At 70.7% G+C, this 115,343-nt stretch carries 95 protein-coding genes and 6 pseudogenes (1 of these 101 running past the window's edge); 56 read left to right on the top strand and 45 right to left on the bottom strand.

Annotation, left to right across the window (positions count from 1 at the left end):
• Positions 1-396 carry the end of a type III PLP-dependent enzyme gene (locus RB628_RS06575; protein ID WP_318319330.1) on the top strand. The gene continues 816 nt to the left of window position 1, outside the view, so only the last 396 of its 1,212 coding nucleotides appear in the window; its start codon lies beyond the left edge, outside the window; its stop codon occupies positions 394-396.
• A gap of 74 nt (positions 397-470) precedes the next feature.
• Here RB628_RS06575 and RB628_RS06570 read toward each other — a convergent pair whose 3' ends face one another.
• The gene (locus tag RB628_RS06570; RefSeq protein WP_318319329.1) at positions 471-767 is read right to left on the bottom strand and encodes a hypothetical protein; all 297 of its coding nucleotides are present in this window, start codon (positions 765-767) and stop codon (positions 471-473) included.
• A gap of 172 nt (positions 768-939) precedes the next feature.
• Here RB628_RS06570 and RB628_RS06565 point away from each other — a divergent pair, with 172 nt between their 5' ends.
• Both RB628_RS06565 and RB628_RS06560 read left to right on the top strand, forming a co-directional pair.
• Positions 940-1,314: a nuclear transport factor 2 family protein gene (locus RB628_RS06565; protein ID WP_318319328.1), complete on the top strand. Its 375-nt coding sequence runs from the start codon at positions 940-942 to the stop codon at positions 1,312-1,314.
• A gap of 148 nt (positions 1,315-1,462) precedes the next feature.
• Entirely contained in the window at positions 1,463-2,311 is an 849-nt protein-coding gene (locus tag RB628_RS06560; protein WP_318319327.1) for a bifunctional 5,10-methylenetetrahydrofolate dehydrogenase/5,10-methenyltetrahydrofolate cyclohydrolase, read from the top strand.
• Positions 2,312-2,398: 87 nt separating this feature from the next.
• Here RB628_RS06560 and RB628_RS06555 read toward each other — a convergent pair whose 3' ends face one another.
• Complete coding sequence (locus RB628_RS06555) at positions 2,399-3,097, bottom strand: TetR/AcrR family transcriptional regulator (RefSeq protein ID WP_318319326.1); 699 nt, start codon at positions 3,095-3,097, stop codon at positions 2,399-2,401.
• 203 nt (positions 3,098-3,300) lie between these two features.
• Between RB628_RS06555 and RB628_RS06550 the strand changes: the two genes are divergently transcribed.
• Positions 3,301-4,566, top strand: coding sequence for a YncE family protein (locus RB628_RS06550; protein ID WP_318319325.1), 1,266 nt, complete (start codon positions 3,301-3,303; stop codon positions 4,564-4,566).
• A gap of 125 nt (positions 4,567-4,691) precedes the next feature.
• On the opposite strand, the gene RB628_RS06545 is transcribed toward RB628_RS06550, so the two are convergent.
• Positions 4,692-6,554, bottom strand: coding sequence for a cellulase family glycosylhydrolase (locus RB628_RS06545; protein ID WP_318319324.1), 1,863 nt, complete (start codon positions 6,552-6,554; stop codon positions 4,692-4,694).
• A gap of 113 nt (positions 6,555-6,667) precedes the next feature.
• On the opposite strand from RB628_RS06545, the gene RB628_RS06540 reads away from it, so the two are divergent.
• Positions 6,668-7,774, top strand: a complete 1,107-nt coding sequence (locus RB628_RS06540) for an XdhC/CoxI family protein (RefSeq protein WP_318319323.1) — start codon at positions 6,668-6,670, stop codon at positions 7,772-7,774.
• Here the strand turns inward: RB628_RS06540 and RB628_RS06535 are convergent.
• Positions 7,771-8,280, bottom strand: coding sequence for a metallophosphoesterase (locus RB628_RS06535; RefSeq protein ID WP_318319322.1), 510 nt, complete (start codon positions 8,278-8,280; stop codon positions 7,771-7,773). The genes RB628_RS06540 and RB628_RS06535 overlap by 4 nt on opposite strands.
• 253 nt (positions 8,281-8,533) lie before the next feature.
• Here RB628_RS06535 and RB628_RS06530 point away from each other — a divergent pair, with 253 nt between their 5' ends.
• Positions 8,534-10,510: a glycosyltransferase family 2 protein gene (locus RB628_RS06530; protein WP_318319321.1), complete on the top strand. Its 1,977-nt coding sequence runs from the start codon at positions 8,534-8,536 to the stop codon at positions 10,508-10,510.
• 4 nt (positions 10,511-10,514) lie between these two features.
• Positions 10,515-11,114 carry a dTDP-4-dehydrorhamnose 3,5-epimerase gene (gene rfbC / locus RB628_RS06525; RefSeq protein ID WP_318319320.1) on the top strand — a complete coding sequence of 200 codons (600 nt, stop codon included), beginning with the start codon at positions 10,515-10,517 and terminating at the stop codon, positions 11,112-11,114.
• Between the two features lie 103 nt (positions 11,115-11,217).
• On the opposite strand, the gene RB628_RS06520 is transcribed toward rfbC, so the two are convergent.
• From RB628_RS06520 to RB628_RS06500, 5 genes are read right to left on the bottom strand one after another with little or no spacing between them, the layout of a single operon-like run.
• Positions 11,218-12,021 carry a class I SAM-dependent methyltransferase gene (locus RB628_RS06520; RefSeq protein WP_318319319.1) on the bottom strand — a complete coding sequence of 268 codons (804 nt, stop codon included), beginning with the start codon at positions 12,019-12,021 and terminating at the stop codon, positions 11,218-11,220.
• On the bottom strand, positions 12,018-12,893 hold the full coding sequence (rfbD, locus tag RB628_RS06515; protein WP_318319318.1) for a dTDP-4-dehydrorhamnose reductase: 876 nt from the start codon (positions 12,891-12,893) through the stop codon (positions 12,018-12,020). The genes RB628_RS06520 and rfbD overlap by 4 nt, the downstream gene beginning before the upstream one ends.
• Entirely contained in the window at positions 12,890-13,900 is a 1,011-nt protein-coding gene (rfbB, locus tag RB628_RS06510; protein ID WP_318319317.1) for a dTDP-glucose 4,6-dehydratase, read from the bottom strand. Before rfbB ends, rfbD begins: the two co-directional genes overlap by 4 nt.
• On the bottom strand, positions 13,897-14,964 hold the full coding sequence (locus RB628_RS06505) for a glucose-1-phosphate thymidylyltransferase (protein WP_318319316.1): 1,068 nt from the start codon (positions 14,962-14,964) through the stop codon (positions 13,897-13,899). The genes rfbB and RB628_RS06505 overlap by 4 nt, the downstream gene beginning before the upstream one ends.
• A gap of 45 nt (positions 14,965-15,009) precedes the next feature.
• The gene (locus RB628_RS06500; RefSeq protein ID WP_318319315.1) at positions 15,010-17,508 is read right to left on the bottom strand and encodes a SpoIIE family protein phosphatase; all 2,499 of its coding nucleotides are present in this window, start codon (positions 17,506-17,508) and stop codon (positions 15,010-15,012) included.
• Between the two features lie 174 nt (positions 17,509-17,682).
• Here RB628_RS06500 and lanKC point away from each other — a divergent pair, with 174 nt between their 5' ends.
• The 4 genes and pseudogenes from lanKC to RB628_RS06480 form a co-directional block, all read left to right on the top strand.
• Entirely contained in the window at positions 17,683-20,325 is a 2,643-nt protein-coding gene (gene lanKC / locus RB628_RS06495) for a class III lanthionine synthetase LanKC (protein ID WP_318319343.1), read from the top strand.
• A 60-nt stretch (positions 20,326-20,385) separates the two neighbouring features.
• Positions 20,386-20,502 (top strand): SapB/AmfS family lanthipeptide, encoded by a 117-nt coding sequence (locus RB628_RS06490; protein ID WP_318319314.1) that lies wholly within the window; start codon positions 20,386-20,388, stop codon positions 20,500-20,502.
• A gap of 88 nt (positions 20,503-20,590) precedes the next feature.
• Entirely contained in the window at positions 20,591-22,318 is a 1,728-nt protein-coding gene (locus RB628_RS06485; RefSeq protein WP_318319313.1) for an ABC transporter ATP-binding protein, read from the top strand.
• Positions 22,260-23,753 (top strand): annotated as a pseudogene (locus RB628_RS06480) (ATP-binding cassette domain-containing protein); the annotation flags it as partial. The gene RB628_RS06485 and the pseudogene RB628_RS06480, both read left to right, overlap by 59 nt.
• Positions 23,754-24,041: 288 nt before the next feature.
• On the opposite strand, the gene RB628_RS06475 reads toward RB628_RS06480, so the two are convergent.
• Positions 24,042-24,656 carry a LuxR C-terminal-related transcriptional regulator gene (locus RB628_RS06475; protein ID WP_412180602.1) on the bottom strand — a complete coding sequence of 205 codons (615 nt, stop codon included), beginning with the start codon at positions 24,654-24,656 and terminating at the stop codon, positions 24,042-24,044.
• Positions 24,657-24,970: 314 nt separating this feature from the next.
• Between RB628_RS06475 and RB628_RS06470 the strand changes: the two genes are divergently transcribed.
• The gene (locus RB628_RS06470; RefSeq protein WP_412180601.1) at positions 24,971-27,139 is read left to right on the top strand and encodes a SpoIIE family protein phosphatase; all 2,169 of its coding nucleotides are present in this window, start codon (positions 24,971-24,973) and stop codon (positions 27,137-27,139) included.
• Positions 27,140-27,282: 143 nt separating this feature from the next.
• On the opposite strand, the gene RB628_RS06465 is transcribed toward RB628_RS06470, so the two are convergent.
• Positions 27,283-28,578, bottom strand: coding sequence for a S1 family peptidase (locus RB628_RS06465; protein WP_318319311.1), 1,296 nt, complete (start codon positions 28,576-28,578; stop codon positions 27,283-27,285).
• A gap of 190 nt (positions 28,579-28,768) precedes the next feature.
• Between RB628_RS06465 and RB628_RS06460 the strand changes: the two are divergent.
• The 7 genes and pseudogenes from RB628_RS06460 to RB628_RS06430 all read left to right on the top strand — a co-directional run bounded on the left by RB628_RS06460 (position 28,769) and on the right by RB628_RS06430 (position 38,211).
• Positions 28,769-29,229, top strand: a pseudogene (locus tag RB628_RS06460) (PaaI family thioesterase).
• Between the two features lie 456 nt (positions 29,230-29,685).
• A complete protein-coding gene (locus RB628_RS06455; protein ID WP_318319310.1) occupies positions 29,686-29,904 on the top strand; it encodes a type A2 lantipeptide in 219 nt (72 codons plus the stop codon).
• A 114-nt stretch (positions 29,905-30,018) separates the two neighbouring features.
• Entirely contained in the window at positions 30,019-30,825 is an 807-nt protein-coding gene (locus tag RB628_RS06450) for an HlyD family efflux transporter periplasmic adaptor subunit (RefSeq protein WP_318319309.1), read from the top strand.
• Positions 30,822-33,044: an NHLP family bacteriocin export ABC transporter peptidase/permease/ATPase subunit gene (locus tag RB628_RS06445; protein WP_318319308.1), complete on the top strand. Its 2,223-nt coding sequence runs from the start codon at positions 30,822-30,824 to the stop codon at positions 33,042-33,044. Before RB628_RS06450 ends, RB628_RS06445 begins: the two co-directional genes overlap by 4 nt.
• Before the next feature lies 1 nt (position 33,045).
• The gene (locus tag RB628_RS06440; protein ID WP_318319307.1) at positions 33,046-35,862 is read left to right on the top strand and encodes an NHLP bacteriocin export ABC transporter permease/ATPase subunit; all 2,817 of its coding nucleotides are present in this window, start codon (positions 33,046-33,048) and stop codon (positions 35,860-35,862) included.
• A 169-nt stretch (positions 35,863-36,031) separates the two neighbouring features.
• Positions 36,032-37,543 (top strand): MFS transporter, encoded by a 1,512-nt coding sequence (locus tag RB628_RS06435; protein ID WP_318319306.1) that lies wholly within the window; start codon positions 36,032-36,034, stop codon positions 37,541-37,543.
• Between the two features lie 254 nt (positions 37,544-37,797).
• Complete coding sequence (locus RB628_RS06430) at positions 37,798-38,211, top strand: STAS domain-containing protein (protein ID WP_318319305.1); 414 nt, start codon at positions 37,798-37,800, stop codon at positions 38,209-38,211.
• A 206-nt stretch (positions 38,212-38,417) separates the two neighbouring features.
• Here RB628_RS06430 and RB628_RS06425 read toward each other — a convergent pair whose 3' ends face one another.
• The 6 genes from RB628_RS06425 to RB628_RS06400 all read right to left on the bottom strand — a co-directional run bounded on the left by RB628_RS06425 (position 38,418) and on the right by RB628_RS06400 (position 47,867).
• Positions 38,418-38,852, bottom strand: a complete 435-nt coding sequence (locus RB628_RS06425) for a protease inhibitor (RefSeq protein WP_318319304.1) — start codon at positions 38,850-38,852, stop codon at positions 38,418-38,420.
• Between the two features lie 448 nt (positions 38,853-39,300).
• Positions 39,301-40,968 (bottom strand): RICIN domain-containing protein, encoded by a 1,668-nt coding sequence (locus RB628_RS06420; RefSeq protein WP_318319303.1) that lies wholly within the window; start codon positions 40,966-40,968, stop codon positions 39,301-39,303.
• Between the two features lie 517 nt (positions 40,969-41,485).
• Entirely contained in the window at positions 41,486-41,863 is a 378-nt protein-coding gene (locus RB628_RS06415) for a toxin Doc (RefSeq protein WP_053745133.1), read from the bottom strand.
• Between the two features lie 3 nt (positions 41,864-41,866).
• Positions 41,867-42,115, bottom strand: coding sequence for a hypothetical protein (locus RB628_RS06410; protein ID WP_318319302.1), 249 nt, complete (start codon positions 42,113-42,115; stop codon positions 41,867-41,869).
• Positions 42,116-42,206: 91 nt separating this feature from the next.
• Positions 42,207-44,450 (bottom strand): glycoside hydrolase family 9 protein, encoded by a 2,244-nt coding sequence (locus RB628_RS06405; protein ID WP_318319301.1) that lies wholly within the window; start codon positions 44,448-44,450, stop codon positions 42,207-42,209.
• 324 nt (positions 44,451-44,774) lie between these two features.
• A complete protein-coding gene (locus RB628_RS06400) occupies positions 44,775-47,867 on the bottom strand; it encodes a glycoside hydrolase family 2 TIM barrel-domain containing protein (protein WP_318319300.1) in 3,093 nt (1,030 codons plus the stop codon).
• Between the two features lie 265 nt (positions 47,868-48,132).
• Between RB628_RS06400 and RB628_RS06395 the strand changes: the two genes are divergently transcribed.
• The 3 genes and pseudogenes from RB628_RS06395 to RB628_RS06385 all read left to right on the top strand — a co-directional run.
• Complete coding sequence (locus RB628_RS06395; RefSeq protein WP_318319299.1) at positions 48,133-50,508, top strand: SpoIIE family protein phosphatase; 2,376 nt, start codon at positions 48,133-48,135, stop codon at positions 50,506-50,508.
• 127 nt (positions 50,509-50,635) lie between these two features.
• Positions 50,636-51,223, top strand: coding sequence for a DUF4232 domain-containing protein (locus RB628_RS06390; RefSeq protein WP_318319298.1), 588 nt, complete (start codon positions 50,636-50,638; stop codon positions 51,221-51,223).
• A gap of 42 nt (positions 51,224-51,265) precedes the next feature.
• Positions 51,266-51,718 (top strand): annotated as a pseudogene (locus RB628_RS06385) (ArsB/NhaD family transporter); the annotation flags it as partial.
• Between the two features lie 22 nt (positions 51,719-51,740).
• Here the strand turns inward: RB628_RS06385 and RB628_RS06380 are convergent.
• Together RB628_RS06380 and RB628_RS06375 are read right to left on the bottom strand one after the other, a co-directional pair.
• Positions 51,741-53,675: a ricin-type beta-trefoil lectin domain protein gene (locus RB628_RS06380; RefSeq protein WP_318319297.1), complete on the bottom strand. Its 1,935-nt coding sequence runs from the start codon at positions 53,673-53,675 to the stop codon at positions 51,741-51,743.
• Positions 53,676-54,197: 522 nt separating this feature from the next.
• Positions 54,198-55,160 carry a helix-turn-helix domain-containing protein gene (locus tag RB628_RS06375; protein WP_318319296.1) on the bottom strand — a complete coding sequence of 321 codons (963 nt, stop codon included), beginning with the start codon at positions 55,158-55,160 and terminating at the stop codon, positions 54,198-54,200.
• A 62-nt stretch (positions 55,161-55,222) separates the two neighbouring features.
• On the opposite strand from RB628_RS06375, the gene RB628_RS06370 reads away from it, so the two are divergent.
• The 4 genes from RB628_RS06370 to RB628_RS06355 all read left to right on the top strand — a co-directional run bounded on the left by RB628_RS06370 (position 55,223) and on the right by RB628_RS06355 (position 58,748).
• The gene (locus tag RB628_RS06370) at positions 55,223-56,062 is read left to right on the top strand and encodes a phytanoyl-CoA dioxygenase family protein (RefSeq protein ID WP_318319295.1); all 840 of its coding nucleotides are present in this window, start codon (positions 55,223-55,225) and stop codon (positions 56,060-56,062) included.
• A gap of 337 nt (positions 56,063-56,399) precedes the next feature.
• Positions 56,400-57,272, top strand: a complete 873-nt coding sequence (locus RB628_RS06365) for an endo alpha-1,4 polygalactosaminidase (RefSeq protein WP_318319294.1) — start codon at positions 56,400-56,402, stop codon at positions 57,270-57,272.
• 263 nt (positions 57,273-57,535) lie between these two features.
• Complete coding sequence (locus RB628_RS06360; RefSeq protein WP_318319293.1) at positions 57,536-58,168, top strand: LysE family transporter; 633 nt, start codon at positions 57,536-57,538, stop codon at positions 58,166-58,168.
• 130 nt (positions 58,169-58,298) lie between these two features.
• Entirely contained in the window at positions 58,299-58,748 is a 450-nt protein-coding gene (locus RB628_RS06355) for a nitroreductase family deazaflavin-dependent oxidoreductase (RefSeq protein WP_318319292.1), read from the top strand.
• 193 nt (positions 58,749-58,941) lie between these two features.
• Here RB628_RS06355 and RB628_RS06350 read toward each other — a convergent pair.
• Together RB628_RS06350 and RB628_RS06345 are read right to left on the bottom strand one after the other, a co-directional pair.
• A pseudogene (locus tag RB628_RS06350) lies at positions 58,942-59,472 on the bottom strand (cation diffusion facilitator family transporter); the annotation flags it as partial.
• Positions 59,473-59,502: 30 nt separating this feature from the next.
• A complete protein-coding gene (locus RB628_RS06345) occupies positions 59,503-59,895 on the bottom strand; it encodes a VOC family protein (RefSeq protein ID WP_318319291.1) in 393 nt (130 codons plus the stop codon).
• A gap of 205 nt (positions 59,896-60,100) precedes the next feature.
• Between RB628_RS06345 and RB628_RS06340 the strand changes: the two genes are divergently transcribed.
• The 3 genes from RB628_RS06340 (at position 60,101) to RB628_RS06330 (ending at position 61,322) form a co-directional block, all read left to right on the top strand.
• On the top strand, positions 60,101-60,289 hold the full coding sequence (locus RB628_RS06340; protein WP_318319290.1) for a hypothetical protein: 189 nt from the start codon (positions 60,101-60,103) through the stop codon (positions 60,287-60,289).
• A 110-nt stretch (positions 60,290-60,399) separates the two neighbouring features.
• Positions 60,400-60,762 carry a DUF1304 domain-containing protein gene (locus RB628_RS06335; protein ID WP_318319289.1) on the top strand — a complete coding sequence of 121 codons (363 nt, stop codon included), beginning with the start codon at positions 60,400-60,402 and terminating at the stop codon, positions 60,760-60,762.
• Complete coding sequence (locus RB628_RS06330; protein WP_318319288.1) at positions 60,759-61,322, top strand: TetR/AcrR family transcriptional regulator; 564 nt, start codon at positions 60,759-60,761, stop codon at positions 61,320-61,322. Before RB628_RS06335 ends, RB628_RS06330 begins: the two co-directional genes overlap by 4 nt.
• A 382-nt stretch (positions 61,323-61,704) precedes the next feature.
• Here the strand turns inward: RB628_RS06330 and RB628_RS06325 are convergent, their stop codons facing one another.
• Together RB628_RS06325 and RB628_RS06320 are read right to left on the bottom strand one after the other, a co-directional pair.
• Positions 61,705-62,814 carry an NAD(P)-dependent alcohol dehydrogenase gene (locus tag RB628_RS06325; RefSeq protein WP_318319287.1) on the bottom strand — a complete coding sequence of 370 codons (1,110 nt, stop codon included), beginning with the start codon at positions 62,812-62,814 and terminating at the stop codon, positions 61,705-61,707.
• Between the two features lie 56 nt (positions 62,815-62,870).
• A complete protein-coding gene (locus RB628_RS06320; RefSeq protein WP_318319286.1) occupies positions 62,871-64,325 on the bottom strand; it encodes an aldehyde dehydrogenase family protein in 1,455 nt (484 codons plus the stop codon).
• 103 nt (positions 64,326-64,428) lie between these two features.
• On the opposite strand from RB628_RS06320, the gene RB628_RS06315 reads away from it, so the two are divergent.
• Positions 64,429-64,857 (top strand): MarR family winged helix-turn-helix transcriptional regulator, encoded by a 429-nt coding sequence (locus RB628_RS06315; protein ID WP_318319285.1) that lies wholly within the window; start codon positions 64,429-64,431, stop codon positions 64,855-64,857.
• Positions 64,858-64,972: 115 nt separating this feature from the next.
• Here RB628_RS06315 and RB628_RS06310 read toward each other — a convergent pair whose 3' ends face one another.
• On the bottom strand, positions 64,973-65,110 hold the full coding sequence (locus RB628_RS06310) for a hypothetical protein (protein ID WP_318319347.1): 138 nt from the start codon (positions 65,108-65,110) through the stop codon (positions 64,973-64,975).
• On the opposite strand from RB628_RS06310, the gene RB628_RS06305 reads away from it, so the two are divergent.
• Positions 65,066-65,413: an anti-sigma factor antagonist gene (locus tag RB628_RS06305; RefSeq protein ID WP_318319341.1), complete on the top strand. Its 348-nt coding sequence runs from the start codon at positions 65,066-65,068 to the stop codon at positions 65,411-65,413. The two genes, RB628_RS06310 and RB628_RS06305, sit on opposite strands and share 45 nt — an antisense overlap.
• Before the next feature lie 21 nt (positions 65,414-65,434).
• On the opposite strand, the gene RB628_RS06300 is transcribed toward RB628_RS06305, so the two are convergent.
• The gene (locus tag RB628_RS06300) at positions 65,435-66,388 is read right to left on the bottom strand and encodes a ribose-phosphate pyrophosphokinase (RefSeq protein ID WP_318319284.1); all 954 of its coding nucleotides are present in this window, start codon (positions 66,386-66,388) and stop codon (positions 65,435-65,437) included.
• A gap of 352 nt (positions 66,389-66,740) precedes the next feature.
• On the opposite strand from RB628_RS06300, the gene RB628_RS06290 reads away from it, so the two are divergent.
• Both RB628_RS06290 and RB628_RS06285 read left to right on the top strand, forming a co-directional pair.
• Positions 66,741-67,400: a DUF4230 domain-containing protein gene (locus RB628_RS06290; RefSeq protein ID WP_318319283.1), complete on the top strand. Its 660-nt coding sequence runs from the start codon at positions 66,741-66,743 to the stop codon at positions 67,398-67,400.
• 118 nt (positions 67,401-67,518) lie between these two features.
• Positions 67,519-68,181, top strand: coding sequence for a VanZ family protein (locus RB628_RS06285; protein WP_318319282.1), 663 nt, complete (start codon positions 67,519-67,521; stop codon positions 68,179-68,181).
• Here RB628_RS06285 and RB628_RS06280 read toward each other — a convergent pair.
• Positions 68,178-68,435: a hypothetical protein gene (locus tag RB628_RS06280; RefSeq protein WP_318319281.1), complete on the bottom strand. Its 258-nt coding sequence runs from the start codon at positions 68,433-68,435 to the stop codon at positions 68,178-68,180. The genes RB628_RS06285 and RB628_RS06280 overlap by 4 nt on opposite strands.
• 135 nt (positions 68,436-68,570) lie before the next feature.
• Between RB628_RS06280 and RB628_RS06275 the strand changes: the two genes are divergently transcribed.
• Positions 68,571-69,671, top strand: coding sequence for a PHP domain-containing protein (locus RB628_RS06275; RefSeq protein ID WP_318319340.1), 1,101 nt, complete (start codon positions 68,571-68,573; stop codon positions 69,669-69,671).
• Between the two features lie 49 nt (positions 69,672-69,720).
• Here RB628_RS06275 and RB628_RS06270 read toward each other — a convergent pair.
• Both RB628_RS06270 and RB628_RS06265 read right to left on the bottom strand, forming a co-directional pair.
• Positions 69,721-70,706 (bottom strand): annotated as a pseudogene (locus RB628_RS06270) (phosphotransferase family protein).
• Positions 70,707-70,817: 111 nt separating this feature from the next.
• Entirely contained in the window at positions 70,818-71,672 is an 855-nt protein-coding gene (locus RB628_RS06265) for a DUF3626 domain-containing protein (protein ID WP_318319280.1), read from the bottom strand.
• 167 nt (positions 71,673-71,839) lie between these two features.
• Between RB628_RS06265 and RB628_RS06260 the strand changes: the two genes are divergently transcribed.
• From RB628_RS06260 to RB628_RS06250, 3 genes are all read left to right on the top strand, one after another.
• Complete coding sequence (locus RB628_RS06260; RefSeq protein ID WP_318319279.1) at positions 71,840-73,087, top strand: FUSC family protein; 1,248 nt, start codon at positions 71,840-71,842, stop codon at positions 73,085-73,087.
• Positions 73,088-73,130: 43 nt separating this feature from the next.
• Positions 73,131-74,174: a hypothetical protein gene (locus RB628_RS06255; RefSeq protein WP_318319278.1), complete on the top strand. Its 1,044-nt coding sequence runs from the start codon at positions 73,131-73,133 to the stop codon at positions 74,172-74,174.
• A 118-nt stretch (positions 74,175-74,292) separates the two neighbouring features.
• Positions 74,293-75,528 (top strand): lactonase family protein, encoded by a 1,236-nt coding sequence (locus RB628_RS06250; protein ID WP_318319277.1) that lies wholly within the window; start codon positions 74,293-74,295, stop codon positions 75,526-75,528.
• Here RB628_RS06250 and RB628_RS06245 read toward each other — a convergent pair.
• Both RB628_RS06245 and RB628_RS06240 read right to left on the bottom strand, forming a co-directional pair.
• Complete coding sequence (locus tag RB628_RS06245; protein WP_318319276.1) at positions 75,496-76,221, bottom strand: DUF2470 domain-containing protein; 726 nt, start codon at positions 76,219-76,221, stop codon at positions 75,496-75,498. The genes RB628_RS06250 and RB628_RS06245 overlap by 33 nt on opposite strands.
• A gap of 112 nt (positions 76,222-76,333) precedes the next feature.
• On the bottom strand, positions 76,334-76,942 hold the full coding sequence (locus RB628_RS06240) for a TetR/AcrR family transcriptional regulator (protein ID WP_318319275.1): 609 nt from the start codon (positions 76,940-76,942) through the stop codon (positions 76,334-76,336).
• Positions 76,943-77,049: 107 nt separating this feature from the next.
• On the opposite strand from RB628_RS06240, the gene RB628_RS06235 reads away from it, so the two are divergent.
• Both RB628_RS06235 and RB628_RS06230 read left to right on the top strand, forming a co-directional pair.
• On the top strand, positions 77,050-78,525 hold the full coding sequence (locus RB628_RS06235) for a cytochrome P450 (protein ID WP_318319274.1): 1,476 nt from the start codon (positions 77,050-77,052) through the stop codon (positions 78,523-78,525).
• Between the two features lie 105 nt (positions 78,526-78,630).
• Positions 78,631-78,831 carry a DUF5999 family protein gene (locus tag RB628_RS06230; RefSeq protein ID WP_318319273.1) on the top strand — a complete coding sequence of 67 codons (201 nt, stop codon included), beginning with the start codon at positions 78,631-78,633 and terminating at the stop codon, positions 78,829-78,831.
• Positions 78,832-78,845: 14 nt separating this feature from the next.
• Here the strand turns inward: RB628_RS06230 and RB628_RS06225 are convergent, their stop codons facing one another.
• From RB628_RS06225 to RB628_RS06190, 8 genes are all read right to left on the bottom strand, one after another.
• The gene (locus tag RB628_RS06225) at positions 78,846-80,150 is read right to left on the bottom strand and encodes an alpha/beta fold hydrolase (protein WP_318319272.1); all 1,305 of its coding nucleotides are present in this window, start codon (positions 80,148-80,150) and stop codon (positions 78,846-78,848) included.
• Between the two features lie 111 nt (positions 80,151-80,261).
• Entirely contained in the window at positions 80,262-81,293 is a 1,032-nt protein-coding gene (locus RB628_RS06220) for a LacI family DNA-binding transcriptional regulator (RefSeq protein ID WP_318319271.1), read from the bottom strand.
• A gap of 91 nt (positions 81,294-81,384) precedes the next feature.
• Positions 81,385-82,815: a BNR repeat-containing protein gene (locus tag RB628_RS06215; RefSeq protein WP_318319270.1), complete on the bottom strand. Its 1,431-nt coding sequence runs from the start codon at positions 82,813-82,815 to the stop codon at positions 81,385-81,387.
• 60 nt (positions 82,816-82,875) lie between these two features.
• Positions 82,876-83,196 carry an L-rhamnose mutarotase gene (locus RB628_RS06210; protein WP_318319269.1) on the bottom strand — a complete coding sequence of 107 codons (321 nt, stop codon included), beginning with the start codon at positions 83,194-83,196 and terminating at the stop codon, positions 82,876-82,878.
• Positions 83,197-83,212: 16 nt separating this feature from the next.
• Positions 83,213-84,295 (bottom strand): rhamnose ABC transporter substrate-binding protein, encoded by a 1,083-nt coding sequence (gene rhaS, locus RB628_RS06205; protein WP_318319268.1) that lies wholly within the window; start codon positions 84,293-84,295, stop codon positions 83,213-83,215.
• A gap of 36 nt (positions 84,296-84,331) precedes the next feature.
• Positions 84,332-85,348: an ABC transporter permease gene (locus tag RB628_RS06200; protein ID WP_318319267.1), complete on the bottom strand. Its 1,017-nt coding sequence runs from the start codon at positions 85,346-85,348 to the stop codon at positions 84,332-84,334.
• Positions 85,341-86,381: an ABC transporter permease gene (locus tag RB628_RS06195; RefSeq protein WP_318319266.1), complete on the bottom strand. Its 1,041-nt coding sequence runs from the start codon at positions 86,379-86,381 to the stop codon at positions 85,341-85,343. Before RB628_RS06195 ends, RB628_RS06200 begins: the two co-directional genes overlap by 8 nt.
• Positions 86,378-87,895, bottom strand: coding sequence for a sugar ABC transporter ATP-binding protein (locus RB628_RS06190; protein ID WP_318319265.1), 1,518 nt, complete (start codon positions 87,893-87,895; stop codon positions 86,378-86,380). Before RB628_RS06190 ends, RB628_RS06195 begins: the two co-directional genes overlap by 4 nt.
• Positions 87,896-88,183: 288 nt before the next feature.
• On the opposite strand from RB628_RS06190, the gene rhaI reads away from it, so the two are divergent.
• The 6 genes from rhaI (at position 88,184) to RB628_RS06160 (ending at position 95,996) form a co-directional block, all read left to right on the top strand.
• Complete coding sequence (rhaI, locus tag RB628_RS06185) at positions 88,184-89,353, top strand: L-rhamnose isomerase (RefSeq protein WP_318319264.1); 1,170 nt, start codon at positions 88,184-88,186, stop codon at positions 89,351-89,353.
• Positions 89,354-89,514: 161 nt separating this feature from the next.
• Positions 89,515-91,554 (top strand): bifunctional aldolase/short-chain dehydrogenase, encoded by a 2,040-nt coding sequence (locus RB628_RS06180; protein ID WP_318319263.1) that lies wholly within the window; start codon positions 89,515-89,517, stop codon positions 91,552-91,554.
• Positions 91,551-93,017, top strand: a complete 1,467-nt coding sequence (locus tag RB628_RS06175) for a rhamnulokinase family protein (protein WP_318319262.1) — start codon at positions 91,551-91,553, stop codon at positions 93,015-93,017. The genes RB628_RS06180 and RB628_RS06175 overlap by 4 nt, the downstream gene beginning before the upstream one ends.
• Positions 93,018-93,088: 71 nt before the next feature.
• Positions 93,089-93,844 (top strand): (Fe-S)-binding protein, encoded by a 756-nt coding sequence (locus RB628_RS06170; protein WP_318319261.1) that lies wholly within the window; start codon positions 93,089-93,091, stop codon positions 93,842-93,844.
• Positions 93,841-95,319 (top strand): LutB/LldF family L-lactate oxidation iron-sulfur protein, encoded by a 1,479-nt coding sequence (locus tag RB628_RS06165; protein WP_318319260.1) that lies wholly within the window; start codon positions 93,841-93,843, stop codon positions 95,317-95,319. The genes RB628_RS06170 and RB628_RS06165 overlap by 4 nt, the downstream gene beginning before the upstream one ends.
• Positions 95,316-95,996: a LutC/YkgG family protein gene (locus RB628_RS06160; RefSeq protein WP_318319259.1), complete on the top strand. Its 681-nt coding sequence runs from the start codon at positions 95,316-95,318 to the stop codon at positions 95,994-95,996. Before RB628_RS06165 ends, RB628_RS06160 begins: the two co-directional genes overlap by 4 nt.
• A gap of 196 nt (positions 95,997-96,192) precedes the next feature.
• Here the strand turns inward: RB628_RS06160 and RB628_RS06155 are convergent.
• Positions 96,193-96,726: pseudogene (locus RB628_RS06155) on the bottom strand (TetR/AcrR family transcriptional regulator).
• Positions 96,727-96,914: 188 nt separating this feature from the next.
• Between RB628_RS06155 and RB628_RS06150 the strand changes: the two are divergent.
• The 3 genes from RB628_RS06150 (at position 96,915) to RB628_RS06140 (ending at position 100,262) form a co-directional block, all read left to right on the top strand.
• Complete coding sequence (locus RB628_RS06150) at positions 96,915-97,772, top strand: MoxR family ATPase (RefSeq protein ID WP_318319258.1); 858 nt, start codon at positions 96,915-96,917, stop codon at positions 97,770-97,772.
• A complete protein-coding gene (locus RB628_RS06145; RefSeq protein WP_318319257.1) occupies positions 97,769-99,154 on the top strand; it encodes a vWA domain-containing protein in 1,386 nt (461 codons plus the stop codon). Before RB628_RS06150 ends, RB628_RS06145 begins: the two co-directional genes overlap by 4 nt.
• A gap of 133 nt (positions 99,155-99,287) precedes the next feature.
• On the top strand, positions 99,288-100,262 hold the full coding sequence (locus RB628_RS06140) for an NAD(P)-dependent alcohol dehydrogenase (RefSeq protein WP_318319256.1): 975 nt from the start codon (positions 99,288-99,290) through the stop codon (positions 100,260-100,262).
• Positions 100,263-100,319: 57 nt separating this feature from the next.
• Here the strand turns inward: RB628_RS06140 and RB628_RS06135 are convergent, their stop codons facing one another.
• From RB628_RS06135 to RB628_RS06120, 4 genes are all read right to left on the bottom strand, one after another.
• Entirely contained in the window at positions 100,320-100,685 is a 366-nt protein-coding gene (locus tag RB628_RS06135; RefSeq protein ID WP_318319255.1) for a cupin domain-containing protein, read from the bottom strand.
• 97 nt (positions 100,686-100,782) lie between these two features.
• Positions 100,783-101,826: a hypothetical protein gene (locus RB628_RS06130; RefSeq protein ID WP_318319254.1), complete on the bottom strand. Its 1,044-nt coding sequence runs from the start codon at positions 101,824-101,826 to the stop codon at positions 100,783-100,785.
• Between the two features lie 28 nt (positions 101,827-101,854).
• Positions 101,855-103,138, bottom strand: a complete 1,284-nt coding sequence (locus RB628_RS06125) for a hypothetical protein (protein ID WP_318319253.1) — start codon at positions 103,136-103,138, stop codon at positions 101,855-101,857.
• On the bottom strand, positions 103,135-104,319 hold the full coding sequence (locus RB628_RS06120; protein WP_318319252.1) for a caspase family protein: 1,185 nt from the start codon (positions 104,317-104,319) through the stop codon (positions 103,135-103,137). Before RB628_RS06120 ends, RB628_RS06125 begins: the two co-directional genes overlap by 4 nt.
• Positions 104,320-104,414: 95 nt before the next feature.
• On the opposite strand from RB628_RS06120, the gene RB628_RS06115 reads away from it, so the two are divergent.
• Positions 104,415-105,494 (top strand): DUF2235 domain-containing protein, encoded by a 1,080-nt coding sequence (locus tag RB628_RS06115; RefSeq protein WP_318319251.1) that lies wholly within the window; start codon positions 104,415-104,417, stop codon positions 105,492-105,494.
• Positions 105,495-105,548: 54 nt separating this feature from the next.
• Here the strand turns inward: RB628_RS06115 and RB628_RS06110 are convergent, their stop codons facing one another.
• On the bottom strand, positions 105,549-105,917 hold the full coding sequence (locus RB628_RS06110; protein WP_318319250.1) for a LuxR C-terminal-related transcriptional regulator: 369 nt from the start codon (positions 105,915-105,917) through the stop codon (positions 105,549-105,551).
• 84 nt (positions 105,918-106,001) lie between these two features.
• Positions 106,002-106,595, bottom strand: coding sequence for a TetR/AcrR family transcriptional regulator (locus tag RB628_RS06105; protein WP_318319339.1), 594 nt, complete (start codon positions 106,593-106,595; stop codon positions 106,002-106,004).
• Positions 106,596-106,827: 232 nt separating this feature from the next.
• Here RB628_RS06105 and RB628_RS06100 point away from each other — a divergent pair, with 232 nt between their 5' ends.
• The 7 genes from RB628_RS06100 (at position 106,828) to RB628_RS06070 (ending at position 115,311) form a co-directional block, all read left to right on the top strand.
• The gene (locus RB628_RS06100) at positions 106,828-107,799 is read left to right on the top strand and encodes an SMP-30/gluconolactonase/LRE family protein (protein ID WP_318319249.1); all 972 of its coding nucleotides are present in this window, start codon (positions 106,828-106,830) and stop codon (positions 107,797-107,799) included.
• A 107-nt stretch (positions 107,800-107,906) separates the two neighbouring features.
• Complete coding sequence (locus tag RB628_RS06095; protein ID WP_318319248.1) at positions 107,907-108,737, top strand: SDR family oxidoreductase; 831 nt, start codon at positions 107,907-107,909, stop codon at positions 108,735-108,737.
• Complete coding sequence (locus RB628_RS06090; protein WP_318319247.1) at positions 108,734-109,966, top strand: amino acid deaminase/aldolase; 1,233 nt, start codon at positions 108,734-108,736, stop codon at positions 109,964-109,966. The genes RB628_RS06095 and RB628_RS06090 overlap by 4 nt, the downstream gene beginning before the upstream one ends.
• Positions 109,963-110,739: an SDR family NAD(P)-dependent oxidoreductase gene (locus RB628_RS06085; protein ID WP_318319246.1), complete on the top strand. Its 777-nt coding sequence runs from the start codon at positions 109,963-109,965 to the stop codon at positions 110,737-110,739. Before RB628_RS06090 ends, RB628_RS06085 begins: the two co-directional genes overlap by 4 nt.
• Before the next feature lie 221 nt (positions 110,740-110,960).
• On the top strand, positions 110,961-111,926 hold the full coding sequence (locus RB628_RS06080; protein WP_318319245.1) for a pirin family protein: 966 nt from the start codon (positions 110,961-110,963) through the stop codon (positions 111,924-111,926).
• Positions 111,927-113,086: 1,160 nt separating this feature from the next.
• Positions 113,087-114,391 (top strand): hypothetical protein, encoded by a 1,305-nt coding sequence (locus RB628_RS06075; RefSeq protein ID WP_318319244.1) that lies wholly within the window; start codon positions 113,087-113,089, stop codon positions 114,389-114,391.
• 206 nt (positions 114,392-114,597) lie between these two features.
• Entirely contained in the window at positions 114,598-115,311 is a 714-nt protein-coding gene (locus RB628_RS06070) for a hypothetical protein (protein ID WP_318319243.1), read from the top strand.
• Positions 115,312-115,343: the final 32 nt, after the last annotated feature.

Here is a 115,343-nt window from a genome sequence, read left to right as displayed (position 1 = left end):
TACTGCGGCTGGTACGCCACCGAGGTGCTGGATGTGAAGCGGAGCCACGGCGAGGAGTTCGCGGTGGTCCGGGGCGGCACCCACCATCTGCGCACCCCGGCGACGAAGGGCCACGACCAGCCCTGCACGGTGTTGCCGGTGGACTCCTGGCCGCACCCGTGGCCACGCCCGGCTGCCGAGGACGCGCGGCTCACGCTGGCCGGCCAGCTGTGCACGCCCAAGGACGTCCTGGCCCGGCGGGTCCCGGCGCCGGGGCTGCGGGCGGGCGACCGGGTGCTGTTCTCACTGGCGGGCGCCTACGCGTGGAACATCTCCCACCACGACTTCCTGATGCACCCGAGGCCCGGCTTCCACTTCCTGGGCACGGAGCCGGTGGCAGCGAACCCGCCGGGATAGCACACACGCGCGGGAGCCGCCCGGTCCGGCCGGGCGGCCCTCGTCCCTGTTCGCTGCTCGTCCAGTGCGTCCCGTCAGACTTCGATGCCCGGCAGCAGCCCGGTCACCGGGGCGGCCAGGTCGGTGACCTGGTGCAGTTGGTTGAGATCGTGCAGGCGGTTGAGTGAGCTCAGCTGGCTGGAGACGCGGGGAAGATCTCCGTGGTACTGGGCGGGAATCTCGCCCATGGCGAGCGAGTCGAGCTGGGCGATCGGGTTCAGCCTGCCCGCGTTCTGGTCGGCGGCGGGGGCCGCGCTCGCCAGCGGGGCGGCGAGGCCGGTGACGCCGACGGCGAGACCAACGGCGGCGGCGATTCGTCGTGTTGAGATCATGTATTCAGCAACGGCCCACGCCCCGCACCGGACACGGGCACCCCGTACCGCTCACCCGTCAGGCTCATCCTCCGTCTGCGTTTGCCGAGGTTCCCGGGACGGAGGACGCTCAGGAGGAGAGGACCCTCGCGGCCCGCGCCCGACCGGGCCGCAGCCCTCGGAGGAGGTCACCATGGGCACCACGGCAAGCTCCGCCTTCGACACCGAAGCACTGCGCCGGGGCATCGAAGGACAGGACGCGACGGCACTGCTGTCGCTCTACGCCGACGACGCCGAACTGCGCGTCGTCGACCACAACACCCAGCCCAGCCACCCGATGGTCATGCACGGACGTGGCGAGATCAGCGCCATGCTGAACGAGGTGTACAGCAGGGACATGACCCACAAACTGGAACAGGTCGTCGTCCAGGGCGACCAGGTCGCCTACACCGAGTCCTGCCTGTACCCGGACGGGGTCCGCGTCCTCGCCGGCTCGATGCTGTCCCTGCGCGACGGCAAGATCGTCGACCAGACGGTACTGCAGGCATGGGACGAGGACAATTCCTGACCTCGGTTAGGCTGGGCGCCGGGTCGTGACTGGCGCTGAGGTGGAGAACCACCGGGGAGCGGCCTTCGCGGAGCGCTGCACTGTTCCGTGAACGCGGAGTGCGTGCCGTGCGCCTGGGCGACGACGACTGTCAGCTCAGGAGTGGATCATGTCCCAGGCCCGGCTCATGGATGGCACCTCGCTCGCCCGGCGCATCGTCGGTGACACCGCGAAGAAGGCCGCCGACCTCACCGGCCGCACCGGCACGACGCCCTGTGTGGCGACGGTGCTGGTGGGTGCGGACCCCGCCTCGGTCACCTACGTCCGGATGAAGCAGAACCGCTGCCGCAAGGCCGGCGTCGAGTCCCGCCATGTGGAGCTGCCCGCCGCGACGACCACCGGGGAACTGGTCGGCACGCTGCGCTCCCTCTCCGACGACCCCGGTGTACACGGCATCCTGCTCCAGCACCCGATGGGCGCGCACATCGACGAGCGGGCCGCGTTCGAGGCGATCACACCCGGGAAGGACGTCGACGGTGTCACCTTCGCCTCCTTCGCGACGATGAGCTTCGGCCTGCCGGGCTTCGTGTCCTGCACGCCCGGCGGCATCATGCGGCTGCTCGACGAGTACGAGGTCGACCCGTCGGGCAAGCGGGCCGTGGTGGTGGGCCGCAGTGCGATCCTCGGCAAGCCGGCCGGCATGCTGCTCCTGGGACGCGACGCGACGGTGACGTACTGCCACTCACGGACGCGGGACCTGTCGTCCGTCGTCCGCGAGGCGGACATCGTGGTCGCCGCCGTGGGCCGGCCCCGGCTGATCCGGGGCGAGGACATCAAACCGGGCGCCGTCGTGATCGACGCCGGGTACAACCCCGGAAACATCGGCGACGTCGACTTCGGCTCCGCGGTGGAGCGGGCCGGGCTGATCACCCCGGTGCCGGGCGGGGTCGGTCCGATGACGATCGCGACGCTGCTGGAACAGACCGTCGACGCCGCCGCCCGGCAGCTCGGGACATGATCAGCGCATCCAGGCGCTGCACTCCATGACTTCGCCGGCGCAGGCCCCGCTCGGGCTCGGCGACGGTGGCGGTGTGCTCCACGAACGTCAGGAGCCCGCAGCGCTCCCGGCGACCCGGGCGCCCTCGGGACCTGGGGGCAACCAGCCGGCGGGGCGCAGGATGCCCAGCAGCATCCGCACCAGCTCGTCCACCACCTCGTCCAGCGTGGCGTCCACCCACCCGGCGCTCCAGTCGTGCAGCAGGCCGTTGACGCTGCCGATGAACGCCGTCGCGGCGAGCCGGTAGTCGCGTGGCGCCGCCTCTCCGCCGGCGACGGCGGCCTCCGCCTCCGTGCAGATGAGGTTCACCCAGCGGGAGCGGCGGGCGAGGCGCTGCTCCTCCAGGCGGGGACTGACGCCGATGATCTCGACGAAGGTCATGCGGATGCGGCGCGGGTCGGCGGTGACGTTGGCGGCGTAGGCACGGAAGATCGCGGCGGCTCGTTCGGCGAGGGGCAGGCCCTCGGCGGCGGCCAGCGCGGTGAGCGCCGCCTCCTCGGCCCAGTCGTTCACCTGGAGGTGAAGGGCGGCAAGTACGTCCTCCAGGGTGCGGAACTCCTCGTAGAACTGGCGGGTCGACAGGCCGGCCGCCTCACTGAGCGCGGCGACGGTCGTCGAGCGGTAGCCCGGGGTGTCGCCGAACATCTGGAGCGCGGCGTCCAGGAATCTCCGGCGCCGTGCTGCCTGCCGTTCCTCGGCCGTCTTGCCCGCATAACGGCCGGTCGGCGCCCTGAGCCTGCCCGCCAATGGGCCCTCCTTCGTCGGTCCGGGGGCCAAGTTTGTCGTGCACGCACTCTTGTGGAGAAGGGCACCCCCTCCTTACTTTCCAGTAAGTCCAATCTGAACGTGACCGTGTTCAGTTTCACGCCCACAGCCACGTTCTCCCTTTTGCCCCACATGTCATGCACCCGCCACAGCCCATCTGTTCACTCCCGGAGGGGAGAGCACGCATGCCTGCTTCCAGAACCAGGCACCTCTGTGCCATGGCCGCCGCCCTCGTCCTGACCGTCACGGCCCCCGCGTCGGCCGCCGTCGCGGCGTCCGCCGCCGAGGACGCCACCGCCGCGAGCCTGCGCGAGGTGATGTTCGTCGGCAACAACTGGGAAGGCACCGCGGACGTCATCGAGTCCACCGGCGACTTCGCCAGGATCGGCCGGATCAACGTCGTACCGGACAAGGCACAGCGACTGGCCGCGATCAACGCGGACCCGATCAAGTGGATCTACTTCATGGCCATCCGCAACGGAGTCGGGGAGGGGCACGACCAGCTGGTCGACGACATGTACTCCACCCCCGACGGCAAGTCGATGGTGGTCTCCCGGCCGAGCTTCGCCGACGTCGTGTCCATCGACCTCGCCACCGGGGCGATCAACTGGCGCTTCCCCGTGTCGGGTTACCGCTCCGACCACATGGCCGTCTCCCCCGACGGGACCCGGGTCGCGGTCTCCGCGTCCATCTCCGGCACCGTGCACGTGCTGAACATCGACACCGGCGCGCAGGTGGGTTCGTTCGCCACCGGTGACAAGCCGCACGAGAACATCTTCACCAAGGACGGCAAGTACATCTGGAACATGTCCATCGGTGACGTCAACACCTCGCAGGACGCTCCGTGGCAGGACTTCACGAAGGGCGACCGGAAGATCACGGTCGTCGACGCGGCCACCTTCCAGCGGGTGAAGGTGATCGACATGCGGGACCGGCTGAACGCCATCGGCCTCACGGACTACTCGGACGCGGTCCGCCCGGCCGCCTTCTCGCCCGACGAGTCGAAGCTGTACTTCCAGGTCTCGTTCTTCAACGGCTTCTTCGAGTACGACATCGCCACCGACAAGATCACCCGGACGAAGACCCTGCCGAAGAACCCGGCGACCAGCGACGACCGCACCACGTTCGTCAACGACTCGCGCCACCACGGCATTTCGATGAAGCCGGACGGCACGAAGCTGTGCGTCGCGGGCACGATGGACGACTACGCGACGGTCGTCGACCGTACGACGCTCCAGGAGGGCCCGCTCGTCACCGCCTCGAAGCCCTACTGGGCCACGGTGAGCGGTGACGGCAAGTCCTGCGTGATCTCCGAGAGCGGCGCCGACCAGGTCACGGCCATCGACTTCGCCACCGGCCAGAAGACGGTGTCCGTACCGGTCGGCGACCACCCTCAGCGGGTCCGTCTCGCCCACATCGAGGCGGACTGGACGGGACCGGCAACCAACTGACGCTCGTTTACGGGCAGTTCTGATGGAAGTCGGCTGCGCACCCGCGCCCCTTCAGGGGCGCGGGGAACTGCGCGACAAGCCTCCACCGGCCCGGCGGCCAACGAACCGCCGGGCCCGCAGAGTGCCTAGCCGAACTCCGACGCGGCCCAGGAAGCCAGCTCAGCCCGCGCGGCGCTGAGCAGGGTCGCCGAAGGAGCCGTCGCCCCGTTGGTCACCAGCGCGTAGTGCAGGGCCCCCGAGTCCGGCGCGGTGAGCAGGAGGCGGCGGCTTCCGGTGTTACCGGGATCGGTGCCCGCCGCGATCGGGGTCGAACTGGTGTAGGCCGACGGGCCGTAGACCGTGCCGAGGTCGGAGACGACCGTGGTCGTCGCGGTCGGGAAGGACGCCGGCAGATGGAGTTCGGTCGGCGCCGAGATCCCCTTCGAGCGCCACACCAGCACCCCGTACTGCCCCGAGCCCACCAGCTGGGACACGTTGGGCAGTGAACTCGGCACCGGGTTCCAGGTCAGGGTCGTGGACCCGTCCCGGGAGCGGTCCTCGTAGGTGAAGGCGAGCGTCGTCCCGGCCGTGGCGCCCGGATAGACGCGGTCCAGCATCCTGGCGTCCTGCCGCAGCACCGCCGTACCGGAGTCGTCGAGGCGTACGGCGGACAGGTCCTCGTCGTTCCAGGCGTCACCGGTGGTGAGCACCTTGTCGGGGTTGTCGTTCATCAGCTCCCTGTGGCGGCCGTTGTAGATGTCCCACTGCCACTGGCTGCCGGACAGCACCGGACCCGACCCGCTCGCGTTCGCCCACCAATTCGCCCCCTTCACCCGGGAGTCGAGGGCCTGGTACATCGCCTTGTAGACCGTCGGCGCCTTGTCGGAGACCGATCCGACCAGCGGGTGGCCGAACTCGCTGATGATCCCCGCGGTACCGGTGGCGGCGGCCCGGTCACGGACGGTGCCGAAGTCGGTGACGTACTGGCCGTCCTCGGCCTTGCCCCACATGAAGATGCCGGAGATCGCCTTCTGGTCGTAGAAGTGGGTGTTGAAGACATAACGCGGGCCGATGGTCCCCGCGTCGAGCAGTCCGCCCTCCGCCTTCTGGAAGTCGATGTTGGCGTTCCAGAACATGTTCGGTTCCACGAAGGCGGGCTTGTCCTGCCAGCCGGCCGCATCCATCCGCGCCCGGAACTTCACGAAGAACGGCCACAGGACGTCCTTCTCCCAGGCCCGGCTGGTCTGGCCCGAGTCGAGGTTCCCCGGATGCGGTTCGTTGTACGGGTCGAAGCCGACGATGCCCGTGAACTGGGCGCTCGTCAGGTTCTGTTTGAGGTACGCCATCGTCTTCTGGGCGGTGTCGAGGAACGAGTCCTGGATCCCGTACGTGTTGTGCCAGAAGTCGTACGTCGCGTCCTTCACGGCCGCGTTCTGGGTGATGTTCTGCCCCCAGAGGAGGCAGATCCCGCAGTTCTCGTCCGGGTAGTTGCCGAGGTCGACGGCCCACTTGGGGGCACCGTCGCCGGTGTACCAACTGTCCGAGTCGAAGAGCCAACGGGAGTAGAGGTCCTGGTGGAAGTCGGGGTAGACGCGGATGCCCGCGTCCAGGAAGGCACCCATCTGGGCGGTGGCCGCGGCCAGGTAGCCGCTGTTCACTGAACCCCGGACGGGCTCCGCGTACGCCCAGGAGAGCAGGAAGCGGACGCTGTTGCCGCCGCCGAGCGCTCGCAGCGCGGTCGCGGACTTCCTGGCGTCGGCGACCGAGGCGAAGGGCAGTCCGTTGTTCTCCTTGAGCTTCGTCTCGCCGGAGACGTTGTAGCCGCGGAGCACGACCTCGCGGCCCAGAGCGTCGGTGAAACGACCGTTCTGGACGGTGAGGGTGGTGGAGGTAGGTGAGTCGAACCAAAGAGTGTCGGCCCGGGCGGGCTGGGAGCCGACGGTGGTCAGGAAACCCGTGACCAGTACCAGTACGCCGAGCAGATGCACGCGCAACTTCGACATGTCCATTACAGTCCCGCGCGCATCAGGAGTCGTCAATACCAACTGACTGTTGAGTAATCTTCAGCTTTTGACGCTCATGGGAGATGATCAAGTCACATGGGTGACAAAAGGAGCGAATCGTGCGCGACATTCTCCCGGCGCTCGGGCGCTGGTACGCGGCGGGCGAGCCGTTCGGACTCGCCACCGTCGTCTCGGTGAGCCGTAGCGCGCCCCGTGATCCCGGGGCCGCGATGGCTGTGGGACCCGGTGACGAGGTGGTGGGCAGTGTGTCCGGGGGGTGTGTCGAGGGCGCGGTGTTCGAGCTGGCCCAGGAGGTCGTGGCGAGCGGTGAGGCACGCCTTGAGACCTTCGGCTACAGCGACGAGGACGCCTTCGCGGTAGGGCTGACCTGCGGCGGTGAGATCACGGTGCTGGTGCGGCCCCTCACTCCCGCCATCGACCCCTCCTTCGCGGCGGTCGCGGAGACGGTGGCAGCGGGCCGGCCGGTGACCGTGGCCACCGTGACCGACGGTCCGGCGGCGCGCGGCGCCACGCTCGGCGTCTGGCCCGACCGGGTGTCCGGCACCCTGGGCGCGACCGGCCTGGACGTGGCCGTCACCGCCGACGCACGCGGCGAACTCGCCCTGGGAGCAACGGGGTTGCGGCACTACGGGCCCCACGGTGAGCGCCGCGAGGACGCGGTCACCGTGTTCCTGCACTCCTTCGCGCCCCCGCCCCGCATGCTCGTCTTCGGTGCCATCGACTACGCCGCCGCCGTGGCCCGGATCGGCGCCTTCCTCGGCTACCGGGTCACCGTCTGCGACGCCCGCCCGGTCTTCGCCACCCCGAAGCGCTTCCCCGAGGGCGTCGAGGTGGTCGTCGACTGGCCGCACCGCTGCCTGAGCGGCACGGAGACCGACGAGCGCACGGTGATCTGCGTACTGACCCACGACCCGAAGTTCGACGTACCGCTGCTGGAGGAGGCGTTGCGCCGACCCGCCGCCTACATCGGGGCGATGGGCAGCCGCCGCACCCACGACGAACGCCTGCGCCGGCTGACGGAGGCCGGCCTCACCGCGCCCGAGCTGTCCCGGCTGCGCTCCCCCATCGGGCTGGACCTCGGCGCCCGTACGCCCGAGGAGGTGGCGGTGTCCGTGGCCGCCGAGATCGTCGCCCTGCGCTGGGGCGGCAGCGGAGTGGCGCTGACGGCGACGGCCGGCGCCATCCATCCGCCGAAGGCGGGTTAGGTCAGCCGGGGCGGCAGCCTGTGCAGTTCCACGTCGGCGAGTTGACCGCCGTCCGTCACCGTCGCCGTCATGTACGTGCAGTGCGGCTGGCTGCGCCGGTCGGTCGGCGAGCCGGGGTTCAGCAGCCGCAGGCCGGTGTCCGCCGTGGTGTCCCACGGGATGTGACTGTGGCCGAACACGAGGACGTCGAGGTCGGGGAAGCGGGCGGCGCAGCGGGCCTCGCGGCCCTGGGCGGGGCCCGTCTCGTGGACGACCCCGAAGCGCAGGCCGCCCAGATCGGCGTACGCCACCTCGGGGAGTCTGGCCCGCAGACCGGGGCCGTCGTTGTTGCCGTACACGCCGATCAGACGGCGGCAGCGGCTCTCCAACAGGTCGAGCGTGTCCGTGTCGACCCAGTCGCCCGCGTGGAACACGACGTCGGCGTGCGGGAGTTCCGCGAGGAGTGCCGCCGGCAGTTGCCTGGCGCGTTTGGGGAGGTGGGTGTCGGAGAGGAGCAGAAGGTGCACGAAGGCGAGCGTAGACGCGCTGCTGGGGGTGCCGCGATGTGTCGTCGCGCGGCTGCGGCGCCGTCGTGGCTGGTCGCGCCCGCGCGGCGGAGCCGCATATGGACACAACCCCGCGCCCCCGTGAGGCGCGGGCGCGCCCCTCGGGTGCCACGCCCCGGCAGGTCGCGGAGACCCGCGCGCGGTTAGTATCAGGCAGCCCGGACCGTGCCGTTGCGGAAACGGGGAGTAGAGCCAAAAGGGGGCTTCCAGCCGCATGCCGGTCAAGGTCAGCGTCATCGTTCCGGTGTACAACCCGGGACCGTACATCGAGGACTGCGTCGCGTCGCTGCTGCGGCAGTCGCTGCCCGCCGACGAGTACGAAGTGATCCTCGTCGACGACGGTTCCACCGACGACACCCCGGCCCTGCTGGACGAGCTCGCCGCCACGGACCCGCGTTTCCAGGTCATCCACCAGGAGAACTCGGGCTGGTCGGGCAAGCCGCGCAACGTCGGCATCGAGGCCTCGCAGGGCGAGTTCGTCATGTTCGTCGACAACGACGACTACCTCGGCGACGAGGCCCTTGAGCGGATGTACGAGTACGGCGTGGCCAACGGCGCCGATGTGATCGTCGGCAAGATGGCCGGCAAGGGCCGGCCGGTGCCGGTCGAGCTGTTCCGGCACAACCACCCGAAGGCCAGTGTCGAGAACGCCCCGCTGATCGACAGCCTCACCCCCCACAAGATGCTCCGCCGCGCGTTCCTCGACCGCATCGGTCTGCGCTTCCCCGAGGGCCGGCGGCGCCTTGAGGACCATGTCTTCGTGACCGAGGCGTATCTGCGCGCGGACAACGTCTCCGTACTCAGCGACTACGTCTGCTACTACCACGTCAAGCGCGACGACGCCTCGAACGCGGGATTCCAGCGCTTCGACCCGGTCGGCTACTTCCGCAACCTGCGCGAGGCCCTCGACGTCGTCGAGCGGTACACCGAGCCGGGCCCGGTGCGCGACCGCCTCTTCCGGCGGTGGCTGCGCAACGAGATGGTCGAGCGCATGCGCGGCAACCGTCTCCTCAAGCTGCCGGAGGACTACCGCAAGGAGATGTTCGACGAGATCCGCGGGGTCGTCGTCGAGCGCTTCGGCCCGGGTGTCGCGAACGGTATGCAGGAGGCGCAGCGGATCGTGGCGGCACTGATCGCCGCCGACCGGCTGGACGACGTGGTGGCGTTCGCCGAGTGGGAGGCGTCGCTCGCCCCCACGGCCACCCCGCAGAGCGTGGAGTGGCAGGGCGGTGTCCTGCACGTCGGTTTCACCGCCGAGTTCACCTCGCACGGCAGGCCGATGACGTTCCCCGCCGAGGACGACAGCGACGGCGCCGACCTGGACGGCACACCCACCGACGCCGACAACGCGATCGCCCGCGTGGGCGCGTCCACGGTCGCCAGGTTCGGGAGCGCGACGGCGGACTTCCTGGTGCGGGAGCGGGCCACGGCCGCCCAGTTCTTCCAGCCGGTGGAGCTGACCCGCGAGACCCTTCCGGCCGACGAGGACGGTCAGGTGCGGCTGGTGCTGCGCGGCACGGCCACCGTCGACCCCGGCACGGCGGCGGGCGGCGTGGCGCTGGGCGGCGGTCTGTTCGACGTGTTCGTCCGGATCAAGCAGGGCGGCTGGACCCGTGAGTGCCGTCTCGGCCCGGTGAAGCTGGACCCCCGTCCGGTGCCTCCGGCCGGTGTGGTCGCCGGCCGGGTGGTCCTGCCGTACTGGACCGCGAAGCAGGCCACGCTGTCCCTGGACGTCGACCGCGCGGTCAAGGGCGTCGGCCTCGGCCGCCTCAAGCCGGACGATGTCACCGTCACGGGTGACCGCCTGCGCGTGGCGCTGCCCCTGTACGTGCCCGGCGACACCAAGACGCTGCTGCGGCTCACCTCCCCGGCGGTCACCGGGCCCGTGGAGGTGTCCGGCACGCTGTCCGGCGTCCCCGACGGTTCCGGGGCGTTCGTCGAGGCGACGCTGCCCGGCGGCGCACTGGCCGACGGGACCTGGAAGCCCGCGCTCTGTCCGGCCCCGGAGGCCGGTGAGCCGCGCTTCCTGGCGATGTCCGTCAGCCTCAGCGCCAGGGCCGGCCGCGTCCAGGTCGCGCGGCCCGCCAAGCCGGCCGGGCCGAGCACCGGGCAGCGGCTGGTCCGCAAGGCGCGGCGCACCCTTGGGAAGATCGCGCGCAAGGCCGGGCTGCGACGCGGAAACGGAGCCTGACAGCATGCGAGCACTGGACATCGAAGGCGCCTGGGTACTGGAGCCGAAGATCTTCCCGGACGACCGGGGGACCTTCCACGAGTGGTACCGGGGCGAGGAGTTCCGCGAGGCCACCGGCTACGACCTCTCCCTCGCACAGGCCAACTGCTCGGTCTCGCGCCGGGGCGTTTTGCGCGGGGTGCACTTCTCGGACGTGCCGCCGAGCCAGGCCAAGTACGTGACATGCGTGCGCGGTGCGGTCCTGGACGTCGTGGTCGACATCCGGGTCGGCTCACCCACCTACGGTCAGTGGGAGGCGGTGCGGCTGGACGACGAGACCCGGCACGCCGTGTTCCTCGCGGAGGGGCTCGGGCACGCGTTCATGGCGCTCACCGACGACGCCACCGTGGTGTACATGTGTTCGACGGGGTATGCGCCGGGGCGTGAGCACGGGGTGCATCCGCTCGACCCTGCGCTGGGCATCGCCTGGCCCGAGGGCATCGAGCCGGTGCTGTCGGAGAAGGACGCCGAGGCGCCGACCCTGGCGGAGGCGGAGCGGGCCGGGCTGCTGCCGTCGTACGCGGAGTGCGCGGCGTACTGCGCGGGACTGCGCGACACCAGGTAACTCCCGTGTGTCGGAGGCCTGTTCACCGGTCGCCGACACAGGAGCGACCCGCGGCCCGGCAGCTGAAGAGCTGCCGGGCCGCGGTCTCTCGTTCGGTTCCGCGTCAGCGGCTGGTGCTCAGCGGCTGCAGGCTGCGCCGCAGTTGCTCCCAGCCTCGCGAGCGCTTGGTGCCGCGGTTGCGTGACTTGACGAGCGGGGCCCAGAAGCCGGCCTCGACCAGGGTCTCCGGCTTGATCGCGGGCGTCCGCTCCAGAACGCTCTCGGGCACCTTCTGCGGGTCCGGGACTTCGAACTCCGCGATGATCTCGTCGTACTTGTCCTGCAGGACGGTGTTCTCGGGGTCGGCGCCGAAGACGATGAGCTGTCCGGTGGGCGCGGTGTCGACGAGGACCGTGACCAGGTCGGGGCGGTACCGGGCGAGGATCTCGGTCAGCTTGTAGACGTCGCCGGTCCAGGCGTCGGTGTGCCGGTCGCGGGCGGCCTCGTCGATGCTGCGCGGCAGCATGTCGTCGAGGACGATGACGCTGGCCCAGTCCGAGTGCTTCTCGACGTTGATGAAGTCGCGCAGCGCGTACTCGAACAGGTGCATCCCGTCGATGAACGACAGGTCGAGCGTGGTGCGCTGCCAGTAGCCGAACGGGCTGCGGTTGCGGGCCAGGTTGCGCAGCGGGTGCCGGCCGCCCGTGAGATGGGCGAGGGGGTTCTGCCGCGCGAAGAAGTCGTCGCTGGTCGCCTTCGCGAGATGGACGTCGCAGCGGATCTCCGAGACCACCTTGAACGCGGGGTCGATCGCGATGCTCGGTACCCGGGACAGGGTCAGGCTTCGGCCGTCGTTGACGCCGATCTCCAGGTAGTTCCTGTTCGCGCTGACCTTGTGGAGCTCCCGGAGGAACTCATGGCGTTTCACGAGGAAATCTCCTTGCGGATGTGTGGCAGTGCTTCGTGCAGGGCGGTACGCCAGTCTCGGAGGGGTCCGAGACCGGTCTGCTGCCAGCGGCCGTGGCCGAGGGCGCTGTATGCGGGCCGGGGTGCGGGCCGGGTGAAGGCCGCGCTGGTGGTGGGGTGCACCCGGTCCGGGTCGGCGTCGATGAGACGGAACACCTCGCGCGCCAGCTCGAACCAGGTGGTTTCGCCGGAGTTGGTGGCGTGCAGGACGCCGTTGACCTCGGGGCCGATCCGGGGTCCGAGGTCGGCGATGCGTGCGGCGACGTCGGCGCTCCAGGTGGGCTGGCCGCGTTGGTCGTCGACGACGTCGAGGGTGTCCCGACGCGCCTCCAGGTCGATCATCGTACGCACGAAGTTGCCACCGTGGGCGCCGTACAGCCAAGCCGTGCGCAGGACGGCACTCGCGGCCGGGAGCGTGGCCAGGACGGCCTGTTCACCAGCGAGTTTGGTGCGGCCGTACGCCGTGCGCGGGGCCGGGGTGTGGTCCTCGGGGTACGGAGTGCCGCGGGCCTCGCCGTCGAAGACGTAGTCGGTGGACACCTGGATCAGACGGGCGCCGTGCTCGGCACAGGCCTGGGCCAGCAGACGCGGTCCGACGCCGTTGATGCGCAGCGCCGTCTCCTCGTCCGTCTCGGCGTCGTCGACGGCGGTGTAGGCGGCGCAGTTGACGACCAGACCGGGCTCATGGGCGGCGAGGACGCGCCGCACTTCGTCGGGGTCGGTGATGTCCAGTGCGGCGCGGGCGAGGCCCACGACGCTCTCACCGCGCCTGAGGAGTTCCTCGACGGTGTCGCGGCCGAGCATGCCTGCGGCGCCGGTCACCAGCCACTTCATCCGCGCACCTGCTTCTCGGCCTGCTCGTCCTTCTCGCCCGCGCCGACGCGCCGCTTGAGGGGCTCCCACCAGGCGCGGTTGTCGCGGTACCAGGCGACGGTGGCGGCCAGTCCGGCCGCGAAGTCGTGGCGCGGGGTGTAGCCCAGCTCGTCGTGGAGTTTGGTCCAGTCGACGGAGTAGCGCAGGTCGTGGCCCTTTCGGTCCTCGACGTACTCCACGCTGTCCCAGCCCGCCCCGCACGCCTCCAGGAGCAGCGCGGTGAGCTCCTTGTTGCTCAGCTCCGTGCCGCCGCCGATGTTGTAGACCTCGCCGGGCCGGCCGCCGGTGCGCACCAGGTCGACGCCCTGGCAGTGGTCGTCGACGTGCAGCCAGTCGCGGACGTTCAGGCCCTCGCCGTACAGCGGGACCTTCTCGGCGTCCAGCAGGTTGGTGACGAAGAGCGGGATGACCTTCTCGGGGAACTGGTGCGGCCCGTAGTTGTTGGAGCAGCGGGTGACGCGCACGTCCAGGCCGTGGGTGCGGTGGTAGGCGAGGGCGAGCAGGTCCGAGGACGCCTTCGACGCCGAGTAGGGCGAGTTGGGGGCCAGCGGGTGGTCCTCCGGCCAGGAGCCGGACTCGATCGAGCCGTACACCTCGTCGGTGGAGACGTGCACGAAGGGGCCGACGCCGTGGCGCAGGGCCGCGTCCAGCAGGGTCTGGGTGCCCAGGACGTTGGTGCGGACGAAGTCGGCGGCGCCGTCGATGGAGCGGTCCACGTGGGACTCGGCGGCGAAGTGGACCACCTGGTCGGCCTCGGCCATCAGTTCGTCGACCAGTTCGGCGTCACAGATGTCGCCCTGGACGAACTTCAGCCGGGGGTGCCCGACCGGCAGGTTCTCCAGGGTGCCCGCGTACGTGAGCTTGTCCAGCACGGTGATCCGGGGCGCGTCGGGGGCGTCGGACGCGAGGAGTGTGCGGACGTACGTGGAGCCGATGAATCCGGCGGCGCCGGTGACGAGGAGGTTCATGAGTGGATCTGCACCTTGCTGTGGTCTCCGAGGACGAGTCGGTGGGCACTGGGAACACTGGGGGCCGGGGTCACCTCGACATGCCTGCCGATGAGCGAGGACTCGATGCGGCCCACTCCGGCGATGGACGAGTCGCGCAGCACGATGGAGAACTCCAGCTCACTGTCGGTGATCCGGCAGTTCTCCGCGACGGAGGTGAACGGCCCCACGTAGGAGTCGCTGACGACGGTTCCGGCGCCGATGACGACGGGTCCGACGATGCGTGAGCGGCTGATGCTCGCGCCCTCCTCGATCACCACCCGCCCTATGGTCTCGGACGCGGTGTCCACGTCCCCGTCGATCCGCCGCTCCAGGCCCTCCAGGACCATGCGGTTGACCTCCAGCATGTCGGTGACGTTCCCCGTGTCCTTCCAGTAGCCCTTGATGAGCGTGGATCGTACGTCGGCCCGGGCGTCGATGAGGTGCTGGATGGCGTGGGTGATCTCCAACTCGCCTCGCCAGGAAGGGCTGATGGCGCGTACGGCGTCGTGGATCGCCGGGGTGAAGAGGTACACGCCGACGAGCGCGAGGTCGCTCTTCGGGTTCTCGGGCTTCTCCTCCAGGCCGATCACCTGGCCGTCCGCGTCGAGTTCGGCGACACCGAAGGAGCGCGGGTCGGGCACCTGCGTGAGCAGGATCTGGGCGTCGGGGCGCAGTCTGCGGAACTCGTCGACGAGGTCGCTGATGCCGCCGACGATGAAGTTGTCGCCGAGGTACATGACGAAGTCGTCATCACCGAGGAAGTCCCGTGCGATCAGCACGGCGTGGGCGAGGCCCAGGGGTCGCTCCTGCGGGATGTAGGTGACCTTCAGGCCGAACTTCGTTCCGTCGCCGACCGCTTCCTCGATCTCGGCCGCGGTGTCACCGACGATCATGCCTACCTCGGTGATGCCCGCTTCGGCGAGGGATTCCAGGCCGTAGAACAACACGGCCTTGTTGGCCACGGGCACGAGCTGCTTCGCGGAGGTATGTGTGATCGGCCGAAGCCGTGTGCCGGCGCCGCCGGAGAGCACGAGAGCCTTCATCCGTTCACCCTAGCTTCGATTTCCCACGACGTGATATCCGGTGCCTCAGAGTGACCGGTGCGGGCGGCTCTCGGGCTCCAGCGCGATCTCGCTCCACACCTGTTTGCCGCCGCTGACCGGGACGGTTCCCCAGGCCGCCGACATGGCCTCGACCAGGAGCATGCCCCGGCCGCCGGTGGCCTCCCAGCCGATGTTCGTCGGCCGGATGGGAGTGCGGGGCGAGTTGTCGGCGACGGCGACACGCAGCCGGCCGTTGAAGAGGGTGAGGTCGAGACGGACCTGGCCGTCGGTGTGCACGAGAGCGTTGGTCACCAGTTCGGAGACGACGAGGAGCACGGTGTCCATGTTCTCCTGGACTCCCGCCTCGCCCGCCATGCCCCAGGCACGCAGGGTGCGCCGGCTGAAGCGGCGGGCGTGCCGGACCGCCTCGGGCACCCGCCACACGGTCCAGCTCTCGCGCAGCGGGCGCTGCTCCATTCCGTCGTAGCGCAGCAGGAGCAGGGCCACGTCGTCGTTGCGGTTGGCGCCGGCGAGCAGGGCGTCGGCGACGAGGCCGAGGTGGGCGGGGTCGGCGGCGGCGAGGCCGGCGGCCAGGCCGTCGAGGCCGTCCTCGATGTCGATCTCCGCGGACTCGACGAGACCGTCGGTCGTGAGGGCGAGCAGGGTGCCGGGCTGGAGGCGGAGCAGGCTCATCGGGTATTCGGCCCGGGGCAGCACGCCGAGCGGGGGGCCGACGTCGGACTCGGTGACCTCGGTGGTGCCGTCGGGGTGGCGGACGACCGGCGGGAGGTGACCCGCGCGGACGTACCAGGCGGTGCCCTCCTCCATGTCGACCTCGACATAGCAGCAGGTCGCGAAGAGGTCGGTCTCCATGTCGACAAGGAGACGGTTGGCGTGGGAGACGACGACGTCCGGCGGGTGGCCCTCGACGGCGTACGCGCGCAGGGCGGTGCGCATCTGGCCCATGAGGGTGGCGGCGCCCGCGTTGTGGCCCTGGACGTCGCCGATGACGAGGGCGACGTGGTTGTCGGGGAGGGGGATCACGTCGTACCAGTCGCCGCCGACCTCCAGTCCCTCGGTGGTCGGGAGGTAGCGGGCCTCGGCGACCCCGCCGGGCAGCTTGGGCAGGCGGCGGGGCAGCAGGGAGCGCTGGAGCATCCCGACGAGTTCGTGTTCGGCGTCGAAGGCGTGGGCGCGCGTCAGGGCCTGGCCCGCGAGGCCGGCGGCGGCGGTGAGCAGGGCGCGTTCGTCTGTGCCGAACTCGTGCGGGCTGTCCCACCCGATCAGGCAGACGCCGGCCATCCGGCCGCCGGCTGGCAGCGGCAGTACGGCGAGTCCGCCGGGGCCGACGCCTTCGAGCGCGGGCTCCACCTCGGTGCCCGCGGGCCAGATGGCGGCGCGGCCCTCGCGCAGGGCGGCGGCCAGCGTGGGCATGGCTCGCACGGGCGACTCGGGCCACTCGGAGCGCCATTCGAGCCGCCACAGCTCGGGCCAGGCCTCGGGTTCCGGCGGGTCGAGGACAGTGACGACGAGCCGTTCGTTCTCCAGTTCCGCGAGGGCGATCCGGTCGGCCCGCAGCGGCTCGCGCAGCGCGGTGACGACGGCCCGGCTGACGTCACGGACGGTCCCGGCGGTGGCCAGGGCGGCGGCGAGGCGCTGGACGCGGGCCACGTCGATGACACCGGAACGCAGGGTGGAGGCGTCGCCGACCGTGCCCACGAGCCGGGCGGGCCGGCCCTCCCCGGCGGTCACGAGCCGCCCGCGCAGCCTGAGCCACCTCGGCGGGCCGGCGGGCTGGAACACCCGGAACTCCAGTTCCCGGTCGCCGATGGACATGTGGTCGGCCTCGACGACGGACATCAGGGAGGGCAGGTCCTCGGGCACGGTCAGGCCGAGCAGGCTCTCGACCTTGCCGTCGAAGTCGGAGCGGTCGAGCGCGAACAGTTCGAGGAGTTCGTCACCGACCTCGACGCGCCCGCTGTTCATGGCGAGGCTGAAGGCGTTGGCCGGCAGTTCGCCGGGGTCCGCGGCCAGGCCCGGGGCGGACCATGCGACAGCGTCGGCGAGCAGACCGAGGCATTGCCGGGCCTCGTCGTCGAAGCCGCCGCGACTCTCCGTGACGACGAGCAGACAGCCGCCGTCACCGACCGCCGCACCCGCGCGGACGGGCAGGGCGGCCAGATGGACGTCACCGGCCGGTATGCGCCGGGACTCGGCGCAGTTGGCGAGTTCGTCGGGGCCGAGCCATACCGGCTGTCCGGTGCGGTGGGCGTCGGCGGCGGGCGAGTGGGCGGCCACGGGGTAGCTGTCGCGCAGGCCGTACAGCGTGCGGGGCACACCAGCCGATTCGACGAGACACAGGAGGTCACCGGTGTCGCCCGGGGCGTAGACGGCGGCGACGGTCGCGCCCGCGAAGACGAGCGTCTGTTCGAGGACGCGTCGGAGGCGCTCGCGGGGGTCGAGATCGGTGAGCGATTTGAGGGCAAGTTCGGCACGCACCGATCTCGTGCCGCGTCCCGCGCCCTCACTGACCACGTTCGTCATTACAGCGCGTATGGGGCTCAGGCGCAGCCCCTGCGGCGTTCCGCGGCACCGGTCGGACCAGTCCGCGCCCCCGACCGCACTCGTGCGTTCCGCACAGCGGTCTCGTGACAGCCGTGACTGTCGGGACCCGTCCACGGGCTGGAAGGCTCGGTGGCAGCCAACGAGGAGGTGGGCATGGACCAGCGTTACGAGGTGTACGCGCTCGCCGACCAGCACTTCTACGAGACACCGGACCGGCTGTCCGCACCGGGCGAGGCCGCTCCCCTGTTCGAGACGGCCCGCCGGGCGGTACCGGAGGGCTGGCGTGCGGGACGGATCGGCGACTGGCTGGCACTGACGCCGCTCGGCCCGGACGGTGACCCGCTCCCCGGACCCACCCAGGGCTGGAAGGTGCATGCCTCGGCCACCCGGGCGAACGCGGAGCGGACCGCCGCGGCGGTCTGGGACTACTGCGTGCCGCGCGGCATCCCGTTCAAGTTCCTGCCGGGCCCCCATCTGCTGCATCTGCGGAACACCAAGTACGCGGGCCGGGACGGCAGCGGGAAGTTCGTGACGGTCTATCCGGCCGACGCGGACCGCCTGCACGAGGTGCTGACCGAACTGGGCGGGCAGCTGGAGGGCTGCGAGGGGCCGTACATCCTCACCGACCTGCGCTGGCAGGAGGGCCCGCTGTACGTCCGCTACGGGGCGTTCGCGCGCTCCTTCGTCGTCGACGAGCGCGGCTCGCTCGTGCCGGCGGTGCTGGACGGCGAGGGACGGCTGGTGCCGGACCGGCGCGCGCCCTCCTTCCAGGTCCCGGAGTGGGTGCGGCTGCCCGCCTTCCTGGAGACGCAGCTCGCGGCCCGCAACGCGACGACGGTCACCGACCTGCCGTACCGCATCGAGAAGGCCCTGCACTTCTCCAACGGCGGCGGCGTGTACGTCGGCACCGACACCCGCGACGGACGCCGGGTCGTCCTGAAGGAGGGGCGTCCGCACGCGGGGCTGGCGGCCGACGGCGCGGACGCGATCACCCGGCTGGAGCGCGAACGCGCCGCGCTGGAGCAGGTCTCCGGGCTCGGCACGGTGCCTCAGGTGCGCGACTGGTTCACGCTCGGGGACCACCGCTTCCTCGTCATGGACTTCATCGAGGGCCGCCCCCTCAACGCCTTCTTCGCCGAGCGCCACCCGCTGCTCACCCACGACCCCGATCCGCGGGCGGTGGCCGCCTACACCCGGTGGGCGCTGCGTATCCACCGCGCGGTCGAGGAGACCGTCGAGGCGGTGCACGCACGCGGGATCGTCTTCAACGACCTGCACATCTTCAACATCATGGTCGCGCCCGACGAGGAGTCGGTGTCCCTGGTCGACTTCGAGGCGGCGGCACCGGCCGAGGAGCGGGGCCGCCAGGTCGTCGCCCACCCCGGGTTCTTCGCCCCGCCCGACCGCAGGGGCGTGGACGTCGACCGGTACGCGCTGGCGTGTCTGCGGCTCGCGCTCTTCATGCCCCTGACCACTCTGTTCGTGGTGGACCGCGGCAAGGCGCCCCACCTGGCCGAGGTGATCGCCGGCCAGTTCCCGGACGTACCGGCGGAGTTTCTGGACGAGGCGGTCGCCGAGATCACCCGTGAGGTGTCCCCGCGGGGGGCCGCCCACCCCGTACCGTCACCGCGCGCCGCTCCCGTCGAGCCCGGTGACTGGCCGTTCAGCCGCGACTCGATGGTGAAGGCGATCCTCGCCTCCGCCACCCCCGAACGCGACGACCGGCTCTTCCCCGGCGACATCACCCAGTTCTCCGACGGCGGCGGACTAGGGATCGCACACGGCGCGGCCGGGGTGCTGTACGCGCTGTCCCAGGCGGGCGCCGAGCGGTACGAGGAGGGCGAACGCTGGCTGCTGGCCCACACCGACCCCGTACCGGTGGGCACGCCGCTCGGGCTGTACGACGGTCTCGCGGGCGTCGCCCATGTGCTCGACCTTCTCGGGCACAGCGGGCGGGCGCTGGACCTGATCGACGTCGTCCTCGGGGAGAAGTGGCACAAGCTCTCCTCGGATCTGCGGGGCGGCCTCGCCGGACTTGGCCTGGTCCTGGGCCGGCTGGCGCACACGACAGGGAGGACGGAGCTCGCCGAACGGGCCCAGGACGTCACGGACATCCTGGTGAGCCGCCTGGCCGAGCCGCTCCCGGACCCGAAGAAACGGCGCGCCGGGCTGCTGCGGGGCGCGAGCGGGCCCGCGCTGCTGTTCCTGAGGCAGTACGAGGTGTCAGGTGATCCCTCGCTGCTCGACGCGGCCGGTACGGCGCTGCGCCGGGACCTGGACTGCTGCGTCGTGCAGCGGGGCGGCGGCCTGGAGGTCGACGAGGGGTGGCGGACCATGCCGTACCTCGGGGACGGCAGCGTGGGGATCGGTCTGGTCCTCGACGACTGGCTGGCGCTCGGCGCGTCCGAGAAGCCGTCCCGTGCCCACGCCGACGGGCGCGAGGAGTTCGGGCAGGCCCGCGACCGGATCCTGACCTCCGCCGCGTCACGCTTCTACGCACAGCCCGGTCTGTTCCAGGGCAGGGCCGGCATGATCCTGCACCTTGCCCGCACCGGCGCCCCCGAGGCGCGGCGGCGGGAACAGATCGACGGGCTCGGCTGGTACGCGATGTCGTACCAGGGCCAACTGGCCTTCCCCGGGCACCAGATGATGAGGCTCTCCATGGACCTGGGCACCGGAACCGCGGGCTGTCTGCTCGCGCTCGGCGCGGCCCTCGACGAGACGGCCCCCGCAGCTCTGCCCTTCCTCCCGCCGCGACGGCGGCCCCATGACGCGGCTCCGCACCAGGAGTCGTGACGCGACACCCGTCCCCACAGGGGGAACCCGGACTCACCGGGACCGACGAAAGGAATCGACATGGCACTGCTCGACCTTCAGACGATGGAGTCCGACGAGACCGCCGCCACGGGCGGGAACAGCACGCTGAGTCTGCTGTCCTGCGTGAGCGCGGCCAGCGTCACCCTCTGTCTCTGAGCACCTCAGGCAAGGATGCCGGGCGGTCACTCCCATCCGCGGAGGGCCGCCCGGCGGTCGGTCACCCCCCGTCGGAGGGTCCACCCGAATGACGACAGCCACCCACGACCGGCGTCCCCCGGCCGACGACACCGCCTCGCCGTTGCGTACCACCGTGCGCCGCACCGGGGGGCGTTGTGCGGCCCTGTTCCTGGTGGCCACGGCCTCGACCGGGCTGAGCCTGGCCCTGCCCTTCACCCTGGGGCGGGCCCTCGACCTGCTGCTGGCACACCCGGGCGGGTCGGGGGCCATGCGCTGGGTTCTGTGGTGCGCCGGTCTCGTGCTGCTGCTCGCCGTGCTCGACGCCGTCGAGACCGTGCTGGGGGGCACCACGACCGCCCGCGCCACGGCGTTGCTGCGGTACCGCCTGGCCGGGCATCTGCTCGCCGTGGGGCCACGGGCCGGGGCGCGGTTCGGGTCCGGCGAGCTGGTGGCCCGGCTGATCGGCAACGCCGCGCAGGCCGGGACCGCGCCCGCCGCCGTCTCCGCGCTGCTGGCCGCGGTCGCCGGGCCGGTCGGAGCGGTGGTGGCACTCGGCCTGCTCGACCCGTGGCTGGCGGCGGTGTTCCTGGCCGGGGCGCCGGTGCTCGCCCTGCTGCTGCGGGCCTTCACCCTGGACTCGTCACGGTGTGTGGCCGGCTACCAGGATGCCCAGGGACGGATCGCGAGCGGGCTCGCGGAGGCGATCGGCGGAGCCCGCACCATCGCCGCGTGCGGGACAGCGGGCCGGGAGACGGCCAGGGTCCTGCGGCCGCTGCCCGAGCTCGCCCGCGCGGGCCGCCGGATGTGGCACGTCCAGGGGCGCGCGGCGGCCAGAGCGGTCGCGCTGGCTCCGGCGCTGCAGCTGGGGGTCGTGGCCGTGGCGGGCGTCCTGCTGGTCCGGGACCGGCTGACGGTGGGCGAGATGCTCGCCGCCTCGCGGTACGCCGTCCTGGCGGCGGGGGTCGGTGTCCTGGTCGGGCAGTTGTCGGGGCTGGTCCGGGCGCGGGCGTCGGCCCGACGCCTCGGCCAGGTGCTGGCCGAGCCGGTGACGCCGTACGGGAGCCGCCGGCTGCCTGCGGGGCGGGGCCGGCTGGAGCTGCGCGGGGTCACCGCCCGCCGTGGCGGACGTACGCTCCTGGACGGCGTCGACCTGGTCGTGCCCGGGGGCAGCACGCTCGCCGTGGTCGGCCGCTCGGGCGCGGGCAAGTCCCTTCTGGCGGCCCTCGCCGGACGCCTGGCAGACCCCGACGAGGGAACCGTGCTCCTGGACGGCGTGCCGCTGCCCGAACTGGACCACGCCGAGCTGCGCCGTGCGGTCGGCTGCGCCTTCGAACGTCCCGCCCTGCTGGGGGAGACAGTCGCGGACACGATCGGCTTCGGCGTCGATCAGGCGTCGCCCCGCCGGATCAGGGCCGGTGCCGCCGCCGCCCACGCCGACACGTTCGTACGCCGGCTGCCCGACGGCTACGCCACCCCCTGCCGGGCCGCGCCCCTCTCCGGGGGCGAGCGGCAGCGCCTCGGCCTCGCCCGGGTGCTGGCCCGCGACAGCCGGCTGCTCATCCTCGACGACGCGCTGTCCAGCCTCGACACGGTCACCGAACACCATGTCGTCGACGCCCTGCTGCACCGCTCCCCGGTCGGTACCCGGGTGGTCGTCGCCCACCGGATCTCCACCGCGGCCCGCGCGGACGCGGTGGCGTGGCTGGACGGGGGGCGGGTGCGGGCGGTGGGGACGCATGCGCAACTGTGGCGCGAAAGGGGCTACCGGGAGGTGTTCGCTGATGCCGGGGGGTGAGCACGCCGGGCAGGGGCGGACCGGAACCGACGGTCTACGCACACGCGGGCTGCGGTTTCTGCGGGGGCGGCGGCGCGTGGTCGTGCGGCTCGTGCTGTGGTCCGTGCTGGAGACCGCCCAGACGTTCCTCATGGGATACGCCCTCGCCCGCGCCCTCGACGAGGGGTTCCTGCGCGGCCGCTCGGACGTCGGACTCGGGTGGCTCGGGATCGCCGCGCTCGCGGTCGCCGTGGGGGCGTACGGCACCGGACGGGTCTACAGGGCGGTCGCCGAGCTCGTCGAGCCGTTACGGGACCGGCTTGTGGAGCGGGTGGTGGCGCGCGGGGTGCGGGAGGCGGACGGCGGGGCGCTCTCCGCGCTGACCCAGCAGGTGGAGATCGCCCGGGACACCTTCGCCGGTGTCGTGATGGTCTCCCGTTCCTTCGTCTTCACGGCCGGGGGCGCACTGATCGGGCTGGCCTCGCTGGCGCCGCCCCTGCTGCTCGTGGTCGCTCCCCCGCTGGTCGTCGGCGTGGGACTGTTCGCGGCGAGCATGCGCCCGCTGGCCCACCGCCAGGAGGCGTTCCTCGTCGCCGACGAACGCCTCGCCGACCGGCTCGGGGACGTCTGTGCGGGGCTGCGGGACGTGACCGCGGGAGGTGCCGAGGAGCAGGTGGCGGCCGATGTCGGCGAACGGGTCGACGCCGAGCTGAGGGCGGCCCGCTCGCTGGCCCGCTGGGGAGTGCCGCGCGTGGCGTCGATCGCCGTCGGCGGTCAGCTCCCCGTCGTTCTGCTGCTGCTGGCGGCGCCCTGGCTGCTGCGCCAGGGCGTCACGCCCGGCGCCCTGGTCGGTGCGCTCGCCTATGTCACCCAGTCACTGCTGCCGGCCCTGCAGAACCTGGTCCACGGCATGGGCACCAGTGGCTCGCGGCTCGCGGTGGTACTGCGCCGCCTGGTGCCGCCCGGTCCGGCGGCGGACCACGGCAGCGGGCCGGACGCCCGCCCCGCCCACCCCTCCGCCAAGGCGCCCGCCCTCACGGTCTCCGGCCTCACCTTCGCCTACGGCCCCACCTGCGCCCCCGTCGTCGACGGCCTCACCTTCAGCCTGCCCCGGGGCGCGCGGCTCGCCGTCGTCGGCCCCAGCGGCATCGGCAAGTCCACCCTCGTCTCCCTGGCCGCCGGTCTCCTCGGACCCCAGCACGGCTCGGTCCGGCTGTGCGGGCATCCGGTGTCCGGCGACACCGCCCACGCGCACCGGGTCGTCATTCCCCAGGAGGCGTACGTTTTCAGCGGCACGTTCGCCGAGAACCTCGGCTGTCTGCGGCCGGATCCGGTGCCCGAGGCCGAACTGCTGGCCGCCGCCGAGGCGGTCGGGCTCGCCCCGCTCCTCGCCCGGCACGGCGGGCCCGGGGCCCGGGTCGACCCGGCCGCGCTGTCGGCCGGCGAACGGCAGCTGATCGCGCTGACCCGGGCCTGGCTCTCGTACGCCTGTGTGGCGCTCCTCGACGAGGCGACCTGCCATCTGGACCCGGAGGCGGAGGAACGCGCCGAGCGGGCCTTCGCCTCCCGGGCCGGCACCACCCTGGTCGTGGTCGCGCACCGGATCGCCTCGGCACGCCGTGCGGACCGTGTCCTCGTCATGGACGGCCTGCAGTGCGCGTACGGGACGCACGACGAGCTGCTGGAACGCTCCTCCCTCTACCGCGACCTGGTGGGCAGCTGGTCGGCGGCGCCGCCGGCATCGTCACAGCCAGCCCTCACCCTGCGAGATACGGATGGCGTCGACGCGGTTGCGGGCTCCGGTCTTGCGGGTGATGGCCGCCATGTAGTTGCGCACGGTTCCGTGGGACAGGTGCAGGCTGCCGGCGATCTCCGCGACGGACGCCCCCTCCGCGGCGAGTGACAGGACGCTCAGCTCACGCCGGGTGAGCGGGATCTGCGTGGCTCTGAGAAAGCCGAAGCCGAGTGAGTCGTCGACGAAACGTCTACCCGCCGCGACCCTCCGAATGGCGGACACCAGCCGCTCCGGCGCCCCTTCCCTGTCCTTGTCGACGTAGCCCAGCGCGCCCGCCTCCGCAGCCCGCTTCAGCAGGCCCGGTCTGGCGGCGCTGGCCAGTACCAGCAGGCGCGGTGCGGGCCCGGCCGTCCCGCGGTCGCGCAGTTCGCCCAGCGGCGGTAAGCCGTAGGAGTCCGGGCTCTCCAGGTCGGCCGCGCAGACATCGGGCCGCAGCGACCTCGCCCTCCCCCCGGCACTGCGCCAGGAGGCGTCGGACACCCCCAGGTCGGGTTCTCTGCGCAGCCACTCCGCCAGGACCGATCGCACCAGACTCGCGTCGTGCACCAGAAGCACTCGGATCACTGCCACTCCTTCACCCTCATCGGCCCGGTTCACCGGTGCGCGTGCCCCCTTTTCGGCTCTCGGCTCTCGCGGCTGCTGCCGGGCGTGCAGAACTGGCCAACGGGGTGCGAGGGGGCGCACACAGGGGGCTTTCGCGCCGGATTTGAGCTTCAACCGCTGGAGCATGGGCCGGAGTGGAGTGGGCATTCAGCGGAACTCCTTCCTGCCGAAAAATTCTCGGCAGGAAGCGGGGAACAACCGCTCGCCGTGCGCGACGGGCCGAGTGGACAGAGCCTTGAGTCTGAAGGGCCCGGCCCGGTGAGGAGGTGGTCCCGGTGGCTGATGAACCGGCGTCCGCACGCGGACGGCCCGGAAAAGACGCCGGCTCGGCCTCGTTCGGCAAGCCACTGCTGTCGCTGGCGCTGGCGGAGATGATGGAGGACGTCCGCGCCCTGGCGGGCGGGGTGTATCTGCTGGCGCCCGGTGGTTCCGTGCTGGAGATGGCCGTCATGGCGGGGCTGCCCCGGGCGTTCGCGGCGCCCTGGGAGCGGGTCGGGCTGAGCTCACCGGTTCCCGTCGCCGAGGCGGCGCGCGAGCGGCGGTTCGTATGGGTGGGCGGCGAAGGGGACATGGCCCGGCGGTTTCCGCGGGTGGCTGTCGTGCTGCCCTATCCCTTCGCGCTCGCCGCCGTGCCGCTGGCGACCTCCTCGACGGTGTACGGGTCCGTCTTCGTGACCTGGCCCGGTTCGCATCCGTCTGAGCTGTCGGACCGGGAGCGGGCGCAGCTCAGCGCGGCCTGCGACCGGCTGGCGCTGCGTCTGGAGCGGGCCGCCGCCGAGCACCGTCCGCTGCGGCCCGAGGCGGACCTGCTGGCCATCCCGCCCGAGGAGACGGCCGACACCCTCGGCACGGTCGAGGCGGCGCGGATGGTGGCGCGGCTGCCGTACGGTCTGTGCTCGCTCGATCTGCACGGGCGTGTCTGTTTCGTCAACGCGGCTGCCACGGAGTTGCTGGGTATCCCCGCGCGCGGGCTGCTCGGCACCCGGCTGTGGGTGTCGGTGCCCTGGCTCAACGATCCGGTGTACGAGGACCGCTACCGCGCCGCGCTGTTCAGTCTGCACGTCACCTCGTTCGTGGCACTGCGCCCGCCGGGCGACTGGCTGTCGTTCCGTCTGTATCCGAGCGCGACCGGGCTGAGCGTCCATATCACCAGGGCGCGGGCGGTGGGCGACCTGGACCGAGCGGAGCGCCCGCCGGGCGGCCCCTCCAGTCTGGTCACGATCTCGCAGGTGCTGTCCCTGGCGGGCGCGCTCACCGAGGCGGCGGGCGTCGAGGACGTCGTCCAGCTGGTCGCGGACGAGATCATGCCGGCGGTGGGCTGCCAGACGCTGGTGATGCTTGGCTCGCGGGGCGGACGCATGCACGTATTGGGGCATCGCGGGTACACCGACCCTCAGCTCGTGGAGAGGTTCGACGGGGCGCCGCTGACCGAGCAGAACCCGGGAACCCAGGTCCTCACCACTGGTGTGCCCGCCTTCTTCGAGTCCCGGGGGCAGTTGGACCGGCTGTTTCCGGCGCTACGGGATGTCCCCGGCCAGATGGCGGCCTGGGCGTTTCTCCCGCTGATCGCGTCCGGACGTCCGGTCGGCACCTGTGTGCTGGGCTACGCCGAACGGCACGCGTTCCCCGCCGACGAGCGCGCCGTCCTGACCAGTCTCGGCGGCCTGATCGCCCAAGCGCTGGAGCGGGCGCTGCTGTACGACGCCAAGCACCGGGTCGCGCACGGCCTCCAGGCCGCACTGCTGCCCAGTTCGCTGCCGTCGCTGCCGGGCTTCGAGGCAGCCGCGCGCTATCTGCCCGCCACCCAGGGCATGGACATCGGCGGCGACTTCTACGACCTGGTGACCGCGCACGGGCGGGCCTCGGCGGTGATCGGGGACGTCCAGGGGCACAACGTGACGGCGGCCGGACTGATGGGCCAGATCCGTACGGCCGTACGGGCGTACACGACTGTCGGTCAGGCGCCGGAGGAGGTCATGAGCAGCACCAACCGGCTGCTGATCGACCTCGGCACCGAACTGTTCGCCAGCTGTCTGTATCTGCGGCTCGATCCGGACTCCGGCCGGGCCGTGATGGCCCGTGCGGGGCATCCGCAGCCCCTGCTGAGACATCCGGACGGACAGGTGCGGGTGCTCGACCTGGCCGGGGGTCCGCTGCTGGGGATCGACGCCTCCGCCACGTATCCGCCGACCGAGGTCGAGCTGCCGCCCGGCTGCGTCCTCGCCCTGTACACGGACGGGCTGATCGAGTCCCCCGGCGTCGACCTCGACGAGGCGCTGGGCGCGCTCGGACGGCGGCTCGCGGCGACCGGGGACCGGCCGCTGGACGAACTCGCCGACGATCTGGTCGAGTTCGGTGCGGGAGTGACGGACCGGGTGGACGACATCGCGCTGCTTCTGCTGCGGGCGCGTGCGGAGAACCGAGCGCGGGCGCCCCTCCCATGAGGCGGCCGGGACAGCCCACGCCCACCTGCGCAGATGGGCCGCCGCTGCTGTGCTCCGGCCTGCTCACGCACGCACAACGGTCCGGCCCTCCCGCCGGAGGGCCGGACCGTTTCACTGGCGGCCGGGACTACTGGTGTGGCCGGTCAGTGGTCCTGGTTCTCCAGACCGGTGCCGTCGTCCACGGCGTTGCCGGTTTGGTCGTCGACCCCGCCGAGCTCGTCGCCGCCGACCTCTTCACCGAGTCCGGCCTCTTCGCCCGCACCGGCTTCCTCACCGGCACCGGCCTCTTCACCAGCGCCGGCCTCCTCACCGGCGCCCGCGCCGCCCGCGCCGAGGGTCGCGCCGACGGCCTCCAGGGCCGTGGTGACCGGCTGGAAGAAGGTCTCGCCGCCGACCGTGCAGTCGCCGCTGCCGCCGGAGGTCAGGCCGATCGCACCGCCGTCCTGGGTGAACATCGAGCCGCCGCTGTCGCCGGGCTCCGCGCAGACGTTGGTCTGGATGAGGCCGGTGACCGTGCCCTCGGGGTAGTTCACGGTGGCGTCGAGGCCGGTCACCTCGCCGTCGCTGAGGCCGGTCGTGGAGCCCATACGGAAGACCTGCTGGCCGACCTCGGCCTCGGCGGCCTGCAGGATGTCGACGGTCTGGCCGCCCCCGACGTCGACGGTGCTGTCGGCCACGGTCGCCGGGTCGTTGTACTTCACGAGTGCGAAGTCACCGTCGCCCGGGAAGGTGGCAGCCTCGACCGTGCCGATCGCCGCGCCGTCCTCCGCGTCCGACCACTCGGCCGCGGCGACACCGCAGTGACCGGCGGTCAGGAAGCCGGGGGTGCCGTCCCCGGTCACCACGTTGAAGCCGAGGGAGCAGCGGGCGCCGCCGCCGAAGATGGCGTCGCCGCCCTCCACGAAGGTCTTGAAGGTGCCCGCGGTCTTCTTGATGGTCGCCATGCCCGAGCCGAGGCTCTCGACGGTCGACTCGATCGTGTCCCAGTTGGCGCCCGTGACCGTACTGTCGGCGGTGACCTGAATCTTGTTGGTCCGGGGGTCGAGGGCCCAGGCGGTGCCCGGGATGGTCGCCTCGGCCTTCAGCGTCTGAGCACCCGCCTTGAGTTCCGCGATGCTGTTCTCGACCTCGCGGACGGCGGCGCCGGCCTCCTGGGCCTGGATGATGACGTTGTTGTTGTCACCTTCGATGACGTTGATGATCAGCTGCTGCCTGTCGGCGTCGTAGTAGGAGCCCGCGAAGGCATCCCCGAGCAACTCCTCCAGCTGCGAGGCCAGATCCGAGGCATCCGTCGCCTGAAGGGTCTTCGGAGTGGCGCCACCCGCCGCGTCGGTCTGGGACGCCATGGCGTTGGGCAGCAGGAGGGCCGCCGCTCCGATCGCCGCGACGCTGCCCACCGCTATCGCGGCCTTACGCTTCGGAATTCGCTTGTGACTCAACTTCTTGACCTCCTGCGGGGCGGGGTCTTAGCCGCCGATCGTTCATCGGCGACCGACTGGGGCGCCTGGATGGCTGTAGGTACGGACGGGTCGCGCGGGGCGTTCAAACGTGTTTGCCAACTCCCTTTGCGAAACGGCGAATCGGCCATTGCCGGGCCCTGATCCGGAGCCGCCGGGAACAACCACCCATATGGCGATGACGCCCACCGAAGCAGACAGGATCCTTTCCGCCGCCTTCGCACCCCGGGTGCGCGCACTCGGCCTGTCGGCCGGGGAACCGGGCGAGCACCGGGCGCTGCTGCGAATGTCCTGGTCGGCACGGTTGGCCCGGGAGGGCGGCGCGCTGTCGGGGCAGGCCCTGATGGCCGCCGCGTACACCGCGACCGTGATCGCGGTGTACGCGGCACGCGGGGCATTCGTCCCCATGACGACGGTCCAGCAGTCCACGACATTTCAGCGCGCGGTGACCGGATCGGATGTCCTGATCGAGGCGGTCGTCGCAAAGCCCGGCCGCGGACGGTCTTCGCCGACATCACGCCGACCGATGCCGAATCCGGTGAACTCGCGGCCCGCGCAAGCACGGTGTACGCCCTCCCGGGCCGACCCGCCACACAGAAAGGCCACAGAAAGACACTTTCCGTAATCATCTGATGGCTTTGTGTCGGTCATACCGATGCGAATCCCGGCTTCAGTGAATCTGCACACCGAATGTGCAGCCAGGTCACCGCATACGACGGTTCCGCACATCCGCTCGTCACGCGCCACGCCTTTGGTGGCGGACTGTCCGATTCCGCCACGCACCCGTGAACGACGCGCCCACCCGGCCGCAAGAGCCGGGGTGCACCGAAGCCGTGCGGCATGTGAAGAAGTCACCGCCAAGACGTGCGCACACCCTCACGGTGTGGGGCCAGTGGGTCTCAAATGCCCTGGTGGGGCGGTTGGTTGATTGGAAGCGCGCTGTCCGGGCGTGCTTTGATCCATCGCATCGCAGGGGCCGCTGAGGTTCCGGCAACGGGCCTGAGTGGCTCTGCGGTCGCGGCCGTCGTCTGTCCCCCAGAGGGGGCCGCTCTCCCCCCTTGAAATACCCATACGAAGGGAAGTTCCATCATGAACTCCACCCCCCAGGTTGAGACCGCCGAGCTGTCGGACTCCGCTCTCGACGCCGTCTCCGGCGGTCTGTCCCTGAACGCCGTCGGCACCGTCACGAACCTGGTGGACAGCGCTGCCCCCGGCGTGCTTCCGCTGGTCGGCACGGTCACCGGCACGGTCGAGGGCCTCACCGGCCTGAACACCGGTGCGGTCACCAACCTGGTCGCCGGTCTCTGATCGACGCCTCGCACCGCTGAGTCCCGGAACCGTTCCCCGGTTCCGGGACTCTCGGGTGCCACAAACCCACCGGCCCTTCTCAGGCAAGTCTTCCCACCCAGGTGAGGTAAGCCCGTGCAGTTCCGCCAACAGGCCCTCGCCAAGCTCCAGTCGCCCGAAGAGCTGGACCTTCCGGTGCGCTTCGCGCGCCCCCAGGGATGGCTGGTCCTGTCCGTCACGGTCGTCGTCATGGCCGCCGCGTCCGTGTGGGCGGTCACGGGGTCCGTCTCCTCCACGGTCAGCGCGCCCGCCATCCTCACGCACGGGGAGGGCAGTTACGTCCTGCAGAGCCCCGTGTCCGGCCAGATCACCGCGGTTCTCGCCGAGGAGGGCGCCCAGCTGCCCGCCAACTCGCCTGTGCTGAGGGTCCGTACGGCTTCCGGCGACTCCGTGGTCCGCTCGGTCGCCGCGGGCCGGCTCACCGCGCTCGCCGCCACGATCGGCCAGATCATCGGCACGGGCACGAACATCGCGGCCATCGAGAAGGTCGCCCGCGCGAGCGACCCGCTGTACGCGACGGTGTACGTGCCGGCCGAGAGCGCCGCCACGATTCCCGCGAACGCGGCCGTCGACCTGACCGTCCAGACCGCGCCCACCCAGCAGTACGGCGTGCTGCGCGGCCATGTGAAGTCGGTGGACCGGGCCCCCCAGACGCAGACGCAGATCGGCGCGTTCCTCGGTGACAGCCAGCTGGGCGAGCAGTTCACCAAGAACGGCCGGCCCGTCGCCGTCCTGGTGAAACTGGACAAGTCGTCGTCCACGAAAAGCGGTTACCGGTGGTCGTCCACCGAGGGGCCACCGTTCGGGCTCACCTCCATGACCCTGGCCTCGGGCTCGATCCGGCTGGCCGACCAGCGTCCCGTCGATTGGCTGCTGCCGTGAGTGCCGCACAGAACTCCCGGGCCAAGCGCCGCTCGGCCCCGCCCGGACGCACGGTCCCGAAGGGCAGCGGCACGTCCGTGCGCACGCCGACCGTTCTCCAGATGGAGGCCGTGGAGTGCGGCGCGGCCTCACTCGCCATGGTCCTCGGCCACTACGGGCGGCACATCCCTCTCGAAGAGCTGCGCATCGCCTGCGGTGTCTCACGGGACGGCTCGCGCGCCAGCAACCTCCTGAAGGCAGCGCGGAGTTACGGCCTGACGGCCAAGGGCATGCAGATGGACACGGTCGCGCTCGCCGAGGTGAACGCGCCCGCGATCCTGTTCTGGGAGTTCAACCACTACGTCGTTCTCGACGGCATGGGGCGCCGTTTCGGGCGGCGCGGAGTACACATCAACGACCCCGGCAAGGGCCGCCGATTCGTACCGATGGAGGACTTCGACGCCAGTTTCACCGGCGTCGTCCTCGTCATGGAACCGGGCCCCGGCTTCGAACGGGGCGGGCGCAAACCGGGCGTCCTGGGTGCCATGCCGGCCAGGTTGCGCGGTACCTCGGGCACGATGCCCGCCGCGATCCTGGCGAGTCTGCTGCTGGTCGCGGTGGGCGCCGCGATGCCCGCGCTCAGCCGCACCTACATCGACACGTTCCTGATCGGCGGCCAGACCTCGATGCTGGAGGTGCTGTTCACGTCGATGGGCGCGTGCGTGGCGCTGACCCTCGTGCTGACCTGGCTGCAACAGGCGAACCTGCTGCACGGCCGCATCATCTCCTCGACTCTGAGCAGCGCCCGCTTCCTGCGTCATCTGCTCCGCCTCCCGGTCACCTTCTTCTCCCAGCGCAGCCCGGCCGACCTGGTCCAGCGCCTCCAGTCGAACGACGCGGTGTCCGAGACACTGGCGCGCGATCTCGCGGCGGCGGGCGTCGACGCGATCGTCGTCGTGCTGTACGCCGTGCTCCTCTACACGTACGACCCGCAGCTGACGGCCGTCGGCATCGGCGTCGCGCTGCTCAACATCGTGGCCATGCGGGTGGTGATCCGGCTGCGCGCGACCCGTACCGCGAAACTGCGCGCGGACAACGCCCGGTTGACCAACACCGCATATTCAGGGCTCCAGTTGATCGAGACCATGAAGGCGACCGGCGGCGAGGAGGGTTACTTCCGCAAGTGGGCCGGGCAGCACGCGACGACGCTGGAGGAGCAGCAGCGGCTCGGGGTGCCGAGCGCCTGGCTGGGCGTGGTCGCGCCGACGCTGGCGACGCTGAACAGCGCGCTGATCCTTTGGATCGGCGGGATGCGGGCCGTCGAGGGCCATATATCCGTGGGTCTGCTGGTGGCCTTCCAGGCCCTGGTCGTGCGGTTCACCGCACCCCTCACCCGGCTCAACGGTGTGGCGGGCCGCATCCAGGACTTCGCGGCGGACGTGGCCCGGCTCAAGGACGTCGAGAACTTCCGGGCGGACCCGCTGTACGCCCGTCCGGGCGGCGGCGATTCGACGCGCCGGCTGCACGGGCACGTCGAGCTGCAGAACATCACCTTCGGCTACAGCCCGCTCGACAAGCCCCTGCTGTCGGGCTTCGACCTGGCCGTCGGCCCGGGTCGGCAGGTGGCGCTGGTCGGCGGCTCCGGCAGCGGCAAGTCGACTGTTTCCAGGCTGATTTCGGGCCTGTACGCGCCCTGGGAGGGCGTCATCCGTATCGACGGGCAGCGCCTGGAGGACATTCCACGCGGCGCGCTCGCGGCCTCGGTCTCCTTCGTCGACCAGGACGTGTTCCTGTTCGAGGGCAGCGTCCGTGACAACGTGGCGCTGTGGGACCCGTCGATTCCGGACGAGTCGGTGGTGGCAGCCCTTGAGGACGCGGCGCTGTACGACGTCATCACGCGCCGGCCGGGCGGCATCCACAGCCGGGTCGAGCAGGACGGGCGGAACTTCTCCGGCGGACAGCGCCAACGCCTGGAGATCGCGAGGGCGTTGGTGCGCAACCCCAGCATTCTCGTCCTCGACGAGGTGACCAGCGCGCTGGACGCGGAGACCGAGCAGACGGTGATCGACAACCTGCGCAAGCGCGGCTGCGCCTGTGTGGTGATCGCGCACCGGCTCAGCACCGTGCGTGACAGTGACGAGATCGTGGTGCTCCAGCACGGCACGATCGTGGAACGCGGGCGGCACGACGCCCTGGTGGCGGCCGGCGGGGCGTACGCCGAGCTGGTCAGGGAGCGATGAGATGACAACCGTATCCGAGGGCGATGTCGTCCTGACCGCGCTCGGGCAGATGGGGACGCGTTTCGACCTGTCCGGGCAGGGCCGCCTCGACCTCGAAGGCCCGCAGGTGTTGTGGCTGGTCGCGTCCGGCGCGCTCGATCTGTACGCGGTGGACGCCGTGGAGCAGGGCCAGTGGCACCACCTCGGCCGTCTGGAGGCGGGCGCGCTGCTGCTCGGCCCGGTCACCGGCCCGGAACACACGCTGGTCGCCCGCCCGGTGCGCGACTGCGTGGTGCACCGCATCGGCCTGCGCGAGCTGTACCAGTCGCCGGGCACGGAGACCTGGTCGTACGACGAGTACGGCAACGCCCAGTACGTGCCCCCCGCGACAAGCCCGCTGGAGTACGCCCTGGCCCTGGGCGCCGGACGCGGTCTGTCGATCCTCTTCCAGGCGCCGATGGCCTCGGAACGGGCCGCCGCGCCGACCGACGACGACGTGTTCTGGATGCAGGTCCCGCCGGGCAGTGTGCAGTACGGGTCGTTGTACGGGGCGGCGGCCGCCGCCGATCTGCTGATGGACCCCGGGGTCTGGCAGGGCATGGTCGACCAGCAGCGCCGGCTGCTCGCCACCCTCGACCGGTGGATCGAGCAGCTGGAACGCAGCCACGAGACCCGTACGGCGGCCGGTATCAAGGCGGGCGAGGCCGTCCGCGCCCAGGCCGACCGGACACTGCTGGCGTCGATCGGCAAGCCGTCGGGGAAGCGCACGACCGCCGCCGACGCCGACGCGACGTACGCGGCCTGCAAGCTGGTGGCCGAGGCGGCCGGGATCACGCTCGCCGAGCCCGCGCAGAGCGGCACCGAGAGCGACCGGCTCGACCCGGTCGAACGGATCGCGCTCGCCTCCCGCGTCCGTACCCGGGCCATCCGGCTCGACGGGCGCTGGTGGCGCGACGACGTCGGCCCGCTGGTCGGCCACCGGAGTCTGTCGGGCTCACCGGTCGCACTGCTGTGGCGACGCGGCGGCTACGTGGCGGTGCAACCCTCGTCGGGACGCGAGACACCGGTGGAGAAGGCGAACGCGGCGGAGTTCGAGGAGCGGGCGGTGATGTTCTACCGTCCGCTGCCCGAACGCGGGATGAGCCCGCTGCGACTGCTCCGGTTCAGCATGGGCGGCAGCCGCGGCGATGTGGTGAACCTGCTGCTGAGCAGCCTGGTGACGATCGCCATCGGTGCTCTGGTGCCCGTTGCCACCGGCAAGGTGCTCGGCGAGTTCGTGCCGAAGGCTCAGACCACGCTGATCGTGCAGTTCTGTCTGGCCGTCATGATCAGCAGTGTGGTGGCGGCGGCCTTCATGCTGCTGCAGAACCTCACCCTGCTCCGGATGGAGGGCCGTATCGAGGCGGCGCTCCAACCGGCCGTCTGGGACCGGCTGTTGCGTCTGCCGACGAAGTTCTTCACCGAGCGCTCGACCGGTGAGCTGGCGAGTGCGGCTATGGGCATCAGCGCGATTCGCAAGCTGCTGGCGGGAGTTGCCCCCGTCGTCACGCAGTCGGTCACGATCGCGGCGATGAACCTGGGCCTGCTCCTCTGGTACAGCGTCCCGATGGCGCTGGCCGCGGTCGGCATGCTGGTGGTGATCGCCGCCGTGTTCCTCGGGCTCGGACTGTGGCAGGTGCGCTGGCAGCGGCGGCTGATCGTGCTCTCCAACAAACTGAACAACCAGGCTTTCCAGACCCTGCGCGGGCTGCCCAAACTGCGGGTCGCGGCGGCCGAGAACTACGCGTACGCGGCCTGGGCGGCCGAGTTCGCGCGCAGCCGCGAGCTGCAGCAGAAGGTCGGCCGCATCAAGAACCTCACGACCGTGCTGGGCGCGGTGTACCTGCCGATCTGCACACTGCTGATGTTCATGCTGCTCGCGGGTCCGGCGCGCGGCGAGATGTCGGCGGCGGCCTTCCTCACCTTCAACACCTCGGTGACGATGCTCTTGACCTCGGTCACCCAGCTGACCGGCGCCTTCGTCTCCGGTGTGGCCGCGCTCCCGCTGTACGAGGAGATCAAGCCGGTGCTGGAGGCGACCCCGGAGGTACGCGTCGCGAGCACCCGGCCGGGCGTGCTGACGGGGGCGGTCGAGGCCCGTCGTCTCTCGTTCCGCTACGCGGACGACGGCCCGCTCGTCCTGGACGACGTGTCCTTCCAGGTCAGCGCGGGTGAGTTCGTGGCGATCGTCGGCCCCAGCGGCTGCGGCAAGTCGACGCTGCTGCGCCTGTTGATCGGCTTCGACAAGCCGGTATCGGGCAGTGTGCTGTACGACGGCCAGGACCTGGGCGCGCTCGACCAGTCGGCCGTACGACGCCAGTGCGGTGTGGTGCTGCAGCACGCCCAGCCGATGACGGGCTCGATCCTCGACGTCATCTGCGGCACCGAGCCGTACACGCCGGAGGAGGCGATGGCCGCCGCCGGGATGGCGGGCCTCGCCGAGGACATCCAGCGGATGCCGATGGGCCTGCACACCATCGTCCAGGGCAGCGGAGCGGTCTCCGGCGGCCAGCGGCAGCGGCTGATGATCGCGCAGGCGCTGATCCGCAGGCCGCGCATCCTCTTCTTCGACGAGGCGACCAGCGCCCTGGACAACGAAACGCAGCGCATTGTCATCGAGAGCACCCGCGCGCTGAACGCCACCCGGATCGTGATCGCGCACCGCCTGTCGACGGTGCTGGACGCGGACCGGGTGATCGTGATGGAGGACGGCAAGGTAGCCCAGCAGGGCCCGCCGGACCGGTTGCTGGCGGACACGGGCGGTCGGCTGCACGAGCTGGTGCGACGACAACTGGCGTAGGGAAGCACCAGGGCCGCCGAGAAGAGTGCACCCTATCGATACTTTGCCGTTTCGACACTTTGCCGTTTCGATGAAAGTGGTCTAATCTCGGATCGCCCACCAGTACGAAACGGTTTCGTTTACCTTCTTTCCCTCGTCTCACGAGCGGCCTTCCCTGGAGTGTGCTCAGATGTCCCAGCCTCTGACCGAAGGCGCCCCGAAGGGCGCGGCGAACAGCCTGGAGAAGGGGTCCACTGCGCCGAACGCGAAGCGGTGGTGGATCCTGGCCATCATCGGGATCGCGCAGCTGATGGTCGTCCTCGACGCCACCATCGTGAACATCGCGCTTCCCTCCGCCCAGGCAGACCTCGGCTTCTCCGACGGCAACCGGCAGTGGATCGTCACCGCGTACGCGCTGGCCTTCGCCTCCCTGCTGCTGCTCGGCGGCCGGATAGCCGACCTGTTCGGCCGCAAGCCCGCCTTCCTCGTCGGCGTGGCCGGATTCGCCGGCGCCTCCGTCCTCGGCGGTGCCGCCAGCAGCTTCGAGATGCTGGTCGTCGCCCGCGCACTCCAGGGTGTCTTCGGCGCGCTGCTCGCGCCCGCCGCGCTCTCCCTCCTCAACACGACCTTCACCGACGCGCGTGAACGTGCCCGCGCGTTCAGCGTGTACGGCGCGATCGCCGGCGCCGGCGGCGCGGTGGGCCTGCTGCTCGGCGGCCTGCTGACCGACGCGCTCGACTGGCGCTGGACGCTGTACGTGAACCTGGTCTTCGCCGTCGTCGCGTTCATGGGCGGCTGGATGCTCCTGAGCAACCACCGCGACGCCGCCAACTCCAAGATCGACGTCCCGGGCACCGTCCTGGTCTCCGCCGGTCTCTTCGCCGTCGTCTACGGCTTCTCCAACGCCGAGTCGCACGACTGGGGTTCACCGCAGACCTGGGGCTTCCTGATCGCGGGCGGCCTGCTCCTCGCGGCGTTCGCCGGATGGCAGACCCGCGCCGAGCACCCGCTGCTGCCCATGCGTGTCCTGCTCGACCGCGACCGTGGGGCCTCGTTCCTCACGGTGCTCATCTCCGGCGCGGCAATGTTCGGGGTCTTCCTCTTCCTCACCTACTACCTGCAGCTGAACCTCGGCTTCAGCCCGACCAGGACCGGCCTGGCCTTCATGCCGATGATGGCGGCCCTCATGGTCGCGGCCCAGGTGTCCACCACCAGGCTCGTGCCCCGCTTCGGCCCCAAGATCATCATTCCGCTGGGCTTCACCCTCGGCGCGGCCGGCATGGTCTGGCTCACCGGTATCGGTGTCGGCTCGGACTTCGGCACCGCCGTCCTCCCGCAACTGCTGGTGATCGGCGTGGGCATGGGCGTCATCATGCCGCCCGCCATGCAGCTGGCCACCAGCGGAATCGGCGCCGAGGACGCGGGCGTGGCCTCCGCGACGGTCAACACCATGCAGCAGGTGGGCGGTTCGATCGGCACGGCGCTGCTGAGCACGCTCGCCGCGAGCGCCGCGACCAACTATCTGTCCGGCCGCAACGCGAGTGACACACTCGTCCAGGCCCAGTCGACGATCGAAAGCTACACCACAGCCTTCTGGTGGTCGGCCGGCTTCTTCGCCGCGGGCGCGCTGATCACCTTCCTGCTGTACCGCCCCGGCGTGCCGGTCCAGGACGAGAGCGCCGCGCCGGTCGTCCACATGTGACCCACCCGGGCTGCCGAGGCCGAGGGGCCGCCGTCTTCAGGGAGACTGCGGCCCCTCCCGGCTGTCGCGGCGTCCACTGCGACAGTCCGCTTCCAAGGCGGGCGAGTGCACGACACACGGAAACGTCAACCAATACGGCCGCAATTCACCATGTCGAGTGAACTAGATCTTGCGGACGGCGTGTCAGGGATGGTCCCGACTCCGCCGGGGTAGCTACCGAGACCTAATGCGCCTCCTGCAGAGGTGGAGCAGCCATGACACCGGAAGCCGACGACCGCATCCCCGGGCGGCCCGAGCGCACGGCCTCGGACTCGTCCGGAGCCCTGCCCCCGACGGCCAATGCGTATGCCCGTACGTACACGAGCGGGCCGTTCACCGTGGTCGAGATCTCCGGTGAGATCGACCTCGCGACCGCGGACTTCCTCTCCGGGCATCTGGACGCCGCGACATCCCGCCCCGGCCCGGACGTCCTGGTCGACCTCCGGCGCGTCGAATTCTTCGACTGCTCGGGCCTGCGCGCACTGTGCCGCGCGGACGCCCGGGCCCGCGAGCGCGGCGGGCGGCTGCGCCTGGTCTCCGACACGCCCCGCTTCCACCGTCTGCTGCGCGCCTCGAACCTGCTGCACCGCTTCCCGCCCCTCGCCCGTATCCCGGGTCCATCGGAGTAGGTGCACGGATTCCCCTTCCGTACGCACGTCAAGGGTTCGTGGTTCGACGCACGCCAGGGGCTCCGTACGCACGTCAGGGGCCGGCCGGCGGCCCCACTCCGCCGGCCGGCCCCGCTGCGAGATCGCGCGGCACCCCGTGACACAGGTTTCGCACTCCCCATCCGCGAGCGTCCTGCGATGCTCACGGGAGCACGCGACCCCGGTCCCTAGAACGTGAAGACGGCCGTCCCGTAGGTGCTCTTCACGCACTCGTTCGCGAAGGTCCGCTCATAGGCGACCCGCTGGCCCCGCCACACTCCCTCGACGGTGACGACCACGGGGTCGTACTGCTTGGTGCACTTCACGTCGCCTCTCGGCGCGAGGACGTCGAGGTCCCCGCCTGCTGCCCGGAGTTCGGCGCAGGCCCCGGACGCCGCCGGGTGTGTGCCCGAGGCCGTCGGCGCACAGGTCAGGGTGACGGCACGCTCGGGGGTGACGGCCGCGGCGGTGTCGCCGTGCCCCACGGTGAGCACCAGGGCCGAGGGGGCGTAGAGCCCGGAGGGGGCGAGGCCCGGGGCAGCGACGGCGGCCCCGGCGAGGGGGCCGCAGACGGCGGTGGCCGTCAGGGTCAGAGTCGCTGCCCAGCGCGCGGTGTTCGGCATTGTGTGCATCCTTCCGCTCAGTTCGAAGATGCGAATCGAAGGTCCAACGGTCCGCATGGGTACTCGATCCCAGCCGGTCGGGCCGGATCGGCGAGCGTGAGTCTGCCGAGTCCGGCGTCGAAACTCATCTCGACCCCATGCGTTTCAGTAACCTTGCGTATTGAATCAGTGGCGTGAAGTTACGTGATTCGAGCGGCTGAAGCCCGTAACTGAGCGGTTGTTGATCGCTTCGGGCGGCCGACTGGCCGGATCCACCAGCCTTTTTAATCGGCCTGAAACATTCCGAATCCGGGGCGGATGGACCCGGGCGCCTCCGGCGCATCCATCCACTGGGGACGCGAACGGCAGATGAACCGACCTCCCGGGGCTGCGCCCCCAGACCCCCCGCCACGGGCCCTGAACGCGCCTTGTCCCCAAACGCCGGACGGGCCGGATGGTTCAAGCGCCGCTACGTCGGGTCCGCGTCGACCTGGGCAGCCCACTCCGGTGGGCCCCCTATCGACAGGGAGCCGGGGCTGGCGGTGACCGCGTCCGTGAGCCAGCGCTGTTCCGCCGAGTTGTCGCGGACCTTGACGACCACGTCCGCGTCCGGGTCGTCGGACGCGGGGGCGACGGCCAGTCCCTCCTCCCAGCGGGGCAGCAACTCTCCCCGCACGGTAAGGTCGTAGCGCACATCGTCCCCGCGCGCGGCCGTCACCGCGGCACAGCGACCGAGGATCACGACACCGGCATCGGCGTGCGAGTCCAGGCACAGCTCGGGGTCGGCGACACTGCGCAACAGCCTGTCGTCCTCGTACGACCACATCTGGGTCCACGCCGTCGAGCAGGACGCGAGCTTGGTGACGGCGCCCGCCGTGGCCTTCCCGCCCCGGATGTCGAGGCACAGGTCTGTGGTGACGTTGCGCAGCCGGGTCTGCCGGGTGGCTGTCGGGCTGCTGCCTGTCTCGGGCGGCGAGGACGACACCGCGGGCGGGGTCGGCGAAGCGTCCTGCACCGGGGCGCGCCCCCCGGTCGCGCTGGACGAGGCGGCCGGATCGGCACCACTGCCGTCCTTCGGCCACAGCCCACTGCCGAGAACGACCGCGAGGACGACGGCCGAGGCCAGGCCCACGCTGGTGAACAGGGTTCGCCTGTTCCGGGTCCCGCCCGGAAGCGGCCGGCGCGGGGACGGAATGCGTGACAGCAGCCGACGGCGCCCCAGACCGATCCCCCAGCCACCCGTGCCCTCACCACCGCTGCCACCGTGGCGGGCATGGCCCCGCAGCCGGGTACCGCCCTCGCTGCGCGCCGGGCGGGAGTCGAGGTAGCGGCGGGCGCCCCAGCCGAGCACCGCCTCGGCGAGCAGCGTGCCCAGGGCGCCCTCGAAATGGCTCAACTGCTCGGCGGCGTAACGGCAGTAGCGGCACTCCATCAGATGCTGCTGGACATCGGGCAGCAGCGCGCCCCCGCGCCGGATGGGGACGTCGAGGAGACGGTTGTAGAACCGGCACTCTTTGGACGGCGCGAGTTCCCGGTGGGCGCGCACACAGCCCTCACGGAATTGTTCGCGGGCCTGCTCCCATGACGCCGACGCCGTATCCGTGTCCATGCCAAGAAGCCCGGCGGGGACATTCATCGGCTCGGCCTCGACCTCGGTGTGCCACAGCAGACACTGGGCAAGTCCGGGAAGAGCCTGGAAGGAACGCTCCGCGAGCCTACGGTTTTCCGGCGTCATGGACTTCGCCGCGCGCATACCGCGTCCGCCGGCCGGTTTCGTCAGATCCTGCAGTACATCGGTTATACGGTCGTCGGCGGACCATTCCCTGACGGTGTCGCGGACGGCCACGAGAAACCGGGGGCGCAGCGCCACGGCCGACTCGGCCCGCATCACCCGCTCCAGGACCTGATGGAAGGCAGCCGTGGCGACCATGGAGGCGGCCTGGGCGGAAGTGGCGAGGCAGATGACCGCGTACTCGTGCGTCGCCTGCCAGTGGCGCGCCATCAGCAGGGCGACGGACGGGCCGGTCTCGCCCTCCGGCCTGCCTCTGAGCTGGGCGGCGAGACTCTCGTCCGATTCCCCCGGAACCCCACCGGAGTACGGGGGGCAGGACGGACGAGGTGGGTGGGGGGTGGGCACTGAGCGGTTTCCTTCCCACGCGCGGGTGACTCACAGAAGTTCCGGGAAACGGCCCGGACGAGTCCGCGCGAAGACCGGCGGCTTCGTGTCCCCCCCCGCCCCCGTCCCCGCTGTGACGCTGGACCGCCGCCGAATCACCACCGGCGAATCGAGCCCGGCCATTCCCCCTGCACAGGTAGTTCACCCTTGCACAAGTCGCTCTCGGCCAACAAGGCACTTGAGCAACATCTATTCATTGAAGGAGAGTCAGCAACAGCAGAAACTCTCGGCACTCGTACCGACTTCCGGAATTTCCCCGCACCCCGTCTCCGCGCCCCGTGTGAACCACGTGCACGCGCCTGTGCGCCACGCACGCTCCCGGTGCCCGCGAAGGCCCAGTCCACTGGAACCCGGCCCTTCTCGGAGGCCCCGCGCGGAACGGCGGCTCTCCCGCGCGAAACGGCCGCCGGCCCCGTTCCTCCCGCCCTCGGTCGGCGGCCCCGAGGGCGGGCCCGGTTCAACAGTTCTGCAGCACGGTTCAGATCTGCCAGGAACGCAGCCGGTCGGCCGCGCCGTAGACATCGGTCTTGCCCGAGATCAGGTCGCGGGCGAGGTCGACGAGGGCGCCGTAGGGCGGGTCTATGCCGACGTCGCTGACGAACATGTACGCCACGGCGGTGGCACAGGCGAAGCGCGCGTTGGCCGACGGCAGCGGCTTGAGCAGCGCGAGGGTGTGCAGCAGCGCGGCGGCCCGCCAGGCAGGATCGGAGTCCACACCGAGGCGCGGCGGGTCGACCCGGTGGCGGGCCACCGCGGCCACCAGGGCGGAGAAGTCGTTGACCGTGGGCTGGTCCGGCAGGACCTCTTCGTGGCGCTGGAGCAGCCACGGCACGTCGATATGGATGACGGGAGCCATCGGTCAGGCGACCCGGCCCCGACGACCCGGCGAGACCGGTTCGTCCTCGGGGAACGCGGCGGCGAACTCGTCGGCGTGTGCCGCGAAGAACCGCCGGAATTCCTCCGCGCCCTCCTGCAGGGCCCGGTGCCGGGCAATGTCGGCCGCCGCCGCCTCACGCACGAGAGCCTTCATCGACGTACCGCGCTCCTTGGCAATCTGCCGCAGGTCCTCTAGCTCGCGGTCACTGAACTCCACATTCAGAGCTGGCATGCCCCCACGGTACCGCGCCGGTACTTACCCGTAAATATCCCCAGGTCAAGTTAGTAGGGCAGTGGTACCGAGGGGGCGAGGCGCGGCCCGGCTAGCCCTGGTCGGCCACGAAGGACGCCATCCGGGCCAGGGCCGCGTTCCAGTTGATCGTGTGCTCGTTCGTCGACCAGGACTGGATGTCGTCGACGTAGCAGAACTGGCCGACACAGCCCTGGAGTCTGCTCTGTGCGTAGGGATCCTGAATGCTGGAGTTGGGGCCTCCGGCGAGCGTGCCGTCCGGCGGGTCCGGGAGGCTCGGGTCGAGCTGCCGGGCGTACCAACGACTGTGCTGCCGATGGGAGTTGACCTCGCCGTAGCCCGTCACATAGGACATGTTCAGCGCGTTGCGGCCGAAGAGATAGTCCATGCTCTGGAGCGCGCCGTCCCGGTACTTCGAGGCGCCGCTGATGTCGTACGCGGTGGCGATGACGACGGCGTTGTTGAGGATCTGGGCGTTGGAGCCCCAGTCGTACACGTTGGCGTCGGGGGCGTAGGGCATGCCGTACGGCTGTGCCGCCAGCGTGGCCAGATAGCGGTCGGCGCCCTTGAGGACGGACTGGCGGACCTTGTCCCGGCCGGGGAGCCGGTTCGGGACGGTCGCCAGGTCGAGACGGCCGGCCGCGGCGGTCCTGGCCCAGTCGAAGCCGAGGGGGACGAAGATGTCGGCCGTGTGGATCGGCGAGTTCAGGATGTGCTGCTCGAACGCCTTCTCCCCGGTGGTGAGATACAGCTCGGCGGCCGCCCAGTAGAACTCGTCGCGCGCGTCGGTGTCGGGGTAGGCGCCGCCGCCGGTCCCGTCGTTCGGGTCGGGGTGGATCTCGGGATGGGCCAGGGCCGCCGTCCATGCCTTGCGCGCCACCGCGAGGGCCCGCGCCGCGAACGAGCGGTCGTAGGGCCGGTACAGCCGGGCCGCCTGCGCCGCGGTGGCCGCCAGGTTGAGGGTGGCCTCGGTGGTCGGCGGGTGCAGCTCGCGCTTCTGCGGGTCGTCGCTCGGCAGCAGCGGCAGCCCGGTCCACTGCGCGTCGTGCATCTTGTGGTGTGCCATACCGGCCAGCGGCTGCCCGTCTGGCACCTGCATCTTCAGCAGGAACTCCAGTTCCCAGCGGGCCTCGTCCAGGACGTCCGGCACCCTGTTGCCGCTCTCCGGGATGGCGAGCGTGCCGTCACCGAGCTTGTCCCGCTGCCCCGTACGGGCGTGCAGTGCGCGCTCGTACGTGCTCAGCACCTCCCAGGTGGAGATGCCGCCGTTGACGACGTACTTGCCGTGATCACCGGCGTCGTACCAGCCGCCGGTGACATCGAGGGTGTAGTCGCAGACGCCCGGCTGGCACGGCACGCCGGAGTCCCCCTGGTTGGGCGCCACGTCGACATGGCCTGCGGGGCGGGCGTAGCCCGGGCGCAGGTCGTCGCGGATCTCGGTGCCGCTGCGCTGCGTGTAGTAGTACTTCAGCGAGTCCGTCCGCAGCCGGTCGTAGGCGCTCGCGTCGATGTCGAAGGGGCGGCTCGTCTCGCCGTCGGCGACCAGGGTGAGGCCGGTGCCGCGCTTGCGGTAGGAGCCGAAGTCGATCGAGTGGACGTTCTGCCCGGAGGAGACATCGGTGCCCCGCGGCAGGGTCCTGCCGTGGGCCACCGTCGTCCCGTCGGCCTTCTTCAGCTGCCAGGGCAGCGGCTGCGTGGCGGCGGTGACGAGTGTGGCGTTCTTCGGGCCCGCGGGCAGATAGGCGACCTGGTTGACCCGTACCCGGGGTCCGGTGTCGGGTTCGTACACCTCGGGCGGCACCCCGCCGAGCAGCGAAACGTCGTCCACGCAGAACCGGAAGGGGTCGGCGCTGCCGCCGAGCTGGAAACCGACCTGGCCCTGGGCCGTGTCGGCGGGGGCGGTGAAGGTGTACGTGTAGGAGTCGCCCGACACGCTCAGCTGCGGGCTGACCTCGAAGTAGGTGTCGTACGGGGACACCGACAGGCCGACGATCGCCCGGACGACGTGTCCCGCGGGCGTACCGGTCGCCCTGAAGGCGAACCGGTACGACTCCCCCTTGACCAGGGTGATGTCGTTCTGGCCGACGGCGGCGTCCCAGCGGTTGGTGGTGCCGCCGGGTACGTCCGCGCAGAGGCCGCCGTCGGAGAGGCCCGCGGTGACGTTGCTGGTCGTCCACCAGGGGGCGGTGGTCGTGTCGAAGGTGCCGTTCTTGACCTGTTCGATCTCCTCGGCCCCGGCGGGTCCGGCCGGCAGCGTGGTGAGCGCCGCCGCGAGCAGGGCGGTCACCGAGAGCAGGGTCGTTCTGCGTCGTTTCACGTCTGGGCTCCTCGGGTGAGGTGGGGGCGCGGGGTGCGAGAAGAGTGGCGCTGTGCCGTGGGAGCGCTCCCAGATGCGGACGTGGCCCATGCTGTGCGAGGCGTCACGTCTCGTCAACGGTCCGGACGGGACTGGGCTCACGTACGGGGTTGTCGCCCCCGCCGCCCCTACCCATTCCCGTCCCTGGGGGCTGCCGCTCCCAGACCCCCGCTTCGGCCTAAACGGCCTCGTCCTCAAACGCCGGACGGGCTTGGATCCCGACCCTCCGGCGTCCGGGGGCGGAGCCGCCGGGGATGGGACGGGCAGGGGCGGCGGGGGCGAAACTCAGCCCGCCGGCGCCTCCAGCCGGCTGATCCGCACCGCGCCCCGCTCCTCCCCCGGGTAACGGCTCGTCAGGTCCAGCCGGAGCCTGGTGCCCCGTACCGCCGGAAACATGATCACCGTGGGTGTGCCGGAGGCTTCGGCCCACTCGACTGTCGCGTCCGGCACCGGAACGTATCCGTCGCCGTCCCATACCGAGACGGCCACCGACGCGGGCAGCGCGTGCGTCGCGTCCACCGTGAAGGCGACCTCGACCCGGGTGAAGTCGCGGACCCTCCCGTAGTCGACCGATACCCAGTCCTCCGCACGGGCCCCCCTGAACGCGGGCAGCAGCGCGGTCGGCGCCTTGTAGAACCCGTTGGACCAGCCGGTGCCCGGCGCGCCGTCGAGCATCGCGGCGGGCAGGGTGTCGGGGCGGCCGGAGTAACCGGCGTCCGCCAGAGGGTAGGTAGGGGCTCCCGGGCCCGGGTCGGGCGTGAAGGACACGGCCGGCGTCGGCGATTCGTCGCGCGCGGCCGTCGTACGCACGGTGATCCTCCCCGTGCGCAGCCCCGCCGATCGGGCCGTGACCTTCAGTCGCCCCGCCTGCGTGCCGGACCGGACGATGGCGAGTGCCTTTCCGTGGAAGGCGGTTCGTGTGCTCGCCTGATAGCGCTCGGCGCTCTCCTCGCGTCCGTTGTCGAGGCCGGCCAGTGAACCGCCGTCGACCTCGAAGGCGAGCAGGTGCTCGGCGCCGGGCACTGTCACACCCCGGGCGTCGACGACGTCAGCGGTCACGAAGCACAGTGAACGGCCGTCCGCCGCAAGGGACTTGCGGTCCGCGGTGAGCCGTACCGCGTGTGCCGGGCCCGCCGTCCGCAGGACGTCTGTCGCCACGACCCGGCCGTCCCGCCTGGCCACCGCCTTCAACTCGCCCGGCTCGTACGGCACATGCCAGGTCAGGTGGAGTTTGCCCGCGCTGGCGTTCGGACTGGTGTAACTGCCGGGCCAGGGGCCCGAGGTGACGGTCTTGTCGTCGCCGGTGGCTTCCGTGGTCTCCAGGTAGACGCGGCCGTCGACCGTCTTCTTCGTGTCGAACCGCCTTGTGCCCAAGGACTTTCCGTTGAGGAACAGCTCCACCGTGTCGACGTTCGCGTAGGCCCAGACCTCCACGGTGTCGCCCGGTTCGTGGTTCCAGGTCGCCGGGAGGAGGTGGACCATCGGGTCGCTCGTCCACTGGCTGCGGAACAGGTGGTACATGTCCTTGGGGAACCCGGCCGTGTCGACCGCGCCGAAGAAGGACGCCTTCACCGGGAAAACGTCGTACGGGGTCGGCTCGCCGATGTAGTCGATGCCCGACCACAGGAACTCGCCCGCGAACCACTTGCGGTCCCGGTCCTTCTTCAGGCCGTACTCGCCGCTCATCGTCCAGGACGCGAGGTTGTTGTCGTACGACGAGACAGCGCGTCTGCCCGGGGTGTGGTTCTCCCCGGTGTTGAGGCGTTCCGGCTCCTGGTAGGTGCCCCGGGTGGAGGTCTCGGACGAGGACTCCGACTCGAACAGGAACAGGTGCGGATAGCGGGCGTGCAGGGCGTCCACCGAGGCCGCGGTGTTGTAGTTGAGGCCGAGGCCGTCGAGCTTGGCCAGGATCAGGTCGCCGGGGGTGCCGGGGGCGGGCACACTGCGGTGACGGTGTGAGCCGATCACGATCGGGCGGGTGCCGTCGGACGCCCTGACCGCGGCGATGAGCCGGTCCGCCATGCCGAGACCGGCGGTGGAGGTGAACTCGGAGATCTCGTTGCCGATGGACCACATGAGGACGGCGGGCGAGTTGCGGGCGGCCCGCACCATCTCCGTGACGTCCCTGTCCGCCCACTCCTCGAAGAACCGGCCGTAGTCGTAGCGGGTCTTGGGGCTGCGCCAGCAGTCGAACGCCTCCACCATCATCACGATGCCCAGTTCCTCGCAGACCTGGATCATCTCCGGCGAGGGCGGGTTGTGCGAGGTGCGGAAGGCGTTGACGCCCATCGACTTCATGATGGTCATCTGCCGGCGGATCGCGTCGACGCTGACTGCGGCCCCGAGGGCGCCCAGGTCGTGGTGGAGGTCGACTCCCCTGATCTTGTGGTAGGTGCCGTTGAGCTCGAAGCCCTCGTCCGGGTCGAAGCGGAAGCCGCGGATGCCGAAGGTCGTGCGGCAGGTGTCGGTAGTGCTGCCCGCGACGCGCAGTTCGGTCTTCAGTGTATAGCGGTGGGGGGTCGCGATGTCCCACAACTTCGGTTCGGGGACCGTGAGTTCGTGGGTCTCGGTCGACCGGTCGCCGACGGCGACCGTGGACGAGGCACGGGCTGCCGTACGGCCGCGGGGGTCGACGATCCGGGAGACGACCTCGACGTCGGCGGTGGCGCCGGACGCGTTCACCACGGAGGTCGCCACCCGCACGACGGCCCGGTCCCCGGCGATCTCCGGCGTGGTGATATACGTACCCCAGCGCTCCACGTGCACCGGTTCGGTGACAACCAGGCGGGCCTCCCGGTAGATGCCGCTGCCCGAGTACCAGCGGCTGCTGGGCAGCCGGTTCTGCACCTTGACCGCGAGCACGTTCTCGGTGGTGCCGTCGGTGTGCAGAAGGCCGGTGAGGTCGAGCGTGAATCCGGTGTAGCCGTAGGGGTGGCGGCCGGCCTCCGTGCCGTTGCAGTAGACGTACGAGTCCATGTAGACGCCGTCGAACTCCACCGAGATCCGCTTGCCGGCGAGCGCGGGCGGGAGGGTGAAGGCGAGGCGGTACCAGCCGAGGCCGCCGGGGAAGAACCCGGTGCCGCTGGTGGTGCCGTGGTCAGTGGTCGGGGTGAGTTCGATGCTCCAGTCGTGGGGGACGGCGACCGTCCGCCACGCCGAGTCGTCGTACGCGGGGTCGGGGGCGTTCACGTACGCGCCCGTGGGGTCGGTGATCCCGCCAGGGTCGGCCAGCGCGAAGCGCCAGCCGTCCCGCAGCGGGAGGGTGTGGCGGCCGGCCCGGCCGTCGGCGGCCCGCGCGTCGGCCGCGGTGCCCAGGAGGGCTCCGGCCGCAGGGGCGGACGTACCGGCGATCAACACCGATCTGCGAGTGACCGTCATGGCTGCTCTCCCTCATCAGGGCCCAGAAGTACTCACAACTGATCGTTAACAAACAGATTCTGACGGTGTGGAACATGCACCCGTCAAGGGTCCGGTGACGTACTTCGGCCTCACCTGTCACAACGGCCTGAATCCCGCCCCTGCCGCGGCCTTCATCTCGGGCTGGGGACAGCGGTGTTCCCGACCGCTCAATGGCAGGACGCACTACTGTGAACCCCAGTGACGTCCCTTGCTCACTGTGAGTGTTCACGATGGAGTGGCGGCGATGAGCCCGGTGTACCCGTTCGACGATGCCGCCACGGCGCGGGCCGTCGTCGACGGGCGGGGCACACTGACCGGCTGGAACGAGGGCGCTCACCGGCTGCTGGGCTGGTCGGCGGCCGAGGTGCTGGGCCGCCCCGCCGCTTCCCTGCTCGGGGACGACGGGCCCGGCAGGCCGACGAACGACCTCTGGCACGGCGTCCTCTCGCTGCGTCACCGCGACGGCCGGACGGTGTCCGCCTGGGTCCTCGCCCACCACCGGCCGTCCCCGGACGGCGGCCGGGGCGACTGGCTGGTCGTCACCCCGCTGGAGAGCGATCCGCGTCCCGCTGACGACCCGCTGATGCGGGCAGCGCTTGCCCAGGCACCCTGCGCGACCGCCGTGTACGACGACCGGTTGCGGCTGCACGGCGTGAACGACGCCATGGCCGGTGCCATCGGGCTGCCGCGGGAGCGCATCCGGGGGCTCAGAATCGCCGAGATAGGGGGCCGGGAGCGCAGCGCGGAGCTGGAGGGGCACATGCTCGACGTGCTGACCAGCGGCCGGGCGAAGGACGTGCAGACCTATCTGCGCACCGGCGGCGAGGACCACGCGCACGCCTGGCTGGCCCGGCTTGCGCCGCTCAAGGACGCCGAGGGACGCGTGCGGGGGGTCTGTCTCGCGGCCCACGACTTCACCGAGCAGTACCTGGCCCGGGAGCGGCTTCAGCTGGTCAACGAGGCGAGCGTACGCATCGGCACCACCCTCGACGTCGTCCGGACGGCGCAGGAGCTGGCGGACGTCTGCGTCCCGGCACTCGCCGACCTCGTCAGCGTCGACCTCCTGGACCCGCCGCAGCACGGCGGTGACCACCGCCAGGCCGAACTGACGGCGCCCATCAGCCTGCGCCGGGCCGCCCATCGGTCGATCACCCCGGGCAGCCCGGAGGCCGTGACCAAGCCGGGCCAGCTGGACCAGTACCCCGCCTTCTCACCCCAGGCCGACTCCCTCCTCGCGGGCCGCACCATCGTGGCCACCCTGCCCTCCGGCGATTTCGAACAGTGGCTGGCCTGGGACAAGGCGCGTTTCAACCGGGTCCAGGAGTTCGGCATCCACTCCACGATGTCCGTGCCGATCACGGCGCGCGGCACGACCCTCGGCGTCGCCGTGCTGACCCGGTACCGGCGGCCCGACCCGTTCACAACCGACGACGCGCTGCTCGCCGAAGAGGTGACCGCCCGGGCCGCCGTATGCATCGACAACGCCCGCCGGTTCTCCCGCGAACGCGAGACCGCCCTCGCCCTGCAACGCAGCCTGCTCCCCCGGACCCTGCCGCGCACCGCCGCCCTCGAAGCCGCCTCGCGCTATCTCCCGGCGGCGCGGGCCGGGGTGGGCGGCGACTGGTTCGATGTGATCCCGCTGTCCGGGATGCGGGTCGCGATGGTCGTCGGGGACGTCATCGGCCACGGCATCCAGGCCTCCGCCACCATGGGCCGGCTGCGCACCGCCGTACGTACGCTCGCCGACATCGACCTCGCCCCGGACGAGTTGCTCACCCACCTCGACGACCTCGTCGTACGGCTGTCCGCGGAGGCCGGCAGCGAGGGCAGCCCGGGCGAGGTCGGGGCGACCTGTCTGTACGCGGTGTACGACCCGGTGTCGCGGCGCTGCACCCTGGCCCGCGCCGGGCATCCGCCGCCGGTCATGCTCAAGCCGGGCGGTGCGCCCCGGCAGGTGTGGCTGCCCGCCGGTCCGCCGCTGGGTCTGGGCGGGCTCCCGTTCGAGTCCACGGAACTGGATCTGCCCGAGGGCACGGTCCTCGCCCTTTACACCGACGGGCTGATCGAGAGCCGCGAGTGTGACATCGACACCGGTCACCGGTTGCTGTGCGACGCGCTGGCGGCGTACGCGGACTCGCTGGACGAGACGTGCGACCGCATCCTGCACACCCTGCTCCCGCCGGGCGGCGCGGCCGACGACGTGGCGCTGCTGCTGGCCCGTACCCAGGGTCTGCCCGCCTCCCGGGTCACGACGTGGGACATCCCGGCCGATCCGGCGCTCGTCGCGCCGATCCGCAAGCAGGTCGGCGAGCAGCTCGACGTCTGGGACCTGAGCCCGGCCGCGTTCACCACCGAGCTGGTGGTGAGCGAGCTGGTCACCAACGCCATCCGCTACGGCTCGCACCCCATCCGGCTGCGCCTGATCCACGACGCGGCCACCTTGATCTGCGAGGTCTCCGACAGCAGTCACACCGCCCCGCATCTGCGGCGCGCCAGAACCTTCGACGAGGGCGGCCGCGGTCTGCTGCTGGTCGCCCAGCTCACCGAACGGTGGGGCAGCCGGCACACACCCGACGGGAAGACCATCTGGGCGGAGCTCTCGCTCACGGACGAGATGTGAGTCCCGGCGGTCACTGACCGACGGCGAACATTTTGCTGCCCCGCGAACCTTTTGGATTCCGGCCGCTTCGGACACTCGTGACGGTGCACGACACACCGTGAGCGCAGTGACTTCCAGGAGTGTGGACATGGCGACCTTCCGTACATCCCGCCCGGTGCCCCGGGCCGCGCTGCTCCCGAGCGCGCTCGCGTCACTGGGCCTGCTCGGGGCCTGCGGCAACAGCGGCGACACGCCGGCCCCGCCGGGGACACCGCCCGGCACGGCCGTCCCCTCGACAGCCGTCCCGTCCACGGACGGCACCCGCTGCCGCACCCCCGAGCTGCGCGCCTCGGTCGGGCGCCTCGATCCGGGCGCCGGGCAGAAGAACTTCCCCGTCGTCCTCACCAACGACTCCGACCGCACCTGCACCCTGCAGGGCTACCCGGGTGCCGCCTTCGTGGACGCGGCCGGCAAGCAGCTGGGCCCCGCCCCGAAGCGCTCCGAAGACACGCCGACGACGGTCACACTGGCACCGGGCGACAGTGCCTGGGCTGGCCTGAGTTTCGCCAACCCGGAGACCAGCGAGGCCACGACGGCGACCCCCGCCGAACTGCTGGTGACCCCGCCGGACGAGCGGGAGCAGCTGAAGGTGGTGTGGGAGAAGGGCGAGGTGCCCGTCGGCGGGAACGAGTCGTCGGTGTTCCTGACGGTCTTCGGTTCCGGTACCGGAGCCTGACCTTGTCGACGGGCCGGTGAGTGGGCTTGCTGCTATGAGGTTCTGACGGTGGTGCGGGCCACGGCGCCCAAGTTCCTCGCGTTCGTCCTGGCGCTGGGCGTCGTCGTCCGTGCGGTCGTGGACAGCGGGCTCGCCGACGCGCTCGGCCGGGTGCTGCCCGACGGGACCGGACTGGGCGCACTGCTCGGGATCGCCGTCCCGGCCGCCGTACTCGCCAATCTGATCAACAACCTGCCCGCGGTGCTCGTGCTGCTGCCGCTGACCGCCACGGCCGGTCCGGGTTCGGTGCTCGCCGTGCTGCTCGGGGTGAACATCGGTCCGAACCTGACCTGTGCCGGGTCGCTGGCGACCCTGCTGTGGCGGCGCATCGTGCACCGGCACGAACACGATGTCGGGATCGGCGAGTTCACGCGGCTGGGGCTGATCTCCGTGCCGGCCGCGCTGATCCCGGCCGTGGTGGCGTTGTGGGGCTCGCTGCTTGTTCCCGGGGGCTGAGGGCCGGCCGTGCCCGATCGTGTCAGCGGCCTCCCCAGCCGCCGTAGCCACCGCCGTATCCGTATCCGTATCCGCCGCCGTAGCCGTAGTTGCCGCCGCTGGTGTCTCCGGACTGGCCGTTCCCGCAGTAGTAGTACCCGTAGTAGTAGCAGGGCACGTTCGTCGGGTTCGAGGCCGAGGGGGTCGGCTCGGCCGTCGACGGTGTCGGGGACGGCTCGGCCGGTGTGGGGGTCGGCGTCGGGGTCGGCGTCGGTGTCGGCTCCGCGCTCTTCTTGACGACCGGGGCTCTCGACTCGGCGGTCGCGTCCCAGTTGACGGCCTCCATCTGGAGCGAGGGGTCCGACGAGTCGAAGACCCAGTGCTGGTCGGCGGACTCCTCCCGCGACTTCAGAACCAGCGGCGTCCTGCCCTCGGCGTCGGCGGGTGTCAGCGCCAGGTCCTGGTCCCAGCGCGGGACGAGGGTGCCCTGGAGAGTGAAGTCGTAGCGCACGTTCTTGGTGCCGGGCTGGGACGCACCCGTGCACGGGGCGAGCTGGACCGAGTAGCCGAGGTGGGAGTCGAGACAGAGGTCGGGGGCGGCCAGACTGCGCAGCAGGCCGTCGGTCTCGTACGACCACTGCTGCCCGGGCGCCGACGAGCAGGTGGTCAGCTCGGTCTCCGCGCCCTCGACGGACTTGCCCCCGGTGATTCCGATGCACAGTCCGGACTCGACGTTGTGCAGCCGGCCCCGCAGAGCACCCTTCGTGGTCTCCCCCTCGCCGATCCAGGAGGGGTCGTTGCCGGAGGTGCCGGAGCCGTTGGTCGCGGTGTCCGAAGGGCTGGTCTCGGCGGTCGGGCCTTCCTCGTCACCCGAACCCAGGACGGACCACAGGACCAGCGGGACGACGACCAGCGCGCTCACCGTCGCGACAGCCAGGGCGCGGTTGCGGCGGCGGACCGCGCGCCGGGCCGCCTTGTGCGCGGAGCGGTGCGATCCGGGGCGGACGGCCAGCTCGGTGGAGACGGGGGCGGTCGTGGGCATGGGCGGGGCCTGGGCCAGGACACGCGGGACCGGGAGCAGGCTCTCGGCCGTGGCGATCTCGATGATCGGGGCCTGCTCGACCTCCACTATGGCGCTCTCGGCGGCGCGTCCCGGGCGGGACTCCAGATAGGCGCGCGCGCCCCAGCCGAGCACGCCTTCGGCCAGCGCGAGGGCGAGATCGCCGTTGAACTGGTTCAGCTGGTCGGCGGCGTGCCGGCAGGTCTTGCAGTCGGCGAGGTGCTTGGCGAGGTCGGGGTCGATGTCGAAACTGCGGCGCCGGCAGGTGACGTCGATCAGCCGGATGTAGCGGCGGCACTCCTCCTCGGGCACGACCTCGCGGTGGACGTGCAGGACCTCCTCGCGCAGGCGTCCGCGGGCCCGGCCGAGTTCCACGGCGGCGTCCGTCACGCTCAGCCCCAGCAGGCCGGCGGGTATCTCCAGCGGTTCGGCCTCGACCTCCGCGTGCCACAGCAGGCAGCGCGCGGACTGAGGGAGGTTCTGGAACGCCCTGGAGAGCAGCCGCCGGTCGGGCGCGGGCAGCAGCCGCGCGGCGACGCGGTTGCCGCCGCCGGGCGTGGTGCGCAGCTCGGGGTGGAGCATTTCGTGGCGGTGGTCGCCCTCCCACTCGGCTGCCAGACGGCGCACGGTGACCAGGAGGTGGGGCCGCCACGCGGAGGTGGGGCCGCTCTGCCGCAGGGATTCCCCGAAGAGGCGCGTGAACGCGGCGGTGGTGAGCATTCCGGCGGGGCGCGGGCCGCTGGTGCAGAGACGGGCGTAGGCGAACGCTGCTTCCCAGTGCCGGTCGAGCAGTTCACCTACGGGATGGAGCGCGGGCGTCGTTCCCGTCCACTTCTTCAGCTCGGCACTGAGTTCGACATCCGAGGCCTCATACGCGGGAGCGGGGGTTGGGGAATTCGACAGGCCTGCGTCTTTCACGTCTGCATTCCTCCACGGACAACGCGGGTTTCAGTCCATACCTAGGGGTATGTGACCCTGCCGACGAAACGACAGGATCCGACCAAACGGGGAATCGGCATCGCGAACGTCCGCAGCGGACAGCTCTTTTGGAGCGGGGAGCCAACGGGGACGCCGCGTACGTGCAGGGGGAAAAAGATAGTCCGCACGCCGACGTGCACACCTTTGCACAGCCCATCGAGCCGGAACAAGAGATCACGCCGTTTTCCGCATTCCGGTGTGACCTAAAGCGGTTGACGAGATGTCAATGGCATGCATCTTTAGGGATTGCCACTGTATCAACATCCTCATTGCAAACGGTATTCACTTCACTCAGGGCTGTTTCGCAACCATTGGCGGCCAACCCCCGCCGGTGGCGCGAAACCACCCGCCCACGGCACCCCTGGACGGTCCTTCCGCACGTTTCCGCAGCTCATGTTCAGGACGCGTTGTCCACCGCCGCAACACACGGCGCCGTCACACGAGTTGTCCGGTTCCTTCACCTCACCCTCCCGGAGCCACCGCGAAACCAATAGCGGGCCCGATTTCCGCCGGACCGCGCCTGCACAGCGCCCGGTACGCACCCGGTGGCATCCCGTGGCGCTCCCGGAAAATGCGGTTGAAGTGGAAGGGGCTGGCGAAGCCGGAGGCGACGGCGACGCGTTCCACCGGCAGGTCGGTGGCCTCCAGCAACCGGGCCGCATGCCGCAGCCGGGCCTCGCGCAGCGCCCGCATCGGCGAGCGTCCGACCTGCTCGGTGTACAGATGCGCGAACCGTGAGGGTGAGAGCGCGACCCCCTCGGCGAGCGACCGGACGGTGTGCGGGGCTGCGGGATCGGCGGCGATCAGAGCTTGCGCCCGGCTCACCCGAGCGTCGATTCCCGGCCGTTCTGGCAGAGGGCTGGCGGCTGCCGAGGCGAGCAGAACGATTTCCTCCAGGGAACAGAGGGCAAGCTCTCGTGCGGCGATGCCGTGTGCGACGGCTACCGGGCCACTGAGCACGGGCGGCGAAGCACTACCGGGCGGCGCGACGTTCGCGGGCCAGCGGGCGTCGGACAGCATTCGGGCGAACGCCGTCGCCATGCGGTCGTGCAGGGCGACGGGGACAGGGGCGACGACGTACATGCCGTCGCCGACGGCGTACGGCATCAGCCAGGCCGTCCAGGAGGGGCGGGCCTGACAGTGCGCCCACCAGAACCGCCAGTGCGGGGCGCCCGGCTGGACCAGGTAGCGGTGGGGCACCCCGGGCCCGAGGACGACCAGGTCCCCGGCGCCGGCCGGCGTCCCGGCCTCGCCCTGGGTCAGCAGACCGTGGCCGCCCGTCGTCCAGGTGAACAGCCAACTGTCCGCGCCCTGAGGCCGGTTGACGGCGTAACCGGGTCCCTCGTCGTAGCGTCCGACGGTCACCAGACCGGGCGGTGGGGCGGGGACAGCGGTCTCGGGCAATCCGTCAGCGTTCACGGGCATCCTCCCCAGGGTCCGGCGGCCCTACTCTGGCGGCCGATGACAGTGGACCGTAGGAGTGGACGATGACAGTCACAGGCATCGGGGCAGCCGACGCCCCCATCCTGCCGGAGGTGGAGCGCCTACGGTTCGAGGAGGACGGATTCACCGTCGTACGGGGCCTGTTCGGGTACGACGAGATCGCGGCGTTCCGCGCCGAGTTCACGGCGCTGCACGCGGCCGGTCCGGTGCCGGGGCACTTCGAGCCGCGCCCGTCCGCGCAGGACGGGCGTCCGGCCGATCCGTTGGACGCGTATCCGCGGGTGATGCAGCCGCACGAGTTCCACGAGCCGTCGCTCAGCCGGCTGCTCGACCCCCGGCTGCGCGCCGTCCTTGAGGTGCTGCTCGGCGAGGAGGTGCTGGCCGCGCAGAGCATGTTCTACTTCAAACCGCCGGGTGCCCGGGGGCAGGCGCTGCACCAGGACAACTTCTATCTGCGGGTCGAACCGGGCACATGTGTGGCCGCGTGGGTCGCCTGCGAGGCGATCGACCGGGACAACGGCGGTCTGGAGGTCGTGCCGGGCACGCACCGCATGGACCTGTTCTGTCCGGAGCAGGCGGACGCCGGCCTGTCCTTCGCGCGGGAGTACGTACCCCCACCGCCGGGCCTGACGACGGTGCCCGTCGACATGGACCCGGGGGACGTTCTGTTCTTCAACGGCAGCCTGGTGCACGGCTCTCAGCCCAACCGCAGCGCCGACCGGTTCCGCCGCTCGTTCATCGGGCACTACGTGGGCCGTTCGGCCGAGCGCATCGGCCACTTCTACCGCACGATCTCGATGAACGGTGACCGGGTCCGGCTGAGCGAGAGCGAGGGCGCGGGGCCGTGCGGCACGGAGTTCGGGGCGATGTCCGCACCGCACTGACGGCGGCACCCGGCACGAGGGAGAAGGAGCGTGCTGATCGGGTGCGGGGTGTACGGCTGGCCCCGGTTCGTCGATCTCCTTGTCGGTCGGATCCAGGTCGGGCGTGCCTTCCCCCACTCGGCGGGACGATCGTGCGAGGCGCGCCCCGAGCATCGTCGGGAAACCCGGCCGCGGGCTTCTGTCACGTGACCGGGGCTGCCGCGAACGCCCGCGCACCGGCACCCATTTGACTGCGCGCGTCGCGGGCGCTTTGATCCTGATCGTGCCGAGCCGCGTGCCCGGTGCACAGAGGTACGCACAGCCGGTAGTGGTCGTACCCGCGATCGATGGAGCGGACATGCCCGTCGAGGGTGTATTGCGCGTCGGAGGTCCGAATACGGCGGTGGCCGTGCTGACGACCGTCTGCGCGACGCTGTGGGGACTGACGGCCTGCGGTACCTCGCCGGGGGCGAACAACGGGGCCGAGCCCGGCCCGACGCCCTCGCCCACCGCTGCGGCCGAGGTCGGACTGCCGCCGCTGCACGCCGGTTTCGACTACCAGATCGGCGGCTCCTACCGTCCCCCGGCGGGCGTGCGCATCGTCAGCCGCGACCGTACGGCGGCTCCAGCACCCGGCCTCTACAACATCTGCTACGTCAACGCCTTCCAGGTGCAGCCCGGCGAGGAGAAGTCGTGGCCCGCCGATCTGCTGCTGCGGGACACGAACGGCGAGGTCGTCGTCGACGGCGACTGGGACGAGGCACTGTTCGACATCGGTACGGCGGCCAAGCGGAAGCGGATCGCGGCGCGGGTGAACGAGTGGATCGACGGCTGCGCCGACAAGGGCTTCGACGCGGTCGAGCCCGACAACTACGACAGCTACACCCGTTCCGACGACCTCCTCACCGCCGACGACGCCACCGGCTTCATCACCCTGCTCTCCCGCCACGCGCACGCCCGCGGGCTGGCCATCGGCCAGAAGAACACCGTGGAGCTGGCCGGGCTCAGGAAGAAGACCGGACTGGACTTCGCGGTCGCGGAGGAGTGCGGCGAGTACGACGAGTGCGGGGAGTACGCGGAGGCGTTCGACGACCGGGTCGTCGTGATCGAGTACACCGACACCGGGCTGCGCAAGGCCCGTGCGCGTTTCGGCGACCGGCTGAGCATCGTCCGCAGGGATGTCGATGTGTCGACACCTGGCAGCGCCGGGTACATCCGCCGGACCCGCTGAGACAGAACTGGGACATCGGCCCGTCACAGGGCTGGGGGCCCCGTCTGAACGAGGGGCGACGACGTAGAAAAAGCGTTTCGGAGCCGGTGCCGTCGTCTCGGTCATCCGGAAACCCAAAATGAGTTGCCGGCCTGCGGTCTCCGCCCGCAGGATCACGCCATGTCCACGATCGAAGCCCTCCTGCCACTGCCCGCCAACGCCGCTCGTCCGGTGCGGGACCAGCAGCAGCCCGGCCGTCACCGGAGGCACGTGCTTCCCCGGTCATGACGGCCGCGCTGGTCGCGGGGCTTGTGGCGGGCTACGGCATCGCCATCCCCGTAGGGGCCGTCACGACCTATCTCGTCTCCCTCACCGCACGTACGTCCCTCAGGACCGGTGTCTGCGCGGCGCTCGGTGTCGCCACCGCCGACGGGATCTACGCCCTGCTGGCCGCGCTCGGCGGCACCGCGCCGGCCGGCGCCCTCCAGCCGGTGCTGGTACCGCTGCGCTGGGCCTCCGCCCTGGTGCTGGCCGCCCTCGCGGTCCGGGGCGGAGCCGGCGCCCTGCGGCAGTACCGCGACGGTGCGCTGTCCATCCGCGCCGGCACCACGCCGCCGAGCCCCCTCCGGGCGTTTCTCATGCTGGTCGGCATCACGCTGCTCAACCCCACCACCGTGATCTACTTCGCCGCGCTGGTGCTCGGCAGCCGGGCCTCGGACGCCGTATCAGTTTATGAACAAGGGGTGTTCGTACTCGCGGCCTTCGTCGCCTCGGCCAGCTGGCAGGTGCTGATCGCCTCCGGCGGCGCACTGCTCGGCCGGGCACTGACGGGCCGACGCGGGCGGCTGGTGACGGCGTTGGTGTCCAGTGCGGTGATCATGGCACTGGCGGTGCGGATGGTGGTGTCGCCGACATGATGCGCGCGTGGGCGTGGCCGACATCGAGCCGTCGGCCCGGGGCCGACCGTGCCCCGGATGAATCCGCCCCGCCCCGGTGTTGACCCTCGTGCACGACAGTCACAGGCAACCAGACGATGGGACGAAGTCCATGCCTCTTGAGGGCGAGTACGAACCCAGTCCGACACAGTGGGTGCGTGAGCAGGTGGAGTTGTACGAGAGCTCCGGCGGCACCCAGGGAACGACCTTGCTCGACACAGGCATGCCGGTCATCCTGCTCACCACCCGGGGTGCCCGCAGCGGCAAGATCCGCAGGACGCCGCTGATGCGGGTGGAGCACAACGGCGTGTACGCGGCGGTCGCCTCGCTGGGCGGGGCCCCCAAGCACCCGGTCTGGTACTTCAACGTCCTCGCCGATCCGCACGTCGACCTCCAGGACGGGCCGGTGCGCCAGGACATGGTCGCCCGTGAGGTGACCGGTGAGGAGAAGTCCGTGTGGTGGGAGCGGGCGGTCGCCGCGTTCCCCCAGTACGCCGAGTACCAGAAGAAGACCGACCGCGAGATACCCGTGTTCGTCCTCGAAACGGCCGACGGGAGCTGATCCAGGCCGCCGGGCCAGAAGAAATCGCGGTGCCCGGAGGAATGAACCTCCCGCCTCCGGGCACCTGAGGCTCAGGCCCCGCCGCGCTCCCCCGTCGCGGCGGGGCTTTCCGCTGCCTCCTTCGCGTCCCCGTCGGTCACGCCGAGGAAGATCTCGCCGGCCTCGGGGACCGCACGGGCGACCGGGCGTTTGAAGTCCCACCGAGCACGGCGGTGCCGTCCTCGGCGGTCACCGTACGCGGGGCGGGGTCCCGAAGAGCTCCCGCATCGCCCGCTGCACTCTTTCCGCGCTCCGTGTTCGCCTGGTGCGCTGCCCGCAGCAGAGAGCCTCCCTCCGCGGGCAGCGCGACCCCGAGCACGGCCAGGCCCGCCACATAGCCGCCGAAGGACTCCTTGGTGTCGCTCCTCAACGCCTCCACGCCCTGGAAGAACGAGAAGCAGCCGCCCATGACGAAGATGCCGACCGCTGCGAGCAGCGACCGGAAGAACCGTTCCTTGCCGTGGCCGAAGGGGTGCCGTCGGTCGGCGGGGCGGCGGCCGCGGCGCAGGGCGGCGGGCAGGAAGGCCTCGTTGAGGCTGTCGGCCACGGAGTGCGCCGCCTCGGAAAGGAGAGCGGGCGACCCGCTGAAGAGTCCGCCGACGGCCTTGGCTGCGGCGATCAGCAGATTGGCGCCCAGCGCCACCAGCACGGTCACGCGCGTCCTGCGGTCCGCGGGGCGGCGCACCGCCCGGTTCCCTCCTGTCCGGTGCCGCCGTCAACGCTGTTCGGGTGCCGTCGGCGTGACCCGGCGGAGGGTGAACGAGTGGCCGGCCGGGTCGGCGTACCCGCGCTCCTCGTACGGTGTACCGGCGTCCTTCGTCTCCAGCGCGCGTCCGCCGAGCCCGACCACCCTGCGTTCCGCCTCGTCGAGATCGCTCACGCGGAAGTCGAGGTGGACCTGGAAGGAGTTCTCGGCGCGCGGCCAGCTCGGCGGAGTCATGTTCGAGTCGAGGCGGAACTCCATCCGGGTTCCCCCGGCGCCCCTGATCTCGATGCGGTTGACGGTCGTCTCCGTCTCCTCGGCCTCCAGCAACTCCATGTAGAAGGCGGCGAGCTTCTCGGGCTCGGCGCAGTCCAGCACCACTACACCTGCTGTGACCAAGGTCATGCTTCCTCCGTACGGGGTCCGGGGCGGCCTGTCTCGCCGCCGCCCTTTCCGTTGCGGGTACCCCGCACGCCGGATTCACACGGGCCGTGCGTCATCCGGCGCGGTGAGCTGCGCGAGACGGGTGGCCGCCGCCGTCGGGAAGAGGTCGAGTGCGGTCCGGGTAGGAGCTGCGGCGCATGGCCGTCACCAGGCGGCGGGCGGTCGCATGGTGAACGACGCGGTCTCGCGCGGCCATTCGGCGCCGGGCGCTCGGGGCACGGGTGCCGGCGTCCTCGGCGAAGAGGCCGGTGATGGGGGCGACGAGTCCCGGTATGTGGCCGGGCGGAAGGGGACGGTGATCGTGGGGGCGGGCGGCGCGTGGTCGGGCATGCTGCGGGCGATCGGCACATTCTGACAACGCGGTCGACTTGCTGGACAGTCGTCCATGTACGCTGGCCATCTGTCCATGATGGACACCTGTCCAAGAAGAAGCCCTCAGGGGCCTGACACAGGAGTTAACCGAGCATGGAGACGGTCGCGAATGTGCTGGTCGGTCTGGTGGCCGCACTGCACGCGTACATCCTGGTGATGGAGATGTTCCTGTGGCAGCGCGAGCAGGGGCGCAGGTTCCACGGGTTCGACCCGGAGATGGCACGCGCGACCGCCGCGATGGCCGCCAACCAGGGGCTCTACAACGGGTTTCTCGCGGCGGGCCTGGTCTGGGGGCTGATCGCCGCCGATCCGACCGGGTTCCGGGTGCAGGTCTTCTTCCTCTCCTGCGTGATCGTGGCAGGCGTCTACGGGGCGGCGACCGCCAACCGGCGCATCCTGTTCGCCCAGGCGCTGCCCGGCGCCATCGCCCTGGCCGCCGTCCTCGTCGCGCGGTGACGCGCGGCGCGCCCGAGGACCCGCGGGCCGCCCGCACCCGGGCGAAGCTCCGCGAGGCCCTCCTCTCGGAGTGCGCAGAGCACCCGCTGGCGGAGGTCAGCGTCGCCACGCTGGTGCGCAGGGCGGAGGTGGGGCGGGCCACCTTCTACGTCCACTACCCCGACCTGGAGGCGCTGGCCGTCGACGCCTGTGCCGATGTCGTACGGGAAGCCGTGGACGCCCTGCACGCCTGGCGCGGCCGGCCCGACCCGGTGATCGCCCCGGCCGCGCTTCTGGAGTTCTTCGCGGCCCTCACCCCGCACACCGCGCTGTACCGGGCCCTGCTGAGCCCGGGCGGCGGGGGTCCACTGGGCCAGGTTCTGCACCGGGACCTGCGCGCACGGAGCCTCGCGGAGCGCGAACTAGCGGGCGCGGCGGACGCTCCCCTGGTCGCGTCGGCCGTGGCCGCCACCTTCGCCGGGGTCCTGGCGGACTGGCTCCACGGGCGAATCGAGGCCACGTCGGACGACATCGCCCACCAGGTGTGGCAGCTGCTGGTGGCGCTGCACCGGAGCCGCTGAGGGTGGCGCCGCCGGCCGGACGGGGTGGGTACGGGGCCGCCCGGGTGGGCCGGCGGCTCTCGGGACGACGTCCCGGCACTGAAGGCTCGGAGGCGGCGGTTCACCGGCCGCCGGGGACACACCAGGCGCCGGCCCCACGGGCGGTCCGGTGACCCAGCGGTCCCCGAAAGAAGCGGGGTGTTCCGGACACAGGCCGGGCTCGCCCCAGGACCCCCCCGGGCGGGCATGCACCCGAAGGGACAACGGTCCCTGCACTCATGCCCCGGCGGCCCGGCCACTCGGCGGCCCGGCAGCCCGGCAGCTCAGCGGCCCGGCCACTCGGTGGACAGGGGCCGTCGGGCAAGACGCGCTCGACGGCCCCGCCGGAAGACACGAACTGCGGTCAGCCGAAGGTCAGTACCGGCTTGATCGTCTTGCCCGCGCCCATGTCACGTACCGCCTGGTCGATGTCCGCGAACGGGTAGGTACTGATCAGGCGGTCCAGCGGGAGCCGGCCGGTTTTCACCAGGTCCACCAGGGCCGGGATGAACGTCTGCGTCTCGGCGTCGCCAAGGGTGAGGCCCACGACGCGCTTGCCGGGGAGCATCCCGTTGACGTCCAGGGCGACTTCGGTGCCGAAGGGCGGGGCGCCGACCACGACGAGCGTGCCCCGCTGGGCGAGCGCGTCGACGCCCTGGCGCAGGACGGCGACGTTGCCCGTGGTCTCGACGACGCCATCGGCACCCTGTCCGTCGGTGATCTTCGCAACGGCCTCACCGAGATCGGCCTCGCCCGCGTTGATCGTGTGGGTGGCGCCCAACTCCTTGGCCAGGCTGAGGCGTTCACCGACCCGGTCCACGGCGATGATCCTGGTCGCCGGGGTAAGAGCGGCGGCCATGACCGCGGAGAGGCCCACCGCTCCGGCACCGAGGACCAGCACTGTGCTGCCCATGCCCGGCTTGAGTACGTTCCAGACGGCGCCGACGCCCGTCTGGACGCCGCAGCCCAGCGGGGCGATCGACTCCAGCGGCACGTCCGGGTCGACCTTGACCAGGCTCCGCTGGTCGACCAACGCGCGCTCGGCGAACGAGGACTGGCCGAAGAAGTGGCCGCCCAGCTCCGTGCCGTCACGGCTGATCGTGGCGGTGCCGTCGGCCCGGCGGCCTCCGAGGAGGTTCAGCGGCAGCCAGGCCACGCAGTACGCGGGGTGTCCGTCACGGCAGTTGCGGCAGCCGCCGCAGGAGGTGAAGGACAGGACGACATGGTCGCCGGGCTCGATACCGGTGACGGCTGAGCCGACCGCCTCGACGATGCCCGCACCCTCGTGCCCCAGAACTCCGGGGAGAGGGAAGGGCAGTGCGCCGCTCGCCACACCGAGGTCCGTGTGACACAGACCTGTCGCGACCAGTCGTACGAGCGCCTCGGTGGGCGCGGGCTCGGCCAGTTCGACGTCGGACAGGGTGAAGGGTGCACCGCCGGACTCGACGACCGCGGCGCGGGTGGTGATGGACATCGTGAACTCCCTTACGGACTGAACGAGTTGGCGACTCTGCAAGTTGGTGAGCGCACTCAGTCCAGCGAGACGACCACGGACTTGACCTTCGTGTACGAGGCGAGCGCTTCGGGGCCGTACTCGCGGCCGAAGCCGGAGTCCTTGACGCCGCCGAAGGGGATCGCGGGATCGAGCATCGCCCAGTCGTTGATCCAGACGATGCCGGCCTGGAGCCGGTTCGCGACCCGGTGGGCGCGGGCCAGGTTGGTGGTCTGGACGCCCGAAGCCAGGCCGTACGGCGTGGAGTTGGCGAGCTGGACCGCCTCGTCCTCGGAGTCGAAGGGCTGCACGGTGAGGACCGGGCCGAAGATTTCCTCCTGGACGACCCGGGAGTCGTTCGCCAGGTCCGCGATCACCGTCGGCTTGTAGTAGTAGCCGCCGTCCAGGTCGAGCCGCTCACCGCCGCAGACGATCCGCGCGCCCTCCTTGCGGGCCAGCGCCACATACTCCTCGACCTTGCGCAGGTGCTTCTCCCCCGCCATCGGCCCGACCACGGTCTCGGGCTGCCGCGGGTCGCCGACCGGCACCCCGGGCACCGCGTCGGCGAGAATGCCGATCAGGGTCTCGTACACCGGGCGCGCGACCAGCAGGCGCGGGCCGCCCATGCAGAACTGACCGGTGTTGAAGACAAAGCCCTTGATGACCGCGCCGACCGCCTTCTCGACGTCGGCGTCCTCGAAGACGATGTGTGCCGCGTTGCCGCCCAGCTCCATGGTGACCGGCTTGAGCGCCTCGCCCGCGGCGCTCGCCACATGGCGGCCGATGGCGGTGGAGCCGGTGAAGGCGATCTTGTCGACGCCACCGTGCCGCAGCAGTGCCTCGCCCGCCACCGGGCCGGTGCCGGTGACGACGTTGACGACGCCGTCCGGGACACCCGCCTCCTGGAGCAGTCTGGCCATGTAGAGGGCGCTGAGCGGGGTCTCGTCGGCGGGCTTGTGCACCACCGTGTTGCCTGCGGCCAGCGCCGGGCCCAGCTTCGAGCCGGCCAGGATCAGCGGGAAGTTGAAGGGCGTGATCGCGGCGACGACACCGACGGCCTCGCGCCTGGTGTAGGCGAGGGCGTTGTGCCCCGTCTCGCGGGTCGCGCCGTCCAGGGAGTAGGCGAGGGCGGCGAAGTACTCGTAGTCGTTGGCCGCGTTCGTCACGTCGACCGCGTGGCACAGGCTGATCGGCTTGCCCACGTCGAGACTCTCCAGCTGCGCGATCTCATCCGCGTTCTCCCGGATCAGCTGGGCGACCCGGTTCAGGATCCGGCCGCGCTCGCGTCCGGTCGTCGTGGCCCACGGGCCGTTCTCGAATGCCTCCCGCGCGGCGCGTACGGCCGCGTCCACGTCGGCCGCCGACGCCTCCGCGACGGTCGTGACGACCGTGCCCCGGGACGGGTCGACCACCTCGGTACGTGCTCCGTCCGCCGCCTCACGCCACTGTCCTCCGACGAACAGTCGCCCGGGTTCGATCTCGAAGGTGGTCATCGCCACTCCTCAGCCTCATCGCCAAGATTTCAATCAACAGGATTCCTGTTGGTCCGCAGTCTGATTACAGACAGGTTTCCTGTCAATGCTCTAATCTGAATCCATGGTCAGCACCAAGGCACCCCCCTCACTGCTCTACATGGTCAAGCAGGTGGAGCTCGCTGTCCGCTCCCATCTGGACGAGCTGGTCAGACCGGCTGGAATCACCGCACTCCAGTACACCTCGCTCACCGTCCTGGAGCGACACGACGGCCTCTCTGCGGCCCAGCTGGCCCGCGACTCGTTCGTCACCGCGCAGTCCATCGCCGATCTCGTCCGGTCCCTGGAGAACCGCGGGCTCGTACGCCGGGAACGCAATCCGCGCAATCGCAGGGAGCTGCTGATCCTGCTCACCGGCGCCGGCCGCGAGCTGCTGGACCGCTTCACCGAGCCGGTGCGGGACCTGGAGGAGCGGATGATCCGCGAGCTCACGTCACATCAGGCGGACCAGTTCCGTCAGGCGCTGTCCAAGGCCTGGCAAGCGCTGTCGTAGTCCCACACGCGAATCGCGGGAATCCGCGCACGAGCCACGCACTGATTTCGAAGACATATGTCAATCGAACATGCTCAAATTCACTCCAACGAGGGTAACTTGCAGGGCGGGGAACTCAGTTGTGCCCATCCGCGAGCCCCGCCACCCACAGCAGCCGGTTGGAGGCGATGTCGTAGTGCAGCAGGATCCTCCACCGCCCACCCGGCATCTGCGTGTGCGCCAGGACCGCGGCCACACGGTGCTCGAGTTCCACGGCGAGATCGACATCGCCGCGGCCGTCGAGATCATCCCGCACCTGGACGAGGCGACCGGGCATCCCGACGCCCGGATCGTGATCGACCTGACACGTGTCGAGTTCTTCGACTGCTCGGGGCTGCGCCTGCTGTACCGGGCCCGGCACCGGGTGCTCGCGCACGACGGCCGCATCCACCTGGTCTGCACGCACCCGCTGACGCTGCGCGTCCTCAAGGTCACCGGCCTGGCCGGGGTGCTGCCGCCGGCCGCGTCGCTGGACGCGGCCCTGGGGCTGCCCGAGGCCACGTCCGGCACGTCATGACCGCCGGCCGAGCGCATCCGTCTATTCGGTTCCGGGTGCGTCGAACAGGGCACTCACGGACTCGCCGTTGTGAATGCGGCGCATGGCCTCGGCGAGCGCCGGGGCGATGGACAGCACCTTCAGTTTCTCGGTGCGCTCCTCGTCCGGGATCGGCACGGTGTTGGTGCACACGATCTCCAGCACGTCGGGCTGCTCGCTCAGCCGCTTGAGCGCGCCCGCCGCGAACAGCCCGTGGGTGCAGGCGACCCGGACGGAACGCGGCCCCAACTCCCGCAGCCGCTCAAGGAGTTCGAGAACCGTGCTGCCCTTGGCGATCTCGTCGTCCAGCACGATGACATCCCGTCCGGCGACCTTGCCGATCACTGAGCTGATGCGCACCCGGTCGTCCGCGAACCGCTGCTTGGCCCCGGCGGCCACCTCCGCGCCGATCAGCCGGGCGAAGTGAGCGGCCTCCTTGGCGTTGCCGAGGTCGGGCGACACGACCGTCGTCCGGGACAGGTCGTACTGGCGGAAGTGCACCGCGAGTTCGCGCAGGGCGTGCAGATGGTCGACCGGGACCGAGAAGAAGCCGTGGACCTGCGGGGAGTGCAGGGTCATCGCGAGGACACGGCTCGCGCCGGCCGCGACCAGCAGGTCCGCGACCAGGCGCCCGCCGAGCGAGATACGGGGCATGTCCTTCTTGTCGGAGCGGGCGTACGCGTAGTGCGGCATGACGACCGAGATCCGCCCGGCCGACGCCCCGCGCGCCGCGTCGCACATCATCAGCAGCTCGACGAGGTGTTCCTGGACGGGCGTGACCAGGGGCTGGACGAGGAAGACGTCCCGCTCCCGGCAGTTTCCCTGGAGCTGGACCTCCAGGCAGTCGTTGGCGAACCGGCTGACCTGGGCGGGCAGCAGGGGCACGCCCAGGTGCTCGCAGACCTCGGCGGCCAGTTCGGGGTGGGCACTACCGCTGAACACGGCGATGTCTCGCACGATCTGCTCCTAGCATGATCATTCCGGCTGGCCGATGACCATGCTACTGGCCGTTCCCGATCCGCCGTCTTCCGGAGAAATTCGGTGGCGGCCGTTCTCCTGGGCCGGGCCGGTCATGGCGGCGGCGCCACACCCGGCACCTCACCGGTGAACCGGCGGCCCGGCGGGTGCGCGAGGCCGAGCTGCGGCTGCCCGGGCCGACGCACGGCGAAGGGGCGTGGTGGTCGCGCGCGTCGGACGACCGTGCGCTCCGGCAGGCCCCCTCAATTGTCCCGATCCGACAACAGAACGGTCTGGCAGGGCATTTGGCGGGCATGCGCTTCAGAACGCAGGAAGAAAGGGGTCCGTCGTAATGACGACGTCCATCAAGGCCGTGCGACGCATGCCCGTTTGGGCCAAGGTGCTGAGTGCCGTGGTGTTGGTGTTCGCACTGCTGCTGGCCGGGCTCCGGCTGGCGGTGCTTCCGGGGCTGGGGGACATCTTCGGCGAGGAGACGAAGGACCGCTCAGGCCCCGCGCTCCTCGAATCCATCCAGGACATCAGCCGATACGAGGCAGCGTCCGGCAACTTCCAGATCGTCGTGGACCTGGAGAAGGACACCAAGTACCTGCCCGACGCGATCAAGGGCACCCGCGTGCTCTATGTGGGTGCGGGCACGGTAGACGCCTATGTCGATCTCGGGAAGATCGCGAAGAACGACGTGACGCTCAACGAGGAACGCACCTCCGCGACGCTCCGGCTGCCGCACGCGGCTCTCGGCAAGCCCGCGCTGAACCCCGACCGCTCCTATGCCGTCTCGAAGCAGCGCGGCCTCCTCGACCGGATCACCGACCTCTTCTCCGACAACCCGAACGACGAACAGGCCGTCCAGAAACTGGCGGCCCGGCACATCGGTGACGCGGCGAAGGAGAGCGGTCTGACCGCGCGCGCCGAGGAGAACACCACCGGCATGCTCAAGGGCCTGCTCGGCTCCCTCGGCTTCACGGAGGTGACCGTGACGTACGGCACCTGAGAGGGACCGGTCTGCCCGGATGCCGGGTCCCGGAATTCGGGCAGACCGGAGGGGCATCCTCGGCCTGTTCGGGGGTACTGCCGTTTCACGGGGATCAGTTGAAGACCGGAGGACGTTGATGGCCCGATCAGCTCCGCGCACCCTCGCCGCGCTGCGTTTGCGCCCCGCGAAGGCCGAGAGCAAGCCGCCCGAGACCTCACCGAAGTCCCCGCCGAAGTCCCCGCCCAGGTCCTCCTGGAAACTCCGCAGGACCCCGAAGACCTCGGCGAAGACCGCACCGAAGGCTTCCCCGAAGCCCCCTGAGGAGGCTCCACCGAAGCGCCGCCCGTTCGCGTTCCTGGCCCGAGTGCTGACGGTCCTGTGCGCCTTCGTGTTCATGGTGGCGTTCGCCGTGATCCTGGCCCGGCTGACCCTGGAGCCGTCACCGGCGTCCGTGGCGCTGACTCACACCAACTTCCATCCGGGCCGCTCGCTGCGCGCCTACCTCGACCAGCCCGAAATGCGGGACGCCATCCGGCAGATCGGCGGAAACCTCCTGCTCGGAGTGCCTTTCGGCATCCTGGTGCCCGTCGTCGCGCCCCGGACGCGGGGAGTCCTGCGGGTGCTGTTCCTGACCGCGACCGTCATGCTCATGGTCGAGGTGGCCCAGGGCGCGCTGATCACCGGGCGTGCCTTCGACATCGACGACGTCATCCTCAACACCTCGGGCGCGCTGATCGGATACCTGCTCCTCGGCCGCCGGCTCAGCCGCGCGGTGCACGCACCCAAGCGGCGGGCTTAGGGCCTGCCCGCCGAGGCCGGCCACCTCGTCCAGGTGAACTTGTCGCCGCCGACCCAGCGGACCACGTCCGGATCGTCGAGGTCATGGACCCGGATACCGGCCGCGGCGGCGACCGCCAGCACATCGGCGAGCGACCGAGCCGCACCGACCACCTCACCGTCGATCTCCACGATCCGGAACGGCGGCACGCTCGGCTGCACCCCGAGCACCATGATCCGCGGACGGGAGATGTAAGGGCTCGACATTTCGGTCATACATAGAGCGTAGAGCGAATCCGGCCATCATGTACCAGTCGCGGACAGATCCGGAACAGTCACCTCCGCCTCTCCGTGCTGCGGGCCCGCCGAGCCCGCGCGACGCTGGAGGCGGAGGTGACGATGGCCATGGCGATGGATCCCTTCGAGGCGCTGGACCGGATCGCCTTCCTGCTGGAGCGCTCCCTGGCCCCCGCGTATCGCGTACGGGCGTTCCGCACCGCGATCGAGGTGCTGGAGGCGCTGCCCCCGGGCGAGATACGGCAGCGGGCCGCCGCCGGCACGCTGGAGTCCCTCAAGGGCATCGGCCCGAAGACCGCGCAGGTGGTGCGCGAGGCGCTGGACGGACAGGTGCCCGGGTACCTGGAGAAGCTGGAGCGTGAGCAGGGGGTGACCCCGCCTCTCCGGGACGGGGAGCGGCTGCGGGCGCTGCTGCGCGGGGACTGTCATCTGCACTCCGACTGGTCGGACGGCGGCAGCCCGATCGAGGAGATGGGCCGCACCGCGGCGCGGCTCGGGCACGAGTGGGCCGTGCTCACCGATCACTCACCCCGCCTCACCGTGGCGAACGGTCTGTCCGCCGAGCGGTTGCGCGAGCAGTTGGCGGTGCTCGATGGACTCAACGCGGCCTGGGCGCCGTTCCGGCTGCTCACCGGCATCGAGTGCGACATCCTCGACGACGGCTCACTGGACCAGGACCCGGAGCTTCTGGAGCTGCTGGACGTCGTGGTGGTGTCCGCGCACTCCAAGCTGCGCATGGACGCGCGTTCGATGACGCGCCGGATGGTGGCCGCCGTACGCAACCCGCACTCGGACGTGCTCGGGCACTGCACCGGGCGGCTGCTCGTCGGGCGGGAGCCCCGGGGCGGCGGTGGGGGGCGGGGCAAGCGCGGCGGCGGCCGGGCGCGGCCGGAGTCGGAGTTCGACGCGGACGCGGTGTTCGCCGCCTGCGCCGAGACGGGCACCGCCGTGGAGATCAACAGCCGTCCGGAGCGTCTCGACCCGCCGCGCCGGCTGCTGCGCCGGGCGGTGTCGGCGGGCGTGCTGTTCTCGATCGACACCGACGCGCACGCGCCCGGCCAGCTGGACTGGCAGATCCATGGCTGCGCCCGTGCGGAGGAGTGCGGCGTACCGGCCGAGCGGGTGGTCACGACCTGGCCGGCGGACGCCCTGCTGGTCTGGGCGCGGGAGCGCAGGACGCCGCCGGGCACCGGGGAGAGCGACGGCGGGTCCTGACTTCAACCGCGCGCCGGCCCGCCAACGGCGATCACCCACACGGAGAGGTTCACCTCTCGACGAACCGGCGCGGGTGGTACGCGGGTGCACAGTCCTCCAGCGCACCCACCAGCGCAGGCCCGACCACGTCCCGCGCCCACCCCACCCGCTCCTCCCCCACAGCCCGCGGCACCGTCTCGGTCAGCATGATCAGGTACAGGTACGCGCGGTACAGAGCAAGCCGCCGGCAGACCCCCTCGTCGAACTCGATCCGCCCTCCCGCTTCCCGGTACCCCTTCAGAAACGCCTCGTCGCCCCTGATGTCCCCCAGCAGGGCCAGCGACACGAAGTCGGCCACGGGATCGCCCCAGAACATGCGCTCCCCGTCGATGAGGCCGCCGATACGGGGCGTCCCCGTCGAACGGTCGACCAGGATGTTCCCCTGCCAGAGATCGAAGTGGACCAGGTGGGGAACGGTGACCTCGTCCAGGGCGTCGTACGCGGCCCGGGCGGTACGGGCCACCTCGTCCACCGGAACCGGCAGCCAGGCGTCATAGCGGACGACGTCGTCGAGCACGGCGTCGAGCATCGCAGTGAAGGCCGTACGCCAGTCGGGAGCGAGGGGCCGAGAGCACCGGAGGGGTAGCCGAAGGCCGGTCCGGTGACCGTGTGCAGGCGGGCCACCAGGCCGCCCAGCTCACTCCTCAGGTGCGCCCGCTCGGCATCCGTCGGGGAGTCGTCCCACGGATCGCCCGGGCAGGCGGTCATCAGCAGGTGCCCCTCCCCCACGGCCACGACACTCGGCGCCGGTAGGCCGACCGCGCCGGCGGCCCGGTAGAACTCCGCCTCGGATACGAGCAGCCGGGACTCGTGGCGCAGCCCCGGGACCGTTTCCGGTGGCGGGAGCTTCAGGACGTACCGGCTGTCGTCGGTCAGCCGGAGTTCCTCGACGGCGTTGTACGTTCCGCCGGTGAGCGGACGGCAGTCCGCGAGATGCTCCGGGGGCAACCCGGCCGATGCGAGGACCTGTCTGGCCCGTTCCCACGAATCGGTCACCGTCCGCGCCTCCCCTGCCTCAGCCAGCCGCGTCCGCGCCCTGCGTACGGCCCCGGAACAGGGTACGGAACGCGCCGCGAGCACGGCCCGCCCGCCACCGGACGGACCGGTTCAGCAGGCGGTCCCCGCGCCCACGGGGGCGCCGAACCGGGCGAGGCAGTGCCACACCATCTTCAGGTCCTGGAGTTCGTGGCGGCCGGTGCGGGCCGCGTCGCCGATGATCCGTGGGTCGAGGTGGCCGTCCTCTGCGAGCCGGGCGCCGAGTTCGACGTACTCGGGTCCACGGTAGTCGCCGTGGCGGCGCAACTCCCGTACGGAGAGCCGGTATCCGGGGTGCCATTCGAGCGGAACGGGCAGGGCGCGGGCCGCTTCCTCCACCGGGGTGCCGCGATAGCTCGCGTCGAGAACCAGTGCCTCGACGTCCTGGGCGAGCGCGACGGGGCCGTGCACCTGGGCCTCGATGTAGTCGTCGAGCGCGTCCTGCTCGTCCGCCTCGGCGAGGGCGACGAGGGACATACCGGAGGCGACCCCGAAGTGGGCGGGTTCCGCCGCGCTGTCCGGGTAGCAGAAGGTGGCCCGCACGAGGGCGGCGCCGGTCAGCCGGAAGTGCGAGGAGCCGAACCGCGGTGCGGCGCCGACGACTTGACGGCGGAAGTTCAAGGCGCCGTACACCGGACGGTGGTGGGCGGCCGCGCTGTCGTACGCTCCCGCGAACATCCGGCTCTCCCAGCGCCGGCGGTCGCCCCCGGGACGGGCGGTGAGCCCGCCGTTGCTGGTACCGGTGACGAACTGCGAGCGGTAGACACCGTCCTGCGCGAGCGCCCGCAACAGGGGCAGTTCGCGGGCCGTCCGGTCGGGGTGGAAGTTCAGGGTCACCCGCAGGTCCGGGGGAACGGGCGGGCCGGCCGAGAGGGCGGCGACATGGCGGCGAGCCTTCGTGTGCGGGGAATCGGGGTCGTCAGCCATACGGACCAGGAGATCACCCGGCGGCTCCGGAGATCAACAGCGAATGGGTCAACAGGGGAAACATGCCTGATCACGTGAGGAATACCTCTTCCCCTCAGCACACGCTGCCGGATTTCGGTGAGTACGCTCGGTCCGCTTGTGGGCTTGTGGAAAGGAGGTGTGCGCGCATGCGAGTGGTACCTGGTGAGTGGACGACGTCCGTCGTCCGGTTGGTGGGAAAGCACCGTGATCCCGTCGTCGTCCAGACGCTGCGGTCGGCGGCGGCCGCGACGATCGCGTACGTCGTCGCGCTCCGGGTCAGTCCCGAGGCCGCGCCGCTCACCGCTCCGCTGACCGCGCTCCTGGTCGTCCAGGTCACCCTCTACGCCACGATCACCACCGGTATCCGCCGGGTGAACTCCGTGGTCGCCGGGGTCGTCATCGCGATCGGCTTCAGTGTGCTGGTGGGCCTGACCTGGTGGAGCCTGGGGCTGATCATCCTGGCCTCGCTGGTGGTCGGGCATCTGGTGCGGGTCAGCGAGTTCGTGCCCGAGGTGGCGATCAGTGCGATGCTGGTGCTCGGCGTCACCCGGGTCGGGGACACGGCCTGGGCGCGAGTGCTGGAGACCGTGATCGGCGCGGTCGTCGGGCTCACCTTCAACCTGCTGCTCGCTCCCCCGGTCTGGGTGGACGCGGCCGGTGAGTCCATCGAGGATCTGGCGCGCCGGGTACGGCAGTTGATGCTGCGCATGGGTGAGGAGGCCGCCGGCCGCACCCCCGTGGACCACGCGACCGCCCGGCTGCACGAGGCTCGTCGGCTCGACCATGACATCGTCGAGGTGGACGCGGCCCTGAAACAGGCCGAGGACAGTCTGCGTCTCAACCCGCGTGTCCGCGAGGGCCTGCTGCACCGGGTGGTGCTGCGCACCGGCCTGGACACGCTGGAGATCTGCACGGTCGTCCTGCGCGTCCTCGCCCGCAGCCTCACCGACCTGGCCAAGGAACGGGAGCCGGAGCGGCTGTTCGCCCCGGAGACGGGCGCCGCGCTGGAGCAGCTGCTGTCGGAGATCGGCGACGCCGTGGTCAGTTTCGCGGTGCTCGTCACCACCGACGTCAGTGTCAGCGCGGAGTCGGCGGAGAACCGGCTCGCCACCGAGCTCCGGGCCGCGACGGCCACCCGCGACAAGCTGGCCCAGCTGCTCCTCGCGGAGATCCAGCACGACGCGGGCGAGTGGCAGTTGCACGGCGCCGTCCTGACCGAGGTCAACCGCATCCTCGACGAGCTGGACACCGAGCACCGCTCCCGGCGGCTTCTGGAGGAGCTGGACCGCTGCACCCGGGAGGAACGGGAGCGGATGCCCTGGGTGACCCGGTTGCGGAAGTACGTGCGGGTGCCCGGCAGGAACCGCAGGGCGGTGTCACGTCGTTCTATGTGACGACGTCACATGAACAGGACGACTGAGTTCGAGGGGGCTGCGCATGGGTGACTCCGGCGTACGGATCGACGGAAACACGCTGCGGCTGCCGGGCGGTGTGGCCGTACGCTTCGTGCGGACCTTGCGCCTGCCGGAGACCGGCACGCATCCGCTGCCGCCGGGGCTCGGCGAGTTCCCGGTCCGCCGGGTCGCCGACTACCCCGACACGGTGCCGGAGGCCTGGCGGGCGCGCGGTGGGGTGCTGCTGCCGGTGTATCTGCGCGAGGCGATGTGGCTGAGTTTCGGGGGCACCACCCAGCCCGCCGCGCTGCAGGTGGGCGTGGGCAAGGTGTGCGCGGTGTCCGGCGAGCCGTGGAGTGACCGGCTGTCGGGGAAGCCGCAGAACTACGTGGTGCTGCCGCGCCAGCCCTGGCTGGACGGTATCAACTCCGGCAAGGGCACGGTCCGCCAGTTCGTGGCGGTGCCGCTGGGGCTGGGCGCGACCGTCGAGGGCCAGGTCACCGGCGAGGAGGTGTGGGGCGGCGTACAGCTCCAGTCGTTCCCGCTGACCGACGCCGAACTGGCGAAGTGGCGGGAGGAGGAGCACCGGCGGGCGGAGCGGGCGCGGGCGGCGAGCGCTCAGGTCGGGGGTTACGGCGGCGCCGTACCCATGGCGCCCATGGCGATGCCCGGCCCGTCGGCGCCCGCCGGCGCGGCGGGGCCGCAGCGGTCGGGGGCGGCGATGGGTCTGGGTGTCGGCGGGGCCATGCGCCAGGAGGTCTACCGGGACGACCGGCCGCTCACCGCATGGGCCGAGCGCCCCGCCGGACGCGTGTTCGTGCATCTGGTGACGCCGCCCGAGTGGCGCCGTATCACCGGCGAGGCGCCGCCTCCGTCGCCCGTGGACCGCGCGGCCTACACGCGGGCCGGCCTGCCCTGGTTCGACTACTTCGACCAGGACGCCGAGGACCTCGCTCCCACGGACCCCCTGACGGCAGTGCAGCCGGTCGGCGACTGGCTCGGCGACGACCACGAGCCCTGGCAGGCGCCGTCGCCCGGCCAGGTGAAGCCGCTGACGGGGAAGCCGGTTGAGGACGGCGACTGGTAACCCTTCTACTGCAGCATGCGCAACGCGCATTGCTTCTCTTGCAAATGACGGGCGGTCCACGCCAGAGTTGCCGTGACGACCGATGACGGCTGAGGCGACCGAGACCCGGAGTGCAGACATGAGCGGTGGCACGGAACCGGCGCGGGGCGCGCGCACCGGCTGGAGCAGGCACCGGTTCGTGGGTCCGGCGACGGGCACCGCCGCGACGGCGTCCGTCCCGGCTAAGGCGATGGCGGCGGTCCCGGCAGAGCCTGGCGCCGCACCGGAATCACCCGAACCGGAGTCGCCCGAACCGGCAGCCCCTCGACCAGCCGCTCCCCGGCCCCTCTTCCTCGGCACCTACACCTCCGTCGAGGACGGCGGCACCGGCATCGGTCTGGCCACCTACGACCCGGTCTCGGGCCGCGTCACCGGCACCGGCACCCTCACGGGCGTGGGCGACCCGTCCTACCTGGCGGCGCACCCGGACGGCCGCACCCTGTACGCGGCTAACGAGCGCCAGGACGGCGGCGTGACCGCGATCCGGCTCGGTGACGAGGGCGGGCGGCACCAGTTGCTGGGCACTCGGAGCACCGGCGGCGCGGGGCCGTGTCATCTGTCCGTGCATCCGGGCGGACGGTGGCTGCTCAGCGCCAACTACGGCTCCGGCAGCGTGGCGGTGCACCCCATCGACGCCTCGGGCGCGCCGGGCGAGCGCACCGATCTGGTCACACACTCGAGTCCGGCGCGCGGTCCGGGTCAACAGGGCCCGCACGCGCACCAGTTCGTCACCAGCCCCGACGGCGGTCATGTCCTCGCGGTCGACCTGGGCACGGACACGGTCCACACCTACCGCCTGGACGTCTCGCGCGGCACGCTCACGGAGGTCTCGCGCGCCCAGACCCGGCCGGGCGCGGGTCCGCGCCATCTCACCTTCCACCCCGGCGGCCGGTACGCGTATCTCGCCAACGAGGTCGACAACACGGTCGCGGTGTGCGCCTACTCCCCCGCCACCGGGCGCCTGGCCATCGGGGAGGCGCAGTCCACAGGGACGGGTACGGGCACGAGTTACCCGGCCCAGCTCGTGGTGACCGGGGACGGGCGGTTCGCGTACCTGGCGAACCGCGGCCACAACAGCCTGACGCGGTACGCCGTGGAGGCGGACGGCGCACGTCTCCGGCTCCTCGACACGGTGCCGGTCGGGGGCGACTTCCCCCGCCACATCACTCTCGCGCCGTGCGGGACCCTGCTGTTCGCGGCGAACCAGCGGTCGAGCACGGTCAGCGTCTTCCGCGTCGACCGGGCGAGCGGTGAACTGCGGCTCACGGGCGAGCCGTTCGCGTCACCCGTCGTCGTCTGTGCGCTGCCGCTGTAGCGCGCGGGGGCAGGAGGCCGCGCTGGCCTGGGTGAGCAGGACGTGCATGCGCTCGGTGAGCTGCGCGACGGTGTCGGCGGGCTGGTGGAACGACAGACGTACGTCGCCGTGGGCGCGGGCACGCTCGATGCGCAGGGTGAGTCCGTGCCGGTCGACGGCGAGCGGCTGGACCTTGACGGCGCCGTGCAGACTGTCCGGCTCGACCAGGCGGGTGAGGCGCTCGACTGCGTCGCCGTGGCAGTCGGCGAGGTGGGTCAGCAGCCCGGCCTCGGCCGTGGCCAGCGGGTCGGGTGCGGCGGCGGCGAACTCGTCGAGGTCGACCACGGTGGCACCGGACGTCTGGCGCAGGACCACCCGCGTCGGACGGAACGCGAGCCGCTCGCCCTCGACGGAGAACCAGCCGGCCATCCACAGCCGGGCGCGGATCCGGTTGCGTACGGGGACGGGCGAGACGTCGGCGAACTCCAGCACGGCCGACGGCTCGCCGCGCGGGGCGCAGACGGCGGCGGCGAGCAGCGTACTGTCCTCCGGCACGTCCAGGATCACCCGGCCGTCCTCGCCGACGGTGTGCGCGCCGACGAACTCCTCGCGCCCGCCGTCCGCGGTCACCGCGCAGGACCATGCGGCCGCGAGCACGGAACGCGCCCGTTCCGCCGCGGCGGGCGCGGCCGTCCAGGTCGGACTGTCACCCATCCCAAACCTCCTTAGGTAAGCCTTGCCTAACCTATCGAAGATCCGCGTGTACGCCAACCATCTCCAGCGATCCTGTGCGATTCCCAGCAGTCGCGCCGGAGGCCGACCCCCCTCAGACGGCGAGTGTTCCGAGCAGCGCCCGCGCGCAGAGATCCCGTACCTGCTCCCGGGAAAGGTCCGTGCCGCGCAGCCACTCCAGGCACACGGCGGTCGTGAAGGCCAGCCAGCCCCGGACGGCGAGCCGCAGGTCGGGCCGCTCCGCCGGCAGCCGCCCGAACTCCGGGTCGGCCGCGAGGGCTGCGAGGATCTGCCGCTCCTGCGCGGCCAGCGCCCGCTGATAGACCTTCCGTACGGCCTGGTCTCCGGAGGCGTCGGCACGATGGAAGGCGCGATAGCCGTGCGCGTGCTCCTCGACGTACGCCAGAAAGGCGTCGAGGTTCGTATCCAGTTGCTCGCGTACGGGAACGCCCGGCACAGCGGCCGTCATCCGCAGCATGCGCTCGCTCTCGCGCTCCACGACCGCCGCGAAGAAGTCCCGTTTGGCCGGGAAGTAGTGGTAGAGCAGCCCGCGCGAGACACCGGCGATCTCGGCGACCTGCTCGATCCACACGTCGTCGTACGGGCTCTCCGAGAACAGCCGCGCCCCGACCGCCAGAAGCTGCTCACGGCGCTCCACGGTGCTGAGCCGGCGACGCGTGCGCACACCCTCTTTCGCGGCCATGCCCGCACTTTACTTGACGTCGGTTCAACAGCGGGATCAGACTGACCCCGTTATTGAACCCACGTACAACAGGCTCAACACGCCACTGGACCAAGGGAGATGGCGTCATGACCGAGACGGCGACCGGGGCCGCTCCGTCCAGGGGATTCCGCAGTGCCGAGCTGGACTGGCCGGAGCTGCGCCGCGTTCCGTGCCCGTCGCGCAGGCTGCCGTGGCTGGGCGACCTCGTCGGCGCGAGTCCGCGCACTCCCCTCCAGGACTCGATGCGCCTCGGGCTGCGCCTGGGGCCGATCTTCCGGCGCAAGGCGTTCGGCAAGGAGATCGTGTTCGTGTGGGGCGCGGAACTCACCGCCGATCTGGCGGACGAGACACGCTTCGCCAAGCACGTGGGCCTCGGGGTGGCCAACCTGCGCCCGATCGCGGGGGACGGACTGTTCACGGCGTACAACCACGAACCCAGCTGGCAGCTGGCGCACGACGTCCTCGCCCCCGGATTCAGCCGCGAGGCGATGGCCGGTTACCACCCGATGATGCTGGCCGTGGCCGAGCGGCTCACGGACCACTGGGACCGGGAACTGACAGCGGGCCGGGCGGTGGACGTACCCGGCGACATGACGAAGCTGACCCTGGAGACGATCGCGCGCACCGGCTTCGGACACGACTTCGGCTCCTTCGAACGGGACCGTCCGCACCCCTTCGTGACGGCGATGGTGGGCGCCCTGAACCACGCGCAGTATCTGAACGTCGTCCCCGCGCCGCTCGCCCCGCTGCTGCTGCGCCGGGCCACGCGGCGCAACGAGACGTCCATGGCGTACCTGAACCGGACGGTCGACGAGCTCGTACGGGCCCGCCGGGCATCCGGCGGCAAGGGCGGCGGCAACGGCGATCTGCTCGACCGCATGCTCGACACCGCCCACCCGGAGACCGGCGAACGCCTCGCGCCGGAGAACGTGCGGCGACAGGTCCTCACCTTCCTCATCGCGGGCCACGAGACGACGTCCGGCGCGCTCTCCTTCGCCCTGCACTATCTCTCCCGGCACCCGGAGATCGCCGCCCGCGCCCGCGCCGAGGTGGACCGCGTCTGGGGCGGGGCGGCCGTCCCCGGCTACGACCAGGTCGCCAGGCTGCGGTACGTGCGCCGGGTGCTCGACGAGGCGCTGCGGCTGTGGCCGACGGCGCCCGGCTTCGCCCGCGAGGCCCGCCACGACACGGTGCTCGGCGGCGAGCATCCTATGCGCGAGGGCGCCTGGACGCTCGTTCTCGCTCCGCTGCTGCACCGCGACCCGGCCGTCTGGGGCGCCGACGCCGGCCGTTTCGACCCGGACCGTTTCGACGCGGCGGCCGTGCGCGCCCGCCCCGCCCACGCGTTCAAGCCCTGGGGCACCGGGGCCCGGGCGTGCATCGGGCGCCAGTTCGCCCTGCACGAGGCCACCCTCGTCCTCGGCCTGCTGCTGCGCCGCTACGACCTGAAGCCCGACCCCAACTACCGGCTGCGGGTGGCGGAACGGCTGACGGTGATGCCGGAGGGGCTGCGGCTGCACCTCGAACGCCGGTCCCCGGGCGCGGAGTTGGCGGCTGTGTGAACCGGCACCTCACAGCTGAATTTTCCGGCGTGTCGGGGTCTCCACATACGGAGGAAAAGAACCTCCGCTAATACAGAGTCAGACCCTTGAGACGCGGGAGAGACCATGTGCACCCATCAGCCTCCGTGCCCGGCCGTCGACAGCCCGGACCACGACGCCGCAGTCATCGTCGTGGCCCATCCCGAGCAGGGCTGGAATCTGCTCTGCAACGGAACGATCGTCTTCGACGACACGGGCGAACTCCTGCCGGACGGACGGGCCGTGGGCCCGCAGCGCGGCGGCGGCACACTGGCCGTCGCCGCCTGAGCCGGCGGTTGCCGTCACACCTCGTCGCGGGTCAGGGCCAGCAGCCGGTCGAGCACCCGGGGTCCGCCCGCCCGCACTCCGTCGTGCTCGAACTCGTCCGTCACCCAGGTCCGCAGCCCGCGGATCGCCCGCGCGGTCTCCAGCGCGTGGCCCGTGTCGACGTACATGTCGTCGTGGTAGACGGCCGCGGCGACCGGGACCTCGTTGACGGCGAGGCGGGCGCGGTCGTACAGGGGCGGCCAGCCCGTGTGGGCGGCGAGGAGTTCGGCCGTTTCGCGCAGCGGAAGCAGGGCCGGGTCGACGTCGAACATCCAGGGGTGGACCGACTCGCCGGTGAACAGCAACGGGCCGTCGCCCGCGAGGGACTTGCCCGCGTCGAACTGCGGGAACTCGGCGCGCACCCGCTCGGCGGACCAGTCGGTGGGGCGGGTGTCCTGACCGTAGACGGCCTCGTGGACGAGGGCGTACAGCGGGTGGGCGGCGTACGACAGGAGGCCCTGGGCCTCCTCCAGGAAGGCGTCGGACAGGGTTGTGCCCCCGGGGGCGGGGACGAAGGCGTCCTCCAGGAGATAGTGCAGCCGGTGGCTGCCCTCGCCGCCGCCGAGGATGATGCCGAGGGACTGGAAGGCCTCGGCGGTCAGACGGTAGCCGTTCGGCAGGACCGGCTCGTGTCCGCTCACGTACTCGGCGATCCGCCGGGCCCGTTCGACGTCCTGGGGGTAACGCGCGTAGTGCGCGGTGACCTTGCGTTCGATACGGGGATAGGCGGCCCGGTAGACGTCGTCCGCGTGCCCGTCGAGAGAGGGGAGGCCACCGGTGATCAGGGCGGCGGCCAGGCCCTCGGGGGCCGTGGACAGATAGTTCACCGCGCAGAAGCCGCCGAAGCTCTGCCCGAGGACCGTCCAGGGGGCGCCGCCGGTGACCGAGGGACGTATCGCCTCGCAGTCCCGGACGATCGAGTCCGCGCGGAAGCGGGTGAGATGGGCGGCCTGTTCGGCGGGCCCGCCGCGCAACGGGAGCGTCTGACGGTTGGCGGGGGTGGAGGCGCCGGTGCCGCGCTGGTCGAGAAGAAGGACACGGAACTCCTCCAGGGCACGGCCGAGCCAGGCCCCCTGGCCGACGAAACGATTCGCCCCGAAGCCCGGACCGCCCTGGAGATAGAGCAGCCACGGCAGGTCGTCCCGGTCCGCCCTGTCGCCGGCGACGACCTCGCGGGCGTACAGCTCGATGGTCTCGCCCCCGGGGTCGTCATGGTCCAGAGGCACCGTGAAGCGGCGGTCGGTGAGGACGACTCCGGGCTGACGGTAGCTGACGGTCAACGGGGCTCCCGGGACGGTTGGATTGCGGGCCGCCCCAGTTGAGCACATGTCCGGGGCGCTGCCGAGCCCCGGGATCATGACGACGTGCGGAATTCCTTACTGAATCCCGGATCAGCGGGCCGACAGGCTGGAGCGCCGGACCACCAGCTCCGGCTGGAGCACGACCCTGCGGTGCGAGTGGCGTCTCGCCCCGGACTCCGCCTCCGTCTCGGTCTCCTCCAGGAGGAGTTCCGCGGCCAGGGCACCCATGGTCACGGCGGGCTGGCGGACGGAGGTCAGCGGGACGGCCGCGGCGGCGGCGAACTCGATGTCGTCGTAGCCGACGATCGCGAGGTCGTCCGGGACGCTGACACCGGCCGCGTACATGGCCTGCAGAACGCCCAGGGCGAGCAGGTCGTTGGCACAGAAGACGGCGGTCGGACGGTCGGAGAGACCCAGGAGACGCGCGCCCGCGTCCCGGCCCGCGGCGACGTCGAGGCGCTCGGTGGGCAGCTCGCGCAGGGCCGAGGGGCTGAGGCCGGCCTCGGCGAGCGCGTTCAGGGCGCCCGTGCGGCGGTCGCGCACCTGGTTGAAGCCGGGCGGTCCGCTGACATACGCGATGGAGCGGTGGCCGGCGTCGATGAGATGGCGTACGGCCAGGGCGCCGCCCGCGACGTCGTCCACGGAGACCGAGCACTCGGTGGTGCCCTCGGCGACCCGGTCGACCAGGACGAACGGGATGCCGTGACGGCGGAACGCCTCGATGTTGCGGCCGGACGCGTCGGCCGGGGTGAGCAGTACTCCCCGCACCCGCTGCTCGGCGAAGAGCGACAGGTAGTCGGCCTCCTCCCCCGCGCTCTGGGCGCTGTTGCAGACCATCACCCCGAGCCCGGCGTCACGCGCGGCCCGCTCGGCACCGCGCGCCACGTCCACGAAGAAGGGGTTGCCCATGTCGAGAACGAGCAGGCCCATGATGCGGCTGCGTCCGGCACGCAGCTGACGGGCCGACTCGCTGCGGACGTAGCCGAGGCGGTCTATCGCGGACAGCACTCGGGCGCGGGTCTCGGTGGCGACCGAGTCCGGGCGGTTGATGACGTTCGAGACCGTACCGACGGAGACTCCGGCGGCGCGGGCAACGTCCTTGATACCCACCGGCTGGGCCATCAGGCGGGGACCTCCAGGGAAGCGAGGGGTGGCGGGCAGGCCTTTACATTAGCGGCCTGCCCGGCCCTGAATAATCCGCTGATCATTCCGGTCACGCGGGCAGGCTGAAGTTCAGGGAGCGGAGCGCCGAGGGCGTCGTACCGCTGGACTTCTCCTGGTACATGACCGACAGGAAGTGGTCCTGACCGATCCGCGACTCGTCGAACACGACCTCACCGAAGGCGTTCAGCCCGGCTCCGACACCGTCGTACAGCATCGTCCAGTCGGTGTACCCCGAGGCCGCGGAGGCGCCGGCGATCCGGAGGAAGGGGAAGATCGCGTAGGCGTTGTCGTACTTGTCGAGGAACAGCTTGGTGCGCTGGCTGGAGTTCAGCGGCACCGGTATCTCGGTCTTCTGCCAGGCGCCGGAGGCGTTCTTACGGACGTGGAAGGCACGGCCGTTGTTGGTGCGGTCGGTGACGTAGTTCGTCGTGCACTGCCCGAAACGGCCGGGGATGTAGCTGATGATCGCGTGGGGGCGGCCCGCCGAGTCGGTCCACTGGCTCTCCTGGTTCATCAGGGAGTGGTCCGGGTTCAGTGAGTCGATCACCAGCCCGCTGTCGGTGACGGCGACCCTGTCGGAGCTGCCGGTGGTGCCGACGAGGGTGCCCGCGTTGTTGCGCCAGGTGCGGCCGCGGTCGTCCGAATAGACGTAGCCGGTGTCGTGGTTGGTGATGCCGCCACTGTTGCACATCACCGCGCCGTTCTGCTCGCGCCAGGTGAAGAAGGAGTGCAGGCGGCCGTTCTTGTCGTAGTCGATGCCGTGCAGGTACATGTTGCGGGCCGTGCTGGAGCCGTGCTCGCTGGTGTAGGTGCCGGTGGAGCTGGTCCACTCGCCGAGGTTCGTCCAGGACGTGCCGTCGTACTCGGCGATGGCGTTGCGGCCGTTGCCGGAGATGGCCACGCGGTAGCTCAGCTGGAGCTTGCCCTCGGGCGTCGAGACGAACTGCGGGTAGGTGAACTGCGAGGTGAGGGCGAGGCCGTCGAGGGTGGACTGGGGAGCGCCGAACCGGCTCGTGGTCCAGCTCAGTCCGCCGGGGTTGTCCATGAGGCCGGCCACCGACTTGACGTAGGTGAAGCCGTCGCTGTGGGAGTCCATGTTGAGGTGCAGCCGGCCGTCGACCTTGGAGATGCCCATGGAGATGACATTGTGGGAGTCGTTGTACCGGAGGGTGTGGCCGACCTGGACGGTGGACCACGTGTTCGAACCGAACAAGCGGCGGGCGACGACAGCGTTGCGGTCGGCGGTGTACCAGACGGCGTACTGGTAGCCCTTGTAGGTCAGCATCGCGTTCTTCTGGAACGCGTTGTTGTTGACCAGTCCGTTGTACGACACGAAGAAGATGGCCTGGGTGTCGAGCGTGGTGGTGCCGGTCAGGGTGACCGAAGGGCCGGGGTCGGCGGCACGGGCGGTGGCAGCGCCGAGGACGGGGGTCACCACGGCGCCGGCGAGGGCGGCGCCGAGCAGCGTACGTCTTTTCATCTCGGGGGACTCCGTTGTCTTGCGAGGTGAGAGGGGCGGGGTATGGAGAAACAGGGGTGGTCAGGCGAGGTGGAACACCTCGGTGAGGGGCTTCATGGCCTCGTCGGGTCGGGCGCCGTCCAGCGATTCGAAGAACGGCGCCATCTCCGCCTGCCAACGGGCGTTGATCTCGGTGGCTTCCATGCCGGCCTGGGCGGCGGCGAAATCCTCGGTCTCCAAGTAGCCGACCAGCAGGCCGTCTTCGCGCAGGAAGAGCGAGTAGTTGTGCCAGCCGGTGGCCGAGAGTGCGTCGAGCATCTCGGGCCACACGGCGGCGTGCCGCTCGCGGTACTCGTCGAGGCGGTCCGCCCGGACCTTCAGCAGAAAGCACACACGTTGCATCAACAGCCCCCGGGAATCAGAAGTTGAACTGGTCGATGTTGTCCTTGGTGAACACGGTCGGCTTTCCGAGGCTGATCACGCCGTCCTTGCCGATCGTGTACTCGCCCATGTCGCCGGCCTTGAAGGTCTCGCCCTCCTTGCCGGTGATCTGCCCCGACACCAGCGCGACGGCGGTGTAGGCGGCCAGCTCGCCGAGCTTCGCCGGGTCCCACAGCTCGAAGCCCTCGACGGTGCCGTTCTTGACGTACTTGCGCATGTCGTTGGGGGTGCCGAGACCGGTCAGCTTGACCTTGCCCTTGTACTTCGAGCCGGACAGGTACTGGGCGGCGGCCTTGATGCCGACGGTGGTCGGGGAGATGATCCCCTTCAGGTTCGGGTACTCCTGGAGGAGACCCTGGGTCTGCTGGAATGACTGCTGGGCGTCGTCGTTGCCGTACGCGACCTTGACGAGCTTCATGTCCTTGTACTTCGGGTCCTTCAGCTCCTCCTTCATGAAGTCGATCCAGATGTTCTGGTTCGTCGCGGTCTGCGCGGCGGACAGGATCGCGATCTCGCCCTTGTAGCCGATCTGCTCGGCGAGCAGCTGCACCTCGGTACGGCCCAGGTCCTCGGCGCTGGCCTGCGAGACGAAGGCGTTGCGGCAGTCGGCCTTGGTGTCCGAGTCGTACGTGACGACCTTGATGTCGTTCTTCATGGCCTGCTTGAGCGCGGTGCACAGGGCGCCCGGGTCCTGCGCGGACACGGCCATCGCGTCGACCTGCTGCTGGGTCAGCGTGTTGACGTAGGAGACCTGCCCGGAGGTGTCCGTGGCGCTGCTCGGGCCGACCTCCTTGTAGTTGGAGCCCAGCGCCTTCAGCGCCTTCTCGCCGCCCTTGTCGGCGGAGGTGAAGTACGGGTTGTTGACCTGCTTGGGCAGGAAGCCGACGGTCAGGCCCTTCTTGGTGGCCGCGTTGGGGTCGGCCTGGCCGGTCGCGGCGGCCGAGGCGCCCTCGTCCTTGACGTCGTTCTTGGTGGTACCGCCACAGGCCGTGAGGGCCAGGGCGAGGGAGGTGGTGGCGGCGAGGGCCGCGGAGGCCCGGCGGATCGATGACTTGCGCATGACTGGTTCCTTCTTTTTACGAGGGTGAGCGGAGCGTTACGAGGTCGGAGCCGGTGTCGAGGTGGACACCGGTGCCGAGGCGGCTCTGCGCCCCGCCCTCGCGATGGAGATCTGCCGTGCGACCCGGGGGCCGAGCACGGAGACGACGAGCAGAACGCCGGTGACGACGATCTGCGACTGGGCGGAGACGTTCAGGAGGCTCATCACGTTCTGCAGTGCGCCGAGGAGGAAGACCCCCGCGATCGCGCCGCCGAGCGTGCCCTTGCCGCCGTCGAAGTCGATACCGCCGAGCAACACGGCCGCCACGACGGAGAGTTCGAGTCCCGTGGCGTTGTCGTAGCGGGCGCTGGCGTAGTGCAGCGCCCAGAAGATCCCGGTGAGGGAGGCCATCAGACCTGTCACCGTGAACAGGACCAGCTTCTGCCGCTTGACCCGGATACCGGCGAAGCGTGCGGCTTCCTCGCTGGCACCGATCGCGAACAGCGAGCGGCCGAACGGGGTGGCGTGCAGTGCGACCACGGCGATCGCGAGCAGCACGAGGAAGGGCAGGAGCGCGTACGGGATGAAGGTGTCGCCGATGCGTCCGGCCGCGAAGTCCAGGTACTGGGTGGGGAAGTCGGTCACCGCGTCGGAGCCGAGCACGATCTGTGCGATGCCCCGGTAAGCGGCCATGGTGCCGATGGTGACGGCGAGGGAGGGCAGCCCGAGCCGGGTGACGAGCAGGCCGTTGATCAGCCCGCAGACCACTCCGAGGAGCAGACAGATCGGGATGATCACCTCGATCGTCAGGCCCTGGTTCCACAGGGCGCCCATCACCGCGCCGGAGAGGCCGGCGGTGGAGGCGACCGACAGATCGATCTCGCCGGAGACGACGAGGAGGGTCATGGGCAGCGCGACGAGCGCGATCGGGAGGGTGTTGCCGATCAGGAAGGACAGGTTGAGCCCGTTGCCGAACCCGTCCACGAACCCGAAGGACAGCAGCAGGACGACGACGAGGAGGGCGCCGACGACCGTATCCCAGCGGATGGCGCGCGCGAGCGACGAGTCAGCCATGGCGGGCGTTCCTCTTCTTCAGTGCGGACGCCACGCGCAGGGCGACGATCCGGTCGACCGCGATGGCGAGGATGAGCAGGGTGCCGTTGATGGCCATGACCCACACCGAACTGACGCCGAGGGCGGGCAGCACGCTGTTGATGGAGGTCAGCAGCAGTGCGCCGAGCGCGGCCCCGTAGACGCTGCCGGAGCCTCCGGTGAAGACCACACCGCCGACCACGACCGCGCTGACGACGGTCAGTTCGTAGCCGCTGCCCGTGCTGGAGTCGACGTTGCCGAACCGGGCGAGGTAGAGCGCGCCGGCGAGTCCGGCGAGGGCGCCGCAGAAGGTGTACGCGGCGAGGATCCGCTTGCGCACGGGGATGCCGGCGAGCCGGGCGGCCTCGGGGTTGGAGCCGAGCGCGTACAGCTCACGGCCGCTGCCGAAGTGCCTGAGGTAGTAGGCGGTGGCGATGAGTACGGCGAGCGCGATCAGCGCGAGATACGGCACCGCCGTGATTCCGCCGGAGCCGAAGTCGACGAATCCGTCCGGGAGGTCGGCCGCCGTGATCTGCCGGGAACCGACCCAGATGGAGTCGATGCCGCGGATGATGTAGAGCGTGCCGAGGGTGACGACGAGGGCGGGTACCTGTCCGAAGCTGACGAGCAGCCCGTTGAGGAGGCCGAAGCCGATACCGAGGAGGACGGCCAGGACGACGGCCACGACGGGGTTCCCGCCGTCCTGGAGGTAGACGCCGGCGCCGAAGGCGCTGATGCCGAGCGTGGAGCCGACCGACAGGTCGACGTTGCGGCTGATGACCACCAGCGACTGGCCGGTGGCGACCAGGACCAGGATCGTCGCGTTCAGCAGCAGGTCCTTGATGCCCTGTTCGGACAGGAACTCGCTGTTGCCGGCCTGGGTGATGCCGATCATCACCAGGAAGACGAGCAGGATGGCGAGTTCGCGCATCTTGAACACGCGGTCCACCAGCCGGGTGCCGCTGGACTTGGGCACCTCGGCCGCGGGGGCGGGGTTGGGAGCGGTCACCGTCATGCGGCGGCCCTCCCGGTGGCTGCGGCCATCACCGTTTCCTCGGTTGCTTCGGAGCGCGGGATCTCGGCGGTGAGGCGGCCCTCGTGCATCACGAGCACGCGGTCCGCCATACCGAGGATCTCGGGCAGGTCGGAGGAGATCATCAGAACGGCCACCCCGTCGGCGGCCAACTGACTGAGCAGGCGGTGCACCTCGGCCTTCGTACCGACGTCGATGCCCCGGGTGGGCTCGTCGACGATCAGCACCCTGGGGCCGGTGGCGAGCCACTTGGCCAGGACGACCTTCTGCTGGTTGCCGCCGGACAGCGTGTTGACGGTGTCGGCGATGCGGGCGTACTTCACCTGGAGCTTGACGGCCCAGTCGAGGGAACGGCTGCGCTCGGCGCCCCGGTCCATGAGGCCGGCCCTGACGGTCGTGCGCAGGCCGGTGAGGCCGATGTTCCGCTCGATGGACATGTCCATCACCAGGCCCTGGGCGCGCCGGTCCTCGGGGACGAGGGCGAGCCCGGCGGCCATGGCGGTGGAGGGCGCCCCGTTCGTGAGGACCGTGCCGTCCACCTCGACCTCGCCGGCGTCCCAGCGGTCGATGCCGAAGACGGCCCGGGCCACCTCGGTGCGGCCGGCGCCGACGAGTCCGGCGAGGCCGACGATCTCGCCGTGCCGCACCTCGAAGGAGACGTCGGTGAAGACGCCCTCGCGGGTCAGTCTGCGGACGCTGAGCGCGACCTCGCCGGCCTGCACGTCCTGCTTCGGGTAGAGCTCTTCGAGATCGCGGCCGACCATGCGCCGTACGAGATCGTCCTCGGTCATGCCGTCGATCGGCTCGCTGGCGATCCAGGCGCCGTCGCGCAGGGTCGTCACCCGCCGGCAGATCTGGAAGATCTCCTCCAGCCGGTGCGAGATGAACAGCACGGCCGCGCCCTGTTCGCGCAGGGTGCGCACGACGCCGAAGAGGCGGGCCACCTCGCTGCCGGTGAGGGCCGCGGTCGGCTCGTCCATGATCAGGACGCGGGCGTCGAAGGAGAGCGCCTTGGCGATCTCGACGATCTGCTGGTCCGCGATGGACAGGCCGCGCGCGGGGCGGTCGGGGTCGAGTTCGACGCCTAGGCGCTGCATCAGGGCGGCGGTCGCCGCGTGGGTGGCCTTGTGGTCGATCCGGCCGAGGACGCGCCGGGGCTGGCGGCCCATGAAGATGTTCTCGGCGATCGACAGATCCGGAAAGAGCGTGGGCTCCTGGTAGATCACGGCGATACCCGCGTCGCGGGCGTCGCCTGGGCCGTGGAAGACGACGGGCGCGCCGTCGAGCAGCACCTGGCCGGCGTCGGGTCGGTGCACCCCGGCGAGCGTCTTGATGAGGGTCGACTTGCCGGCGCCGTTCTCACCGGCGAGTGCGTGCACTTCGCCGGGAAACAGCTCCATGGAGACGTCCCGCAGGGCGCGCACCGCACCGAAGGACTTCGAGATGTCCTTGAGCGCCAGCACAGGGGCCGGCCCCGGGTCGGACGGGTGGGTCATGAGGGCTCCTCGACGACGCCTGTGGGACTGGCCTCACGGCGTCGTGAAAGGTTTCAACGGGATTGCCGGGACGTTAGACATGGCAGCCATGTCACGTCAATGGGTCCGTGTCGAAATTCTTTCGATAATTGAAGGTCACAGGCAAGTCACGGCGGGCCGAATCAGTCAGAGGACTTGACACCCCTCCGGGGGGCTCATAGCTTCCCGTTCTGAATCGTTTCATCAGATCGTCGATCAGCGTGCTGTTTCCCAGCAGTCGTTCCGACCCGATGTCACAGGAGTCCTGAAGTGACCGAGCTCAGCGCGGTGAAGGCCGCTCTCAAGACCCAGGCCATCGAAACGCCGTCGTGGGCGTATGGGAATTCGGGTACCCGTTTCAAGGTGTTCGCGCAGCCCGGCGTACCCCGCGACCCCTTCGAGAAGCTGGACGACGCCGCCCAGGTCCACGCCTTCACCGGGGTGGCCCCGACCGTCGCCCTGCACATTCCGTGGGACAGGGTCGAGGGCTCCGACGGATACACGAACCTGGCCAAGTACGCCGAGGAGCGCGGCCTGAAGCTGGGCGCGATCAACTCGAACACCTTCCAGGACGACGACTACAGGCTCGGCAGCGTCTGTCACCCGGACGCGGTGGTGCGGCGCAAGGCCGTCGACCATCTGCTGGAGTGCGTCGACATCATGGACGCCACCGGGTCGAACGACCTCAAGCTCTGGTTCGCCGACGGAACGAACTATCCCGGCCAGGACGACATCCGTGAGCGGCAGGACCGGCTCGCGGAGGCGCTGGCCGCGGTGTACGCGCGACTGGGCGACGACCAGCGGATGCTCCTTGAATACAAGTTCTTCGAGCCTGCCTTCTACACGACCGACGTCCCGGACTGGGGCACCGCGTACGCGCACTGCCTCAAGCTCGGGCCGAAGGCGCAGGTCGTTGTCGACACCGGGCACCACGCCCCCGGCACCAACATCGAGTTCATCGTCGCGACGCTGCTGCGGGAGGGGAAGCTCGGCGCGTTCGACTTCAACTCGCGGTTCTACGCGGACGACGACCTGATGGTCGGCTCGGCGGACCCGTTCCAGCTGTTCCGGATCATGTACGAGGTGATCCGGGGCGGCGGGTTCGTGCCCGAGGTCGCGTTCATGCTGGACCAGTGCCACAACATCGAGGCGAAGATTCCGGCGATCATCCGGTCCGTGATGAACGTGCAGGAGGCCACGGCCAAGGCGCTCCTCGTCGACACCGACGCGTTGGGCGCTGCTCAGCGGTCGGGGGACGTGCTGGCCGCCAACGCGGTGCTGATGGACGCGTACAACACGGATGTGCGGCCCTTGCTTGCGGAGGTCCGGGGCGAGATGGGGTTGGACGGCGACCCGATCGCCGCGTATGCCCGGTCCGGGTGGGCCTCGAAGATCGCTGCGGAGCGGGTCGGCGGGGCGCAGGCGGGGTGGGGCGCGTAGGTCCTGGGTTTCGTCTGCCTGGTTCGGTTGGTCGCAGGCGTTCGGCTGTCTGCGGTTGATCGCGCCCACGCGGCGGAGCCGCAAATCGATACAGCCCCGCGCCCCTAGGGGGGCGCTCCCTCTCGCCCTCGTCGAAAACGTCACGTAAGGATTGATCACGCATGGCTACCCATCCTGAAGCCGCTGCTCTTCTCGCTCGGTCCCGTCGGCTTGGTGCCGATCCCCGGAACACCAACTACGCCGGTGGGAACACCTCCGCGAAGGGGACCGACACCGATCCCGTCACCGGTGGTGATGTCGAGCTGATGTGGGTCAAGGGCTCCGGGGGTGACCTGGGAACCCTGACCGAGGGCGGGCTGGCCGTGCTGCGGCTGGACCGGCTGCACGCGCTCAAGGGTGTGTATCCGGGCGTGGAGCGCGAGGACGAGATGGTCGCCGCGTTCGACTACTGCCTGCACGGCAAGGGTGGGGCGGCGCCGTCCATCGACACCGCCATGCACGGGCTCGTCGACGCCGCGCACGTGGATCACCTCCACCCCGACTCCGGTATCGCGCTGGCCTGCGCCGCCGACGGGGAGAAACTGACCGCCGAGTGTTTCGGGGACAGCGTGGTGTGGGTGCCGTGGCGGCGCCCCGGGTTCCAGCTCGGCCTGGACATCGCCGCCGTGAAGGCCGCCAACCCTCAGGCCATCGGATGCGTCCTCGGCGGACACGGCATCACCGCCTGGGGCGACACCGCCGAGGAGTGCGAGAAGAACTCGCTGCACATCATCCGTACCGCCGAGACGTTCCTCGCCGAGCGCGGGAAGACGGAGCCGTTCGGTCCGGTCATCGAGGGGTACACCGCCCTCGCGCCGGAGGAGCGGCGCGAGCGGGCCGCCACGCTCGCCCCGTACGTGCGGGCCATCGCCTCGCAGGACAAGCCGCAGGTCGGGCACTTCACCGACTCGGACGTCGTTCTGGACTTCGTGTCGCGCGGCGAGCACCCGCGCCTCGCGGCACTCGGTACCTCCTGCCCCGACCACTTCCTGCGCACCAAGGTCAGGCCGCTCGTCCTCGACCTGCCGGCCTCCGCTCCCCTCGACGAGGCGATCGCGCGGCTGAAGGAGCTGCACGCCGAGTACCGCGAGGAGTACGCCGCCTACTACGGGCGCAACGCCCTGCCCGACTCCCCCGCGATGCGCGGCGCCGACCCGGCGATCGTGCTGATCCCGGGCGTGGGCATGTTCAGCTTCGGCAAGGACAAGCAGACCGCGCGGGTGGCCGGCGAGTTCTACGTCAACGCGATCAACGTGATGCACGGGGCCGAGGCGGTCTCGACGTACGCGCCGATCGAGGAGTCGGAGAAGTTCCGGATCGAGTACTGGGCCCTTGAGGAGGCCAAACTCCAGCGGATGCCCAAGCCGAAGGCGCTGGCCACCCGGGTCGCTCTGGTGACCGGTGCGGGCAGCGGGATCGGCAGGGCGATCGCCGAGCGGCTGGTCGCCGAGGGCGCCTGCGTCGTCGTCGCCGACCTCAACGCGGAGAACGCCCAGGCTGTGGCGGAGGAGCTTGGTGGCCCGGACAAGGCCGTCGCCGTCACCGTGGATGTCACGTCCGAGGAGCAGATCGCCGAGGCGTTCCGGGCGGCCGCCCTGGCCTTCGGCGGAGTGGACCTCGTCGTCAACAACGCCGGGATCTCCATCTCCAAGCCGCTGCTGGAGACCTCGGCGCGCGACTGGGATCTGCAGCACGACATCATGGCGCGCGGTTCGTTCCTCGTCTCGCGCGAGGCGGCGCGGGTGATGATCGCCCAGGAGCTCGGCGGCGACATCATCTACATCGCCTCCAAGAACGCCGTCTTCGCCGGCCCGAACAACATCGCCTACTCCGCGACCAAGGCCGACCAGGCGCATCAGGTGCGGCTGCTCGCCGCCGAGCTCGGCGAGCACGGCATCCGGGTCAACGGCATCAACCCCGACGGTGTGGTGCGCGGTTCCGGGATCTTCGCCGGCGGCTGGGGCGCGCAGCGCGCGGCGACGTACGGCATCGAGGAGGAGAAGCTCGGCGAGTTCTACGCCCAGCGGACCATCCTCAAGCGCGAGGTGCTGCCCGCGCACGTGGCCAACGCCGTCTTCGCGCTGACCGGTGGCGAGCTCACGCACACCACGGGACTGCACATCCCGGTCGACGCCGGCGTCGCCGCCGCCTTCCTGCGATGAGCAAGACCGTGAGGTCGTACGCCGCGGTCGACCTCGGCGCGTCCAGTGGGCGCGTCATGGTCGGCCGGGTCGGGCCGGACACGCTGGAGCTGGCCGAGGCGCACCGGTTCGTGAACCGGCCCGTGCGGGTGCCCGAGGGGCTGCGCTGGGATGTTCTCGCGCTGTACGCGGGTGTCCTCGACGGTCTGCGGGCGGGCGGTGCCCACTGCGGTGGAGAACTCGACTCCGTCGGCATCGACAGCTGGGCCGTGGACTACGGCCTGCTGGACGCCGACGGCGCCCTGCTCGGCAACCCGGTGCACTACCGCGACACCCGCACCGAGGGTGTCGCGGAGAAGGTGTGGGCGAGCGTCCCGGCCGACGAGCTGTACGCGGCGACCGGGTTGCAGTACGCGCCCTTCAACACCCTCTACCAGCTGACGGCGGCCTGCGGCACCCGCCAACTGGCCGCGGCCGAGCGGCTGTTGCTCATCCCCGATCTGCTGACGTACTGGCTGACGGGCGAGGCCGGCACCGAGCTGACCAACGCCTCCACCACTCAGCTGATCGATCCCCGCACGCGCGACTGGGCACATGACATCGCGCGGAGACTGGACATCGACCTCGGGCTGTTCGCGCCGCTACGGCAGCCCGGTGATCCGGCGGGTGTGCTGCGGGCCGAGGTGCTGGAGGAGACCGGGCTCACCGGACCCGTGCCGGTGACCACCGTCGGGTCGCACGACACCGCCTCCGCGGTGGCGGCCGTTCCCGCGGTGGACGAGCGGTTCGCCTACATCTGCACCGGCACCTGGTCCCTGGCCGGCCTGGAGCTGGACGCGCCCATCCTCTCCGAGGAGAGCCGGGCCGCCAACTTCACCAATGAGCTGGGACTAGACGGCACGGTCCGCTATCTGCGCAACATCATGGGGCTGTGGCTCCTCCAGGAGTGCGTTCGGGCCTGGGGCGACCCCGACCTGGGCACGCTGCTGCGGGCGGCGGCCGAGGCGCCGGGCCTGCGGTCCGTGGTGGACGCGGGGGACGCGGCGTTCCTGGCGCCCGGGCGGATGCCGGAGCGGATAGCCGAGGCCTGCCGGGCCTCCGGGCAACCGGTGCCGCAGACTCCGGGCGAGATCACCCGCTGCATCCTCGACTCCCTCGCCCTCGCCCATCGGCGGGCGGTGGCGGACGCCCAGCGGCTCGCCGGGCACTCCGTCGACGCCGTGCACATCGTCGGGGGCGGGACGCGCAACGAGCTGCTGTGCCGGCTCACCGCGGATGCCTGCGGATTGCCGGTGGTGGCGGGCCCGGCCGAGGCCGCCGCGCTCGGCAACGTCCTCGTCCAGGCGAGGGCCCACGGTCTCGTCGGCGACCGTACGGACATGCGCCGGCTGCTCGCCCGTACCCAGCCGCTGACCCGCTACGAGCCGTCCGGCGACCCGGCGGCCTGGCGCGCGGCGGAGGCCCGTCTCACCGAAGTCCGGTGAGACGGGATTTCCCCGCTATGCGACCTCCGCGTACCCTGCACTCATCCGATGACCGACCACTAGGAGCCGCGATGCGTGTCGCCCTGTTCCTTACCTGTGTCAACGACACGCTGTATCCGGACACGGGCCGCGCCGTGGTGAAACTGCTGACCAGGCTGGGTGTCGAGGTCGACTTCCCGATGGCGCAGACCTGCTGCGGGCAGGCGCACTACAACACCGGGTACCGGCACGAGGCTGAGCCGCTCGCCCGGCATTTCTCCGATGTCTTCGGAGGGTACGAGGCGATCGTCACGCCCTCCGGGTCGTGCGGCGCGATGGTGCGGGAGCTGTATCCGCGGATGGGTGAGCGGGCGCGGGCCGAGGGGCGCGGGGACGGGCTCGCGGCCACGCTGGCGCCCCTGGTTCCGAAGACGTACGAGCTGACGGAGTTCCTGGTGGATGTGCTGGGGGTGACGGACGTGGGGGCCTACTACCCGCACACCGTCACCTATCACCCGACGTGCCACGGGCTGCGCGGCCTCGGGCTCGCCGACCGGCCGCTCGAACTGCTCCAGGCCGTCAGGGGACTGAAGCTGCGGGAGCTGCCCGGCGCCGACGAGTGCTGTGGTTTCGGCGGCACGTTCGCGCTGAAGAACGCCGATGTCTCGGCGGCGATGGGCACCGACAAGGTGCGCAACGCCGAGTCGACGGGGGCGGAGGTGCTGTGCGCAGCCGACAACTCGTGTCTCATGCACATCGGCGGGACCATGACCCGGTTGAGCACCGGGATGCGGCCGGTGCACATCGCGGAGATCCTGGCCAGCACGGAAGAGGAGCCCCTGGCATGAGCGGGACGTTCGTCGGGATGCCGAGCTTCCCCAAGGCGGCCCACGAGGCGGTGGGCAACGAGACCCTGCGCGGCAATCTGCGCCACGCCACCCACACGATCCGCGGCAAGCGGGCCAAAGCCGTCGCCGAGATGTCGGACTGGGCGGAGTTGCGGGAGGCGGGCAAGCGGATCAAGGATCACACGCTCCGTCATCTCGACACCTACCTGGTCCAGTTGGAGGAGTCGGTCACGGCGGCGGGCGGCGTCGTGCACTGGGCCGCCGACGCCGAGGAGGCCAACCAGATCGTCATCGACCTGGTGCGGATGACCGGCGAGTCCGAGGTCGTCAAGGTCAAGTCGATGGCGACGCAGGAGATCGGCCTGAACGAGGCCCTGGAGGCCGAGGGCATCGCGGCCTACGAGACCGATCTCGCCGAGCTGATCGTGCAGCTGGGCAAGGACCGGCCCTCGCACATCCTCGTACCGGCGATCCACCGCAACCGGGGCGAGATCCGGGACATCTTCGCGCGCGAGATGAGCGAGTGGGGCCGCCCGGCTCCCGAGGGCCTCACCGACACGCCCGCCGAGCTGGCCGAGGCGGCGCGGCTCCACCTCCGGGAGAAGTTCCTGCGCGCCAGGGTGGGCGTCTCCGGCGCCAACTTCATGGTCGCCGAGACCGGCACCCTGGTCGTGGTCGAGTCGGAGGGCAACGGGCGGATGTGCCTGACCCTGCCCGAGACGCTGATCTCGGTCGTCGGCATCGAGAAGATCGTGCCGACCTGGCGGGACCTGGAGGTCTTCCTCCAGACACTCCCCCGCTCCTCGACCGCCGAGCGAATGAACCCGTACACGTCGACCTGGACCGGCACGACGGACGGTGACGGCCCGCAGACCTTCCATCTGGTCCTGATCGACAACGGCCGCACCGACACCCTCGCCGACGAGGTCGGCCGCCAGGCCCTGCGCTGCATCCGCTGCTCGGCCTGCCTGAACGTCTGCCCGGTGTACGAGCGGGCCGGCGGTCACGCCTACGGCTCCGTCTATCCCGGCCCGATCGGCGCCATCCTCAGCCCCCAGCTCCGGGGCACCGCGAGCGAGATCGACGCCTCCCTCCCGTACGCCTCCTCGCTGTGCGGGGCCTGCTACGAGGTCTGCCCGGTCGCCATCGACATCCCCGAGGTGCTGGTGCACCTGCGCGAGCGCGTCGTCGAGGGCGGGCCGGTGACCCGGGAGGGCAACAAGGTCGTCCTGAAACCTGCGAAGGGCCACGCCGCCGAACGGGCCGCGATGCGCGCCGCCCGCTGGGCGTTCAGCCACCCCGGCGCCCTGCGCACCGGACAGCGCCTCGCCTCACGCACCCGCCGCTTCCACCCTCGCACCCTGCCCGGCCCCGGAAAGGCCTGGAGCGGCACCCGCGACCTGCCGGCCGTGCCGGCGGAGCCGTTCCGCGACTGGTGGCAGCGCACCCACGGCGGAAAGGACACCACGAAGTGAACAGCCGCGACCTGATCCTGGGCCGGGTGCGGCGCGCACTCGCCGACGTACCCCGCGACGACACGCCGTACGACCAGGCCGTCGACCGCGACTACCTGCGCGTGCACGGAAACCTCGGTGTCGACGAGACGGTCGAGCTCCTGGCCGAGAACCTGGTGGACTACCGGGCGATCGTGCACCGCTGCACCACCGGCGAGCTCCCGGCACTGCTCGCCGGGATACTGGCCGCGCACGGCTCCGCATCGGTGGTCGTGCCGCCCGGGCTCCCGCCGGAGTGGCTGTCGGCCGCGGCTCCGGCCGGGGTCGACGACAGTGCGGTGAGCACGGCGTACGACCTGGACGAGGTCGACAGCGTCGTCACGGCCTGCGCCCTGGCCATCGCCGAGACCGGCACCATCGTGCTGGACGGCGGCCCGGACCAGGGCCGCCGCCGGATCACCCTGATCCCCGACCACCACATCTGCGTCGTCCGCGTCCCGGACCAGGTCGTTTCCTCCGTGCCGCAGGCCCTTGAACGCCTCGACCTGACACGGCCGTTGACCTGGATCTCCGGTCCGTCCGCGACCAGTGACATCGAACTCGACCGGGTCGAGGGGGTGCACGGTCCGCGCACCCTGGAGGTGGTGCTGGTGAGCGGTGACGGTCCGTCGGGCGCGGAGGTCGATCCGTCCGGCTGATCAGGACCCCTTGCCCGTCCTGTCGCCCGGGTCGCGGCCTGGAGGACACGTCTCGGCGTCGGCCCCACCCGGGAACCCGCCCTACCGCATCAGTCACGCGGTGCGGGGTGTCGCTGAGTACACCCCGCGACACGGGCTGGGGGGGGCCGGGCGCTTCGGCGGTCGGCCCCCGCCTTCCTTCCCCCCTCTGCTGCGGCTAGGCCATGCCCGCCGCGTCCATCAGTGGCGTCACCGTCGCCGTGGTCAGCCCGGCCAGCGAATCGATACGAACGCCGGCGCGGGCGCTCGCGCCGTCGAAGACGAGCATCAACTGCCGTTCCAGCAGCTCGGGTTCACGCGCGCCGCCCGCTTCCGCCTGGACACCGAACCATCCCTCAAGGCGCTGCTTGACCTCCTGGGCGACCCACACTCGCCGGGTGTCCGGGGTCCTTCAGTTCTACGAGCGCGGCGAGGTAGGGGCAGCCCCGGTAGCCGGGTTCCGCGGCGGCCTTCTCCAGCCGCCCGGACAGGGCAGGATCTGCTCGCGCGGAGTGCCGACGTCCTGCGGGCCGGGAATGAGCTGCGCCGCGTAACTCGCCGCGCGCCGGTCCAGGCCGGCCGCGAGAACCTCGTCCTTGCCCGCGAAGAGCTGGTACATCGACCGCTTGGAGACTCCGGCGGCCTTGCACAGCGCCTCGACTCCGAGGGAGACGCCGTCGCGGTAGAACAGCTCGGTCGCCGCATCGAGCAGCCGGTCGCGCGGGGACGCCTTGTCTGTGGTGGCCGTACGACGAGGTTTACCCTCCCCAGCGAGACGGGGAAACCGATCGGTATACCCGGGGTCCGCCTCCGCATTCCGCGAAATCAGGCGTGACACGAGCGGTGAACAAGCGCTTGGATATAGCATCGAGCCCGCTCAGGCCAGTGCTGGAGGCCCCGTTGTTCACATCCGTAGACGATGTCTCCGCACGCCTCGCCGAGACCGGGTACCTGGCCTCCCCCGCCGTCGCCACCACCGTCTTCCTGGCCGACCGCCTCGGCAAGCCGCTCCTGGTGGAGGGCCCGGCCGGCGTCGGCAAGACCGAGCTGGCCAAGGCCGTCGCCGAGACCGCCGGGGCCGAGCTGATCCGCCTCCAGTGCTACGAGGGCGTCGACGAGTCGAGGGCGCTGTACGAGTGGAACCACGCCAAACAGCTCCTGCGCATCAGCGCCGGCCGCGACGAGACGTGGGACGCGGCGCGCACGGACATCTTCAGCGAGGAGTTCCTGCTCCCCCGGCCCCTGCTGACCGCCATCCGCGGCGACCAGCCCAGGGTGCTGCTGATCGACGAGACCGACAAGGCGGACGTCGAGATGGAAGGCCTGCTCCTCGAAGTGCTCTCCGACTTCCAGGTCACGGTCCCCGAGCTGGGCACGATCACCGCGACCCGCCGCCCTTTCGTCGTCCTCACCTCCAACGCAGGCCGCGAGCTGTCCGAGGCCCTGCGCCGCCGCTGCCTCTTCCTCCACATCGGCTTCCCGGACGCCGAGCTGGAGCGCCGGATCGTACGGCTGAAGGTGCCGGAGCTCGACGCGGCGCTGGCCGGGTCGGTCGTACGGGTGGTGGGCGCACTGCGCGCCATGGACCTGCGGAAGGTGCCCTCGGTCGCCGAGACCATCGACTGGGCCCGCACCCTGCTGGCACTGGGGGCGGACGCGCTCGACGAGACGGTCGTACGGGACAGCCTCGGCGTTCTCCTCAAACACCAGGACGACGTCCTGAAGGCGAGCGCCAAGTTGGACCTGGACGCGATGTGAACGCGCGGTCGGCCCACGCCCGCGCGAGTGACGGGGCCGGCGTCGCGGAACGGCTGACGGGGCTGGTCGCGGCGCTGCGCTCACACGGTGTCCGGATCGGCACCGGGGAGACCGTGGACGCGGCACGGGCGGCGGCCGTACTCGGTTTCGCGGACCGGGAGTTGCTGCGCGAAGGGCTGGCAGCGACCCTGCTGCACGGCACGGACCAGCGCACGGTGTTCGACCCTGTCTTCGACCTGTACTTTCCCCGGGCCGTCGGAGCGCCCGGGACGGAACCAGCCGAGCGGGACGAGCTGCGCGACCGGCTCGCCGCCGCGTTGGCCGCGGACGACGAGGCGCTGCTTGCCCGGTTGGCCGCCGAGGCGGTCGACGGTTTCGGCGGTTACGGCTCCTCGCCGGGGTCGGACGGCTGGTCGTCGTACCAGACACTGGACCGGCTCCGGCCGCAGACACTGCTGGCCCGGGTACGGGCGAGCCTCCGGGAGGGGGCCGGGGAGACGGGGTTCGCCGACCGGCTCCTCGACGACGAGATCAGGCGGCGGATCGAGGAGTTCCGGCGGCTGGTCGGCGCGGAGGCGCGACGCCGGGTGGCCGAGCGTCGCGGCCGGGACGAAATCGCCCGGCGGGCGGTGGCGCCGACCGCCGACCGGGTCGACTTCCTGCTCGCCGGCCGCGCCCAACTGGCCGAACTGCGCAGGGCGGTGCATCCGCTGGCACGCAAACTCGCCACCCGGCTGGCAGCGCGCCGCCGCAAGGCCGCCCGCGGCTCGATCGACCTGCGGCGCACGGTACGCGCGTCGCTGTCGACGGGCGGTGTACCGATGCGGCCCGTGCTGCGCCGGCGCCGGCCCACCCGGCCCGAACTGGTGCTGCTGTGCGATGTGTCGGGCTCGGTGGCCGGTTTCTCCGACTTCACGATGCTGCTGGTGCAGGCCCTGCACGACCAGTTCAGCAAAGTCCGTGTGTTCGCCTTCGTCAATCGCGTCGACGAGGTGACCGGCCTGCTCGTGCACGGCGCCGCCGACCCGGAGGGGATGGGCGCCCGCATCCGCGCGGAGGCGACCCTGACGGGCTGGCACGGCAGCAGTGACTACGGCGTAGCCCTGGGCGAGTTCAGGGAGCGGTACGCCGACGCGGTCGGCCCGCGTACGACCGTGTTCGTGCTCGGTGACGCCCGCACGAACATGAGCGACCCGAATCTGCCCGCGGTACGGCACCTGGCCGAACGGGCCCGCCGCGTCTACTGGTTGAATCCCGAGGGACAGTCCCAGTGGGGCACGGGCGACTCGGCGGCGCCCGAGTACGCCGAGCTGGTGGAGATGCGCGAGTGCCGAAACGCCCGCCAACTCGGTGCCCTGATCACCCGGTTGCTGCCGGTGTGACGAGGAGATTCGCAGGACGGGGTCGGTCGAACCCCTAGGGGGCGAATACGGCTTTTCCCCGATACCCGCGTCCATGACTGTGCCCCTACGCTCGCGGGTAGCGGCGAATGCCGTACACGAGGGGGGACGGACGATGAAGGCAGTCACTCAGGACACGTACGGCTCGGCGGACGTGCTGAAGGTCATGGACATCGGCAAACCGGTGCCGACGGCGAAGCAGGTTCTGGTGCGGGTGCACGCCTCCTCGCTGAACGCCTACGACTGGCACCTCATGCACGGCGACCCGAAGCTGGCACGCGCGGTGTTCGGGCTGGCCAGGCCGAAGCTGAAGGTCCGGGGCCGGGACTTCGCCGGCCGGGTCGAGGCGGTCGGCAGCGAGATCGAGGGGCTCTCGCCCGGCGACGAGGTGTACGGCGAGGCGGACGGCTCCTTCGCGGAGTACGTGTGCGCGCCCGGGAAGTCGGTGGCCCGGAAACCGGCCGGCCTCACCTTCGAGCAGGCTGCCGCGATACCCCTGGCCGCGAACACCGCCCTCATCGGCCTGCGCGATCTGGCCCGGGTGCGGCCGGGCCAGACGGTGCTGATCAACGGCGCGTCGGGCGGCGTGGGCACGTTTGCCGTGCAGCTGGCCAAGGGGTACGGCGCGGAGGTGACCGCGGTGTGCCGCACGCGGAACGTGGAGATGGTCGCCTCACTCGGCGCGGACCACGTCATCGACTACACCCAGGAGGACTTCACCCTCGGCGGAAAACGGTACGACGTCGTACTCGACCTGGTCGGAAACCACTCCCTCGGCGCGTTCCGGCGCGTGACGACGCCCACCGGGACACTCCTGCTGTCCGGCGGCGGGGTGTACGAGGGCGGCAGCTTCGTCGGACCCATGGGACTGTTCATCAAGCGCAAGCTGCTGGCGCCGTTCGTCCGTCAGCGGCTTCTCGAACTCCCGGCGGTGGCGAGCCGGGAGAACCTCACGGCACTGTGCGAGCTGGCGGAGGCCGGGAAGATAACCCCGGTCATCGACCGAACGTATGTGCTGAGTGAGGTTCCCGACGCGATGCGGTACCTCGTGAAGGAACACGCGCGGGCGAAGGTCGTCATCACGGTCTGAGCGCCGGTCGGACGACTGGCGCCCGGACCGTCCGGCGGCCCAGCAGCCCCGGAAGGGTCAGCTTCCCGGTGCCTTCGCGTAGTCCTGTGCCATGCCTCCCGCGAAGTCGTAGACGATGACCTGTTCGTCGCCGACGACCCACGCGTCGTGCCCGGCGGGGCACACGAAGACATCGCCGGGACCCACTTCGCTCTCGCCGCCGTCATCCATACGGAGGTGCATCCGGCCCTGGGCGACGTAGCCGTTGTGGTGGATCTCGCAGCTGCTCGTGCCCACGATGGGCCCGACGGACTCGGACCAGCGCCAGCCCGGTTCGAAGGTTCCCACCGCGAAGTCGAGCCCGGTGAGATGTACGGCTTCGAGGTGACCCCTCGGGAAGTCACGCCGCTCGTCGGGCTTCTCGACCGTCTTGATCTCCAGCATGTCTGATGCCTCCCATCCCCCTCCATGGCTGTCGGATCCCCGCCCCTCCCATCGTCCGCCTGTCAAGCCGGGGCCGCCATCCGAGCGGCCTCCGGTGTCAGAGTTCGAAGGTCATGAAGCCGTCCTCCGCGTCCGGCTCCGGCGCTGTCACCGTGTAGCCGAAGCGGTCTTCGAGGGAGGCGACGTTCCAGGGCGCGGCACGGCCTCGGTAGTTGAAGACGATCTCCTTCCGGGCTCCGCCGTGCTGGAGAATCCGGGACATGGCGATGTCGTCGGGGTGGCCGTGCCGGGCACCGCTCGTGGAGATCAGATAGCGGTCGCAGTCGAGGAGGTCGAGCAGGTCGTTGGAGATGTTGTGGCCGCTGCCGTGATGGGCGACCTTCAGGACGTCGACGTGGAGCCGCCCGCCCGCCGCCTCGGCCCGGGGCCGTAGCGACTCGACGAGCCGGCGGTCGTCCGCGTCGCCGGTGAGGACGATCCGCCGGTCCTCGAACTCGAAGAGCAGCCCGATGCTGGTGACGTTCGAAGGCGAGGTGTCCGCCTTGAACGGTGTGGCGGCGAGCTGCGCCACGTTCACGGCGCCGCCGAAGTGCTCGAAGCCGGCTACGAGGGGCGGCTCGTCGGGGTCCCGGCCCGGGATCAGCCCGTTGGCGGCGCACTCCTTGACCCACACCGGGGCCAGCCGCTCCAGTTGCCGGCGGTCGGGCGAGAGCACCTCCATCGTGGACCCGTCGTCGAACCACCCGAGCCGGCGCCCGACCTCGGCACCGCGCCCGCCGAACGCGTCGTTCCAGGGCACCTTCTGTGCCAGCAGCGCGCTGGTGAGCTTCTCGCCGTCCTGCGCGCCGAACCCCTCGGTGTCGAGCAGGTGGTCGAAGCCGTTGAACCACACATCCCCGATCTCCACCGACCGCTCCGGATCGTCCAGCAGGGCGAGCACTCCGAGGATGTGGTCCTGGTCGACATGGGTGACGACCAGGACGTCGATCAGCCCGTCGAGCCCGGCGAGCACCGGTTTGATCAGCGGATACGTACCCGCGCGTCCGCCGTCGACGAGGATCCGCCGAACGAACGTGTCGTCGCCGTACTCCAGAAGCAGGCAGTCGCCGTCCTCGCCGGGCATCATCGTGAACCGGATCATCGCGGCCTCCTCAGCCGGGCCTCTCGCGCTACCGGGGCATCCCCCGCAGTCCGACGATCACGAACGGCTCGCGCATGTCCACGCGGTAGGACAGCAGACGGGCCTGGTCGAGGCGGGTGGCGCACTCCGGGTCGTCGGGGAACTCGGAGAGGCCGTGGATGAGGCGGCTCAGGCCCAGGGTGAAGACGGGGACGCCGCGGTCGAAGGCCTCGACGAGGGCGTCCCTGGCCGCGCCCAGCTCGGTCTCGGTGTGGGCCCGGCGCAGATGGCGCATGCCCCACAGCAGCGAGCCGTCGCTCAGCCAGGGGAACTCGCGGCGCAGATGGTCGAGCCAGGCGTCCCAGCGGTGCCGCCGATCGGTGAGCTCGCTGCCGACCAGGACATAGGCGCCGGCCACCGCGGCGAGGGGGTTCTCCATCTTGGCGTAGAGCAAGTCCTCGGCATCCTTGACCAGCGCCGCCGCCGTGTCGAAGGCGCCCCGGGTCATATAGCCGAGGGCGGGTCCCACCCTGCTGTCGCGGACGGTGACCGAGACGGTGCTGCCGGTCGGGCTCTGGCGCTCGTTGACCAGCACCTCGATCTGCGCGTCGCCCCAGGGCGCGGGAAGGGTGACGACGTACTCGGCGTCGGCCAGCGAGACGACCAGGAACTGCCGTCGGCCCGTGGGCCCTTGGATGGTGGACGCGCCCTGTTCGTCGACGGGTCCGTGCGGGCCGAAGCGGTAGAGGCGGGCGGCGGCGTCGCCCAGGTCGAGGCTGGGCACGGTGTGCGGAGCGGAGCGGGCCAGATGGAGGGCGATCGGTTCCGGCGAGGGGCCGTCGGTCAAGGCGAGCATCTCGGCGAAGTGCCAGCTCTGCGGCTTGGGATCGCCGACCCAGACCGCGTTCCCCGGCGGCACCAGCCCCCGCGTCTCCCACACCCCGGAGCGCGACCCCCGCGACCGGGGCACCGGAATCGTCGTCTCGTCGTGATAGGCGCCGTACGGCTCGATGTTGCCCATGAGGTACTGCCAGGAGTGCGACTCGTAGGGGGAGGGGGCGGTGCGCAGCGTCACCTGGGTGTCCCTGCCCTCGCTCGCCTCGGCGTCCTTGGACAGCACGACGCCGGAGGGCAGCGTGGCGGACACGATGTAGTGCCCGGGGTCGACCTCGTAGCGGACCGCCGGTGCCGAGGTCCCGCAGGGGAAGAGGACGCTCCGGTGGGCGCTGCCGGTGCCGTCGGCCGGGTGGATGTCGCCGACGACCTTCGCCCCGTCGGGCAGGTCGGACTCGTGGAGACTCAGCGCCACGGTGACGGCCAGGCCGGTACTCATGACGGCTTTCCCAGCTGCACGCGCCGGAACACCGGACGCACGGTGACCGGCTTGGTCCGCACCTCCTGGTCACCCAGGTGTGCCTCGAAGACGTAGTTGCCGAAGCCGAGTTCGATGGCCCACTCGCTCTCGGGGTCGTCCAGGTCGATGTCGACGGCCGCCCGGCGCAGCCGTTCCCGGCCGCCCTGTCCGTCCTCCCGGCACACGAACTCGGCCTCGGCGTTGTCCTGGGCCGGGTCGCAGCCGACGTACACCGGGACGACCGGCGTGCCGGGCAACTGGTGGAGGACGAAGACGGGCAGCTCGCCGACCGAGGGAACCTGGACGCCCGCGACGGCTCCGGCGAAGCGCGGCTGGTGCATGAAGTGGTCGATCGCCGTGAGGAGTTGGGAGGTGTTGACCCGCCAGTCGCCCTCGGGGTCGTCACTGGCCGCCCCGGCGAGGCTCCTGAGCAGGGCCTCCGTGAACAGGCTGACCTGTCCTGGCCGGCCGTGCGAGCGGTCGCCGGCCAGGGTGGCGTAGTACGGGATGTGGAAGCGCCGGGGCAGGTCCAGCGGGCGGGCCCCGGCGCCGAGCGGGGTGCGGCCGGCGAACCGGGTGCCCGAACTCTCGATCAGCACATCGGAGTTGGAGCGGCAGGCGTCGACGAAGAACACCTGCTGACTGGCCTTGCACCGCTTGAGCCCGTTCATCAGCCCGGCGAGGTCCAGTGCTCCGTTGAGGGGGTTGTGGTGGTCGGCGAAGATGTCGGCGGCGAGCAGCGCCATGTCCTCGCCCTGGGAGATGCCGTGCCCGCAGAAGTAGAAGAGAAGCCGGTTGTCGACGTGACTGTCGCCCCGGTCGTACCAGTCGGCGACCGCGGCGACGATGTTGTCGATGGTGGCGACCTCGACAGCGTGGCCGGTCCCCGTACGGGGGTCGGCGAACGGCGTCCGGTGCTCCTCGCTGAGCAGCAGGGCCACGCTGCCGAGCGGGCGTTCGGGGTCGTTGTACTCGGTGAGCAGCCAGGTGGCGAAGGCACGGGCCGAGACCGGGGGCGAGCTGAGCTGTCGCATCCCGTCCGGGTCGGCGACCGGTGCCTCGCCGCCGGCGAGGTGCGGGTATCTGCCGACTCCGACGACCAGCGCGTGGGTGCGCGGCGGGTCGGCCGCCTCTTCGAGATGGATCACTGAACCGGCCATGGATCCTCCGGAACACCGCGGTCCCCCGAGCATGCCCACAGGCAGCATTTCTCTTACTATATTTCTTAACACCCGTTATGTCCTGGTATGAGTCAGTGAACGCGAGGCCCGCCATGGCCAAGAACCTCGTCATCTGCCTGGACGGCACGGGCAACCAGTTGAGAGCGAAGGGCAACACGAACGTCGTGCGGCTCTACGAGATGCTGGACCTCTCCGATCCCACCGCGCAGATCGCGTACTACGACCCGGGGGTCGGTACCTTCTCGGCCGCGGGCGCCTGGACGGCCTTCGGCCGCCGGCTGTCGAAACTCTCCGGCCTCGCCCTGGGATCCGGGCTGAGGGTCAACCTCGCCGAGGCGTACACGTATCTGATGCGGCACTACGAACCGGGCGACCACATCTATGTGTTCGGCTTCAGCCGGGGCGCGTACACGGCCCGCGCGCTGACGGGCATGCTCAAGGCGATCGGTCTGATGCGGCCGGGTATGGAGAACCTCGTCCCGTACGCCGTGTCGGCCTACGCCAGGAACAAGACTTTCACCGACGAGGACTGGGATCAACTCCACCACTTCGCGGGCACGTTCAGCATCAAGGTGGAGGGCCGGACCGGCATCCCCGTCGAGTACCTGGGCCTCTGGGACTCCGTGAAGGCGGCCGGCGTCCTGCACTGGAACCTGCGCTGGCCGCACACCCGACGGGTCCCGAACGCCGGCCGGGTCCGGCACGCCGTGTCCATCGACGAGAAGCGCACGCCCTACCGCGAGTACCTGGTCACGCCGGGCGGGCAGCCGGCGCTCCCGGACGGGGTCGAGCAAATATGGTTCGCGGGAGTCCACTCGGATGTCGGCGGCACCTTCGAGGACGACCACCGTCTCGCGACCATCGCCCTCAAATGGGTCGTGGACGGCGCCCTGGCCCCCGACGGCAAGGGCCTCCTGCTGAAGCCCGGGGCGTATCGGCGCGAGGTGACGGTCGGTCCCATGTACGCGCTGGGCAAGGTGCACCGGATGGGCTGGGTCTGGGCCCTGCTGACCTACCGGCGACGACGGCTGCCCCGGCACGCCCGGGTGCACGCGAGCGTCCGCGCCCGCATGAACGAGTTCCAGGACTACGGATCACGCATCCCGAACACCGCGACCTGGGCGGACGAGGACTGGCTCACCGCCCGAGGATGACATCGAGGCGGTCCGCCACCCCCGGAGAGTGCTCCAACAGCGTTACGTGTCAGGTCAGTTCGAGTACGCCCCTGCGCACGGCTCCGACACCGCGGCCGCCCTGTTGTCGACCTTGAGCTTGCGGCAGGCGCGCACGAGATGCGTCCTGACCGTGGCCTCGCCGAGGAACAGCGTCTCGGCGATGGCCCGGTTGCTGAGCTTCTCGGCCATCAGCCGTACGACCTCGATCTCACGCCGGCTCAACTCGTGTGGCGGGCTGACCACTTGGCCGACGAGTACCCCGACGATCTCCGATGCCGGTCCCAACGCCCCGGCGGCGGCCCCGCGCACCGCGCGGAACGGTTCCTCGGGCGGCCCCGCCTTGAGCACATTGCCCCCGGTGCCCGCGTCCAACGCCCGCACGGCGTCGACCCCGTCCGGCACAGCTGGTCAGCATCGCCACCGCCCGTTCAGGAGGATCTCGTTCTGGTGGTCGGCGAACGTCATGCGGTAACCCTGTCGCTCAGGTCAGGCGGCCCGTGGCCGGGCGTGCAGGAGCAGGTGATCTGCGAGCATCTCCAGCGCCGCCCGGCTGTCGTCGGTGTTGCGGTCGACGAGCCAGATCATGTTGAGGCCGTCGATCGTCGACAGGACGTACCGCGCGAGCACCGGCACGGGCCGCGTCCACTCTATTCCGGCGTTGCCGGCGGCCAGTTCGAGCAGCGAGGCGAAGGCGCGCAGGAAGATCTCGTACTGCTTGCCGGCGACGTCCTCGAAACCGGGGTTGCGCAGCGCGTACTGGGTGAGCTCGTAACTGATCTGGTGCTCACCGGGGTTGGCCTCGAAGCCCTTCCAGAAGGCGTGCAGGCTGTCGAGGACGCTGTCGCGGATGTCCCTGTGCGGGGCGAACAGGCCGCGGACCCCGGCGACGTACCGCTCGGTGAGGGTCTCCGTGACGAGTTCGAGCAGTTGCGCCCTGGACTCGAAGCAGTAGTGGAAGGCCCCGAGGGTCATGCCCGCCTCGGTGACCACCGCGCGGGTGGTCGCCTTGGCGACGCCGTCGCGCGCCATGACCCGGATCGCCGCCTCGAGGAGCTCCGCCCTCCGGTCGCTCGCCGCCATGCGGGGCACGCGTTCTCCTCTCCGCACCGGTCTCACCTGTGGGTTCGCCCGTCAGGATAACCAACCGACCCGTGAGAAGTAAGTCAGTCGTCCTGGACGCTTGACTTACTTCTGCCGGGTGGGCCACCGTAGCGGAAACCGAACGCGGGTCGCGCGGTTCCCCGCGTCCCTTGCGGGGCGCGATCGCGCACCCGGTTTCGCCGGGACCGCTCAGCAGCCTCAGGAGGCAGGGATGCGACCGAGGGCCACAGTCGTCCTGGACGGATACGGCGTCCTGGAGTCGTTGCGCTGGCACGACGGCGCCCTGTGGTTCTGCGACCTCGCCCACGGGACGGTGCACCGCTGGGACACACGAGAAGAACCGGAGACGGTGGCGGAGGTCCCTGGCCGGGCGGGTGGCCTGGGCTGGCTGCCCGACGGGCGGATGCTGGTCGTCTCCATGGACGGCCGGTGTGTGTACCGGCGGGATCCGGACGGCTCCCTGGTCGTGCACGCCGACCTCAAGGACATCGCCGGAGGTCCCGTCAACGACATGTTCGTGGACCGGCGGGGCCGCGCCTACGTGGGCAACTTCGGCTTCGACTACCACGGCTTCGTCCGCAGGCAGCCCAACTCGATGCTGTACGCGCCGCCGGGACCGCCCAGGACACCCCTCGTCTGCCTCTCCCCCGAGGGTGAACTGCTCGGCCTGAGCGAGCCGTTGGTGTTCCCGAACGGCCTGTTCCTCCTCGACGACGCCACACTGCTCGTCGCCGAGACCCTCGCGATGCGGCTCACCGCGTTCCCCGTACTGCCCGACGGGCGACTGGGCCCGCCCCGCCCCTGGGCTCCGCTGATCCCGTCCGCCCTGTGGACGTCCCTCAACCATCCCGGACTCCTCGGCCGGATCACCCGGCGCGTCTCCGCCCTCCTCGACCACCAGGCGATCGCCGAACGCTCCACCAGTCCCATCGCCCCCGACGGCATCGCACCTGGCCGGGACGGCACGGCGTGGGTCGCCAACGCACTGCGCGGCGAGTGCGTCCGGGTCGGACCCGGCGGCGCGATCCTGGACCGCGTCTCCACCAGCCGGCGCGCCCTGAGCTGTCTGGTCGCCGGCCCCGACAGCAACACCCTGTACGCGGCCACCACGCTGACCGACGACCCGGAACGCGCTGCCCCGCTGGGCGGGTCGCGACTGGAGGCGTACGTGCTGCCGTCCTGACCACAGCCCTTGTCGACTCGGCCTATTCTCCCGGGAGTTCCCATGCACGGACATCGAACGGACAGCGCCTCGCCACCGCGCGCCGGCGCTCATGGCGGGAGTCCGCGGTGAGCGTCGTCCTGATCACCGGCGCCGCGAGCGGCATCGGTGCGGCGACCGCGCGCGAGGCGGTGCGCCGGGGCCACCGGGTCGCCCTCGCCGACATCGACCTGGCCGGGGCGACCCAGGTCGCCGGCCAACTAGGGCCCGCCGCCCGCGCGTTCGAGCTGGACATCCGGGACGAGACCGCGTGGGAGGCCGCCTTCGACGCCGTGGCCGATCAACTCGGCGCGGTGGACGTGCTCGTGAACAACGCGGGGATCATCCACACCGGCTACGCACGCCAGTTGTCGCCCGCCGAGCACCGCCACATGGTGGAGGTGAACCTGCTCGGCCCGATCACGGGCGTGCTGGCCGCCCTGCCCCGGATGCGCGCCCAGGGCCACGGGCACATCGTCACCGTGTGCAGCATGGCCTCGTTTCTGCCACTGCCCGGCTACACCACATACGGCGCGACCAAGCACGGGCTGCGCGCCTTCCACCACAGTGTGGCCATCGAGGAACGGGACGGGCCCGTGACGTTCAGCATCGTCCATCCGCCCGGCACCCGGACCCCCATGCTGGAGCAGGAGATGGCCGACCCCAGCGCCGTGATCACCTTCGCCGAGAAGCCGCTCACCCCCGAGAAGGTCGCCTCGGTGATCGTCGACGCCATCGTCAGGAAACCCGTCGAAGTCGTCCACCCCGCCATCGGCGGACGCGTCCAGCGGGTCGCCGGTGTGTTCCCCCGGCTGATGCGCTTCGTGATACCCAAGGTGGCGGCCATGGCCAGGCGCCGCAGTACGGGACTCGTCCCGGCCCCCGCGGCAGTACCCGAGCAAGGAGACACCAACCGATGACCGCCAACACCACTGCTCCCAGAGCCGGTTCGGCTCCGGCGACCCAGAGCCATTTCGACCGGCTGCGGGCGGCGACCACCGGCCTCGAACCACCTTTCGGCGTCATCGACCTCGACGCCTTCGATGCCAACGCCCTCGACCTGGAACGCCGTGCGGGCGGCAAGCCGATCAGGCTGGCCAGCAAGTCGCTGCGCTCCCGCGCCCTCATCCGGCGCGCCCTGGACCGCCCCGGATTCGACGGCATCCTCGGCTTCACTCTGCCCGAAGCCCTGTGGCTGGCCGAGGAGTTCGACGACATCGTCGTCGGCTACCCCACCGCCGACCGCGCGGCCCTGCGCCGACTGGCCGCCGACGAACGCCTCGCGTCCCGTATCACCCTGATGGTGGACTGCGTCGAGCATCTCGACCTGATCGACGCGGCGACCGGCCCTCGCGAGACCCGTGTCCGCGTCTGCCTGGAACTGGACGCGGCCCTGCGTCTGGCGGGCGGCCGTCTCCACCTGGGGCCGCGCAGGTCCCCGGTGTACACCCCGCAGGAGGCGGCGGCGTTCGCGCGCGAGATCGTGTCCCGCCCGGGCTTCGAGCTGACGGGCATCATGGGGTACGAGGGGCAGGTCGCCGGCCTGGGCGACAACCAGCCCGGCAACGCGGTCAAGCGGGCCGTGGTCCGGGCGATGCAGCGTTCCTCCGTCGAGGAGCTGAGTCACCGCCGGGAGGCCGCGGTCGCGGCCGTACGGGCCGTGACGCCGCTGCGATTCGTCAACGGCGGCGGTACGGGCAGCCTGGAGACCACGACACGCGAGGACTCCGTCACCGAACTCGCGGCGGGCTCCGGGCTGTACGGTCCGGGGCTGTTCGACTTCTACCGCGCCTTCCGGCCCGTCCCGGCGGCGTACTTCGTGCTGCCGGTCGTACGCCGTCCCTCGTCGTCGGTCGCGACACTCCTGGGCGGCGGCTGGGTGGCGTCCGGTCCGCTCGGCAAGGACCGGCTGCCCACGCTGGCCTGGCCTCCCGGACTGCGCGTCACCGCCACCGAGTCCTTCGGTGAGGTGCAGACCCCGCTGGTGGGCAAGGCCGCGAGCGTGCTGCGCGTCGGGGACCGGGTGTGGCTGCGGCACGCCAAGGCCGGTGAACTGTGCGAGCGGATCGGCGATCTGCACCTGGTCAGCGACGGCGCGGTGGTCGACACCGTGCCCACCTACCGCGGTGAGGGCCGCCACTTCCTGTGACCGCCACGACCATCACCGGCCGGACGGTCCTGATCGTCGGCGCCTCCTCCGGAATCGGGGCGGCGGTGGCCCGGCGGCTCGCCCCGGCGGGCAACCGGCTCGTCCTGACGGCCCGGCGCGCCCCCGAACTGGCCACCGTGGCCCAGGAGGTACGGGCCGCCGGCAGCGCCTGCCTCGACCTCGCCGCCGACGCCCTGGACCCGGATGCGGCGGCCGGGGTCGTCGCCGCATCCGTCGCCGAGTTCGGCACCGTCGACATCGCGCTGCTCAACGCCGGTCAGGGGCCGGACATGTCCATGGACCGGGTGAGTACGGCGGACGTCTCCCGGATCATGGCGCTGAACTACGACGTCGTGGTCAACTACCTCGTCCCGCTGATCCGGCAGCTGGGCGAGCAGCCGGCCGGCGGCCTGATCGCCCACACCAACTCCCTCGCGGGGCTGATGGGCATCCCCCGCCAGGGCCCGTACTCGGCGGCGAAGGCGGCCGTGCGCACGCTCATCGACGCCGCGCGCGTCGAACTGGCGCCCAGGAACATCCGGTTCACCTCGATCCACCCGGGCTTCGTGGGGACGGACCGGGTCGGCGCGGACGGCCTGCCCAAGCCCTTCCAGGTCAGCCAGGACCGCGCGGCCCGGTACGTCGTACGCGCCCTGGAGCGGGAACCGGCGCAGGCCTGTTTCCCCTGGCAGACAACGGCATTGGTCCGCACGCTGCGTGCCCTGCCGGCGCCGGTCTCCGACCGGGTGCTGCGACTGCTGGCCTCGCGGTAGCAGCCTCTTGCTCTTGACTGGTCGGCGATCCGTCACTCCGTCAGGGGCAGCGTGCCGAACGTGGAACCTGCCGGTGGCGTTCCGGCGTTCCGGGAACCATCAGCCGAGGTGAATTACCTTTCGCGGTGCGGACGGCGAGACGAGGCCGGGACCCTGCGGGGACGGGGGACCCGGGCCCGCTCCCCTGCGCGCGGGCCTGGCCTCGGACTAGGTTGTGCGCCATGAGCAACCTTGACCGCGCGCCCGTACCCAGCGTCTGTGGCGGCCGTGGATTCGTCGTCGCCGAACCCGTACGTGAACTGCTGAGTCCCCGGCGCGTAAAGCTCGGGGAGGGCACCGAGGTACGCCGGCTGCTGCCGAACCTCGGTCGGCGCATGATCGGCGCGTGGGCCTTCGTCGATCACTACGGGCCGGACGACATCGCCGACGAGCCCGGCATGCAGGTACCGCCGCACCCTCACATGGGTCTCCAGACGGTGAGCTGGCTGCACGAGGGCGAGGTGCTGCACCGCGACTCGACCGGCAGCCTCCAGACGGTCCGCCCGCGCGAACTGGGCCTCATGACCTCCGGCCGGGCGATCAGTCACTCCGAGGAAAGCCCCAGGTCCCACGCGCGGTTCCTGCACGGGGCCCAGTTGTGGGTGGCCCTGCCGGACGAGCACCGCCACACCGACCCCCACTTCGAGCACCACGCCGGCCTGCCCACGGTCACCGCGGCCGGCGTGACGGCGACCGTCGTCCTCGGCGCCCTCGACGGCGCGATCTCTCCCGGCACGACGCACACCCCGCTCGTCGGCGCCGACCTGACGCTCGCCGCCGACGCCACCGTACGCCTGCCGCTCGTGCCCGACTTCGAGTACGGAGTACTGGCGATGTCCGGGGAGGTGCATGTCGACGGGGTGCCGGTACTGCCGGGCTCGATGCTCTACCTCGGCTGCGGCCGCGCCGAACTCCCGCTGCGCGCCGCCTCCGACGCGAGCCTGATGCTTCTGGGCGGTGAGCCGTTCGAGGAGGAGCTGATCATGTGGTGGAACTTCGTCGGGCGTACTCAGGACGATATCAAACAGGCTCGCGAGGACTGGATGAGCGGGTCGAGATTTGGGGAAGTAAAGGGTTACGAGGGAGCGCCTCTCCCTGCCCCCGAGCTGCCGCCAACACCCCTGAAGCCGCGAGGTCGAGTGCGCTGAACTGGCCCCTTTCAACACGCCAGCCATATCACCGGGTGCGGTGAAACACGCCCTGCCCGGTTCACTCAGACCACATGAGCAAACAACCTTCACACCCTTCGTTCCGCTCCACCCCGAAGTGCAGGTTTCGCCAGCAGTAGCCAGCCTTGCTCGGCCTGATGCTGACCCAATGCTGACTTTACTGACAGGTGATCAGGTCTCCGGGGAGGGTTCCGCTCGCGCTTCTCGCGCCACACTCACCTCCGCAACCTCGGACGCGCACCGCGAGTCGTCGGCGGACTACTCCCCCTACGGCGAGCGAGATCCCTCATCCCCTCCAGAATCATGCTGACCGCAACCCCGGTTATGGGGTCTCCACAAACAGAGCGCGTGACGCAACGTGGCCCCGTGGCACCGGGCAACCTGTAGTTCGTCGAGGCCAGTGCCGACATCGCGCGCAGCGTCCGCACATGCTCTGAGCAAGGCTTCCCACCCCGCACGCCCAGCTGCGCCCCACAGCCAGCACGGCATGCCGTGTAGCCCCGAACCTTTGCCGCCTCGTCCGACAACAAGCCCCCATTCGCTCCAAAATGCGCAACGCCAGCAGGCCGATCGCCTCAGACGCCGACATGTACGTCAAGTACAAGGAGACGGCGCGCGGGGGCCTCGCGGTGAACATCATCGAGTGCTGAGGAAATAGGCCCTGACCAGCGCGTTCTTATCTTTCAGCGCTGTCAGGGCCTTCCCTGCTTACGCGGCGGAAAGTCCCCGAAAAGTCCCTGGGACAGGCTTGAAAGTCCCCGAAAAGTCCCCAGCTTGTCCCCGGATCGGCGATGACTTCCAAGGCGCGTGGGCAGCGCGTTCCCGAGTCACTTCCTGCCCGTTCGTGCTCCTTGCCGCCTCGCCCGAGCGCGGCGCGCGTCCACTCGGGACCGCTAGCTTCCGCGCCGTGGCCGACGCGATCACCTTCCTCGCGACGGCCAGACCGACGGCCATGACGCCGACCCGATCAAGGGCCCGCGCGAAATCTTTGCGTCCGACGTTTTAAACCGCTGTAGCTAGGGGATCGAGAGTGCTGTAAGCGTCTACAGCACTCTCGATCTAAGGGGTACAGCACTATGCATCGCCTCCAGCCCGTCGGGAACGGCCTGCACACCGACCACCCCGTGCCCGGTCTGCCAATGGTGGACGACACACACATCCCCATCGAAGATCCTGCCGCTGTCGAGGCCATCGGCCGCCATGAAGAGGGCGGCACCTGGGGCCGCTGGGACAGGGACCGAACCGCGGAAGGTGCGTGGCTGGCTTTCACCACCGATTCGATCCGCCATGACCTGGCCTGGGTCGTCCGCCACCATCCCGAGCACGGCCGCACGGTCCTCGTAGTGCGTGACGAGGACGCCTCCCCCTGGCACAGCAACTGGTGGGGCCCGCAGCTCCTGTTTCGCCAGGGCGGCTATTGGTGGGACGGAACCAGCTGGTATCGGCCCGAGCAGGTCTGGGACGCCGCCGGCGAGCGCTACGACCGGCGCCCGGTCAAAGCCGCCACCACCATCACCGCCAAGGACCTCTTGGACGACAACGCCCATCCCGCCGGAGGGCGCATCCTGAAGGTGGCCAACCTCGATTTCGACGCCCCTCTCCCCGATCAGTGGAACGACCATCTGGCCTTGTGGGCCTCACGCCGCCCCCACGACGCGCTGCCGCTGTCCCGATGCGTGGTGCGCATGACCGCGCCCGAACTCGCTGCGGATCAGCTCATCGGCGTGCCCGAGATGGCCGAGATCGGCGGCATCGCCGCGTCCACTCTGCGCGCGTACATCTCCCGCGGCGAAAGCGACGTCCCTCCACCTCAGGCCACCATGAACGGCCGTAACCTCTGGGCCCGCCCAGTGGCCCACGACTGGGCTGAGCAACGCCACCGTTCACCCGAGAGCGCCGCTGCCACACTCAGCTCCAGTGACGACACCGGTCTACCCGTGGGTGCCGCTGAAATGCGTCAGCGATTGGCTCGCCGGTTCTTCGGTGTCCTGTGGGAGCGGCCCGACTGGCGCAAGCGTTGGGCCATGCGCCATCGCAACGAAGCCGCGGTTCAGGAGGTCGCCGACGAGCTCGCCTGGAGCGTCGCCGCCGACACCGACAGCATCATCAACCCCTACGACCTGGCTGCCACCATCAGGCACGCCATCCTCGACGAGTTCGCCTGCGGCCAGGAACTAGATAAGGCCACCAGCAGTATGGATTCGTCCTTCTACGGCATCGCGAAACCCGTCACGAAGACGTTGGACTGGCTTATCGGGCACCATCCTCAAGCCGCTCACCACGTCATTGGCGAGATCATCGGAGATGCCGAGCGTCGGCTGGACATTCCACGTGACGTCAGCGCCGACTCCATCCGCACAGCCCTCGGCTTGGACAGCCGGCTGCCTCGCCAGGCACGACTCGACTTCCTTGAGCGAGCACTCCCACCGAAGCCCGGCCGCTGACAGCGAGTTGGCTCCACGGCTGCGATAACCGCGCCCCCAGCAAACGGCCAAAGCGCTGACGAGGAGGCCGAAAACGCGGCCCCACAGATACCCAGCCCGGTGCGCGGCCGGTTTACGACCAGTGCCGAGTCTGCTCCATACCCCGTTGTCAGTGGTCGTCGCTACCGTGGTTCTCACGGCCTTTCACAGAGAAAAGGTGGTATTGGGTGGCCAACATCGTCTGGCACACGAAGTTCCAGATCTCGCTCGACCTGACCATGGACGACCTCGATCATCCGGAATTTCCTGAACTGTGGGAGACGATCTACAAGACAGACCGGTACTACGGGCACCGAGGCGTACCAGTGCACCAGCGGGACCTTCAGTGTGGAGGTGTATGCCGGGACGCAGGAGTGGAAGCCTGGATGCATCTGCGTTTGCGCGCCAACGGGCGCCGTGAAGCAGTTCACGAAAGACGTGAAGACGAAGCCCGCCACACCGTCCCGATGAGCGACGAGCACAAGGCCTATCAGGAGCGGATCCTGCGCGCCGCCGAGGAGGGCGGCTTCCACAGCGACAGCGAAGTACGCACCCGCGCGGGCCGCAGCTGGATACAGACCGACACTCTCGTCGAAGGAGCTGACGGCCGCCGCATCGGCTGGGAAGTCCAACTGTCCTCAGTCGGCAGTGAAGGACTTCGCGGTGTCCGCGCCCGCGCAGCCAAGGCAGAAAAGAACGGGATCACTCCCGCCTGGCACACGGACCGCTCCGACTACGCCCAGCGGCGTGACGCCCACTGGACCCGCAGCAACAGTCTCCCCGCTTACGTCATCGCCAAGACCGGCGACCTCCGCGTCATTTCCGGCTTCCGAAAGCTGGACTTCTGGCGCTGCGATGTCCACGCCGTCCACCCTTGCCCCAATGAGAGGTGTGCAAGCTGAAGTTGCTGGTCACGGGGCTGGTGTGCGTGGGC

The sequence above is a fragment of the Streptomyces sp. ADMS genome (genome assembly GCF_033441795.1).
Taxonomy (GTDB): Bacteria; Actinomycetota; Actinomycetes; order Streptomycetales; family Streptomycetaceae; genus Streptomyces.
Note: the sequence above shows the minus strand (reverse complement) of the source record. Positions and strands in the feature narration are given on the sequence as shown.

Coding starts and splice junctions, on each gene's coding strand:
- RB628_RS06245 (WP_318319276.1), bottom strand. CDS start 76,221: ATGGGTGACAGTCCGACCTGGACGGCCGCGCCCGCCGCGGCGGAACGG.
- RB628_RS06165 (WP_318319260.1), top strand. CDS start 93,841: ATGAGCGGGACGTTCGTCGGGATGCCGAGCTTCCCCAAGGCGGCCCAC.
- RB628_RS06390 (WP_318319298.1), top strand. CDS start 50,636: ATGGCGACCTTCCGTACATCCCGCCCGGTGCCCCGGGCCGCGCTGCTC.
- RB628_RS06570 (WP_318319329.1), bottom strand. CDS start 767: ATGATCTCAACACGACGAATCGCCGCCGCCGTTGGTCTCGCCGTCGGC.
- RB628_RS06325 (WP_318319287.1), bottom strand. CDS start 62,814: ATGTCCATCACCACCCGCGCCGCGGTCGTCGAGTCCGGCGGTGCACCC.
- RB628_RS06345 (WP_318319291.1), bottom strand. CDS start 59,895: ATGACCTTGGTCACAGCAGGTGTAGTGGTGCTGGACTGCGCCGAGCCC.
- RB628_RS06280 (WP_318319281.1), bottom strand. CDS start 68,435: ATGACCGAAATGTCGAGCCCTTACATCTCCCGTCCGCGGATCATGGTG.
- rhaS (WP_318319268.1), bottom strand. CDS start 84,295: ATGCGCAAGTCATCGATCCGCCGGGCCTCCGCGGCCCTCGCCGCCACC.
- RB628_RS06180 (WP_318319263.1), top strand. CDS start 89,515: ATGGCTACCCATCCTGAAGCCGCTGCTCTTCTCGCTCGGTCCCGTCGG.
- RB628_RS06190 (WP_318319265.1), bottom strand. CDS start 87,895: ATGACCCACCCGTCCGACCCGGGGCCGGCCCCTGTGCTGGCGCTCAAG.
- rfbB (WP_318319317.1), bottom strand. CDS start 13,900: ATGAACCTCCTCGTCACCGGCGCCGCCGGATTCATCGGCTCCACGTAC.
- RB628_RS06370 (WP_318319295.1), top strand. CDS start 55,223: ATGACAGTCACAGGCATCGGGGCAGCCGACGCCCCCATCCTGCCGGAG.
- RB628_RS06315 (WP_318319285.1), top strand. CDS start 64,429: ATGGTCAGCACCAAGGCACCCCCCTCACTGCTCTACATGGTCAAGCAG.
- RB628_RS06365 (WP_318319294.1), top strand. CDS start 56,400: ATGCCCGTCGAGGGTGTATTGCGCGTCGGAGGTCCGAATACGGCGGTG.
- RB628_RS06100 (WP_318319249.1), top strand. CDS start 106,828: ATGCGACCGAGGGCCACAGTCGTCCTGGACGGATACGGCGTCCTGGAG.
- RB628_RS06335 (WP_318319289.1), top strand. CDS start 60,400: ATGGAGACGGTCGCGAATGTGCTGGTCGGTCTGGTGGCCGCACTGCAC.
- RB628_RS06220 (WP_318319271.1), bottom strand. CDS start 81,293: ATGGCCCAGCCGGTGGGTATCAAGGACGTTGCCCGCGCCGCCGGAGTC.
- RB628_RS06090 (WP_318319247.1), top strand. CDS start 108,734: ATGACCGCCAACACCACTGCTCCCAGAGCCGGTTCGGCTCCGGCGACC.
- RB628_RS06485 (WP_318319313.1), top strand. CDS start 20,591: ATGACGACAGCCACCCACGACCGGCGTCCCCCGGCCGACGACACCGCC.
- RB628_RS06340 (WP_318319290.1), top strand. CDS start 60,101: ATGGTGAACGACGCGGTCTCGCGCGGCCATTCGGCGCCGGGCGCTCGG.
- RB628_RS06425 (WP_318319304.1), bottom strand. CDS start 38,852: ATGCCGAACACCGCGCGCTGGGCAGCGACTCTGACCCTGACGGCCACC.
- RB628_RS06505 (WP_318319316.1), bottom strand. CDS start 14,964: ATGAAGGCTCTCGTGCTCTCCGGCGGCGCCGGCACACGGCTTCGGCCG.
- RB628_RS06255 (WP_318319278.1), top strand. CDS start 73,131: ATGGGTGACTCCGGCGTACGGATCGACGGAAACACGCTGCGGCTGCCG.
- RB628_RS06430 (WP_318319305.1), top strand. CDS start 37,798: ATGACACCGGAAGCCGACGACCGCATCCCCGGGCGGCCCGAGCGCACG.
- RB628_RS06230 (WP_318319273.1), top strand. CDS start 78,631: ATGTGCACCCATCAGCCTCCGTGCCCGGCCGTCGACAGCCCGGACCAC.
- RB628_RS06250 (WP_318319277.1), top strand. CDS start 74,293: ATGAGCGGTGGCACGGAACCGGCGCGGGGCGCGCGCACCGGCTGGAGC.
- RB628_RS06500 (WP_318319315.1), bottom strand. CDS start 17,508: ATGACGAACGTGGTCAGTGAGGGCGCGGGACGCGGCACGAGATCGGTG.
- RB628_RS06080 (WP_318319245.1), top strand. CDS start 110,961: ATGAGCAACCTTGACCGCGCGCCCGTACCCAGCGTCTGTGGCGGCCGT.
- RB628_RS06130 (WP_318319254.1), bottom strand. CDS start 101,826: ATGATCCGGTTCACGATGATGCCCGGCGAGGACGGCGACTGCCTGCTT.
- RB628_RS06375 (WP_318319296.1), bottom strand. CDS start 55,160: ATGCCCGTGAACGCTGACGGATTGCCCGAGACCGCTGTCCCCGCCCCA.
- RB628_RS06170 (WP_318319261.1), top strand. CDS start 93,089: ATGCGTGTCGCCCTGTTCCTTACCTGTGTCAACGACACGCTGTATCCG.
- RB628_RS06135 (WP_318319255.1), bottom strand. CDS start 100,685: ATGCTGGAGATCAAGACGGTCGAGAAGCCCGACGAGCGGCGTGACTTC.
- RB628_RS06410 (WP_318319302.1), bottom strand. CDS start 42,115: ATGCCAGCTCTGAATGTGGAGTTCAGTGACCGCGAGCTAGAGGACCTG.
- RB628_RS06125 (WP_318319253.1), bottom strand. CDS start 103,138: ATGAGTACCGGCCTGGCCGTCACCGTGGCGCTGAGTCTCCACGAGTCC.
- RB628_RS06175 (WP_318319262.1), top strand. CDS start 91,551: ATGAGCAAGACCGTGAGGTCGTACGCCGCGGTCGACCTCGGCGCGTCC.
- RB628_RS06285 (WP_318319282.1), top strand. CDS start 67,519: ATGGCCCGATCAGCTCCGCGCACCCTCGCCGCGCTGCGTTTGCGCCCC.
- RB628_RS06455 (WP_318319310.1), top strand. CDS start 29,686: ATGAACTCCACCCCCCAGGTTGAGACCGCCGAGCTGTCGGACTCCGCT.
- RB628_RS06215 (WP_318319270.1), bottom strand. CDS start 82,815: ATGAAAAGACGTACGCTGCTCGGCGCCGCCCTCGCCGGCGCCGTGGTG.
- RB628_RS06320 (WP_318319286.1), bottom strand. CDS start 64,325: ATGACCACCTTCGAGATCGAACCCGGGCGACTGTTCGTCGGAGGACAG.
- RB628_RS06415 (WP_053745133.1), bottom strand. CDS start 41,863: ATGGCTCCCGTCATCCATATCGACGTGCCGTGGCTGCTCCAGCGCCAC.
- RB628_RS06545 (WP_318319324.1), bottom strand. CDS start 6,554: ATGGACATGTCGAAGTTGCGCGTGCATCTGCTCGGCGTACTGGTACTG.
- RB628_RS06435 (WP_318319306.1), top strand. CDS start 36,032: ATGTCCCAGCCTCTGACCGAAGGCGCCCCGAAGGGCGCGGCGAACAGC.
- RB628_RS06360 (WP_318319293.1), top strand. CDS start 57,536: ATGACGGCCGCGCTGGTCGCGGGGCTTGTGGCGGGCTACGGCATCGCC.
- RB628_RS06560 (WP_318319327.1), top strand. CDS start 1,463: ATGTCCCAGGCCCGGCTCATGGATGGCACCTCGCTCGCCCGGCGCATC.
- RB628_RS06240 (WP_318319275.1), bottom strand. CDS start 76,942: ATGGCCGCGAAAGAGGGTGTGCGCACGCGTCGCCGGCTCAGCACCGTG.
- RB628_RS06290 (WP_318319283.1), top strand. CDS start 66,741: ATGACGACGTCCATCAAGGCCGTGCGACGCATGCCCGTTTGGGCCAAG.
- RB628_RS06195 (WP_318319266.1), bottom strand. CDS start 86,381: ATGACGGTGACCGCTCCCAACCCCGCCCCCGCGGCCGAGGTGCCCAAG.
- RB628_RS06355 (WP_318319292.1), top strand. CDS start 58,299: ATGCCTCTTGAGGGCGAGTACGAACCCAGTCCGACACAGTGGGTGCGT.
- RB628_RS06400 (WP_318319300.1), bottom strand. CDS start 47,867: ATGACGGTCACTCGCAGATCGGTGTTGATCGCCGGTACGTCCGCCCCT.
- RB628_RS06490 (WP_318319314.1), top strand. CDS start 20,386: ATGGCACTGCTCGACCTTCAGACGATGGAGTCCGACGAGACCGCCGCC.
- RB628_RS06260 (WP_318319279.1), top strand. CDS start 71,840: ATGCGAGTGGTACCTGGTGAGTGGACGACGTCCGTCGTCCGGTTGGTG.
- lanKC (WP_318319343.1), top strand. CDS start 17,683: ATGGACCAGCGTTACGAGGTGTACGCGCTCGCCGACCAGCACTTCTAC.
- RB628_RS06565 (WP_318319328.1), top strand. CDS start 940: ATGGGCACCACGGCAAGCTCCGCCTTCGACACCGAAGCACTGCGCCGG.
- RB628_RS06530 (WP_318319321.1), top strand. CDS start 8,534: ATGCCGGTCAAGGTCAGCGTCATCGTTCCGGTGTACAACCCGGGACCG.
- RB628_RS06120 (WP_318319252.1), bottom strand. CDS start 104,319: ATGGCCGGTTCAGTGATCCATCTCGAAGAGGCGGCCGACCCGCCGCGC.
- rfbC (WP_318319320.1), top strand. CDS start 10,515: ATGCGAGCACTGGACATCGAAGGCGCCTGGGTACTGGAGCCGAAGATC.
- rfbD (WP_318319318.1), bottom strand. CDS start 12,893: ATGAAGTGGCTGGTGACCGGCGCCGCAGGCATGCTCGGCCGCGACACC.
- RB628_RS06275 (WP_318319340.1), top strand. CDS start 68,571: ATGGATCCCTTCGAGGCGCTGGACCGGATCGCCTTCCTGCTGGAGCGC.
- RB628_RS06235 (WP_318319274.1), top strand. CDS start 77,050: ATGACCGAGACGGCGACCGGGGCCGCTCCGTCCAGGGGATTCCGCAGT.
- RB628_RS06140 (WP_318319256.1), top strand. CDS start 99,288: ATGAAGGCAGTCACTCAGGACACGTACGGCTCGGCGGACGTGCTGAAG.
- RB628_RS06440 (WP_318319307.1), top strand. CDS start 33,046: ATGACAACCGTATCCGAGGGCGATGTCGTCCTGACCGCGCTCGGGCAG.
- RB628_RS06550 (WP_318319325.1), top strand. CDS start 3,301: ATGCCTGCTTCCAGAACCAGGCACCTCTGTGCCATGGCCGCCGCCCTC.
- RB628_RS06395 (WP_318319299.1), top strand. CDS start 48,133: ATGAGCCCGGTGTACCCGTTCGACGATGCCGCCACGGCGCGGGCCGTC.
- RB628_RS06075 (WP_318319244.1), top strand. CDS start 113,087: ATGGTGGACGACACACACATCCCCATCGAAGATCCTGCCGCTGTCGAG.
- RB628_RS06200 (WP_318319267.1), bottom strand. CDS start 85,348: ATGGCTGACTCGTCGCTCGCGCGCGCCATCCGCTGGGATACGGTCGTC.
- RB628_RS06265 (WP_318319280.1), bottom strand. CDS start 71,672: ATGGCTGACGACCCCGATTCCCCGCACACGAAGGCTCGCCGCCATGTC.
- RB628_RS06210 (WP_318319269.1), bottom strand. CDS start 83,196: ATGCAACGTGTGTGCTTTCTGCTGAAGGTCCGGGCGGACCGCCTCGAC.
- RB628_RS06105 (WP_318319339.1), bottom strand. CDS start 106,595: ATGGCGGCGAGCGACCGGAGGGCGGAGCTCCTCGAGGCGGCGATCCGG.